At 67.4% G+C, this 92,876-nt stretch carries 87 protein-coding genes, 1 tRNA gene and 6 pseudogenes; 43 read left to right on the plus strand and 51 right to left on the minus strand.

The features are described 5' to 3' along the window. Nucleotides 1–117: 117 nt before the first annotated feature. Together AC2W7G_RS00005 and AC2W7G_RS00010 are read right to left on the minus strand one after the other, a co-directional pair. A complete protein-coding gene (locus AC2W7G_RS00005; protein ID WP_485866685.1) occupies nt 118–918 on the minus strand; it encodes a zinc-binding dehydrogenase in 801 nt (266 codons plus the stop codon). Between the two features lie 3 nt (nt 919–921). Further along, nucleotides 922–1,394 (minus strand): annotated as a pseudogene (locus AC2W7G_RS00010) (alcohol dehydrogenase catalytic domain-containing protein); the annotation flags it as partial. A gap of 9 nt (nt 1,395–1,403) precedes the next feature. On the opposite strand from AC2W7G_RS00010, the gene AC2W7G_RS00015 reads away from it, so the two are divergent. The 4 genes from AC2W7G_RS00015 to AC2W7G_RS00030 all read left to right on the plus strand — a co-directional run bounded on the left by AC2W7G_RS00015 (nt 1,404) and on the right by AC2W7G_RS00030 (nt 4,618). Beyond that, nucleotides 1,404–2,051, plus strand: a complete 648-nt coding sequence (locus tag AC2W7G_RS00015; RefSeq protein WP_485866608.1) for an MSMEG_6728 family protein — start codon at nt 1,404–1,406, stop codon at nt 2,049–2,051. A 425-nt stretch (nt 2,052–2,476) separates the two neighbouring features. Beyond that, nucleotides 2,477–2,908 (plus strand): ion channel, encoded by a 432-nt coding sequence (locus tag AC2W7G_RS00020; protein ID WP_485866609.1) that lies wholly within the window; start codon nt 2,477–2,479, stop codon nt 2,906–2,908. Between the two features lie 137 nt (nt 2,909–3,045). Next, a complete protein-coding gene (locus AC2W7G_RS00025; protein WP_485866610.1) occupies nt 3,046–3,354 on the plus strand; it encodes a hypothetical protein in 309 nt (102 codons plus the stop codon). A gap of 28 nt (nt 3,355–3,382) precedes the next feature. Further along, nucleotides 3,383–4,618: a cation:proton antiporter domain-containing protein gene (locus AC2W7G_RS00030; RefSeq protein ID WP_068111760.1), complete on the plus strand. Its 1,236-nt coding sequence runs from the start codon at nt 3,383–3,385 to the stop codon at nt 4,616–4,618. A 44-nt stretch (nt 4,619–4,662) separates the two neighbouring features. Here the strand turns inward: AC2W7G_RS00030 and AC2W7G_RS00035 are convergent, their stop codons facing one another. The 25 genes and pseudogenes from AC2W7G_RS00035 to AC2W7G_RS00155 form a co-directional block, all read right to left on the minus strand. Beyond that, nucleotides 4,663–6,081, minus strand: coding sequence for an NADH-quinone oxidoreductase subunit N (locus AC2W7G_RS00035; RefSeq protein WP_485866611.1), 1,419 nt, complete (start codon nt 6,079–6,081; stop codon nt 4,663–4,665). A 3-nt stretch (nt 6,082–6,084) separates the two neighbouring features. Beyond that, nucleotides 6,085–7,581, minus strand: a complete 1,497-nt coding sequence (locus AC2W7G_RS00040) for a complex I subunit 4 family protein (protein WP_485866612.1) — start codon at nt 7,579–7,581, stop codon at nt 6,085–6,087. After that, a complete protein-coding gene (locus AC2W7G_RS00045) occupies nt 7,578–8,393 on the minus strand; it encodes a hypothetical protein (protein WP_485866689.1) in 816 nt (271 codons plus the stop codon). Before AC2W7G_RS00045 ends, AC2W7G_RS00040 begins: the two co-directional genes overlap by 4 nt. Next, a pseudogene (locus tag AC2W7G_RS00050) lies at nt 8,276–9,327 on the minus strand (proton-conducting transporter transmembrane domain-containing protein). Before AC2W7G_RS00050 ends, AC2W7G_RS00045 begins: the two are co-directional and overlap by 118 nt. Before the next feature lie 186 nt (nt 9,328–9,513). Then, on the minus strand, nt 9,514–9,816 hold the full coding sequence (locus AC2W7G_RS00055; protein WP_068111754.1) for an NADH-quinone oxidoreductase subunit NuoK: 303 nt from the start codon (nt 9,814–9,816) through the stop codon (nt 9,514–9,516). After that, a complete protein-coding gene (locus tag AC2W7G_RS00060; protein WP_485866613.1) occupies nt 9,813–10,382 on the minus strand; it encodes an NADH-quinone oxidoreductase subunit J in 570 nt (189 codons plus the stop codon). Before AC2W7G_RS00060 ends, AC2W7G_RS00055 begins: the two co-directional genes overlap by 4 nt. Further along, a complete protein-coding gene (locus tag AC2W7G_RS00065; protein ID WP_218917680.1) occupies nt 10,379–11,344 on the minus strand; it encodes an NADH-quinone oxidoreductase subunit H in 966 nt (321 codons plus the stop codon). The genes AC2W7G_RS00060 and AC2W7G_RS00065 overlap by 4 nt, the downstream gene beginning before the upstream one ends. After that, the gene (locus AC2W7G_RS00070; protein ID WP_485866614.1) at nt 11,337–12,470 is read right to left on the minus strand and encodes a hypothetical protein; all 1,134 of its coding nucleotides are present in this window, start codon (nt 12,468–12,470) and stop codon (nt 11,337–11,339) included. The genes AC2W7G_RS00065 and AC2W7G_RS00070 overlap by 8 nt, the downstream gene beginning before the upstream one ends. 77 nt (nt 12,471–12,547) lie before the next feature. Next, complete coding sequence (locus tag AC2W7G_RS00075) at nt 12,548–12,892, minus strand: NADH-quinone oxidoreductase subunit A (RefSeq protein WP_068111749.1); 345 nt, start codon at nt 12,890–12,892, stop codon at nt 12,548–12,550. 58 nt (nt 12,893–12,950) lie between these two features. Next, nucleotides 12,951–13,526, minus strand: coding sequence for a DUF305 domain-containing protein (locus tag AC2W7G_RS00080; protein ID WP_485866615.1), 576 nt, complete (start codon nt 13,524–13,526; stop codon nt 12,951–12,953). A gap of 94 nt (nt 13,527–13,620) precedes the next feature. Then, nucleotides 13,621–13,863 (minus strand): SHOCT domain-containing protein, encoded by a 243-nt coding sequence (locus AC2W7G_RS00085; RefSeq protein WP_485866616.1) that lies wholly within the window; start codon nt 13,861–13,863, stop codon nt 13,621–13,623. 108 nt (nt 13,864–13,971) lie between these two features. Continuing rightward, on the minus strand, nt 13,972–15,438 hold the full coding sequence (locus AC2W7G_RS00090; protein WP_485866617.1) for a multicopper oxidase family protein: 1,467 nt from the start codon (nt 15,436–15,438) through the stop codon (nt 13,972–13,974). Then, on the minus strand, nt 15,435–15,662 hold the full coding sequence (locus AC2W7G_RS00095; RefSeq protein WP_485866618.1) for an SHOCT domain-containing protein: 228 nt from the start codon (nt 15,660–15,662) through the stop codon (nt 15,435–15,437). Before AC2W7G_RS00095 ends, AC2W7G_RS00090 begins: the two co-directional genes overlap by 4 nt. 55 nt (nt 15,663–15,717) lie before the next feature. Continuing rightward, nucleotides 15,718–16,590: a F510_1955 family glycosylhydrolase gene (locus AC2W7G_RS00100; RefSeq protein WP_068111736.1), complete on the minus strand. Its 873-nt coding sequence runs from the start codon at nt 16,588–16,590 to the stop codon at nt 15,718–15,720. A gap of 79 nt (nt 16,591–16,669) precedes the next feature. Beyond that, nucleotides 16,670–17,098 carry a hypothetical protein gene (locus tag AC2W7G_RS00105; protein WP_485866619.1) on the minus strand — a complete coding sequence of 143 codons (429 nt, stop codon included), beginning with the start codon at nt 17,096–17,098 and terminating at the stop codon, nt 16,670–16,672. 402 nt (nt 17,099–17,500) lie between these two features. Continuing rightward, complete coding sequence (locus AC2W7G_RS00110) at nt 17,501–18,388, minus strand: nuclease-related domain-containing protein (protein ID WP_485866620.1); 888 nt, start codon at nt 18,386–18,388, stop codon at nt 17,501–17,503. Between the two features lie 2 nt (nt 18,389–18,390). After that, nucleotides 18,391–19,158 carry a TatD family hydrolase gene (locus AC2W7G_RS00115; protein WP_485866621.1) on the minus strand — a complete coding sequence of 256 codons (768 nt, stop codon included), beginning with the start codon at nt 19,156–19,158 and terminating at the stop codon, nt 18,391–18,393. Continuing rightward, nucleotides 19,155–20,450 (minus strand): adenine nucleotide alpha hydrolase family protein, encoded by a 1,296-nt coding sequence (locus AC2W7G_RS00120; RefSeq protein ID WP_485866622.1) that lies wholly within the window; start codon nt 20,448–20,450, stop codon nt 19,155–19,157. Before AC2W7G_RS00120 ends, AC2W7G_RS00115 begins: the two co-directional genes overlap by 4 nt. Next, nucleotides 20,447–20,866 carry a hypothetical protein gene (locus tag AC2W7G_RS00125; protein WP_485866623.1) on the minus strand — a complete coding sequence of 140 codons (420 nt, stop codon included), beginning with the start codon at nt 20,864–20,866 and terminating at the stop codon, nt 20,447–20,449. Before AC2W7G_RS00125 ends, AC2W7G_RS00120 begins: the two co-directional genes overlap by 4 nt. Before the next feature lie 371 nt (nt 20,867–21,237). Continuing rightward, nucleotides 21,238–23,112, minus strand: coding sequence for a KAP family P-loop NTPase fold protein (locus AC2W7G_RS00130; protein ID WP_485866624.1), 1,875 nt, complete (start codon nt 23,110–23,112; stop codon nt 21,238–21,240). 9 nt (nt 23,113–23,121) lie between these two features. Further along, on the minus strand, nt 23,122–26,490 hold the full coding sequence (locus tag AC2W7G_RS00135; RefSeq protein WP_485866625.1) for a Swt1 family HEPN domain-containing protein: 3,369 nt from the start codon (nt 26,488–26,490) through the stop codon (nt 23,122–23,124). Beyond that, nucleotides 26,483–28,222 (minus strand): DUF1156 domain-containing protein, encoded by a 1,740-nt coding sequence (locus tag AC2W7G_RS00140; protein ID WP_485866626.1) that lies wholly within the window; start codon nt 28,220–28,222, stop codon nt 26,483–26,485. Before AC2W7G_RS00140 ends, AC2W7G_RS00135 begins: the two co-directional genes overlap by 8 nt. A 71-nt stretch (nt 28,223–28,293) precedes the next feature. After that, nucleotides 28,294–29,220 carry a DUF1156 domain-containing protein gene (locus tag AC2W7G_RS00145; protein ID WP_485866627.1) on the minus strand — a complete coding sequence of 309 codons (927 nt, stop codon included), beginning with the start codon at nt 29,218–29,220 and terminating at the stop codon, nt 28,294–28,296. Then, on the minus strand, nt 29,217–30,965 hold the full coding sequence (locus AC2W7G_RS00150) for a protein NO VEIN domain-containing protein (RefSeq protein ID WP_485866628.1): 1,749 nt from the start codon (nt 30,963–30,965) through the stop codon (nt 29,217–29,219). The genes AC2W7G_RS00145 and AC2W7G_RS00150 overlap by 4 nt, the downstream gene beginning before the upstream one ends. Continuing rightward, nucleotides 30,962–33,334, minus strand: a complete 2,373-nt coding sequence (locus AC2W7G_RS00155; protein ID WP_485866629.1) for a DEAD/DEAH box helicase — start codon at nt 33,332–33,334, stop codon at nt 30,962–30,964. The genes AC2W7G_RS00150 and AC2W7G_RS00155 overlap by 4 nt, the downstream gene beginning before the upstream one ends. 123 nt (nt 33,335–33,457) lie before the next feature. Between AC2W7G_RS00155 and AC2W7G_RS00160 the strand changes: the two genes are divergently transcribed. Further along, on the plus strand, nt 33,458–36,079 hold the full coding sequence (locus AC2W7G_RS00160) for a DEAD/DEAH box helicase (RefSeq protein WP_485866630.1): 2,622 nt from the start codon (nt 33,458–33,460) through the stop codon (nt 36,077–36,079). 14 nt (nt 36,080–36,093) lie between these two features. Here the strand turns inward: AC2W7G_RS00160 and AC2W7G_RS00165 are convergent, their stop codons facing one another. From AC2W7G_RS00165 to mobF, 4 genes are all read right to left on the minus strand, one after another. Next, nucleotides 36,094–36,411 (minus strand): hypothetical protein, encoded by a 318-nt coding sequence (locus AC2W7G_RS00165; protein WP_485866631.1) that lies wholly within the window; start codon nt 36,409–36,411, stop codon nt 36,094–36,096. Beyond that, on the minus strand, nt 36,404–36,742 hold the full coding sequence (locus AC2W7G_RS00170) for a hypothetical protein (protein WP_485866632.1): 339 nt from the start codon (nt 36,740–36,742) through the stop codon (nt 36,404–36,406). The genes AC2W7G_RS00165 and AC2W7G_RS00170 overlap by 8 nt, the downstream gene beginning before the upstream one ends. A 115-nt stretch (nt 36,743–36,857) precedes the next feature. Continuing rightward, complete coding sequence (locus AC2W7G_RS00175; protein ID WP_485866633.1) at nt 36,858–38,705, minus strand: ATP-dependent DNA helicase; 1,848 nt, start codon at nt 38,703–38,705, stop codon at nt 36,858–36,860. Further along, on the minus strand, nt 38,603–40,411 hold the full coding sequence (mobF, locus tag AC2W7G_RS00180; protein ID WP_485866634.1) for a MobF family relaxase: 1,809 nt from the start codon (nt 40,409–40,411) through the stop codon (nt 38,603–38,605). Before mobF ends, AC2W7G_RS00175 begins: the two co-directional genes overlap by 103 nt. 379 nt (nt 40,412–40,790) lie before the next feature. Here mobF and AC2W7G_RS00185 point away from each other — a divergent pair, with 379 nt between their 5' ends. From AC2W7G_RS00185 to AC2W7G_RS00240, 12 genes are all read left to right on the plus strand, one after another. Continuing rightward, nucleotides 40,791–41,345 (plus strand): hypothetical protein, encoded by a 555-nt coding sequence (locus tag AC2W7G_RS00185; RefSeq protein WP_485866635.1) that lies wholly within the window; start codon nt 40,791–40,793, stop codon nt 41,343–41,345. Beyond that, a complete protein-coding gene (locus tag AC2W7G_RS00190; protein WP_485866636.1) occupies nt 41,330–42,289 on the plus strand; it encodes a hypothetical protein in 960 nt (319 codons plus the stop codon). The genes AC2W7G_RS00185 and AC2W7G_RS00190 overlap by 16 nt, the downstream gene beginning before the upstream one ends. A gap of 23 nt (nt 42,290–42,312) precedes the next feature. Then, entirely contained in the window at nt 42,313–42,987 is a 675-nt protein-coding gene (locus AC2W7G_RS00195) for an SAF domain-containing protein (RefSeq protein ID WP_485866637.1), read from the plus strand. After that, nucleotides 42,987–43,754, plus strand: a complete 768-nt coding sequence (locus AC2W7G_RS00200; protein ID WP_485866638.1) for a CpaE/TadZ family protein — start codon at nt 42,987–42,989, stop codon at nt 43,752–43,754. Before AC2W7G_RS00195 ends, AC2W7G_RS00200 begins: the two co-directional genes overlap by 1 nt. After that, entirely contained in the window at nt 43,751–45,217 is a 1,467-nt protein-coding gene (locus AC2W7G_RS00205) for a TadA family conjugal transfer-associated ATPase (protein WP_485866639.1), read from the plus strand. Before AC2W7G_RS00200 ends, AC2W7G_RS00205 begins: the two co-directional genes overlap by 4 nt. Beyond that, on the plus strand, nt 45,214–46,068 hold the full coding sequence (locus tag AC2W7G_RS00210; protein WP_485866640.1) for a type II secretion system F family protein: 855 nt from the start codon (nt 45,214–45,216) through the stop codon (nt 46,066–46,068). The genes AC2W7G_RS00205 and AC2W7G_RS00210 overlap by 4 nt, the downstream gene beginning before the upstream one ends. Nucleotides 46,069–46,261: 193 nt before the next feature. Continuing rightward, nucleotides 46,262–46,972: a type II secretion system F family protein gene (locus tag AC2W7G_RS00215; RefSeq protein ID WP_485866641.1), complete on the plus strand. Its 711-nt coding sequence runs from the start codon at nt 46,262–46,264 to the stop codon at nt 46,970–46,972. 34 nt (nt 46,973–47,006) lie between these two features. After that, nucleotides 47,007–47,195, plus strand: a complete 189-nt coding sequence (locus tag AC2W7G_RS00220) for a hypothetical protein (protein ID WP_485866642.1) — start codon at nt 47,007–47,009, stop codon at nt 47,193–47,195. Beyond that, the gene (locus AC2W7G_RS00225) at nt 47,164–47,574 is read left to right on the plus strand and encodes a TadE/TadG family type IV pilus assembly protein (RefSeq protein WP_485866643.1); all 411 of its coding nucleotides are present in this window, start codon (nt 47,164–47,166) and stop codon (nt 47,572–47,574) included. The genes AC2W7G_RS00220 and AC2W7G_RS00225 overlap by 32 nt, the downstream gene beginning before the upstream one ends. Continuing rightward, nucleotides 47,571–48,005: a TadE/TadG family type IV pilus assembly protein gene (locus tag AC2W7G_RS00230; protein WP_485866644.1), complete on the plus strand. Its 435-nt coding sequence runs from the start codon at nt 47,571–47,573 to the stop codon at nt 48,003–48,005. The genes AC2W7G_RS00225 and AC2W7G_RS00230 overlap by 4 nt, the downstream gene beginning before the upstream one ends. After that, on the plus strand, nt 48,002–48,427 hold the full coding sequence (locus AC2W7G_RS00235; RefSeq protein WP_485866645.1) for a pilus assembly protein TadG-related protein: 426 nt from the start codon (nt 48,002–48,004) through the stop codon (nt 48,425–48,427). Before AC2W7G_RS00230 ends, AC2W7G_RS00235 begins: the two co-directional genes overlap by 4 nt. Beyond that, entirely contained in the window at nt 48,424–51,534 is a 3,111-nt protein-coding gene (locus AC2W7G_RS00240; protein ID WP_485866646.1) for a LysM peptidoglycan-binding domain-containing protein, read from the plus strand. The genes AC2W7G_RS00235 and AC2W7G_RS00240 overlap by 4 nt, the downstream gene beginning before the upstream one ends. Here the strand turns inward: AC2W7G_RS00240 and AC2W7G_RS00245 are convergent, their stop codons facing one another. Both AC2W7G_RS00245 and AC2W7G_RS00250 read right to left on the minus strand, forming a co-directional pair. After that, nucleotides 51,535–52,119, minus strand: a complete 585-nt coding sequence (locus tag AC2W7G_RS00245) for a hypothetical protein (protein WP_485866647.1) — start codon at nt 52,117–52,119, stop codon at nt 51,535–51,537. A gap of 9 nt (nt 52,120–52,128) precedes the next feature. Further along, nucleotides 52,129–53,694, minus strand: a complete 1,566-nt coding sequence (locus AC2W7G_RS00250) for a hypothetical protein (protein ID WP_485866648.1) — start codon at nt 53,692–53,694, stop codon at nt 52,129–52,131. 183 nt (nt 53,695–53,877) lie between these two features. On the opposite strand from AC2W7G_RS00250, the gene AC2W7G_RS00255 reads away from it, so the two are divergent. From AC2W7G_RS00255 to AC2W7G_RS00290, 8 genes and pseudogenes are all read left to right on the plus strand, one after another. Further along, on the plus strand, nt 53,878–54,774 hold the full coding sequence (locus AC2W7G_RS00255) for a bifunctional DNA primase/polymerase (RefSeq protein ID WP_485866649.1): 897 nt from the start codon (nt 53,878–53,880) through the stop codon (nt 54,772–54,774). Further along, nucleotides 54,771–55,142, plus strand: a complete 372-nt coding sequence (locus AC2W7G_RS00260) for a hypothetical protein (RefSeq protein WP_485866650.1) — start codon at nt 54,771–54,773, stop codon at nt 55,140–55,142. Before AC2W7G_RS00255 ends, AC2W7G_RS00260 begins: the two co-directional genes overlap by 4 nt. Then, on the plus strand, nt 55,139–56,008 hold the full coding sequence (locus tag AC2W7G_RS00265) for a serine/arginine repetitive matrix protein 2 (protein WP_485866651.1): 870 nt from the start codon (nt 55,139–55,141) through the stop codon (nt 56,006–56,008). The genes AC2W7G_RS00260 and AC2W7G_RS00265 overlap by 4 nt, the downstream gene beginning before the upstream one ends. Then, on the plus strand, nt 56,001–57,008 hold the full coding sequence (locus tag AC2W7G_RS00270; protein WP_485866652.1) for a ParB N-terminal domain-containing protein: 1,008 nt from the start codon (nt 56,001–56,003) through the stop codon (nt 57,006–57,008). Before AC2W7G_RS00265 ends, AC2W7G_RS00270 begins: the two co-directional genes overlap by 8 nt. Nucleotides 57,009–57,203: 195 nt before the next feature. Continuing rightward, the gene (locus tag AC2W7G_RS00275; protein WP_485866653.1) at nt 57,204–57,743 is read left to right on the plus strand and encodes a cell wall protein; all 540 of its coding nucleotides are present in this window, start codon (nt 57,204–57,206) and stop codon (nt 57,741–57,743) included. A 186-nt stretch (nt 57,744–57,929) separates the two neighbouring features. Then, nucleotides 57,930–58,838: a M23 family metallopeptidase gene (locus AC2W7G_RS00280; RefSeq protein ID WP_485866654.1), complete on the plus strand. Its 909-nt coding sequence runs from the start codon at nt 57,930–57,932 to the stop codon at nt 58,836–58,838. A gap of 39 nt (nt 58,839–58,877) precedes the next feature. Next, nucleotides 58,878–59,165 (plus strand): DUF6112 family protein, encoded by a 288-nt coding sequence (locus tag AC2W7G_RS00285; RefSeq protein ID WP_485866655.1) that lies wholly within the window; start codon nt 58,878–58,880, stop codon nt 59,163–59,165. 72 nt (nt 59,166–59,237) lie between these two features. After that, nucleotides 59,238–59,899: pseudogene (locus tag AC2W7G_RS00290) on the plus strand (DUF6349 family protein). A gap of 7 nt (nt 59,900–59,906) precedes the next feature. Here AC2W7G_RS00290 and AC2W7G_RS00295 read toward each other — a convergent pair. After that, nucleotides 59,907–61,136, minus strand: a complete 1,230-nt coding sequence (locus tag AC2W7G_RS00295; RefSeq protein WP_485866656.1) for a hypothetical protein — start codon at nt 61,134–61,136, stop codon at nt 59,907–59,909. A 116-nt stretch (nt 61,137–61,252) separates the two neighbouring features. Here AC2W7G_RS00295 and AC2W7G_RS00300 point away from each other — a divergent pair, with 116 nt between their 5' ends. The 7 genes and pseudogenes from AC2W7G_RS00300 (at nt 61,253) to AC2W7G_RS00330 (ending at nt 71,193) form a co-directional block, all read left to right on the plus strand. Beyond that, nucleotides 61,253–61,564 (plus strand): DUF6112 family protein, encoded by a 312-nt coding sequence (locus AC2W7G_RS00300; RefSeq protein WP_485866657.1) that lies wholly within the window; start codon nt 61,253–61,255, stop codon nt 61,562–61,564. 27 nt (nt 61,565–61,591) lie between these two features. Further along, the gene (locus AC2W7G_RS00305) at nt 61,592–62,905 is read left to right on the plus strand and encodes a conjugal transfer protein TrbL (RefSeq protein WP_485866658.1); all 1,314 of its coding nucleotides are present in this window, start codon (nt 61,592–61,594) and stop codon (nt 62,903–62,905) included. After that, nucleotides 62,902–64,364 (plus strand): annotated as a pseudogene (locus AC2W7G_RS00310) (SCO6880 family protein). Before AC2W7G_RS00305 ends, AC2W7G_RS00310 begins: the two are co-directional and overlap by 4 nt. Before the next feature lie 460 nt (nt 64,365–64,824). Continuing rightward, complete coding sequence (locus tag AC2W7G_RS00315) at nt 64,825–67,197, plus strand: hypothetical protein (protein WP_485866659.1); 2,373 nt, start codon at nt 64,825–64,827, stop codon at nt 67,195–67,197. A 4-nt stretch (nt 67,198–67,201) separates the two neighbouring features. Continuing rightward, complete coding sequence (locus AC2W7G_RS00320) at nt 67,202–69,076, plus strand: hypothetical protein (RefSeq protein WP_485866660.1); 1,875 nt, start codon at nt 67,202–67,204, stop codon at nt 69,074–69,076. A gap of 228 nt (nt 69,077–69,304) precedes the next feature. Next, nucleotides 69,305–69,712: a hypothetical protein gene (locus tag AC2W7G_RS00325; protein WP_485866661.1), complete on the plus strand. Its 408-nt coding sequence runs from the start codon at nt 69,305–69,307 to the stop codon at nt 69,710–69,712. Then, nucleotides 69,709–71,193 (plus strand): ATP-binding protein, encoded by a 1,485-nt coding sequence (locus AC2W7G_RS00330; RefSeq protein ID WP_485866662.1) that lies wholly within the window; start codon nt 69,709–69,711, stop codon nt 71,191–71,193. Before AC2W7G_RS00325 ends, AC2W7G_RS00330 begins: the two co-directional genes overlap by 4 nt. A 2-nt stretch (nt 71,194–71,195) precedes the next feature. Here AC2W7G_RS00330 and AC2W7G_RS00335 read toward each other — a convergent pair whose 3' ends face one another. Together AC2W7G_RS00335 and AC2W7G_RS00340 are read right to left on the minus strand one after the other, a co-directional pair. Then, nucleotides 71,196–71,576, minus strand: coding sequence for a hypothetical protein (locus AC2W7G_RS00335; protein ID WP_485866663.1), 381 nt, complete (start codon nt 71,574–71,576; stop codon nt 71,196–71,198). Continuing rightward, the gene (locus AC2W7G_RS00340) at nt 71,573–72,757 is read right to left on the minus strand and encodes a TRAFAC clade GTPase domain-containing protein (RefSeq protein WP_485866664.1); all 1,185 of its coding nucleotides are present in this window, start codon (nt 72,755–72,757) and stop codon (nt 71,573–71,575) included. The genes AC2W7G_RS00335 and AC2W7G_RS00340 overlap by 4 nt, the downstream gene beginning before the upstream one ends. A gap of 89 nt (nt 72,758–72,846) precedes the next feature. On the opposite strand from AC2W7G_RS00340, the gene AC2W7G_RS00345 reads away from it, so the two are divergent. From AC2W7G_RS00345 to AC2W7G_RS00360, 4 genes are read left to right on the plus strand one after another with little or no spacing between them, the layout of a single operon-like run. After that, a complete protein-coding gene (locus tag AC2W7G_RS00345; protein ID WP_485866665.1) occupies nt 72,847–73,902 on the plus strand; it encodes a serine/arginine repetitive matrix protein 2 in 1,056 nt (351 codons plus the stop codon). Between the two features lie 2 nt (nt 73,903–73,904). Continuing rightward, nucleotides 73,905–74,414, plus strand: coding sequence for a hypothetical protein (locus AC2W7G_RS00350; RefSeq protein ID WP_485866666.1), 510 nt, complete (start codon nt 73,905–73,907; stop codon nt 74,412–74,414). Between the two features lie 17 nt (nt 74,415–74,431). Then, nucleotides 74,432–75,364, plus strand: a complete 933-nt coding sequence (locus AC2W7G_RS00355) for a type IV secretory system conjugative DNA transfer family protein (RefSeq protein ID WP_485866667.1) — start codon at nt 74,432–74,434, stop codon at nt 75,362–75,364. Then, nucleotides 75,310–76,170 (plus strand): type IV secretory system conjugative DNA transfer family protein, encoded by an 861-nt coding sequence (locus tag AC2W7G_RS00360; protein ID WP_485866668.1) that lies wholly within the window; start codon nt 75,310–75,312, stop codon nt 76,168–76,170. Before AC2W7G_RS00355 ends, AC2W7G_RS00360 begins: the two co-directional genes overlap by 55 nt. A 7-nt stretch (nt 76,171–76,177) precedes the next feature. Here AC2W7G_RS00360 and AC2W7G_RS00365 read toward each other — a convergent pair whose 3' ends face one another. Beyond that, nucleotides 76,178–79,558, minus strand: coding sequence for a DEAD/DEAH box helicase (locus AC2W7G_RS00365; RefSeq protein ID WP_485866669.1), 3,381 nt, complete (start codon nt 79,556–79,558; stop codon nt 76,178–76,180). Nucleotides 79,559–79,740: 182 nt separating this feature from the next. On the opposite strand from AC2W7G_RS00365, the gene AC2W7G_RS00370 reads away from it, so the two are divergent. From AC2W7G_RS00370 to AC2W7G_RS00390, 5 genes are all read left to right on the plus strand, one after another. Then, the gene (locus AC2W7G_RS00370) at nt 79,741–80,169 is read left to right on the plus strand and encodes a single-stranded DNA-binding protein (protein ID WP_485866670.1); all 429 of its coding nucleotides are present in this window, start codon (nt 79,741–79,743) and stop codon (nt 80,167–80,169) included. A 10-nt stretch (nt 80,170–80,179) separates the two neighbouring features. Next, entirely contained in the window at nt 80,180–80,770 is a 591-nt protein-coding gene (locus tag AC2W7G_RS00375; RefSeq protein WP_485866671.1) for a hypothetical protein, read from the plus strand. A gap of 113 nt (nt 80,771–80,883) precedes the next feature. Continuing rightward, the gene (locus tag AC2W7G_RS00380; protein ID WP_485866672.1) at nt 80,884–81,180 is read left to right on the plus strand and encodes a hypothetical protein; all 297 of its coding nucleotides are present in this window, start codon (nt 80,884–80,886) and stop codon (nt 81,178–81,180) included. Next, a complete protein-coding gene (locus AC2W7G_RS00385; RefSeq protein WP_485866673.1) occupies nt 81,180–81,830 on the plus strand; it encodes a hypothetical protein in 651 nt (216 codons plus the stop codon). The genes AC2W7G_RS00380 and AC2W7G_RS00385 overlap by 1 nt, the downstream gene beginning before the upstream one ends. Before the next feature lie 175 nt (nt 81,831–82,005). Beyond that, the gene (locus AC2W7G_RS00390) at nt 82,006–82,485 is read left to right on the plus strand and encodes a hypothetical protein (RefSeq protein WP_485866674.1); all 480 of its coding nucleotides are present in this window, start codon (nt 82,006–82,008) and stop codon (nt 82,483–82,485) included. On the opposite strand, the gene AC2W7G_RS00395 is transcribed toward AC2W7G_RS00390, so the two are convergent. Genes AC2W7G_RS00395 through AC2W7G_RS00410 form a run of 4 tightly spaced genes read right to left on the minus strand, consistent with a single transcriptional unit; the run spans nt 82,486 to nt 84,594 of the window. Continuing rightward, nucleotides 82,486–82,809 (minus strand): hypothetical protein, encoded by a 324-nt coding sequence (locus AC2W7G_RS00395; protein ID WP_485866675.1) that lies wholly within the window; start codon nt 82,807–82,809, stop codon nt 82,486–82,488. After that, nucleotides 82,793–83,167 (minus strand): BrnT family toxin, encoded by a 375-nt coding sequence (locus AC2W7G_RS00400; RefSeq protein ID WP_485866676.1) that lies wholly within the window; start codon nt 83,165–83,167, stop codon nt 82,793–82,795. Before AC2W7G_RS00400 ends, AC2W7G_RS00395 begins: the two co-directional genes overlap by 17 nt. Then, a complete protein-coding gene (locus AC2W7G_RS00405; protein WP_485866677.1) occupies nt 83,164–84,360 on the minus strand; it encodes a tyrosine-type recombinase/integrase in 1,197 nt (398 codons plus the stop codon). The genes AC2W7G_RS00400 and AC2W7G_RS00405 overlap by 4 nt, the downstream gene beginning before the upstream one ends. 6 nt (nt 84,361–84,366) lie before the next feature. Then, nucleotides 84,367–84,594, minus strand: coding sequence for a helix-turn-helix transcriptional regulator (locus AC2W7G_RS00410; protein ID WP_485866678.1), 228 nt, complete (start codon nt 84,592–84,594; stop codon nt 84,367–84,369). Between the two features lie 454 nt (nt 84,595–85,048). Here AC2W7G_RS00410 and AC2W7G_RS00415 point away from each other — a divergent pair, with 454 nt between their 5' ends. Beyond that, nucleotides 85,049–85,267 carry a helix-turn-helix transcriptional regulator gene (locus AC2W7G_RS00415; protein WP_485866679.1) on the plus strand — a complete coding sequence of 73 codons (219 nt, stop codon included), beginning with the start codon at nt 85,049–85,051 and terminating at the stop codon, nt 85,265–85,267. Nucleotides 85,268–85,270: 3 nt separating this feature from the next. After that, nucleotides 85,271–86,290 (plus strand): tyrosine-type recombinase/integrase, encoded by a 1,020-nt coding sequence (locus tag AC2W7G_RS00420; RefSeq protein ID WP_485866680.1) that lies wholly within the window; start codon nt 85,271–85,273, stop codon nt 86,288–86,290. A gap of 261 nt (nt 86,291–86,551) precedes the next feature. On the opposite strand, the gene AC2W7G_RS00425 is transcribed toward AC2W7G_RS00420, so the two are convergent. The 10 genes and pseudogenes from AC2W7G_RS00425 to AC2W7G_RS00470 form a co-directional block, all read right to left on the minus strand. Continuing rightward, nucleotides 86,552–86,628 (minus strand) — tRNA-Pro (locus tag AC2W7G_RS00425). Nucleotides 86,629–86,682: 54 nt separating this feature from the next. Continuing rightward, nucleotides 86,683–88,005, minus strand: a complete 1,323-nt coding sequence (gene der, locus AC2W7G_RS00430; RefSeq protein WP_485866681.1) for a ribosome biogenesis GTPase Der — start codon at nt 88,003–88,005, stop codon at nt 86,683–86,685. Further along, a complete protein-coding gene (locus tag AC2W7G_RS00435) occupies nt 87,998–88,699 on the minus strand; it encodes a lysophospholipid acyltransferase family protein (protein ID WP_485866686.1) in 702 nt (233 codons plus the stop codon). Before AC2W7G_RS00435 ends, der begins: the two co-directional genes overlap by 8 nt. Continuing rightward, nucleotides 88,699–88,833 carry a (d)CMP kinase gene (locus tag AC2W7G_RS00440; protein ID WP_485866687.1) on the minus strand — a complete coding sequence of 45 codons (135 nt, stop codon included), beginning with the start codon at nt 88,831–88,833 and terminating at the stop codon, nt 88,699–88,701. The genes AC2W7G_RS00435 and AC2W7G_RS00440 overlap by 1 nt, the downstream gene beginning before the upstream one ends. A 104-nt stretch (nt 88,834–88,937) precedes the next feature. Further along, nucleotides 88,938–89,345, minus strand: a pseudogene (locus AC2W7G_RS00445) ((d)CMP kinase); the annotation flags it as partial. A 10-nt stretch (nt 89,346–89,355) separates the two neighbouring features. After that, nucleotides 89,356–89,922: a prephenate dehydrogenase dimerization domain-containing protein gene (locus AC2W7G_RS00450; RefSeq protein ID WP_485866688.1), complete on the minus strand. Its 567-nt coding sequence runs from the start codon at nt 89,920–89,922 to the stop codon at nt 89,356–89,358. Between the two features lie 69 nt (nt 89,923–89,991). Next, nucleotides 89,992–90,458: pseudogene (locus AC2W7G_RS00455) on the minus strand (prephenate dehydrogenase/arogenate dehydrogenase family protein); the annotation flags it as partial. Beyond that, nucleotides 90,455–91,207, minus strand: coding sequence for a pseudouridine synthase (locus tag AC2W7G_RS00460; protein ID WP_485866682.1), 753 nt, complete (start codon nt 91,205–91,207; stop codon nt 90,455–90,457). The pseudogene AC2W7G_RS00455 and the gene AC2W7G_RS00460, both read right to left, overlap by 4 nt. Continuing rightward, nucleotides 91,204–91,911 carry an SMC-Scp complex subunit ScpB gene (gene scpB / locus AC2W7G_RS00465; RefSeq protein WP_485866683.1) on the minus strand — a complete coding sequence of 236 codons (708 nt, stop codon included), beginning with the start codon at nt 91,909–91,911 and terminating at the stop codon, nt 91,204–91,206. Before scpB ends, AC2W7G_RS00460 begins: the two co-directional genes overlap by 4 nt. Continuing rightward, nucleotides 91,908–92,810 carry a segregation and condensation protein A gene (locus AC2W7G_RS00470; RefSeq protein ID WP_485866684.1) on the minus strand — a complete coding sequence of 301 codons (903 nt, stop codon included), beginning with the start codon at nt 92,808–92,810 and terminating at the stop codon, nt 91,908–91,910. Before AC2W7G_RS00470 ends, scpB begins: the two co-directional genes overlap by 4 nt. Between the last annotated feature and the right edge of the window lie 66 nt (nt 92,811–92,876).

The following is a 92,876-nucleotide window of genomic DNA, read 5'->3' on the forward strand; positions in this document are numbered from 1 at the left end:
CCGAGCGCGCCGCCAGCACGAGCCGGTCCCCCCGCGCGGCCAGCAGGTGGGCCGTGGCGCGGCCGATGCCCGACGACGCGCCGGTGATCACGACGACGCGGCCGGGACCCTGGTCCGTCACGGGTTCAGCACCACCTTGATGCACGAGTCCTCCTTCTTCTGGAAGATCTCGTAGCCGTGCGGCGCCTGGTCCAGCGGCAGGTGGTGCGTGGTCATGTCGAGCGTCCCGAGCGGGTCGGCATCGTCCATGACGAGCGGCAGGATGTCGTCGATCCACCGCTTGACGTGGCACTGCCCCATCCGCATGGTGATGCCCCGGTCGAACATCTCCATCATCGGCATCGGGTCGACCTCGCCGCCGTAGACGCCGCTGAGCGAGACCGTCCCGCCGCGGCGGACCGCCTTGACCGCCGTGCGCAGCGCACCCAGCCGGTCGACGGCCATCTTGTCGGCCATCGGCTTGGCGATGACGTCGGGCAGCGCGCCCACCACGGCGTGGGCGGCCTGGCCGAAGGGCGAGTCGTGCGCCTCCATGCCGACGGCGTCGACCACGCCGTCCGGGCCACGGCCGCCGGTCATCTCCAGCAGCTGCTCGACCACGTCGCCCTGGGTGTCGTCGACCGTCTCGACCCCGTGCCGCCGGGCCATCGCCAGGCGCTCCGGCACGGAGTCGACGCCGATCACCCGGGACGCGCCGAGGTGGCGGGCGATCCGCGTGCAGAACTGGCCCACCGGGCCGAGACCCAGCACGGCGACCGTCCCGCCCGGTGGGAGCTCGGCGAACTGCACCGCCTGCCAGGCCGTCGGCAGGATGTCGGACAGGAACAGGAACCGCTCGTCGGGGTGCTCGTCGGGCACCTTGATCGGCCCGAAGTGCGCCTGGGGCACCCGCAGGTACTCGGCCTGGCCGCCCGGCACGGAGCCGTAGAGCTCGGTGTAGCCGAACAGCGAGGCGCCCTTGCCGGTCTGGCGGTTCTGCGTCGTCTCGCACTGGGCGAACAGGCCGCGGCTGCACATCCAGCAGCTGCCGCAGGAGATGTTGAACGGCACCACGACGCGGTCGCCGGGCTTGATGTGGGTGACGTCGGGCCGACCTCCTCCACGATGCCCATCGGTTCGTGGCCCAGGACGTCGCCCGGGCTGAGGAAGGGTCCGAGCACCTCGTACAGGTGCAGGTCGGAGCCACAGATCGCGGTCGACGTGACCTTGATGATCGCGTCGGTCGGTTCCTGGATCGAGGGGTCCGGGACGTCCTCGACCCGGACGTCGCGTTTGCCGTGCCACGTGAGTGCCTTCACGAGTGCCTCCTGTCGTAGGCCGTGGTCGTACCCCGCGGCCGGGCGATCGAACCGGCGCCGGCACCGGGACGGTTGGCCGCCCGGTCCCCTGGGCACGTCCCGGCCGTGCAGACGTTCCTCCCCTACGCCGACTTCGAGCGCTCGGCCCGCGTCCTGGACAGCAAGCGCCTCGGCAAGCAGCGGGTCGAGACCCTCCAGGTCGTCCGCGCCCTGACCCGCCCCGACTACGGCTGGCGGAACCACCCGGCCGTGCTCATGTGGAAGGGGTTCGAGGAGGCGCTGGGTCGGTACGGACTGACCTGCTGCGACGTGTGGACCGACCTGGGCTTCGCCGACACGTGCGCGTCGACGATCCTCGCGGACCTGCGGGCGTACGGCATCGACTCCGTCCGGACCCAGCCCGAGCTCGCGGCGGCCGGTGCGCTGCCCGGCTGGCTCGGCGACGAGGCACTTCACCGCAGCCACCGGTCCGCGCTCGTCCGCAAGGACCCCGACCACTACCGGACGCTGTTCCCGGACGTCCCCGACGACCTGGCCTACGTCTGGCCGGTCCGGTCCGAGGCGGCGCTGGCCGCCGAGAAGAGGAAGGCCGACGCGGTCGTGCGACGCGCCCGCCGCGTGGCCGAGCAGGCCCGCGCCGAGGCGGAGCGACAGCAGCGCGCCCGCAGCCGTGCCGCCCGGAAGGGCTGGGAGACGCGGCGCCGGGCGGGCGTCCGGAGCGTCTCCGGCGAGCCGGTCGACGACCAGGAGTAGGGGTCCGGCACCGACGCGCCATCGACGACGAAGGGCCCCTCACCGGTGGTGAGAGACCCTTCCGTTGTCGGGCTGACAGGATTTGAACCTGCGACCCCTTGACGTTGAGCAGGCACTCAGCCGAGTCATGCGCTTCGTTGCGGAAAGGCGTGCTGACCTGCAAGAACGATGCCGGAGGAACGTGCGTGATGTCGCTCGATGTAGCTCACTTCGGCCGGGTATTGCTGGTGTTTACGACCAGTAAACGACCACGGCGCGGACGCCCTACGTACTCGTCGGCCTCGACCCCGGTGCGGACCCGGACACGCTGGAGGATCGCATCCGTGAAGGCGTCGGTGGAGTGAGCAACCCCGATGGCAGTGGGCAAACACCGAGGGCGTTGACGTCGGGTCCGAGGAAGCGGCGTTGACACTACAGTCGCCCGGATGGGATGGATGATCAGTGCGGCAGGCCTACTCGTTGTCTTGGTGGCGCTGTGGGACATCTTCCACACTCTGTGGCACCCGGGCGGATTCGGCCGGATCGCTCGTTGGGTGTTCCAGTTCGTGTGGTGGGCAACCAAGCACGTGTTGCCCAGCCACACCCGGCAGCTCGCCGGGCCGATCGGAATCCTCGGAACCGTGGCGTTGTGGACCGGTCTGGTGGTGATCGGCTGGACTCTGGTCTACCTGCCCCACATGTCGGACGGCTTCTACTTCGGGTCTGCACTCAGACCCGAGCAGTCTTCCGATGCCCTGACCGCCCTGTACCTGTCGTTGGTCAACGTGGCCACGCTCGGCTTCGGTGACGTCACCCCGCCGACCCCGTCCTGCGCCTGCTGGCACCGTTCGAGGCGCTTCTCGGGTTCGTCCTCCTGACCGCCGCCATCTCCTGGATCCTGCAGGTCTACCCCGCCCTGGGCAGGCGGAGGTCTGTTGCGAAGCGGTTGAGCCTTCTGCAGTCGAGTCATGCGACTGCCGTGGTGGCCGGTGGGGAACCATGCGTCGCCAGCCGCATGCTGGACGCCGTGACCGACGGCACGATCCAGGCCGAGACGGACCTCCTGCAGTACGCCGAGTCCTACTACTTCATCGAGGAAGAGGAAGAGCTGTCGCTCGCTGCGACCCTCCCCCACGCCCTGGAGTTGGCGGAGGCCGGAAGGACGTCGTCCTCGCGCGAGGTGCAACTCGCAGCCGACATGCTCACAGCGGCCGTCGAGAGCCTCGCCCTGCTGCTGGACCGTGCCTACCTCAAGACCGGGTCCGCGACACCGGAGGTGCTCGCGTCCTACGGCGCCGACTACGGATTCGAGCCCCACGCATGACGACGAAGGCGCGGGGCAGGGCGCTGCCATGACCCTCGACATGCTGCTCATCGCGACCGGCGCGCTCGGCGTGCTGGTGGCTGCGCTGTCTGCACGGATCAGGCGTCTGCCCGTGTCCGAGCCGCTACTTGCGCTGGTGGTCGGCGTGCTCGTCGGCCCAGAGGTGCTCCGCGCCTTGCCTCTTCCACCGATCACGACCGAGCATGCGAGCGTTCACGACGCGACACGGGTCCTGCTGGTGATCTCGGTGATGGGGGTCGCGCTGCGCTATCCGTTCGGTTCGGTCCGTGCACAGCTCCGGCCGGTCTCGATCCTGCTGTTGGTGGCTATGCCGGCCATGGCGTTGATCTCCACAGGCCTGACCGCCGGGATCCTCGGGGTCACGCTTGGCGCTGCGCTGCTGCTCGGGACAGCGATCTGCCCTACCGACCCGGTCCTCGCCTCGAGCGTGGTCACCGGAAAGCCCGCAGAGGAGGACCTACCGGCTCGTGACCGGCAGATCCTCTCGCTGGAGTCAGGCGCCAATGACGGGCTGGCCCTGCTGTTCGTGCTGGCCGCGGTCGCGTTCGCTGGACCCATGACCGCTGGCCAGGCAGCTGGGGACGCTCTCTGGCAGGTGCTGGGCGCGGTCGCTCTCGGTGTGGTCGCCGGCTGGCTCGGCGGGCGCGCACTGCGCGCCGGGGAGGCGCACGGGGCGACAGCCCACGGCCCGATGCTGCTCTTCACCGTCTTGCTCGCCCTGCTCGTGCTGGGGCTGTCCGGGGTGCTTCATCTCGATGGTGTCCTCGCCGCGTTCGTCGCGGGGCTGGCCTTCAACCTGACCAGCACCGGCAGCGAGCGTACGGCGGAGGTCGAGATCGACGAGGCGGTCAATCGGTTCGCCGTCCTGCCGATGTTCGTGCTGCTGGGTGCCACCATTCCCTGGACCGAGTGGGGCGAGCTCGGGTGGGCGGCGATCGTGCTCGCGCTCGCCGTGCTCCTGCTTCGTCGACTCCCCGTGCTGCTTCTGCTCAAACGACCGTTGCACCTCGGCTGGCCGGATGCGCTGTACCTGGGGTGGTTCGGGCCGGTCGGTGTCTCGGCCGTGTTCTACCTGACGCTCGAGGCGGAGGAGCTCGGCCTCCCTGAAACCGTGATGGCCGCCGGAATCATGATCGTGGTCGTGAGCACCGTGGCCCATGGCGTGACCTCCTCGGCCGGCAGATTGCTCTACCGGCGCCTCACGGGCGAGACCACAACCCGACGGCCGGGGTCCGGGGATTGACCCTCCCGATACGTGGGTGGGTGGATCCCCACCTGGGATGCAGCTCAGGCCGAGAAGACACTCCAGAGGGCGCCGGCTGCAATGCCGAGCGCGAGGCTGAGACCGGCGGTCACGACCGCCGTCGTCGCCGACCACCCAGCAGAGATGAACGCCCCTGGCAGGGTCCGCGCGGGGGGTTCCACTCGGCCGTAGACCGGCGCGATCCACCGGAGGTAGTAGAAGAGGCTGATCACGGTGTTGACGAACACCAGCACGGCCAGCCAGGCAAGCCCTCCGTCCCAGGCGGCCATGGTGGTGGTGAGCTTCCCGGCGAAGACGACCGTCGGTGGGGTGCCGACGAGGCCGAGCAGCGCCACCACGAGGGATGCGCCCAGCCACGGCCGGGCTCGGCCCATGCCGCGGTAGGAGTCGAGGTCGCGACGGTCAGGGAAGGCGGTCGTCACCGCGAAAGCCGAGAGGTTGGTGACGGTGTAGCCGGCGAGGTAGAGCAGCAGGGAGGGCAGGGCAAGGTCGCTGCGTCCGGCGACCGCGACCGGGACGAGCAGGTAGCCGACCTGGCTCACCGTGGACCAGCCGAGCAGGCGCCGGGGATCCGTCTGCCAGTAGGCGGCGAGGTTGCCGAGCGTCATGCTGGCGACCGCGAGGACGGCGACCAGCAGCGGCCAGGCGAGGGTGTCGGGGAGCATGGCGATGAGCCGGTAGGCGGCGACCACCGCGCCGATCTTGGGCACTGTGGTGAGGAAGGCCGCAACCGCCCCGCCCGCACCCTCGGCAGCATCAGGGACCCAGTAGTGCCCCGGGACACCGCCGGCCTTGAACATCAACCCACCCAGCACTGCCACGACGCCCGCGGCAACCACGCCCTGCGGCGCCTCGGCGAGTCGGTCGGTGAGCTCGGCGTACGACGTGGTCGCGGAGACGCCGTACAGCAGCGTGACGCCGACAAGCAACAGGATGCCGAACAGGGCACCCAGCAGGTAGGTCTTCATCGCAGCCTCGGCTCCGCGGGGCGTGCGCGCGATGCCGATCAGGCCGTAGAGCGGCATGCTCGCGAGCAGGAACCCGACGGTGACCACGAGCAGGTCGTCGGCGCCGGCGAGGACGAGCGTGCCGGTCGTTGCGAACAGCAGCAGTGCGTAGGTCTCGCTCTCCCGCGGCGAGCCGGCGATCTCGTCCGAGGCCAGCGCCAGGACGATCAGCGTCCCGAGGGCGGCGACGATCCGCGCCACTCCGGTGGCGGTATCGACCGTGAAGGTGCCCTCCATCGCCGGCTGGGCCGGGCCGGGGAGGGCGACCGCGGCCAGGATGGCGGCGGCGACCAGCGCGGCCGCGGCGATGACGCGGGTGACCCACTGGCGGGTCCTCGGGAGGAAGGACCCGCTGACCAGGACCGTGAGCCCGCCGAGGAACAGCACGATCTCCGGCAGGAGCAGCAGCGGCCGCATGGCCATGTCGGAGCCCACGGGCTACCTTCCGACGAGCTCGACGGCGACCTCGGCCGCGGGCTCGATGACGGCGAGCAGTGGCCGGGGGAACACCCCGATGAGCAGGGAGAGCACAAGCAGCGGGCCGACCGACCAGACCTCGGCGGCGCGCAGGTCGGTGAAGCCGACCGAGCGGCCGCGGGTCTCGCCGGTGAAGATCCGCTGCAGCGAGCGGAGGAACAGCGCCGCGGTGAGGAGGATGCCCACGAGCGCGATGGCCGTGACGGGGGCGGCGGCGATGCTGCCGGTGAAGATCTGGAACTCCGCGATGAAGCCGGACAGCCCGGGAAGGCCCAGGGAGGCGAAAGCGCCGACGGCGAAGAACGCGGCGAACCGGGGCGCGGGTCCGGCCAGGCCGCCGTAGGAGTCCATGTCATAGGTCGCTGCCCGGTCCTGGAGAACCCCGGCGAGGAGGAACAGCGCACCCGTGATCAGCCCGTGGCTGACCATCTGCGTGACGGCACCGGTGACCGCGACGGACCGGGCCTGCGCGGTGTCGTCGGCGACGACCCCTGCGGCGCCGACGGCGAGGACGATGTAGCCCATGTGGTTCACCGACGTGTAGGCGACCATCCGCTTGAAGTTCGTCTGGGCCAGGGCCACCAAGGCGCCGTACACGACAGAAACGATGCCGACGACGATGATCACCCACGCCCAGTCCCGCCACGCCTCGGGCAGCATAGGCATCGCGATCCGCACGAACCCGTAGGTGCCCATCTTCAGCAGCACGCCCGCCAGGACCGCTGAGCCGATCGCCGGCGCGTCCGTGTGGGCAGGCGGCAGCCAGGTGTGGAACGGCGCGGTCGGGGTCTTCACCGCCAGGCCGATCAGGATCGCGGCCAGCACCAGCCCACCGGCCAGCGACGACCCGGCGAGCGGGGTCTGCTCGGCCAGCTCGACCATGTCGAAGGTGTGCGGGTCGGCGGCGATGTAGAGGCCGATGAACCCGACGAGCAGGGCCAGGGAGCCCAGAAACGTGTAGAGGAAGAACTTCATCGCCGACCGGGCGGCGTTGCCGTGGCCCCAGCCGGCGATCACGAAGTACATGCCGACGATCGAGAGGTCGAAGAAGACGAAGAAGAGGATCAGGTCGGCGGCGACGAACAGGCCCATGCTGACGCTCTGCAGGAAGAGGAACAGCGCCGCCTGGAGTCGCGGGCGGTCGGTCTCGCGCAGCGCGAAGATCGCGCAGGCGAGGAAGATCACCGCAGTCATCGCGATCAGCGGCAGGGACAACCCATCGACGCCGAGGTGGTAGCTGCTGTTCACGCCGGGGATCCACTCGGCCTGCTCCTCAAACGCCAGTCCGCCCGCCGCCGGCGTCTCGTAGCGCAGCCACGCCGCGACCACGAGGGCGAGGTCGGCCGCTGCGACCGCGACCCAGGTCCACCGTGCGGCCGCGTCGCCGAGCCGCGGAAGTGCGAGCAGGGCCAGAGCGGCAGACAGGGGCAGGAAGACGATCAGACTGAGCACGTTCACCTCACCGTGACAAGGAGCAGGACGCCGATCGCGAGCACCGCGACGGCCTGGATGTAGTACTGGTGCGGCTGGCCGGTCTGCGGACGACGTGCGAGCCGGCCGAGGCGGCGCAGCTGCGCAGCGAGCCCCTCGACCGCCCCATCGAACCACCGGTCGTCGTCCCGTGCCGCGCGAGCCGCGGTCCACAGCGACGCCCGGGACGTTGTCTCGACCGCACCGTCCAGCACCCGGTCGTCGAAGGTCGCTGCCCGACGCGCCAGACCGAGCGCGGCCGCGGCGGACCCGGCCACGCCCCGGTCCAGGACGCGGTCGTCGGAGCGCGCCAGGGCCTCTCCCAGCGCGAGGGTCGGGCGTACGACGAGGGCCTGTGTTGCGCGCTCGAGACCCAGCCAGGCCAGGGCCCAGCCCGGTTCCGGCACGGGACGCCACCACACGAGCGCGAGCACCCCCAGTGCGATCACGACCGACGCGGCCATCTCCGCCCATGTCGGGTGGAGCGGCTCCTCGCCGAGAGCGCGCGCGACCGTGTCGCCGAACGGCGGCAGCGCAAGTACTCCGAGGACCACTGCGCCGAGCGCGAGTGTGACCAGCGGCGCCTGCTCCAGCATGCCGACGTGGCGGGTGCCCCGCTCCTCCTCGTCGAGATGCGACTCGACCTCGGCGTGCTCCCGCTCGCGAAGCGGTCGCCACAGGATCACCAGGATCTTGCCGGCGTAGGCCGCCGAGAGCGCGGCCGCGGCGAGACCGACGGCGTAGAGCCACGGTGAGTCCGCCAGCGCCGCGGCGAGGACCGCGTCCTTGGTCGCCCACAACGCCAGCGGGGCGACCCCGCGAGGGACAGCGCACCGGCAGTGGCGGCCCAGCCGACCAGCCGCCACCGCCGAGCCACGCCCCGCAGGCCGACGAGCTGCTTGGTGCCGAGCGCGGTGAGCCAGGCCCCGGCGGCGAGGAAGAGCAGCGCCTTGGTCGAGGCGTGGGCGACGAGGTGTGCCGCTCCCCCGCTCACCGAGGCCAGCCCGGCGCCCATGACCACGAACCCCAGCTGGCGGAAGTGGAGGCTGCGAGGAGCTGTTTGAGGTCCTGCTGCGCCACGGCGACCGCGCCGAGCAGCAGCGCGGTGAGCGCGCCCACCCAGGCAGCAGCCGGCGCGGCCCAGCCCGTCGAGGCCATCAGCGGCTCGGTGCGCAGCAGCAGGTAGCCGCCCATGGCGACCATGGCGGCGGAGTGCAGCAGCGCGCTGGCCGGGCTCGGACCCTCCATCGCCCGCGACAGCCAGAACGAGAACGGCAGCTGCGCCGCCTTGCCGAGAGCTGCGACCAGGACACCCGCCGCGACGACGTGCCGCCACCCCTCACTGCTTGCGGGCAGGTCAGCCAGTGCCAGACCGGCTCCACCGGCGAGCGCTGCTCCGGCCGCGACGTACAGGCCGACGTCCGCCGTGCGCGTGGTCACGAACGCCGTGATGCCGGCGGAGACCCGGTGGTCGTCGCGCCACCAGAACCCGATCAGTGCGAACGACGTCGCGCCCATCACCTCCCAGGCGAACAGCAGCGCGGGCAGCGTCTCGGCAGTAGCCGTCAGGAGAGCGGCGGAGGCGAAGAGCAGCATGAGTCCGTGGAACCGGGCCTGTGACTCCCGGATCTCGCCGGCCGAGAACACGAGCACGAGCAGGCTCACGACCGCCACGGTCGGTGCGACCAAGGCCGACAGCGCGTCCACCCCGAGGGCGAGGTCGCTGCCGGCCATGAACGGCACCGACACGCGAGGTCGTTCGAGGGCGACGACCACCGACAGTGCGGCTGTGGTGAAGGCCGTTGCCAGCGACACGGCGGCGGCCGCCGCCCGCCTCGAGGCGGGAGAGGGCGAGCCCTCCGCCCACCACGGCGGGCAGCAGAACGAGCAGCCAGAGTGCGGTCTCAGACATGGACATGGTCACCCCGACAGGTCCGTGGCCATGTCGGTCATGTCGGCACCACGCTCACGATGCAGCAGCGTGGCGACCGCGAAGCCCATCGCCATCTCCACGGTCATCGCGGCGATGATCACCATAAGGAGGACCTGCCCGGTCGGGGCGGGAGCGAGGAACCACCAGACGCCGGCAGCGGCGAGGATGACAGCGTTGATCATGAGCTCCAGGCCCATCATCACCATCACCACCACCTGCTGGGAGATCGCGCCGTACAGCCCGACGCTGAAGATCGCCGCGGCGATGAGCAGGGTCGCCTCCAAGGTCATCTGCCGACACCTCCGGGCTGGGGGTCGTCTGCGGGGCGCTGCTTCAGGTCATCGCCGAACCGGTCGTAGCGGGTGCGGTGCGCCGCGAGGACGACGCCGGCCACGATGGTGGCCACCATCACCGGGCTGATCACGGCCATCACCAGCATCTTCGGGCCCATCAACGATTCCCCCAGCGCCATGGTGACGTCCGGCGGTGGACTGCCCCTGCGGGTGGGCCAGTCGACCATCAGGATGCCCGTCGCGAGCGCCAGGAACGTGGTCACGGCGACGGCGATAGCGGTCTTGTTGCTGTGCACCATGCTCATCGGCATCAGCGCGGGGTTCATCCCCATAAACATGACCATGTAGACGGCCATGATCGCCATCTCCATGACCATCATCAGGATCGTCACCACGCCGACGTAGTTCTGCTGCAGGAAGAGCACCTGCAGCCCAACCGCGACGAAGGACAGGGCGAGGGCGTACGTCGCTCGAGCCATCGAGTCGACGTAGAAGACCGCGGCGCCGCCCACCACCGCGACGAGCCCGACCCCCCAGAAGGCGATGTCACTGATCACGTTCACGACCTCCAGACGGCAATGACGGCGACGACCAGGTCCTGCAGCAGCACGGCCGGGAGCAGCAGCATCCAGCCCACCTCCATGAACTTGTCCGGCCGGAAGGCCGGCAGCCGCCGCCGCAGCCAGACCAGGACCGCGAGCAGGGCAACGGTCTTCACCAGCACCCAGGCCCATCCCGGCAGCAGCGGACCGGCGCCGCCGCCGAGGAACATCGGGACCGCGAACGCCGCGCCGGCGGCCAGCAGCGCGTATCGCCCCGCCTCGAACACCAGCCGGTCCACGCCCGACAGCTCCACCCGTGCGCCGCCGGAGACGTCCGTGCCGATCGCCGGGGCGAAAGGCCCCCACACAGAGAAGGCCGCGACCCCGAGCAGGTAGACCAGGAACGCCACCGGCATCCAGACAGCGAACCAGAGGCCCTCCTGGGCCGCCGCGACCGCGCCCACGTTCAGGCTCTCCGCGGCGATCGCCGGAGCGACCAGGGCGAACATCAACGGGAGCTCGTAGCCCAGTCCGTGCGCCAGGAACCGGTAGCCGCCGACCAGCGAGTGTGCCGAGTTCGCACCCCACCCGGTTAGCCACACCAGCGCCCAGACCATCACGTCCATGGCGTTGAACCACATGACGCCCACGTCGAGGTCGAAGATTGTCCACTCCCCCAACGGCACGACCGTCACCATCAGCGCCGCCACTACCAGCAGCCCGGCACCCCCGATGCGCCACAGCAGGCGGTCGGCTTCGACGGTGGTACGACGTCGCTGCCGCATCAGCCGGGCCGCTTCACCGAACGGCCGGACCGGCCCGCCCATCTTCCCGCCCGGCCCGCCCCCCGCACGCGCGGCGAGGGCACCGTCCAGCATGGCAGCGGTTACGGCCAGCGCACCCAGAATCCCCAACGCGGCAATCGCCCAGCCGGGCGCCACGGTGGTGATCGGCGAGTCCGTCATCGGCATCGGGTCAGCCATGCGACACCTCGTGCTCCGCCTGTCCGGCGAGCAGCTCGTGGATGTCGAGGCTGGCGAGGACCAGACGTGCCGTGGCGAGATCCAGACCCATGACCAGATGCGCCAGGTGGTCGGTCGAGAGTGTCCGGCCGGCGTCGTTCGTCCGAGTGCCGATGTCACCGGCGGCGGTCGCGGCAACACCGGCGACCGCCCGGTCCAGCATGCCCATCAGCCGCTCATAGGTGTCACCGACCGCGTCGGCCGGCAACCCCCGGGCGTGGGCGTCCTCGTCGCTCAGCCGCCTGAGGCCTGACAACGACCAGCGCAACGTCCACGAACGACGGACCCTCCGGCGCAGACGCTCGAGTTCCGACCCCGCCGCTCCGTCCCCGGGCTCGAGGGCGGTGTCGCGGATCCTTCGGGCCTCTGCCGCAGCGTCGTCCCACCCCGCCAACGCCAGCAGCGAGGCGATGTTGTCGATGCCGCGGGCCGGCCCGACAACTTCGTCATCCTGGCGGGCACGCCCGTCGACGAGCTCGGCCTTTGCCTCGACAATCACATCGCCCTGCAGCGAGCAGCGCAACACCAGACCGGCCGGCCAGTGCGGCAGCACAGGCCCGAGACGCACCTGCAAGACGTCCATCTCGAGGCCATCTCGGTCCTCACCGCCCTCCGCGAGCGGAATCCCTCCCGGTGACATCTCCATGTCGCCGTGGTCCATGCCTTCGTGGGCGCCGTGGTCCATGCCCTCGTGGCTGCCGTGGTCCATGCCCTCGTGGCCCTCGTGGTCCATGCCCTCGTGGCCACCGGCTGAACCGTGGTCCGTGTCTCCATGGCCACCATGACTCTCGGCTCGAGATCCGGCCTGCTCGGCGACGAGTTCGGAGGCGGTGGGTCGCTCCTGCGCGTCACGGCGGTGGTGGTCGGTGTCGAGCAGGCCGGTGTGTGCTTCGTCCAGTCGAGCACCCACCTCGTCGCCCGGGTGCGCGTAAACGCGCACCCGAGGTCCCGGCATCTGGTGCCAGATGCCCTCGATCGCCTCCGCGAGCCCCGGCCCGGGTTCGCCGCACACGACGAGCACGTCGGCGTCCGCGGGTGAGATGGCGAGGCGCCATCCTCGGGCGGCCACGTTGCGCTCCGCCGCCATTCGCGTGCGCCACGAGCCCGGCACCTCGACGACCAGAGCGTGAGCGTGCCGGGAAGCGCTCCGTGCGATCGCGTCACTCAGACCCAACGCAGTGCCCCCTCCCGCCATGCCCAGAGCACGGCGGCGAACAAGGCAGCCAAGAAGAGGAACATCTCGACGACCGCGGTCACGCCGACCTGTGCGACGACGACCGCCCAGGGATACATGAACAGCATCTCGACGTCGAAGGCGAGGAAGAGCAGCGTCGCGAGGTACCAGCGCACGTGGTACCGCGACAGTGCGTGCTGCTCGGGGGCCCAGCCCGACTCGAACGGAAGCACGTTTAGCGAGTCTGGCGCTACGGCGGTGAGCCTGTGCAGCGCGTACAGCCCGAGTACGAGTACCCCGACCGCGCTCGCCATCACGACAACCCCTGCGTACATGACTCTCCTCTGGCGTTCAGATCGTCGCCACTGGCTGGCTATGGAGGGGGATCCGTGCTCAGGGGCTTGCCTCGAAGTCCGGGACGGGGCGCTGCTTGGCCTCTTCCTCGGTGGTGGCGGCACCGTTCTTCTCGATGTCCTCGATCAGCCACTTCATCTCGGCGATCTCGATGCGCTGAGCCTTGATGATCTCGTCGGCCAGCTTGCGCACACGCACGTCTTCGATCTCGGACCGCTCGCTGGTGAGGATCGCGATCGAGTGGTGCGGGATCATGCCCTTCATGTAGGACTCGTCCTGCACGAAGGTCTGAGACCGGGACAGCCACAACGCGGAGCCCCCCACCACGAGCGCGGCCACAATGATGGCGACGTTGACCTTGACGTTCTTGTACATCATCCCCCACATGAAGCCGAGCATGATGACCGTCATCGCCGACCCCATGAGGATCGCCATGTAGACCCGCTCCTCACTGAACGTCATGTGCGACCAGGTGAACGCGTTGGTGTAGGTGAGCAGGAACATCGTCACCGTCGACGTGGTGATCATCGCCGCGAAGATGAGGTACATCTTGCGCTCGTGCTTCTTGTGCTCCTCGTGCTCGGAGGACTGGTTCTGATCGGACTTCGTGGTCATGCTGGGACTCCTCTCATCGGGGTAAGTATCCACATCGCCGGTTGCGGCACCGGAGCTTGTCGTCGGTGATCCGGCGCAATGGTTCCGCCCGCGTCTACCGGTCGCTGTCGCCTCGGAGCTGACGGAGACGGTCCTGGTACTCCTCGTCGGTGAGCTCGCCACGGGCGTAGCGCTCGTCGAGGATCTCTTGCGCTCGAGTTCTCCCGGTCACCGGTCCAGGCGGTGGCGCACTGCCACTGCCGCGGTTCGTGCCTCCGCCGCTGCCGCGAACCAGCAGCACAACGACGAGAACGATGACCAGGATCATGATCGGCCAGATGAACCACATCCAGCCCATGCCCCCTCCGTTGCCATACATGGGTCTCACTTCTCTTCCATTCCTAGAGCCCCGAGGGCTCCGCTGTGTTTGTCAGTCGGCCGGCCCGGGGCAGTAACCGCCGCGCGGTCAACTGGCCAGAACGGTGCCCATCATTCCCCGGTCCTCGTGGTCGAGGATGTGACAGTGGTAGACGGTCCGACCGCCGAAGTCCTCGAACGCGACCCGGACCTTGACCTGGCTGCGGGCGGGAACGTTCACGACGTCGAGCCAGACCGGCTCAGACAGCTCGCGGCCGTCGACCTCCAGCAGCTGCATCGGCCACACGTGCAGATGGAAGGGATGATCCATCGGGCTGTCATTGCCGATGGTCCACTCCTCCACCGTGTCCATCCCCACCTGCTGGTCGATCCGGTCGGCGTCGAACTCCTCACCGTCGAAGGTGAAGCTCATCGGACTGTCGCCGCCGCCCATCATCCCGCCCATGCCCATCTGGAAGGTGATCGACCGACGACCATCGACGTCATCGTCACGCAGGTCGCGGACAGCCGGGCCCGCGGGGATCTCACCCACGGCTCGGTTGCCGCTCGCGGAAACGCTCAAGCGGGCGAGGGTCACCGGACCGCTACCCCCTGGCCTCGGGCCCCCGCCCATCATCTGGCCCATCATGCCGCCGCGGTCGACCGGCATCGCGGTGAGCTCGCTGCCTCCCTCGGAAAGGTCGACCACCAGGTCGAGCCGGTTCCCGGGGGCGAGCACGACGTCATCCAACGCCGTGTCCCGGGGCAGCCGACCCACGTCGCGGCCAACAACCCGGGCGCGCTGTTCTGGCAGCCTCAGCGCGAGGTAGCGGGCGGTGCAGGCGTTGATGATCCGCCACCGTTCACGCTCCCCCGAGCGGCCCTTGAGGTCCGGCTTGGCGGCACCGTTGACCAGGACGAGCTCACCCTCGCGGCCCATCATCTGCTCCATGGTGGACGGGCTGACCAGCGAGCCGCCGGAGTCCAGGGTGATGTCGGAGACGACCATGACCCGTTCCCGGTCGACGCGGATCTCCTCGTCGTCCTCCACGATGATGGCGCCGTAGAGTCCGCCGAACACCTGGTCCGCGACCGTGCCGTGGTGGTGCGGGTGGTACCAGTACACGCCTGGTGGATGGTTGTCGGGCAACCGATACTCGTAGCGATGCGCCCGGCCCGGTTCGACAGCGACGAACACGTTGTCGCCGTTGCCTTCGGGTGAGACGTGCAGCCCGTGCACGTGCAGGTTCGTGACCCGATCGAGCCGGTTCACCAGCTCCACCCGCAACGTGTCGCCCGGTCGCAGCCGCAACGTGGGACCCGGCACGCCGCCGTTGTAGCCCAGGGTCGTCGCTTCGCGTCCGGCGACCTCGTGCTTGCCCAGCGCAGCCTCCAGCCGTACCTCCAGCAGGCCGCCGGCACTCCGGAGAACCTCGGGCTCGGTGAACAGTTCCCCGGCGACGGGGTCCAGGACCGAGGTGGACAGCTCGCGCCACAGGCCCGTGCCACCAACGACGGTGCCCGCCAGGCCGGCACTGCCGATCGTCAGAGCCGCGCGTCGGCTGATCGGTTTCATGGCCTCTCCTCCCCCAGGACGCGCGACCGGTGCTGGTACTCCTCCGTGCTCAGCTCGCCTGCCGCGTACCGCTCCTCAAGGATCTGTCGGGAACCACCCGTCCCGCTCGGCCGGCCAGGCCGCCCCGAACCGGCTTCGAGGCCTCCGACAAGCACGCGCACCGCCGTCACCACAAGGAGCACGACGCCGAGGACCAGCAACACTCCGTAGAACAACGCGGTCATGGCTGATCAACCTCGGCCCACGGCCGGACACCGGACCTGCGGGACGGGCGTGGCGTCATCCGGCGCCCACCTCGGACCACGTGGCGCCCCCGTCGGTGGACACGAGGACGCCGCCCTCCGTGGCGGCATACCAGCGCGACTCGGTGGCGGTCAGCGCGTGGGGCACGTCCGGGAGTGATCCCACCTCCCGCCAGGAGTCCCCACCGTCATCGCTGCGGTAGACCGAGCCCTCAGGGCCTGCCCCGACCAGCAGGTCCTCGCTGTCCCAGTCCAGCAGCACCAATCGCGGTGCTGACTCCACGAGCTCGGGAGACCCGGAGACCTGGAGTCGGACGAGCGAGCCGCTGCCATCGGTCAGCAGCACAAGATCGGGGTTGCCTGGATGGGCGGCCACGTCGGCGGCGGGCAACTGGCCCAGGTCGCGCCATCGCCTGCCGTCCTCGGTGATCATGAGACGCCCGCTTTGAGAGTCGACCCCGTACACGCGGTCACCGGCCGCCTCGAGCGCGTGGAAGTCCGCCTCGCCTTCCAGCGAGAGCGACCTCCACGTCCGCCCGGTGTCGGTGGACTCGGAGAGTCCGAAGTGCGCGGGTCCGCCGGCGCCCGGCTCGGGGTGACCACTCATCAGGAAGCGGTCCGCGTCGGCGATGGTGAACGACATCGCGTCGAAACGCCCCTCCCCCACACGCTCGAACCCGTCGGCACCGAGGGCGAACACCCCGTGATGACTCGCGACATAGAGCGTGTCGTCCGCCGGGTTCACGTCGAGAGAGTGGATATGGCCGAACTCCTCCCCGGCCGCAGCGGCGTTGGAGGCGGTCGGGTTCTCTGAAGAGCTGCAGGCGGCGAGCAGGGCCGCGGCCGTGGAGAGGCCGACCACCAGAGGGAGACCAGAAGACAGACTCAGCGATTTGCGCGTCGCGCACATGCGAATACTCCAAATGAGATCGAATGACTGGCAGGACTGACGCACCGGACCCATGCGGGTGGTGCGCCGGTGTGCCTGATCAGATCCGGAGTACGGTCAGCTGTCGTTCGAACGGCGGTGGCAGCCCCGTCACGTCGAGCGCGGCGATGGCCCACGGCACTAGGCGCGGCAGACGCCATCCTCCGTTCCGTGCCGCGGTGGCGAACATCCACAAGCCCAGCGCAAGACCCGGCGTGAGCACCATCAGGCACAGCGCGAGCAACCCCCCGTCATCCGCCGGTGGGGCCTCGTCCCCGGCAGCGACACCCGGGGAGGCGACCACGCCCGCGGCGGTGTCGGTGGTCATCATGATCGTCGGGGCGGCGTGGTGCCCCACGTGCTCGCCGGAGTCCGGCCCGGACGCCAGCCCGTGCATGCCAACGATTCCGAGCGCGACTGCGCACAGGAGGACGACCAGCGGAAGCCGCGTCCTCACGGCTCCCGGAAAGGTGCGGTCGGCAAGAGTCATCGCCTCCTGAGTCTAGGCACAGCCACACCCGGCCGCCAGCCAGGCACCTTGATCCTGCCGCTGTGAGGGCAGGCGGCGCCGCCGGACCCGAGGAGCGATGACGTGCCATCGACACTCGCCCAAAGGAAGACCGCTTGTGACGTCAGCACACATCTCATCCCGACGTTCGCGGGCGGTTCCTGACGCACCCGCTCGCGTCATCGGCCCTCTGACCAGCTTCCACGCGTGGCGCGGGGCCAGGATTTGAACCTGTGGCCTCTGGACTAACTCAGAGGCTTTCCGATCGCTACCGAACCTTGCGGGAAGCAGCCGAATCGCTTGTATCTACGCGGTGTTCGCTGTCTCGAACACCTCCGACTGTAACCGATCGACTCCTGTCCGAGCCGACTGAATCCGGAGGGTTCATGGTGGGACGTCGAAACTAGGCAGGGCGGAAGTGCTCGGCGAGACCTTCGCGGACCGCTGCCACGTCGACCCTGGCAGGCACCGCCTCAGTGAGGATCTTGGCGAGTCGCTTCGGCCAGACAACGTGAACGCCCCAGGTAGCGAACGCCCCACCAACGAGCGGCCAGTCGGCTTCGACAAAGCAGAGCGCGCCGTCGACGGGGAGGTCGCCGACAACCTCCTGGACAAGCAGACCTGCTTGAGAACACCGTCGACCAGATTGGTGCAGTCGCGGTGCCCGACGAGCAGCTTCTCGACCCGGGGACGAAGGATGCCGCCTTCGACCTTAAGTTCAGGTCGACACTTGTATCGCTTGGCGTCGACCACCCAGATGCCGGCAGTCGTGATGGCGATGTGGTCGATGTTCGCTCTCGTCCCAGGGATGCGTCGATCCTGAAGCACCGCGATCGACTCCGAGACGAGGGAGTCGAGCCGCGCACCCAGGCGTTCTTCGCCCGCCGCTCCCGTCGCCCACGCCTTCGTGCTCTGCTTTTCGTCAGACAGCGCCACGGCGATGCCGCCGAGCTTTCCCCACTTCCGACGGAGACGCTCCTCGTCCTTGGCTTTGCGCCGCTCGTACTCGCGCCGAGCCGACGATCCCGCGGCACCGCCGTCATCGCCAGCCTTGTCGACTGGCGACGGCTGCACCTCCGGACCGTCAGCGAGCACCGCGGCAGCCCCATCCGGACACTCGACACACCTAACGGCTTTCCTGGACCGCTCATAGATGGCCTCGACACGAGCGGCAAGTTCCGTCCCGCAGAGACGACACAGGCCTGCATAGCGAAGCTTCATTCGCTTCTCATCCCGCCGGCCGTCGTCCGACATATGCGGCTCCGCGACCACGGCTACACCACACCGGCCAGCGTGACCCGAACTGGCCGAGGAAGTGCGCTCCCGCAACGCGCCGCACCCACGAGGGCGCCGAAGTTCCGCCACAGCGACTGCCGGACCGCGGTAGGCGTTGCTCCAAACTGCTTCGCAATCGCCTCCTCGACCGCAGCGACGTTGCCTGGCCGCCTGACGCCCCGCACGAAGCGGTCCCCGAACGGGTGGTCGGTCTCAGTGAGAACGCGCTCTTCAGGCAGCCACGCAAGAATCTCGCTGCGTCGAACCATCGAGGCGTTGACCGAGAAGTAGCACCCGAGGTCGACCGCACGTGCGGTTTGTTCCTCGTTGCCGAGCCACCAGTGAAGAACGACCGCTCGATTCGGAATGGCCGACAAAGCTTCGAGCACTTCCTCTGTTGCGGAGTAGCTGTGGACACTCGCAATGCGGGGTGTCGTCTGGATCACCGACAGGATCTCCGCGAACGTCTCCTGCTGCGTGTTCATGGGGACCCGAGATGAACCGTCCAGCCCGACCTCGCTCACAAACGAAGTGTGCTCGATCAGCTCTGCAAAACGCGCGGCATTGAACGCCTTCTGAGCGCCCACAAGACCCGGGTGACAACCGACGCCCCAGACCGTCCACCCGTCAGACCGTGTGAGGGCCTGCTCCGCCTCATCCAGCGTCCGGGTAGCTGCGAAGGTGAGGGATTCCAGCGCGGCTAGCTCATTCGCAGCAATGTCCGGTCTGACGTGCGCGTGCATGTCGATCGGCGGCAGGCCCCTCACGGGTACAAGCTCCCGAGTTCGGCCAGGCCACGGCGGCAGAGGTCAAGCGCGTCGCGCATCGGATACCCGTTGGGCAGACCGAGGGTGGCTAGGTCTCGGGCTTCCAATCCCCGCTTGAGCAGATTGCGGATGGGTTGCTCGACGGAGTTCTCGCCCAGCCAGCGCTGAAGGTCGGCGTTGCCGCCCGGGCTGATGTAGTTCGTCGCGTCGTGCAGGCCCGAGGCGTGGAATGACGCACGGCGCAGAACGCATCCGAAGCACACGCCACAAGGAACCTCGGAGGAGACTCCAAATGCCCGCTGCCCCGTGAGCCCGCATGAGTGCGTCGAACTGAGAAAGGTCGATGCCGCGTCGACGCCCACAAGGCTGGCAGCCATCTGGAACATCTCGCCCTTGGTGCTGCTCGCGAACGGGTTCTCAATGGCCCCGTGCGCACCCACCTTGGCCAGCACCGCCGAGAGTCCCTGGAGGAACGTTGGATGCGTCGTCCTAGTCGAAAGGCTCCCCAGGCGCTCGGACCCGAGTGGTGGGTTGATCGACGCAAACCCGTTCTCTGGAATCCAGAGGGGGACCTCATGGATGGATGCCACGGCGAGCCCGAGGGCGAGGAATAGCAACGATCGGGACCGGCTGCTGGGTTCGGTCGCCCACTTGGAACCGTCGCTCCTCTTCGTCCGGCGGGCCAGATGAATCGCAACATGCTCCTGGCCTGGGCCAGGAACCAGGCGCTCAACTTCCTCCGCAACGTGCCTTTGTATTGGCGCAAGGATCGTGTGGCTGAAATGCGACACGAGGACATGGCGTTCGTCGTCGGCCAACAGCGATCGGGAGTACAAGGCTCCGATGGCCGAATCCGCACCACCGCTCACCAGCACGACTCGAGCCGGTGGCCCTTCGCTCTCGGGGAGTTGCGGCGCATCGTTCGTCGGTTCGTCCTTGACGAACGAAAGGGTCCAAGCGTCACCGCTCAGGAACCCGAGGACGTTGGCCAGCTCTGAGGCTGCGGAACGCCACACTCGGGGCTTCGATACCGGTACCTCAATCTCTAGCGTTCGCTGATTCCAGTTCGACCCACCGCGAACACGTGGCACGGTCCGGTCGGCCGCGAACGCGGTCACCGCCAGGCGCACGAAGTCGATGTTGAGAGGTCGGACTGACCCCAACGCCGCCGCATTCGGTCCGAGTCCGCCCGTGAAGCTTGAGTGCTCGTCGGTGAGCCAAAAGAACGACGTTGACGCCTCGCCGGGTGAAACGGTCGACGGCGCACTGAGTCGCATTGAGAATCGGGTCATGAGGGGGCACCGCCGACGATGGCGCGAATGGTCTCCAGTCCATCCTCAACGGCGCGGCTGATCTCGTCCTCGGTTGCGCCGCCGACGGAGAGATTCGCTTGGGCGGCGAGGGCCTCGGCGGCATCCCGGATGTCCTGCTCCGCGACATCCGCCATCACGCTCTGGTTGATCAGGTCGCCGGTCTCGACAAGGAGTGTCTCGGCGATGATCTCAGCAATCGAACGCCGAACGATCTCCTCGGGTGTAGGTACGTAGCCGTCGGCCTCTTGTTCGAGAATCCAATCGCCAACATTGGCAGCGACTCGCCTTTGCTCGTGATCCTCGATCGTACTGTCGGAGACGCCGCAGGCCATGTCGACGATGCGGCGCAGGACCTCGAAGTCGTCTCCGAGTGCCTGGAGTGCGCCGTAGTCCAACCCGAGTCGCGCGAGCGTTGCTGCGTCGCCGGTGCGATAGGCGTATGCAGCAGCCGCAGCACGCCCAGCACTGCGCGCTGAGGTTGCGGCCGATCGTCGTGGCCCGCCTCCGGTACGGCCACCGGTACCGCTCCCACCCGTGCCAGCACGGCCTCCTCCACCTCCTGGACCGTCTCCTCCACCGCCACCAGCGGACCTCGGTCGTATCAGATTGATGATTCTTCGGAGGTCGTTCGGGTCGAGAGCCGGGCGGCCGTCCGCCGACCCAGCGGCGCCCGAACCCGGGATTGTGTCCAGGTGTCCAGCGACGGCGTCGCGCACGGACTTGCCGTCTCGGCCGCCACTACCTCCGTAGGCTCCGCTGGTGCCCATCAGGACGTCGCCTGAGGAGTGAGCGCCGTGTCGATGGCGCGCTTGACGCGGTCGTCCTTGACTCGACCCTTCCAAGTCGTAAGGACGCTTCGTACCTCTTCGGGGTCGGTCGCCTTGAATTGGATGGGCGTCGCGAAGGTGATCTCACTCGTCGGGAGCATGAGGAGCGCATCCCGTGCGTCTTCCGCGACACTGTGCCTGCGGTTGGCGATGCGCAGAATTGCGTTGATGGCTGCCTTCTGCTTGGCGGGCTGGTCACGCATGGTGCGGCCGATGTGCCTGAGCAGATCGGTGGCATCGCCATCACCGAGAGCGTCGAGGTCGGCGTCGGTGACCGATGCTTGTTCGCGTCGCGATTCGGACAGGAGGTTCGCAGCAATGTCGCGGAGTTGCTCGGGCAGGCTCTCATCGACCAGTGTCACGCCCGCGAAGCTGGCCGCAAGCGTTAGGTACGGCGCCAGATCGAGGCCACTCAGCGGCGGCGCAAGCTTCGCCCAGCGAATCATCGCCTGGGAATAGTCGGCCACCGCGCTCGTCGCCTTTGCAGCTGTCCTCTTGGCCGGCTGCCTCTTCGTGGTCTGTTCCACGTCGGTTTCCGCCGTGGCATCCCCAGTGTCGTCAGCACCCCCAGCCGCGACCGGTCGACCGGCTGCTTCCTCCAAACCCGCGAGTTGGTCCTTCATTTCGCCCTTCGCGAACCACCCGAGAAGGAGCTTGAACTCCGGCTTCATGAGGGCTTCGAGGGCCATCAGCTTCGCGACGACGCTTGGGTCAAGCGAAATGCCACGCCGGGAGGCCACTGCCTGACGGACGTGCAGGTCGTTGAGGAAACGCTTGATGTAGCGGGGGTTGCCCTGCAACTTCTCGTAGAGCAACGGCGTCAGGCGGGCAGCGAAGGCCAACTCGTTGTCCATCGACAGGCCCTGGATGTCACCGATGTCGTCGACCGATCCACCCGCCTTGCGGACCTCGGTGCAACGACCGATGAGCTGGTCGAGAACGCTCTGCTCCGTTGCCGACTGAAGTTGAAGAAGCAGAAGGTACGCCTGCGTGTCGAAGTAGCTGAGTGCCGGGAGCGGGATCGTCGTCTGGACGATCTTGTGTAGATAGAGCGTTGCGGGGTCATGACGGTCGTCGTCGTCGTCAGGAGCACCAGACGACCTGACCCGGGTTCGGATGGCGTCTGCGACACGCTCTTCGTCGGCCGCGATGACGAATGACATTTTGGGAACAGCGAGGAAGAGTCGGATGGCTTCGAGGCTGTCGACGACTGTCTCGGGAAGGCACCGATCGAGGTCATCGACCAAGACGACAACAGCACGTAGATGCTTGAGATCGTCGGACGCCATGAGTTCGGCGAACTCATCGCGGAACGCCTCCAGCCCGCGTGGTTCGTCCTCGTCGCCCTCGGCGGGTTTGACGAGGTCGACAATGCTTCCAACGCTGGGAATCTGCAACATCAGCGAGGAAGTCGCGGCCAGCTTCAGGGCCTTCGCCCAGTCAATCCGCCTGCCGAGCCGAGCGAGGAGATTCTTGGCCTTGTCGGTCGCCGCAGCCGACCCGGCGACTTCTCGCCCCAGCGCACCAAGCACCTCGGCGATGAGCGATTCCTTGATCCCCGTTGCCGGGTCGTACCGCCAGGGGTCCGTCTGGACAACCAAGACCTTCTGTTCGTTGGTCTTGCGGCGATCGAGTTCCTGAGCAACCAGGCCGAGAACCGTTGTCTTGCCGCTTCCCCAACTTCCGGAGAGACCAAGGGCCACTGGGTCGAGGCTGTCGTCGAGGAGCGCGTCAGCGAGCGTCTCAGCGACGGCGTCGAAGGACAAGAGGTCGACACCAGCAGGGTCATCCGACCAGAGCGGCAGTGCGGTCATGCGATCGGATCAGCTCTCCTCGAAGCCAGACTGGTCGAACTTCAGCGTCTTCGCGTTCTCAGAAACGGTCCGGACTCGGCTCTCGTTGAAGCCGCCGGAGTCGGTGGCCTCGATCTCGATTCGGACGGTCACGTTGGTGTTCTCACCCGAGCGAAGGTGCGCAAGCACCTCGTCGGCGACGTTCTTGAACTCCAGCGCGATCTTGTCGGAGTTGAGCGTCTTGACCCCGTAGAACCGCGTCGGCCAGACGATGTCGACCTTGGGCGACGGGCCCGGGCCGGGCTGAGGCGTGGGCCTCGGGCCCGGGCCCGGTTCAACGTCCGGGGCGGGAGCGGGCGCCGGCCCAGGCTCATCCGAGCGCTGCTTCTGCGCCACGTCCGGGCGGACCAGAAGGAGCGAGTCGGTCGCGACCGGCGCACTCTCCTTGTCCTCTGGCGTCCATAGTCCGATGTAACGTCCGGCCGACTCGTCATAGCCAGCCGCCAGCGCGAAAGCGTCCGTCTGCCAGATCATCGGCAGGTCGAGGATGCCCGCGTCGAGAACGGACCGGTCACGCAGGCGGGGCATGTAGGGGTACTGCGAGTAGAGCCCCCACAGCGAGCCGAGCGAGACGTGGCCGTCCTTCCAGATCTGCGGCACCTTGCCGATCGCGAGGCGGATGGTCGCCGCAGCCTGGCGCGTCGACAGATCACCGTCGTTCCCGAGTCGACGAGACGCCCTGTCTGCGAGCGAGTCGGACTGCCCTTCGACCTTGGTCTCCCGGATGACGAATGGGGCGCCGGGGTCGGGCTGAGCCGGGACAAGCGCCCAGGTGAAGGTCTGAAGCAGGCGTGACGTGACCGTCTGATCGGCCTGTGTCGCCCGCTGCGATGCCTGGTTCTTCTGGTTCTGCGTCAGGTCGAGGTCGGCCTCGTTCGACAGGACGTGCTTCCAGCCGAGGTAGTCGCGCGTGGCGTTGTCGAGCTCTTCGAGACGCGCCTCGTCAGCCGCGAGATACACCAAAGCATTGCGGTGTGTGCGGTTCGAGCTGCCGCGGTGCTCGGTCGCCTTGTGGGCGAACTCCTTGGCCGCCGACTCTGCGCCGCGCTTGTGGGCGACCTTGGGGTGCAGGATGACGAGACGTGCCTCGTCGGTGTCGGGAATGTCAGCGTTGGACTCAGGGCACACGTGTACGCCGGCGAAGTCGCCGCGCTTACGGCCCTGATCCTGGAGCCGTCGGACGATTTCAGCCCACACGTCTTCCTTGTGAAGGCGTTCGGCCTGATCCTTCGCAGTGCGGGTGATGTTCGGCTGGACGTCGTACCAGTACTTGCCCGAACCCGAGTAGAAGTACGTCGCACGATCACCGAGCTGGGTAAGCGCGGAATGGAAGTTGCCAGGGACATCGCCCGGGATCGCGGTTCCGAGGAACACCCGCTGCGTGCCGATGCCCTTGTGCACAGACCCGGGCGCAATCGTCGGGGCGGCACCGAAGAACACGGTCCGCGCCAGACGCTTGGTCAGCGCGCGCTGGCCGAAGAGCGGCTTCTCCTTGTCGATGCGCGCAGGCTCGGAGTTCGAGCCATCGACGTCGGCATCGATGATCGCCTTCCAGGAATCCTGGAGGTACTGCGTGAGCTCAGAGTTCACGTTCGACGTGGCGAGCGGGATCGAAGCGGGCATGATCATCGGCGACTGGTCTTCACCGGTCCACAACGCGTGAATGACCGTGCTCATCAGGCGGAGCACGCCTCGGGTCCGCTGGAAGCGCTCCAGCGAGGACCACTCCTCGTAGAGGGTGTCGAACAGCTCGGGGTGGATGGGGTAGGTCCGCTTGATCCGGTCTTCGTAGGACGCGTCGCGGGCTTCACGCGGGAAGTCGTCCGAGAATTTGCGGTACATCTCGACGTACGCCCGGGCCGTCGCGCCGATCGCTGCGAGCGCGGCAGCGTCTGGCTGCTTGAAGAGGCGCTGCTTGACGATGTGGTAGGCCTCGTCGGACGACGCGGGGCGCCACTGGTCCGCGACGCGACGCACGACGTTCTGGAGGCGCTTGAGCGCTTCGAGTCCATTCTGGCCGCCGACCTCTTCAGCGTTGCCGGCGACGATCTTGTCGTTGGCGTCCCCGGTCTCCGAAGCCGGGATCGAGATGGCGAGCAGGACGCCCTTGGTGCCCTTCGCTGCCTCGGTCAGCGACTGGGCGAACGTGAACTGATCGTCGAACGTGCCGCCGGCAAGGTCGTCACGACCCACGAGCGAGCGCGCGTAGGCCACCCACTCGTCGATGAGGATGACGGCCGGCGCGTACTTGGCAAGCAGTTCGTGGAGGGCATCGCCGGGATGCGTGCGGTCCCGGTCCGCCTTGGCCACCACCGCGTAAGCCTCGGGTCCACCGAGCTGCCAAGCGAGCTCGCCCCAGATGGTGTTGACGTGGGTGCCGTCGTCCTTGGTCACGCCGGACGGGCTGAAGTGGTTGCCGACGATGGCGACTCGATTGACCTTGGTGGCCGAGTAGCCGTTGGCGGTGAGGAGCTCCTGGGTCTCCTGCGGGAAACCTCCGACGGGCAGGCCAGCGGCCACGTGCCACAGCGAGAGCATCGAGTGGGTCTTACCGCCACCGAAGTTGGTCTGAAGATTGATCACCGGCGAGGCGTTGTCGTCCCCGGCGAGCCGGCGGACGGCGCGCCCGATGAGGTCACGCAGACCTTCGGTCAGATAGGTGCGTCGGAAGAACTCGACCGGGTCGGCGTAATCGGAGTCGACCTCTCCGCCGGTCGCGACCTTGTAGAGATCGGCAGCGAACTCGGAGGCGTGGAAGTTACCGGTGGCGACGTCGTCGTGGGGCTGAAGCACCTCACGCCACGGGCGAAGGCCGGCGGCTTCGGGGTTATCGACTGCTGCCTTGAGGACCTTCTTGTCGTCCTTGTCAGCGGTGACTCGGCGCAGATTGAGCCGGATGCCGCGGACCTCGTCTGCTTCCTTGGCCGCGCCGATCAGCTTCAGCAGTCGCTCTCCGGTGTCGAGCGCGCGGTAGGCGTCGTCGTCGCTGAACGTTTTGTTGTGCGCCCACTCGTTCCGCACCTCGCGAAGCTCGCTGGCGAAAGTCTCGCCCGTGCGACCGATGGCCTGGTTGAACGGGTACCAGCCAGGCTTGAACCCGCCGGTGATGTTGCCTTCGGTGAGGATCCTGAACTGCACCTGCGGGTCCAGGGCGTCGTACGTCTTCGTCGACGGAGCGCCGTTCTTGCTGTCCTTCGCCTGCACGAGCTTGGTCCAGACTGCGCCGAGCGAGGGATCGCCCTGACCGACGACTGTCGAGATGAAGTCGTCGAGTGCCGGCGCCAGCACCTGGAACATGCGATCAATTCGGTCGCGGTTACTCAGTGCCATCTCAGTCATCCACCTCGTCGAAGTCGAACGCGCCCTGCGCCGCGGTGGGCTTCTTCGCGCTGCGCGCTACGTCCAGAATCTCCGGCCAGCTAGTGACCAGGTTGTTGAAGCTCAGGGCGTCCTTGGTCCAGCCATTGCCTTCGGCGATGCGGAAGAGAAGGTGCGCCAGCTCCTTCACCAGATCCGCATCGACCGCACCGTCGGGCCGGCTGAGCGCCGCTTGCAGGAAGTCCCCCGCGGGCGCGATGCCATCGCGCTCCAATACCTTGATCAGATGATGGAGGGCCTCCCAGTTGCTGGTGTGGGAATCCTTCAGGACGTCGTACGTCCATGAGAGATCAGCCGGCTTGATGAGCTGGACGTTGCCGCCTCGACTCGTCAGGATCTCGTCCCGGTCCATCGTTTCTACTCGGGTGTTGCGCGCGTTCGCCAAGCTCTGCGCCTCCCCGTACGGACCAACTGTGTAACCACGCTGGCGGTACCACTGAATCGCGAAGCGGGAGGTCGGATCGAAGTCGCCCTCCTGCTCGCTGAGAACCTGGTCCAGGATCTCATTGATGCGAGCTAGCGCAGAGCGAACCGTCATCTTGGAGCCATCAGGTTCGAGGACAGCGCTAAAACGGCTGAAGACTGTCATTCCGGGACCGATCGCTGACTGGGGCAGGTCCACGGGCGCAATCTGCCCTTGCTGAAGTTTGCGGAGCGCACCCGGTAGTTCTAATTCGAGTGTCGCAATGAAGGTCCGGCGATCAACGGTCACCGCCGACTCAACTCGGGGACGTAGCGAGAGAACGATCGATGAGGCCAACGCGTTGGTGCCCAGGCCAACAGAGCGAGCTGTTCGCTCACTTCTCACGGGCCATGTCGATGTGATCTCCCACCCTGCGCGGATCATTCCTTCGAGCAGCGTCTCCCAACCTGTCGACGCTTCGCCGGAAGCGTCGGACTCCGACTGCTTGAACGCGTAGTAGACCGTTATCGGAAACGCAGTTGAAGCAGAACGGCGCGCACGGGCGAAGACGTCACGGAACCCGGTCTCGAAGAAGTCCTTTGCCCCACTCTTTCCCCCGTGCCTATACGGGTTCGCAACAAGTTCTTCGGCTTTCGGGACCAGCAGCGTCGAGAGGAGTTCTGGGTGAACCGACTTCAAGGAACGTCGCAGCCATACGTAGAAGAAGTCAGACAAGTCGGAGTATCCGATGTTGTCGTAGTACGGCGGGTCAGTGCTAATCACCGCATCTGAAAAGTCAGCACTATCGGCCGAGACCTGACGCGCGGAACCCTCCTCCGCGATGCCGACATAGATCGAGTTTACTACCGACTCAATCGGACCCTCAAGGCCAATCGGGCCGAACACGTTGGCTTCCACGAAATCCCAAGTCATCGGAACCGCCTGACGAGAGAACAGTGCCCGCACATTCTCGTTCGTCTGATTCCAAGAGCAAAGAGAGTTCGACATGTCCGTGTAACGAGAGACAGCCAATCCTAGGTAGGTGGCCACCGCATCCGCATATCCCTCGTCCGCGCCGTCCTCGATGAGCCGGTCGCGACCTTCAGTTACGAGGTCACTGAATGCCTCCAGTGCGACCAATTGTCGGGCAGTGAAGAGGTCGTTGAATCCGGTGAGCCCATAACCCGGCGGCGAGAACCACCGGGGGTTGTCCGCCATATCGCCCGAAACGACCTCAGGCCTCGCGATATCGGCAGCCAACACCTGGTCGCTAGAGGGCGCGAGATACACGCGTCGACGGTTCCCCTCCGCGACAGTCGCCAACAACTGCTGGCCCAAGAGGCCAGCTCGCCCCTTCTCTCTCAGATAGTCGACGATGCGATCGATCCGCAGGAGATGCAGACCGCACCCGTACGACCGGAGACTGTGCCTTCTCCGACCTTCGCTGTGCGCGCTCCCGGCCCTGTGACGATCTCATAGGAGACTCGCAGGCCCGAACGATGTGCAGGATCACCGAGGAGGCTCGGAACGACGTAGGCCTCCTTGCCCTTCTTCTTGCTCAACCACCATGACCGCACGAGTGGCATGTCGATGCGACACGCCGGGTTTGGACAAGCCACGGTGCGTGCCCAGATCCACCCAATGACGCGGTGACCTTCAGCATCTGGGTAGTGCTTTCCGATTCGCTCATGGGCCTGTTCGCGCAACCAGCGGCCGTAGGCACGCACGTCCGCGGTGAGTCCGGTGGCGCCGGGCCAGCCCCCGATTTGCGACTCGGCCAGCCCCGGGTACAGGGGCGCGCGGTCCCGAAACATCGGCGGCAACTCGATCAGTGCCTTGTTGATGAGGACAGCGACTGGGTTCAGGTCAGAAGCCCTCGCCTTCAGGCCAAGGCGCTGCGCTTCGAGGGGGATCGTCCCGCCACCAGCGAACGGGTCCACGATCGTCGGGACCACGCCGCCAGTCGACTTCAGTATCTCTGCCCGCGCCTCTTCGAATAGTTCGTCGCTCCATGAGTTCTCCCAAACGACGAGCCGCTCCATGATCTCGTGAAGACGCTCGCGCTCGCGGCGCTGCGCCTCCTCGGTCGGGAAGCGATCCGGATGAGACGATGGGTCGTCGACCAACTGCGCGAACAGGATCGCCCGTGCGGCAGTGAGTGGACGCCGCGCCCACCAGATGTGGAGAGCGCGCGGGTGCCGGCGCGTGAAGGGCTCCTTCTCACGCGCAGATTCCCGATTGATCGCCTCCAGCGGGAGTGCAACCTCAATGAGCTTTCGGCTCGTCACCGCTTGTTGACCTTCCGTTCGCAGACCTCGCCGGCCACGTTCGAGACGTCCGGCTCACCGTTGAAACTTACCGTTGATGTCCGACAGTTCTTGAACGAATGCGTCGATCCCCACTGCGCAGACCCCAACCCGACGCAACCGCGGCCCTGCGTCCCTCGGCCGCCGCCTCCACCTACGCTGCATTCATGGCTGCAACTCACCTGGTCGTCCTCGGAAATGCCGACGCTGCCCGGTGGGTCTTCGACAACGAGCGGATGGCGTTCAGCGAAGTTGGACGACGGACTGCCGCCCGGCTGGCTCGCGGCGACACCCTGCTGTTCTACGCGAGCCTCAAGTGCTGGCCCGCGCTTGGCGGCCCGCGGCCCGACTCTGGCCTCCTGCTGGCTGACGCGGTTGTTCTCACCGACGTCGCCCGAATGAACCAGCCTGCGTATGTCGGTGGCCGACACTTCCACTACGGATGCGAGGTCTTCTTCGAGCACCTGGCCCCCGTGGGCTCCGGCGTACCGATCGGATCGGTTCGCGATCAACTTGACCTGACAGCTGGTCGAGCCAACTACGGGCAGGCATTGCGCCGGACCCCGGTCCTGCTCTCTTCGTCGGACGCGAAACTGCTCAAGACCCAGCTCGCCAAGGTGTGGCGACCATTCGAGGACAGCATCGACGGATACCGCGAAGCACGCGGAGCAAGCACCTAGCCTCCCCTCAGAACGGCGAGCTGCCCTTGGTCCATGTCTTGGCCCAGTCCCCGCGGATGCCAGTGGCCTCGAAGTTCCGAGCTCGGTGGTTGCGAACGGGTCGTCGAGGTAGCGGACTTCGTCGTACTGCGCGCCGCGCTGGTCGACCCGGACGAGCGCGAGCCGGTAGCGCGGGACGGCGTTCTTGCCGGTCATGACCTCGTTGTGGGTGACGAAGAAGTCCTTGGAGCCCTCGATCCGCGCCTTGACTTCGATCCTGTAGGTATCGCCGTTGGCGTCGGTCGACAGGATGTCGAAGCCCTTGTTGTTGAACGCCTGCTCGACGGGCTTGCGGCCGAGTTCGCGCTCGCGGGCAAGGACGAGGTCGACGCCGCGGCGTTCGACCGCCTTGGTCTCCTTCGCGTGGATCGGCGCGGTCGCTGGGATCTCGCCTTCGAGCATCCCGATGGGCAGCACCAGTGCCGCGGTGACGATGTGCGGCGGCTTGGTCGACATCAGCTGCTGTTGGTCGAGCAGAGCGAGTCGCTTGCGGAGGCGCGAGTCGAGTTCGACGGCCTTGCGGTTCAGGCTGTCGGACGACTCCTTCGGCTTCTCGCCCTTCTGCTCCTTTTCCGACGCGACGGCGGCGTCGAGCAGGAGTCGCTCGCTCTCGGCACTCAGCCGCTTGGTGACGAGGTCGCGCGCCTTGGTCAGTTCGTTCAGGCGCCGCGGCTGCACTTCGGCGAGGTACTCGGGCAGCTGGTTGGCGATGATCCAGCTCGTCGCCTTGTCCTCCGCGTCACCCAGCCATCCGAGGCGGCGTGCCGCGTCGGTGGCGGCGCCAGACGGGGCCGCGACGCAATCCAGGTAGGGAGCCGGTCCGGCGGGGCTGACGGTGCCGAAGCTGTCGACGTAGGCGTATCCGAAGCGTCGTGCCACCGATTCGCCGGTGGCGTCGGCGACTTCCTCGATGACGCCGACGAGGAGCTGCGGTTCCTCCAGCGTGGAGGAGACGAGAACCGTGCCCTGGTTCAGCGCCCCACCGAAGTTGCGGATGGCCTCGCTCATGACTGCGTCGTGAAGGGGGTGGCCGGGTGCGAGGAGGTCCGCGCGGGTGAGGTCCTCGGGCTGGACGTGGCTGAGATCGAAGGTGACCCGGTCGTACTTGGTCGCGATCGGGCCGGTGCCGGCGGACCGGATGTGCTGGGGCACGTTGGCGATCTCGTAGCGCCCCTGTTCGCGCTTGACGATGCGTCCGCCGAGCTTGGTGAACGCTGCCTTGAAGGCGAGCTCGATGTAGTGCGGCTGGAGGCGCGCGCGCGGGCCTCGTCCATCGCGGCTCGGAGTGCGTGCAGGTCGGCATCGGCAAGGTGGTCGGATGCGAGGGCACGCTCGTCGAGCAGGTCCTTGAGCCCGTCCCCGACGGAGGCGTCGATGACCTCGTGCATCTTGGCCTTCACGTCGGCCCGCTCGCCGTACTGGATCGCGTCGAGGAGCAGGTTGCGCAGCGGGGTCTCGGTGAACGCTTCGCCGAGGACGTCGAAGACCTTGCCGCCGTAGGTCTCGCGCATCTGGTCGAGCTTCTCCAGCAGCCGGGTGAAGACCTCGCCCTCGCGGGTGTTGGAGGCGACGAGGTTCCAGAGGCGGCAGACCTCTTCCTGGCCGATGCGGTGGACGCGACCAAAGCGCTGCTCGATGCGGTTGGGGTTCCACGGGAGGTCGTAGTTGACCATCAGGTGCGCAGCCTGGAGGTTGAGACCCTCACCGGCCGCATCGGTCGCCAACAGGATCTGGCAGTCGCGGTTCTTTGTGAACTCCTCAGTGATCTGCCGGCGCTCGGCTCGGCGTACTCCACCGTGGATGGCGCGGACCGCGTCCGGCTTGCCGAGAAGGGAGCCGATCTTGCCCTGGAGGTAGTCGAGGGTGTCGCGGTGCTCTGTGAAGATGATGAACTTCCGCGGCCAGCCGTTGGCGTCGGTGACCAGCGCGTTGTCCTGGAGGATGGTCGACAGTTCGGTCCACTTGCGGTCCGTGCCGGCCTCGCGCACCAACCGGGCAGTCTTGACGAGTTCCCCGAGCTCGATGAGTTCGGCGTTGAGCTCCTCGACGGTCTGGGCGGCCGTGGCGGCGTCGAGCAGTTCCTCTTCGGCCGCCTCGATCTCTTCTGCGTTGAACTCGTCGTCGTCGATCTCGCTCAGGTCGATGTCGGGTTCGACCTCGCGGTAGGTGCCGTTGATGATCTCCTGCTTCTTGCGCTCCAGCCGCTCGGTGCGACGGACGAGGCTCTTGTAGATCGCCTCAGGGCTGGACGCGAGCCGGCGCTGGAGGACCGTGAGTGCGAACCCAACGGTGTTCTTGCGCTTGCCGCCGATTCGCTCGGCGCGGTTCATCCCCTCGCGGACGTAGTGGGTGACGTCCTCGTAGAGGTCGTACTCCAGCGCGGTGAGTTCGTAGGGAACGGTTTCGGCGATGCGCTCCGGGAAGAGCTTCTTGCCCTCGAAGGTCAGGAGGTCTTCCTTGACCATGCGGCGCATGATGCCGCTGACGTCGGCGTTCTTCTTCTGCTTGCCCTCGAAGCGGTCGCGGTCGAGCAGGGTGAGGAAGAGCTGGAAGTCCTCCTCTTTGCCCGAGTGCGGCGTGGCGGTCATCAGGAGCAGATGGCGGGTGATCTGGCCGAGCATTTCGCCGAGCTGGAAGCGCTTGGTCTTGCGCAGTTCACCGCCGAAGTAGTGAGCGCCCATGCGGTGGGCCTCATCGACGATGATCAGGTCCCACTCGGTCTCCTTGAGCTGCGCCTGGAGTTGCTCGTTGCGCGAGAGCTGATCCATCCGCGCGATCAGCAGCGGGTTGGTCTCGAAGACGTTGAAGTTGACCTGCGCGTCGATCAGCTGGTTCGTGAGCAGGTCGAACCGAAGCCCGAACTTGAAGAAGAGCTCGTCCTGCCACTGCTCGACGAGTCCGCCGGGCGCGATGATCAGGCACTGCTTCACGTCGTCGCGAAGCAGCAGCTCCTTGATGTAGAGGCCGGCCATGATCGTCTTGCCGGCACCGGGGTCGTCGGCCAGGAGGAACCGGAGCGGGGTGCGCGGCAACAGTTCGCCGTACACGGCGCGGATCTGGTGCGGCAGCGGTTGTACGTCGCTGGTCGCGACGGCCAGCATCGGGTCGAACAAGCCAGCCAGCGAGATCCGCTGCGCCTCCGCGACGAGCTTGAAGTCGCTGGCCGAAGCGTCGAAGGCTCGGCTGCCGCTCTGGGCGATCGAGAGCTTGTCCTGATCCTTGCGGAACACGACCTGCTGCCCGAGCCCGCCTGCTGAGTTCTTGTAGGTCAGTTCGAGCGCGTCGGTGCCGTGCCACTGCGCGGCGATGACCGTGATGACCTCAGCGGGGATGAGCCCGTCAATCCGCAGACCGGGCTTCAGCTCTTCAAGCTGCACGAATGACCTCCTGGTTGACAGCCTGCGGACGCTACTCGGCCCTACCGACAGTTTCGCTAACCCACCGTATTCGTCGGTCGCGGTTACTAATCTTCGCAGCGTTGGTTCGAGTCAGCAGGGGTCATGGAGCGAGAAGAACGTCAGCACCTCAAGGGTGTGGTCGATGAGGTGTCGGCGTGGCACAAGCGGGCTGCCGCTCTCGTCAAGGAGCGCGGGGCGGTCACAGGGGCGGCCCAGACCGCTGCGAGCGCGCTCTTCGATCGGTCCGTCCCGCTGGCGCTCGGAGGGGCGACGCTCTGGCACGTCCTCCAGTTGACGCCATCCGACGGGGACCACGTCACGGCGTTGGCCCGCCGCACGGCGCTTCCCGCAATGCCGCCGTTGGCCCAGCAAGGCATCGACCAACTCACTGCGGACGCCGGCCGCGCACTTGGCGACGTCAAGCCACTGTTCGGCGCGCGCAGGATGTTCTCAGGCAAGGCCCGGAAGGACACTGCGACACAGGCCGCCGCGTACCTCATGGGTCTTCACGAGTGGGTCGACCAGTCCGGCGCCCTGCGAGCACTCGAAACTGTCGAAACCTGGGACAAGAAGTCCGTCGCGAACCTGGAAGCGTCAGCGATCCTCGATGACGCAGTTGGCTTCACCCAGCTGGCGATGGAGGGCGTCGAACTCCTCCCGCGTCACGAGGTGGACTCAGCCCAGGATGCCGTCAACGCGATCGACCGTGCGCTTCAGCGCGAGGGCGAGTTCCGGGCAGCGGTGACGACGGCGGGGAACGCCGTGCGTCAGGCAGAGGCGCGCAAGCTCGTTGCCGAGATGCCCGTGGAGCGGCTCAAGGACGCCACCAGCGGCCAATTGAGGATCACCGCCTTGACCTCCGCAGGCATCAAGAACGTGCAACAGGTCCTCGACCAAGGCGGGCGCATCCTCTCCCTTCCCGGGGTCGGCGAGACGACCGGCAACCGCATGCTCGGAGCCGCGCGAACGATCTGGCAGACAACCGTCGACGAGATGCCCGTCCGGATCGACATCAAGAACCGTTCCGCCGCCGCCACCGAACTGCTCAAGGCAATGCGTGCGTGGGACGCCGCACGGTCGATCAACAGCGCGAGCTCAGATCTGGCCGCGGCGGAATCGCTGCGACCGCTCATCAAGTCATTGGACCGGAAGACGTCCCACCTTGTAGTCGCACCGGAACAGCGGACGGTGGCAGAGCTGCGTCAGGCGGTCACTGACGTCAACGCTCTGGCATCGCTTCTGAACGGTCGCGGTGGAGCCGCTGCCGGCGACCCATGGGACGACTTCACCGCACGACCTGCCGACTACTTCGCGATGCTCTCCGAGTTGGGCTTCCTCTCCGACGACGAGGAGAAGAGCCAGGGCGACCTGCCGAATGAGATCGTCGAGGCGATTCGTGAGCTCAAGCTGGACACGACGCATCTGAAGGCCTCGCTGCGCGGCTACCAGTCGTTCGGCGCGCGCTTCGCAGTCGTGCAACGCAAGGTGATCGTCGGCGACGAAATGGGACTCGGCAAGACCGTCGAATCGCTCGCCGTCCTCACCCATCTACGCGCCAAGGGCTCCCACCACTTCCTCGTCGTCTGTCCTGCAGCCGTGGTGACCAACTGGGTCCGCGAGGTCAGCACCAAGTCCGACCTTCGCGCACACCGGCTCCACGGCTCCGGTCGTGACGGGTCGCTCACCTCGTGGATCCGAAACGGCGGCGTGGCCGTGACGACCTACGACAGCCTCGGCTGGCTCGAAGGTCAGATCCCCGACCGGGCGAAGCCGGCGTGCCTGATCTTCGATGAGGCGCACTACATCAAGAACCCCGACGCTCAGCGCACGCGGCGGTCACTCACCCTGATCCGCAACTGCGACCGAACGGTGCTGCTCACGGGTACGCCCCTGGAGAACAGGATCGAAGAGTTCCGAAACCTCGTCGGCTACCTCAGGCCCGACCTCACCGTCAGTGCCACGGAGTTCGCACCGCGTCAGTTCCGCAAGCAGGTCGCCCCTGCGTACCTTCGACGCAACCAGGAAGACGTCCTGACCGAGCTTCCCGAACTGGTCGAGGTCGACGAGTGGATGCCCCTCTCGAACCACGACGAACAGCACTACCGAGCTGCGGTACTGGACGGGAACTTCATGGCAATGCGACAGGCCGCTCTGCGATCGGGTTCGAACTCTCAGAAGATGCAGCGGCTCTTGGACATCGTCGAAGAGGCAGAGGACAACGAGCGTCGCGTGCTTGTCTTCTCTCACTTTCGCGGGGTCCTCGACGACATCGCCTCGGTCCTGCCGGGCAAGGTATTCGGTCCGCTGACCGGCTCAGTCCCGGCCGCGAAGCGGCAGCAGATGGTCGATGAGTTCTCCCGCGCGGGGCATGGCGCGGTACTGGTCGCGCAGATCGTCGCCGGAGGGGTTGGCCTGAACATTCAGGCGGCGTCCGTCGTCGTGATCTGCGAGCCACAGCTCAAGCCGACGACCGAGTGGCAGGCCATCGCCCGATCGCGACGGATGGGCCAACTTGAATCCGTCCAAGTCCACCGGCTCCTTTCGGAGGACGGCGTTGACCAGCGGATCACCGAGATCCTTGCCCGCAAGAGTGAGTTGTTCGCCGAGTTCGCCCGCGTCTCCGAGACCGCAGACAGCGCACCCGAAGCGTTCGACATCTCGGACGCCGAGGTGGCGCGGGAGATCGTCGCTGCGGAACGGGAGCGCCTGCTCAGCCAGCCCTGACGTCCGGCGAGCGGTCAGAGACGATCGATCCAGGTGTCCTCGTCCCGCGACTCCCACAGGGACGGCTTGCGAGCTGCCACCGAGTCTGATTCGCCCAGGCGGTTCAGCACGAGGATTGCCTCGTCATGCGCGAGCTCCCGAAGATTCGGCACCGCACGACCAGCGGCGTCCTCGACCGCCTGCTGGCGGTCATCCATCTCCGCGAGCCCGCGGGCATCGAGCGCCTTCCGGATCAAGTCGCGCTGCGAGTCAGCGATAGGGCTCGCCGCGGCGACAGGCGGAGCTGCGGCAGCATGCGGTTCGTCTCCGAAGAGGGCCAGCTCGTCAGTCACGTGCCGCAGCGTACGAAACCTTTCCGGTCCGGCGAGCGATAGCGAGTTGAAGTCCGCGGACCGGCGTTAGGAGCGCCACCGCAGCGAACTTGATCGCGTTCCAAGCGAACAGCATCACGAGCACGTTCAGGTAGCCGGGGCCGCCGTGCTCGATCAATGCCGCGCACACACTCATGGTGAACATGTACGCCGGCACGGCGGCCAAGGCGATGGGGAACGCCCACCTGACGCCGCGTGGACTGCGCAGCCAGTCGATCAGGCGGTTCGTCGGCATGTAGAACGCGAGGTAGCCGCGGATCGCTGCGGCGAGGTGCATCGAAAGGGCGAGCATGAGGATCTCCTTGGTGTCGGCTCAATCCACTGCTACGTCCAGGCGCAGGGTTTCGCTGAGCCCGCAGATCTGAGTTGTGGACAACTGGGGCGCCGAGTTGGCTTGTGGACGGAGGTCAACCGAGCGCTCGAACCTCATGCACGAGTCCGGTTCGGCTCCTCTCACCGGCCCTCTCAGCGATATCCGCAGCACGCCTGACGGCGCTCCTCGCGCGTGCCTCGTCAACGCGCTGACGGTCCGAGTCGCCGCCCGGGCCAACCGGCGACTCGCTGTCGACCAGCCACAGGTCGCGATAGGCCGCGACCAGCCGAACCTCCTGCATCCAGCGGTCGCGCTCGCGAGGATCATCTGGAGCCACTCCGAGTCGGCGCAACCACGTCGCCCTCTGTGCGACGGCAGCCTCCGCGAGCGCGGTCGCTCTCGACTCCATCAGATCCTGGCGCTCGGTCAGAGCGCGGCACATCGGCTCCGGCATCGGGCCGTCGGCAACCGGAACAAGGCCGGCAATCAGCTTCGCCTGAGGCCGTCGGTCTCCCCGCTTGCCGGAGGTGGCGTGCCGGATGCGGCTGATGAGAACAGCGCCGACGTCCTCGGCGTCTGCGAGCCCCCTTTGCGCGACCAGTTTGGGCAGCATCCTGGCGATCTCGAAGCCCGAGGATTCTGCGCGCCGCAATTCGGCGGCCAGCGGCCCGAAGGACGGGGACGCGACGACTTCGTCCACCTGCTCGTCCGTGAGACCAGAGGAGCAGAGTTCGACGACCCATCGGTCGCGCTGGGCCTCGGCTGCGATGGTCAGGTACTCCGCAGCGATCTGGGCGAATGACGACCAGCGCTCCTGCTCCTCGGCGATCGTCTGGTGCGCCGACAACTCGACGCCGGAGTGTTGGAGCACCCCAAACAGGACCGACTTCGCGGTGACCTCCTCGGGAGGTGGCGCGGCGTGCGACTCGTCGGGGCGGTCGAGGGCGACGTACGCCATGTTGGCCTGTCGGCCGCGGGTCATGGCAACGTAGAAGTTCTCGCGCGTGGTCGAGCCGGTGACGACGACATGCGCGGTGTCGACGGTCATGCCCTGGGCGCGGTGAGCAGTGATGGCGTAGCCGAGGTCGACGTGTTCGGCGACGTACTCGGCGGGCAGCAACACCGCCGTGCCCAGCTTCATGCCGAGGCGCTCGGCAACGACGGAGCCGTCATCGGCCACATCGGTGACGCGCCAGCGGTCGCCGTTCTTCACCCAGCCGCCGCGAAGGGCGCGGATGCGGCGGTGGTTCTGGCGAGTGATGATGAGGTCGCCGACCGACGCCCGCGTGCCGTCGTGGAGTTCTACCTCGCGACTCGCTTCGGTCTCGCCGTCGTGAAGACGCTCGGCACGGGCGCGTTCGTTGAGTTCGATCATGGCATCGGTCGACTCGGTGACGAGCAGGCTGCTGCGCCCGTCGCGCAGATCGGCTCGCCAGGCAAGGTACGCAGCGTCCACCATCTCGTCGTGAGCGCCGTCCTTGATGCGCTTGTGGCGAAAGTACGTGCTGATGACCTTGGTGCGTCCCAAGCGCAGATCGATCGAGGCGTCCTTCTCCCACTCGTTCACGAACCGGTGAACCTCGGTCAGCTCAGGGGTGTCGTCGCGCGCTTCAGCGAGCAACGGAAACGCGCCTCCTGCATCGACGGACTGGAGTTGGGCCCAGTCGCCGACCAGCAGCACCTTCGCTCCCGCCATTGCTGCAAGACCGGTGATCATGTCGAGCGTCAGGGTTCCAGCGAGTGTGGCCTCGTCGATGATCACGAGTTGGTCCTTACGGAACTCGGCTCGCCCGTGGTCGTGCTCGTACAGCCACTTCGTCGTGTTGTCGCAGGCGACGTTCAGGTCTTGCGCGAGTACGTCGGCGGCGGCTGCTGACGGCGCGAGGCCGACGACGCTGTCCTTTCCGTAAGCGCTCGTCCATGCCTTGTGAAGCGCGCGCATTGCTGTCGTCTTGCCCGCGCCGGCGGGCCGATCAGCAGGTCGACCTGGCGGCCCGAGACGGCGACCGCTGCAAGCGTCGCGATCTGTTCCTCGCTGAGGTGATGGCCCAAGACCGCCCTGTGTGAGACGTCCTCGATCGTGCCCAGATCGACCACGGGCGAGCTGCGGTCGGCACCACGGGCGAGTAGTCGTTCTTCCGCAGCAAGGATCTCTTCGGACGTGAACGTGACTTCGTGCTTCGGTCGGAAGAGGCTCGTTCCGTCGCTGCGCCGAAACACGCCCGGGCTGTAGGCCAGTTCCGGTGGGGTGAGCGCGATCGAGATGCGCTTGGCTTCGTCGACGATCGTGGCGACGGCCGCTTCGCGCTCACCAGCGGTGGCGAATCGCCACTCCATCGTCTGCCTGGATGCTTCGGCCCAGAGGTTCCAGTGCTTCCACGTTGAGCGCTTCTGGCTGACCGCTCCGACCGTTGCTCGGGCGACCTCGGTGACCGCCGCGGTCGAGACGTCGTCTGCTCGCAGCAGACCACGGGCGTGTGGGTTGTGGTCGCTCCTCGCTCCACGGGCGATGAGTGAGCGAGCCCATCGGGTCGAGTCATCGTCGAGTACGCGGCTCGCCCGTGCCCTCCAGTCCGCCGTGAGTTCGGCGAGGGAATGGACGTGCTTCTCGGGCCGGGTCGTGAGGGTGGCCGTCGCGCGCATCTTGATGACGGTTGCAGCGTCGGGAGCTCGCCCGCGCTCGCGGAGGTACTCCTCGACCATCCGATCAGTCTCGGCGTCGATCGTCCTGGATCGACTGGAGAACTCGGCCACCAACTCCTCGGGTACACCCTTGACCTCGAATGCCTCGCGCTTGTTCGCTCCGCGTGCACGCCTTTCCCATTCCAAGCCGAATGACCGCTGCAGGATGTCGGCGAGGACCGCGTTGTAGTGCTCAGATAGAGCGACGACCGAAGCGAACATCGGCCGACTGTCGAGCGAGCGCCATCTGCCGTCGAACACCGTGCGAACCTTGTTCGAGACAACGACGTGGGTGTGCATCTGAGGATCGCCTGCACGAGAGTCCCAGTGGTCGTACGCGGTCGCCGCGACCCCGACGACGTCGTGATGGGCCGAAGCTCCTTTTCGCGCGTTGGCCCCCGCGCGCGTCACCGCAACCTCGCGCTCCAGCAGCGCAAGGACGTGGGCGACCGCCTGGTGGTGTGCGTCGACGATCAACGCCTGACTGCCGGCGTCAGCCACGCCCCACAGCACGGAGACTGACTTCGGCACGCTGAAGGTGTAGTCGAAGCCGGCGGTTGCGGTCTGCGACTTCGCCAGTTCCTCGGCCTCGATCTCGTCGACGACCTGTGCACGTTCCTCGTCTGAGAGATGTGGGTTCAGGCTCGCGGTGCGCTCGTCCACCCTCTGCTTGTGAGTCGCAAACTGCTGGAACGCCGTGCCGAGTTGCTCGCCGGTGACCGGGTCACGCCCGTGCCCGATCAACAAGAGGAGCTGGGGCTCGGAAACGGTGGCGCCCACGGTGACCTGCCCGGCTCCGAACTCGGCGACCCCCGTGCCCATCCAGACGCCGGGCGGCGTTCCGGCCTCTGCGTAGTAACGCGTCAGCGATGTCGAGAGGCTGCGGTTGCCGTCGCCCGCAACCACGCTGCGAAGCAGGTACTTGTAGCCCTCGCCCGCCGACATCTTCCGCATGGAGACGGTCATCGCCACGCACCTCCTCGGCATGAAGGTGCGCGCGCGGTTCCACAGCCGCCGGGACACGGCTGTCCATCCACAGGCCCGGCCACTGAGCCCTCCTCGCGGTGCCAGAGGTGTGGACGCTGGAAGAGGCAGGGAGCGCCGAGCGCGGGAAAGGGTGCGCACCTGCCGGAGTAGATGCGGCTCTCGGCCGCAACCTATGGAAGAGGTGAGGAATGAGAGACAGTTGCGCTTGGTGGGTCACCGGTGTCTCAATAGGACATGACGGTGCCTTGCCAGTCCGTCAGCAGGGCGTCGTTCGCACTTCCGTAACCCGAACCCACGGAAGGGAACGGTCTCGGACATGACGCGAAATCGGGGAGCATCCCTTCTGGCGACCGCAGCGATGCTGCTGGTTGCGGTGACGGCCTGTGCCGACGGCAATGATCCGGCGGCGCCTGGAACGTCCACTTCCAGCACGCCGACCCCGTCCACAAGTTCATCGACGCCGCCTTCTGAGAGCGAGATCGCCTCCGAGGCGGCGTCCGCCATGGTTCGGCAGTACTTCCAGACCGTTGGCGAGGTTCGACAGGATCCAAAGCGCCCGGCGTCCGACCTCGACGCTGTTGCGTCGAGCACGCAGCTTCTCGCGCAGAAGAACCTGCTCAAGAGTCAGCGCGCCAACGGTCTGCACCAGACCGGTATCACCAAGGTTGTGAAGCTGAATGTCCAGTCCGTCAGCCTGGATGACCCGGCCACTGCGGTGATCGACGTCTGCTGGGACGTCAGTGGCGTCGATGTCATCGATCGCAGCGGCAAGTCGGTGGTGACGCCAGACCGCAAGGACATGGGCTGGACGCGCTTCACCGTCACCAACCCGACGTGGGAGACGGCACCGACCGATGGTTGGCGGGTGTCAGGCGGCTCGGACCTGGAGAAAGAGCCGTGCGCCGGCTCCTGACCATCGCGGTCATGGTTGCAGCCCTCGCAAGCGGGCTGGCCGCCCTGGTGTCATCCCCGGCATACGCCGACACCGTCTGCGGTCAAACCGACCCGGACACCGGGATCTGCTTGATCTGGATCGAGGTCCCGGGGACGCCAGGGACTCCGGGCGATCCAGGAGACGACGGACCGAAGGACACAGGGTCGGGCGCGGCCTGCTACTGGGATGGGACCGAACAGGGCGTCAGTAAGCCGCCGCCCGGCCCGGTCCCATGCAGCTCGGAGTACGGCTACTGGTCGAACGGCTATCACTGCTACATCCAGTTGCTCGATCCACAACCTGCCGCAGGTGACCCGAGCTGGCAGGGCCACGAACCCGGGGACGGCGGCGTGTACCAGTGCTACCAGCCACAGACGGACCTGATGATCCTCGTGTGGTCGGCGGACCCTCCGCCCAACTCGGGAAGCGGTCCAACGCCCCGCGAGGTCGCGCAGATCGCGATCTCCGACATGAAGCTCTCGGCCATCAACATCGGCATCGCCCCCAAGGCGGAGGACGGTCGCATCGGCCTCGTCGGCATGCCGATCTGGATGTGGGTCGCCAACCCCGATGCCCACACCTGGGGCCCCGCTACGGCGTCAGCGACTGCGGGAGGCATCACCGTCACAGCGACCGCTCGGGTTCACCAGATCACCTGGGACATGGGCGACGGCCACCAGGTCGTCTGCAGGACCGCCGGGACGCCGTACAAGCCGGCGTACGGCAACAAAAAGTCACCCGACTGCGGCTACGTCTACACCTCATCCAGCTCGTCGGAGCCGGGCCAGAAGTTCACGGTCACGGCCACCTCGGACTGGGTGATCGAGTGGGCGGGCGCAGGCCAGACGGGAACCATCCGGCTGAACGGACTCGTCCGCGAAGCCCAGATCGCCATTGGCGAAGCGCAGGTGCTCGTGCAGTAGCCGCGCGGAGGGAGCAACGGACCATGAGCAAGACGGCCACCCGAGACGACAGGACGCTCGACCAAGAGACGAGTCCCGCCGCCAGTCCTCTTGTGCCGCCGCCGAAGCTCCGACGGCGACCAGCTCTGATCGTCGCCGCACTGATCGCGATCTGCCTCGGTGCCCTCCTCGCTGCCTGGGCATGGACAGCCACCACGACGACCCAGGAAGTCCTTGTCGCGCGCGACACGATCGAGCGCGGCACTGTGATCAAGGCTGACGACCTCGCCCGGGTGCGAGTCAGCGCCGACCCGGCGCTCCACCCCGTCCCCGCCAGTCAATTCGATCAGGTGGTCGGGCAGCGAGCGGCGTACGACGTCGCCTCGGGCGCGATGCTCACTCCAGAATCGTTCGCCGACGGTGTCATGCCGGACGCCGACAACTCGATCGTCGGAGTCGCGCTCACTCCTGCCCAAGCACCCGGCCTGGATCTCGCCACGGGCGATCGCGTCCGGGTGGTCGTGACACCCCCGCAGGGTGCGGAGATGCCTGAGGGCGTGCCGCAGTTCAGCGAGGCGACGGTCGCCGGAGTACGCACGTCGAACGAGACCGGGCAGCTGATCGTCGACCTGCTGGTGCCGCACGCCGACGCGGCTGTCTTGGCTGCCCGCGCGGCGACCGGCAACGTCGCCCTCGTCCTGGACCCCCGGGAACGCTGATGGCTGTCATCGCCCTTGCCTCGGCATCCGGTTCTCCCGGGGTCACGACGACGGCTCTCGGCCTGTCGTTGATGTGGCCGCGCCCCGTCCTCTTCGTCGAGGCTGATCCCACCGGCGGCTCTGCTCTCCTCGCTGGCTACTTCCGCGGCACTCGGGAGTACGAGGCCGGGCTCATCGAACTGGCGCTCACGTCGAGCAGCATCCGCGACGGACTCGCCGAGGTGTCGCAGCGGATCGACGGCACCCACGTCTCCTTCGTAGCGGGCACCCGGTCTCACACCCAGGCGCCGGCCCTGCGGGATCTCTGGCAACCCCTCTCCAACGAGCTCGCGGAGCTGGAGTCGACCGGTCAGGACGTCATCGTCGACGCAGGTCGACTGGGGCTCGTCGGCTCGCCAGAACCACTGCTCGCGCAAGCCGACCTAACTCTGCTCGTAACGAGGACGAACCTGCCGGCGTTGTCAGCCGTCCGCTCATGGGTCGATTCAGTCCAACGCGGCACATTCGAGTGGCGACAGACCGGCGTCCTCGTGGTCGGCGACGGCCAGCCGTACGGCGCCCGCGAGGCAGGTCGAGTTCTGAACTCGCCCGTGGTCGCGTCGCTTCCCGACGATCCCGAGTCCGCGGCCGTCTTCTCGCGCGGAGCTCAGCCGTCGAAGCGCTTCGAGATCGGCCCACTCGCCCGCGGGCTCCAGGCAGCGATCGCCTCCATCCACTCGACTGTCTCGCGTCATCGCAGCGAGCTTCTCGAAGGAGCTCGCCCGTGACCAGCGAGAGCATCGACGTGACGCCGGAGGTGGCCGCGCTTCCACTGTTCAACCAGCCCCTGCCAGGACCACGGGCGAGTGCGTCCCCACGCCCGCTCACGCCCGTGAAGGCGCCCGACGACTCGCCCGTGGTCGGGATCGACTGGGCCCTCGTGGCATCCCTCCGCGCCCAAGCCTCCGAACAACTCAGCCAAGCGGTCGCAGCGGACCGCGCGCGCCTCGACAAAACCGCACAAGAGGAACTCGGGCGCTCGATCGTGCTCGACCTCATCGAGACGACCGTCTCCGACCGGGTCAACGCTGGCGACCGAGCGTGGCCACTCGTTCAACAGAAGGCACTCGCCAAGGCGGTCTTCGACTCGCTGTTCAGACTCGGACGTCTGCAGCCGCTCGTCGACAACGACGACGTGGAGAACATCATCATCGCCGGCCACGACAACGTGATGCTCGAACTCATCGACGGATCGCTGGTGGACGGACCACCGGTGGCCGACTCCGACGAGGAGCTGATCGACTTCCTCGTCTTCCTTGCCTCCCGATCAGAGGTCAACGCTCGGGGCTTCTCAGAGGCCCAGCCCAGGCTGCACCTGCGTCTGGACGGCGGCTCACGCCTCGCCGCTGCGGCGTGGGTGACGCCCCGGCCGTCGGTGGTCATCCGCCGCCACCGCCTGATGCAGGTCACGCTCGACGACCTCGTCGAGCGGCAGATGATGACCCCCGTAGCGGCTTCGTTCCTTCGTGCCGCGGTGCAGGCTCGCAAGAGCATCGTCGTCGCGGGCAGCCAGGGCGCAGGCAAGACCACCGTGGTGCGCGCTTTGTGCGCGGAGATCGACCCGATGGAGGCAATCGGCACCTTCGAGACCGAGTACGAACTACACCTGCACGAACTCAAGCGGCACAGGATCGTCCACCCGTGGGAAGCACGTCCGGGTTCGGGTGAGCGCGGACCGGACGGCCGGATGGCCGGCGAGTTCACCCTCGATGACGCCCTCGTCGACTCCTTCCGCTTCAACCTCTCCCGGCAGATCGTCGGCGAGGTCCGCGGCAAGGAGATCTGGGCGATGATCAAGGCGATGGAGTCCGGCACCGGCTCCATCTCCACGACGCACGCCTCGGATGCGGTGGGTGCCGTTCGCAAGCTGGTCACATGCGCCATGGAGGCCGGGCCACATGTCACCCATGATCTGGCGACCTCGAAGTTGGCGGCCACGATCGACCTGATCGTCCAGCTCGACCTGCGGACCACAACGGTGAACGGCGTCTCCCAGCGCCGTCGCCGGGTCGCCGAGATCATTGCCCTTGAACCGGGCGAGCTCGAGACCGGCTACGCGACCACTCACATCTTCGCCCCGGACAAGGACGGCACTGCGGTGCCGGCCGTCCTGCCCGACGAGTACCGCGCGCTCGCGGCCTATGGCTTCGATCTCCCGAGCTACCTGATGCAGCAGCAGGTGCGGTCATGATCGCGCTCATCCCTGCTCTCGCGGGGGCCTTGATCGTCGCGGGCATCATCGGAGTCGTCCTCGGACTCCGCCCGATCTCGGTGCCGGAGAAGCGCACCTCCTCACGACGAGTGCGGCGATTCCCCAACCTCGACCGCACCACCCGCGTTCTGCTGCTCGGCGGGCTCGGCGCCGGGGTGGTCGCATGGCTGGTCACCGGCTGGATGCTCGCCGTCATCGCGGTTCCGGCCGCGGCTGTCGGGCTGCCGATTCTCCTGTCGGCGGGGTCGGCGGCGTCCCGGATCCAGCGACTCGAAGCGATGGAGGAATGGACGCGATCCCTCTCCGGCGTACTCACCGTCGGAGTCGGCCTGGAGCAAGCACTGGTGGCAACGCTGCGCTCGACTCCCGCACCCATTGCTCCTGAGGTCACCCGGCTGGTGGCGCGACTCCGTGCTCGTTGGGTCACCGAGGATGCGCTCCGTGCCTTCGCCGACGAACTCAACGACTCCACCGGCGACCTCATCGCGGCCAACCTCATCCTTGGTGCGCGACGTCGCGGTGCTGGCCTGTCGAGCGTCCTCGAAGGACTCGCCGAGTCCGTCGCCGCCGACGTTCGCGCCCGGCGACAGGTGGAGGCCGACCGCGCCAAGCCGCGAGCAACCGCACGCTGGGTGACCTTGATCAGCGCAGGCGTGCTCGTGATCCTGGCTGTCTCCGGGTCATACGTCGCCCCGTACAAGAGCCCGTTCGGCCAGGTCATCCTCATCAGCCTCCTCGCGGCGTACGTCGCGACCCTGGTCTGGATGAAGCGGATGGCACTGGGTCGGAACCTGCCCAGATTCCTCGGCACACACGGCGGCACAGCATGACAACGGGACTCCAGCTTGCTCTCGCCGCCGGCGCACTCGTTTCGCTCGGCGTCGTCCTCCTGGTCGCGCGCCTCATGCCGGCTGAGCCGGATCTCGCCGAGGCCCTGAACCGCCTGGCACCCGCCCGCGGCGAGCGTCCGCACTCGGCCCGGCTGCCGCAGCCTCGGGCAAGGAGCGCGTCGGCGTATGGGCGATGAAGACCCTCCCCACGGCGATGTGGGTGCGTACGCCGACGCGGGAGCTCGCGATCCTGCGTATTCCGCTTGCTCGGTTCTACGGCGACAAGCTGGCGTTCGCTGGACTCGGCCTGATCATCCCGCCGCTACTCGCATGGTTCTTCGACCTCATCGGGTTGGGAATGCCGATCGCCATCCCCGCGCTGGCCTCGCTCGGGCTGGCGACCCTGATGTTCTTCATGCCGAACTACAACGCGATCGACGACGCCCGGAAGGCCCGGCTCGAGTTCGCCCGAGCACTCGGCGCGTACATCGACCTCGTCGCACTGGAGCGCAACAACGGCTCCGGCGTCCGGCAGGCGATGGAGTCGGCGGCCGAGGTGGGCGACTCCTGGGTCTTCAGCCGTCTCGCAGAAGAACTGACACGCTCACGCTGGTCCGGCCTCCCGCCTTGGGACGCGCTGCACACCTTGGCTGACGAACTCGGCCTGCCAGAGCTCGACGACTTCGCCGACATCATGCGGCTCTCCGGTGAAGAGGGCGCCTCGATCTACACCACACTCCGAGCCCGGTCTGCCGCGATGCGCACGGCGATGCTCAACGACGAGATCGCAGAGGCCAACGCCATCGGCGAGCGCATGACCATCCCCGGCTCGTTGCTCGGCGTCATCTTCATGGCGCTCCTCGTCGCCCCCTCGCTGCTGCGGATGATGTTCAGCAACACCTGACCACCAACAGATCAACCAAGGAAGGAGCCCACCTATGGAACGACTCATCGGAGCGCTGTTCGCGCTCACGTTCGGACTGGAGTCACGCATCCAGCGCCGCGACGAGCGCGGCTCGGTCACCACCGAGCACGCGCTCTGGGCGGTCGCCGTGATCGCGATCGTCGCAATCGTCGTAGCCGCGGTGAAGGCATATGTCACGAGCCAGGCCGGGAACATCAAGTAGCCGTCGCCGACAGGACGAACGCGGCTCGGCGACGATCGAGCTGATGATCCTGCTGCCGGCGCTCTTCGCCGTGATGTTCCTCGGGATGCAGGCGGCGCTGTTCTACCACGCCCGTTCAGCGGCAATCGCGGCTGCGCAAGAGGGCGCCCGCGCTGCCGCGGGCGAGCACGGTCGGGAGGCCGACGGCGTACAGGCAGCCAACGCATTCATCGAGGAAGCGGGCGGTGACGACGTGCTCCCCGGAGCCGCGACCACGGCCAGCCTCACGGCCACAACGGTCACCGTGGTAGTCCGAGGGTACTCGCTGAGCGTCATTCCCGGGTGGTCACCAGTGGTCCGACAAGAGGCCTCCGCTCCGGTCGAGAGGCTGACACCATGACTCGCCCGCGGGCGCGCGACGAGCGCGGGTCGGCTGCCGTTGAGGCCGTCATCGGCGTGCCCGCGTTCCTGCTCTTCGTCGGCCTGATCATCTTCGGCGGACGCACTGCGACGACGCACCAATCGGTCGAGACTGCCGCGGCTGACGCTGCCCGCTCGGCCTCGCTTGAGCGCACGAGCGCATCGGCCCGAACCCAGGCGATCTCCGCAGCGACCACCAGCCTCTCCAACCAAGGCATCCACTGTCTCGACATCGACGTCACCGTCGACGCCAGCCAGTTCAGTCGGACCGTCGGCCAGGCCGCCACCGTCTCCGTGACCGTCCAGTGCCGCCTCGACCTGTCAGACCTGTCCGTTCCCGGGGTCCCAGGCAGTCGCCTGATCCGGGCGACCAGCACCAGCCCGATTGACACATGGAGGGAACGCGGATGAGGCGACGAACTCGCGACGAACGCGGCTCCATCTCACTCTGGATGGTGACCGCCAGCTTCGTGATGATGGTCCTCGTCGGCCTCGCCGTCGACCTCGGCGGGCAGATTCATGCAAAACAGCGCGCGCACAACGTCGCAGCCGAGGCTGCCCGCGCCGGCGGTGAGCAAGTCGAAGCCGGTCCGGCCATCGAGGGCCGTTACGTGAGTGTCGACACCGCCGCGGCTCGAACGGCCGCCCAGCAGTACCTCGCAGCGGCTGGCGTCACCGGAACCGTGACCGTGACCGGCGGCGACACAGTCCACGTCGAGGTGACCGACACCTACACACCCAAGTTCCTGAGCTTCATCGGCATCGGTGACCTCACGGTGACCTCCGATGCCTCCGCTCGCATCGTCCGCAGCTTGGGAGGTACCGAACAGTGACCGCACGTAACCGCGCCGCCGGCCTCGGAGCCACCCTGCTCATCCTCGCGATGGTGGTCGGAACACCGCTGCTGCTCCTCGCGATCGGCGTCACGCCATGGGCCGAGGATCTCGGCGAGCTGGGCACTCTGCTCACCAGCCCGGACGACGGCACTCTCGCGATGCTGGTGATCGGTGTCGTTGCTTGGGTCGCCTGGGCGATCCTCGCCCTGTCGCTCCTCACCGAGATCCTGGCCGCAATCCGGGGTGTCACCGCACCCCGATTGCCCGGTCTCGCACTTCCGCAAGGTCTGGCGGGACGGCTCGTCGCGACCGCAGCCCTCCTCTTCGCCGTCGCTCCCGTGAGCGCGCCCGTGTTCGCCCCGCAGGTAGCTCAGGCAGCGCCAGCGGTCGAGGCACCTCCGATCGTCAGCCAGCCGGAAACTTCTCCCGTTCCTTCGACACCGCCGACCGCGGAAACCGCAACACCTAAGGAGACGCCGACGGTCGATTACGTCGTACGGCGCGGCGACAGCCTGTGGAAGATCGCGCAGGAACACCTTGGCGACGGCATGCGCTACCGCGAGATCGTTGCGCTGAACGAAGCGGTGCTTCACGGGGAACCCAGTTTCATCGACCCCGGGTTGACTCTCCGGCTCCCGAGTGACGCGGCGCCAACTGTCGATCCGACGGATGCGCCTCAGCCGGAGGAGACGCATGTCGTGGAGCCCGGGGACACGCTGTGGGATCTCGCCGAGGAGGAACTCGGCGACGGCCAGCGGTACCCGGAGATCTTCATCGCGTCGCGGGACACCGTCCAGGCGGACGGTCAGCACCTCACCGACCCCGACCTCATCCGTCCCGGCTGGGAACTGACGATCCCGGACGCCGACGACCAGCCAGTGGTCGAGTCTCCCCCTGCCGACCAGGCGCAGGAGGAGACCCCTGGCGGCCGGCACCTCGGCCCACATCCGGTCGAGAGCACACTTCCAACGGAGGCCCCGCAACACGCCGCAGCCGATGAGCCGGACGACGCGAGCCTGGCGACGCCGGGCGATCAAGTGGACGACGGAGAGCATGCGTCGGTGACGTGGCTGCTGCCCGGACTCACGGGAGCAGGGGTACTCCTCGCCGGGTCGGTACTGCTCGCCGTGCGCGCGCACCGGCGTACCCAACAGCGGCACCGACGTCCTGGCTTCGGAATCGCGCCGCCCCCAGTCGCGGTCCGCGCGATCGAGAAGACGGCCACGGTCGCAGGTGCGCCCGCCGCTGACGTGATCGACCAACTCGACCGGCTGCTCCGTCATCTCGCCTCCGTCATGGCCGACATACCCAAACTCAACGCGGTCGAGGTCGGCCGGGACACCGTCACGCTGCACCTCGCCGAGACGGCTAACCTCCCAACTCCGTGGACCGGATCATCGGCCACATGGACGGCGAGCCTGAACTCGCCCGTGGGCGACGAAGACGTCCTCCCGCCGTACCCGCTCCTGGCCAGCGTCGGACAGGATGCCGACGGCCACTTGTGGTTGCTCGACTTCGAACGGATCGGATCCGGCGTGCTCACCGGAGACGAACAGCAGGCGACGGCCCTCGCGCGCCACCTCGCCGCCGAGTTGGCGTTGAGCCCTTGGACCGTGATCTCCACGGTCGACACCATCGGTGTCGCTTCCGAGCTGTCATCTCTGGACTCCGGCCGCCTGCGATGCCACGCGGAGGACGAGACGGCCTTCCTCGCGCAGCTCCAGCACGATCTCACCCAGGCTCAGGCCCTGGGTCACGGCGAGCCTGAGCCGTTCCACGCCCTGCTCGTCGCCGGCGCCCCAAGCAGCGAAGTTCAAGCACTCGCCAAACTCGTACGGCTCCAGACGTCTCGGTCAGGCTTCACTGTCATCGAGATCAGAGATGCCGAGACTGATGACAAGGTCTTCGAGTTGACCCACGACGGCCGGCTCCGGGTGCCGCACCTCGATCTCGACCTCGTCGCCGCCGGTCTCACGTCCGACGAAGCAGCCGCCACCGCTGCCATCGTCGACCTGACCAGAGAGGCGGTAGTGGTGCCGATGCCGCGCATGGAGGGCGCGACCGGCTGGCGAGCACTCGCGGATCACGCCGGAGCCCTGCTCCCCGACCTGACCGAAACGCGTCCGCAGGGAGAAGCGGGCAGTGCGTCGCTGCTGCCCGAAGCGACCCAGCGATACGAGTCCGTGGCCCCGACGACGGCCGACGATGTCGAGACCCTTGCCCCGGTCGTCCCATCGCGGACCCGACGGATCGTCGAGGAGTCAGACCCACAGCTCGACGATGACCTGGCGGAGTGGCGCAACCCGGAGAGCGAGCTGCCCAAGCTGCAACTCCTCGGACCCGTGACGCTGATCGCCCAAGGCGATCCGCCGTCGGCAGTCGCCGAACGGCGGGCCTACTTCAACGAGCTCGTCACCTTCCTGGCGCTCCACCCGACCGGAGTCTCGTCACGGCAGGTTCGCGAGGCATTTGGCATCACCCAGTCCCGCGCGCGAACGGACCTCGGGTACATCCGCACGTGGTTCGGCACAAACCCACGCACCGGCGAACTTCACCTGCCGGCAGCGACAACATCTCCTGCTCACCGCGACCGCGGCACCAACGGCTACCAACTGACCGACGTCCTTGTCGACCTCGACCTGTTCCGTCGCCTGCGCGCCCGTGCTCAGGCCCGCGGCGCCGACGGGATGGGCGACCTCGTCGCAGCGCTGGAACTCGTGCGCGGCGAACCGTTCAGCGACCTCCGCACCCCGGGCTGGAGTTGGCTGCTCGATGGTGAGCGGGTCCACGAAACAGCAGCGTTCGCCGTGGTCGACGTTGCCCACATCGTCGCCACCGACGCCTTCTCACGCGGCGATCTCGATCGCGCCCACGTGGCAGCCGAGAAGGGCTGTCATGCGGCGCCCTACGACGAGGTCTGCCGGCTCGACCTGGCCAAAGTCGCGGAGGCCGAGGGGCACGGCGCCCTCGCCAAGCAGATCCTGGACGATCAGGTGTTCAACCGCACCGACGACCACCTGCCGCCACTCGATGTCCCCGAGCGCACCAGGACCGTGGCCAAGAACAACGCCTGGGACACTTCGAAACGTATCCGAAAGGCTTGATCAGGCCATTCGGGTGGCCCTCCAGGCTTCGTAGACATCGACGAGGGTTTGAGGCCCCGGCTCCGTGCCCTGCTTGAGCGCCCTCGATACGAGCACGGCACACGTCTGCATCGGGCTGACGGGCTCGGGCGTCACCCCAGCGACGACCGGCTGGTTCTGGAACAGGTAGCCGTCGACATCGCCCTCCCCTGACACCCAACGGCCGCCCAGGTTGCTGACGACCATCTCGCCTAGGTACCTAGCGGCGCCGTCGATCAACCACAGAGTTTCCATCGAGAATCTCGCGTAGCCCGCGCCGCTCGGGTGATGGAACCAAGAAGGAAGGATCTCGGGAGGCTCAATGGCCTCCGCGTCGATAGGAGGTCCGGGGTGCCCGATTGAGGGAGGCGTGTAGCCAGCGCGCCACGCAAGTGCCGGCACCACCCGGCTCCAAAGCAGCGACAGTGAACCTTTGCGCGGGTTCAGCTCGCGGCCGACCGTGGCAGCGAGTCGGTCCAAGCATGGCCCCATCTCGCCCAAGAAGCGGTCGAGATAGATCGAGGCCTCCGCCTTCGTCATCGCTAGGAAGTCTGTGTAGGTGCTCATCACGGTTCGTCAGGCCGGAAGGTGAATTGTGTACGGGATACCGAGTTCGTCAAGAAGATCGAGAACCTTCGGATCAGCGCCGACCTTGTTGCTGTATGCGCTAGCCATGAAATGCCAGTGAGCGCCCTCGATCTGACCGGCCTTGATGAGATAGGCGTCCGACCGGATCTGCCTTGCGAGTTCCTCGCTCCAAACCTTGTAACCCACCTTGGATTCGTGGGCCACGCCGTCTACGAGCACATCGAAGATCCGGTGTGCGGGGTTGCAGGCGTCGGTGCACGCCGTTGTCGACATGGGGACCTGAACCTCGACACCCTTGACCTTCGCACCGTAGAGGTTCTCAAGCCACTCCTCGCCCTTGTACCCGTCCGCAAAGAACGGGGCGGATGGTCCCGACACGTGGGTCGGGCGCTTGGTTGCGTCGGCGAGTGCGTCGAGGTCGAGCCTGCCCTTCGAAAGCTGAAGGAGTGTCTTCTCGCTGACCCCGGCGTCTCGCAGTTCGTCCCAATGCTTGAAGACCTGCCGCGCCGCGTCGATCTTGATCTTCTCGGGGATCTTGTTGATCGCCACAATCGCCGCCGCGACCGTGGCGGCCAGTTCAGGGTTGCGAGCAACGAACTTGACTGCCTTCGCCGGGATCTCGACCGCGTCGCCTGCATACGGAATCACACCTACGGCACTGAAGCCTGAACTCACCCAGTCGCCGCGGATTGCCGATGCGATCGCGTCGCGCGCGTCGGCAAGGGGACCTACCACCCATCCGATGACGGGAATTGAGCTAGAACCGCTGGACGCAAGGTTTCCCGCGAGCCAGGCGAACGAGTCCTTCTGCCACGCGTCACCGGCAACCGATCCGATGGCGAAGTCGGTTGCGTACGACAGCTTGCTGACCTTGACGTCCACGAGCTGCGGATCGAGGCCCTGGTCTTCGCGATGGGCCTCTTCATACCCGTCTTCGAAACCATCGCCGTCCGTGTCAGCCGTGGAGGGCGAAGTGCCGACAACCGCGACTTCTGGACCGTCAGCGATCTCGTCATTGTCGCTGTCGCCGTCGAACGGGTCGAGACTTTCGTCCGCCTCCTGAGCGTCACCTAGCCCGTCGTCGTCAGAATCGGCGACGAGGGGGTTCGAGAATCCCGAGTAGACGGGCCCGGCCGGCAGACCGCTTGGGTCGGCTGCGGGCTCGTCCGAGGCGTCGTTAGCGTCTGCGGTCGACTCCTCGATGACCAGCTGGCCCGCCTCATCCCCGTCGCTGAGCCCATCGCCGTCGGAATCAGCAAGGCTCGGGTCCGTCTGATACTCGGAGCCGTCTTGCGTGACCCATCCCGCCTCTTCAATCGTGTCCAGCAGGCCGTCACCGTCGGAATCGCCCGGCGTGGAGTGTCCACCGATCGGGTTGTCGCGGAGGCCGAACCGCTCCGGCGCCAGCGTGATGGCCGCGGACGTGGCGACCAGCAGGGCCAGAACCGGCACGAGTGCGATGAGCCACCAGCGGCGCCGCTGCCGCTTGGGGCGCTGGCCTGCTACGGGAGAAACAGACCCCTCCGCCTGGGGCTTCAACTCGCGCCGGTTCACGAGAGAAGTGTGGCGGAGAGCGCCGACACTTCGGGCGGAAACCCACGTCGGCGAACTTTTTTCTGACAGCACCACGGGCGGGGTTGACCTGCGAAAACGCGACGATCCGAACTCGCCCGTGGTGCTCTGAACTACTCGCCCGTGGGCGGAACTTGGTGCCCCCTCGGGCGCAAAGTCGTGCGCATGAACTCGGCACAGAGGCAGTCCCGGCCTTCGCGGTGGAATCCGCGGCTGCCCGTTTCCTTGTCCGAAGCTCCGGACCTCGCCACCGCTTCGACGATGCTCGCCGTTCGCGACATCCCGATCTTCCCGTGCACACCGGGCGGGAAGCAGCCGCTCACCAGCCATGGCTTCCACGACGCCACCTCGGACCTCTCGACGGTGAGGCACTGGTGGCAACGCTGGCCCGACGCGAACATCGGGATGCCGACCGGCGCCGCCTCTGGAGTGGACGTCGTCGATATCGACGTACACCCGGGCGGCAACGGCTTCGGGGCCTTCGAACGAGCAACGGCGGCAGGCATCGCCGAGGGCTGGGCGTGGCTGGTCCGCACCCCGTCAGGTGGTGTGCACGCCTACTACTTGCGTGGCCAGGTCGACGCGCAACGCTCGTGGCAGGCACCGGGCCAGCATGTCGACTTCCGTGGGGACGGCGGCTACATCGTTGCGCCGCCCTCACAGGTCGACGGCCGGTCGTACGACCTGATCGCGGTTGCCCAGCACCGGGCCATTCCTGTCGATGCAGCTTCCCTTCGCTCCTTCCTTGAACCACCTCGCCCGGCCCGTCCGCCAGCTTCGATGCCGGCGATGGGGTCGCGGCCGGACAAGCTGGCCGACTGGGTGGCGTCCCGGCCCGAGGGCGCCCGCAACCACGGACTCTTTTGGGCTGCCTGCCGCATGGTCGAAGACGGACATGCCTTCGACGCCACCGCTGCCCTGCTCGGTGAAGCCGCCCGCTCCGCCGGGTTGTCTGACCAGGAGGCGATGACGACGATTCGGTCGGCCTACCGGATCGCATCGCGGTTGGGAGCAGCGAACATCACGCGCCCTTCGACGGCGGCTGAGGCGGTGGCGCTGTGAACAACAACGAGCACTACGAGCGGCGTGACGACCGGGTTGTGCCCGAGCAGTCGGCGCCTCAGCCGCACACTGACCCGGCGATCTCTGCACTCGCGCACCATCGCGATCCTTCAGTCCCGGCCGCGCCGGAAGTATCAGCTCCGAAGGCCGAACGCGGAATCGCTTGGGTCCGCCCGAGCGAACTGCCGACCCTGGTCGGCTCGAAGTGGGCGGCCCGCGGAGTCGACCTCCAGAGCGAACTGGTCCGCCGTTCCCGACGTGCGCCGGCGCGAGCGGCGCGCGCCGGTCACAAGATCAGCCGGAGCGCCATCGCGCGGCCGGAGTCAGCCACACCGACGGTGTCCACGACCGAGGAGTTGGGGCTATGACTACCGCAGCCAACGAAGCGCCGCTGGACTTCACCACCACCGAGGGACTCCGGCTCATGCTGGTCCGGCTTCGCTACCGCTCAGACGGCTGGAGCCACGACCCCGAGGCGTCTGACCTCATGAGCTATGCGATGGAGAAGTACAGTGCACTCGCCCGCAAGTACGGCTACGAGCCGGTCGAGGCGGCAATCGCGGCCTTCGACGCGATGCACACGCGAGCGGTGCGAGTCGCCGACGATCCGTGGGCGGTCGTGACCCGAGCGGTCGAACTCACCCTCGTCTATGACCAGCGCGCCGACGGGCTTCTCTGCTCCAACCAGCAGGCGCGCCGCGAGGTCGACATCGAGCGTCACGACGCCGAACGGTTCAGCGACCGCGAGGCCGAGCTGATCGACTTCCATCCGGCGTTCGCGATCCCCGCACCTCAGGACGCGATCGACTTCGACGACGAGGCCGACGACGACGGCAACGAGCCGACGAATGCCTGGATCGCGGTCGATGACGCCGTAACCGTGTTCGTCGCCCTCCGCTGGCCCGAGGAAGTGGCCCGGAGCGCGATCGAGTACATCTGCACCCGGCTACTGCGCGCGGGCAACCGTCACACCGCATTCGAAGCGCTGCGTCGAGATCGTCACGCGCAGGCTTTGCTCGACGTCGACCAGCGCGCCTGGCTGGTGTTCCTACGAGTGATCCTCGGCAACCAACACCCGGATCGTCGTCAGACCTCCGCCGGCCGCGGGATGCTCCTACGCCTCCTGATCGGCGACGATCCCGAAGCGCTTCTGGCAGACAGGTCCCTTGTCGCCGAGATCGCCGGCATCCGCCAACCGGTGCGGTTCGAGGCAAGAGGACGCCACCATGTCTGAGCATGACGGGCACATCGAGCTTGAACGCCGCATCGACTCAATAGTCGTGGGCACCCGGCACCGACAACACCCCGCAGACGGCATCGAGCCCCTGATGATGTCGATCCAGAAGCTCGGGCTGTTGCAACCCGTGACCATCACGCCCGACGGAGTTCTGGTCTGCGGCGCCCGGCGGCTGGAAGCAGTGAAGCGGTTGGGCTGGCGCACCTTGAAGGTATGGGTGCGCTCCGGGATCTCCGACGATCTGAGCCGCCTGCTCGCGCAGCAGGACGAGAACGCCGAGCGGCGGCCGCTCAACCAGAGGGAGCAGGCGGCCCTGTTTCGGGAACTGCGCACCCTGATAGCGGAGGATGCGCACCGGCGCCAGTTGGCTGGACTCAACGGCCAGGACGGCGCTGCCGCGCGGCAAGGCGACCGTTCCGGCTCGGAGCCGGAACGAGACCGGTCGCAGGGCGAGAGTCGTCATCAGGCCGCTGTCGCGGTGACAGGCAAGGCGTCGTACCACCACCTTGAACGGATCTCGACGATCGAGCGCATTGCCGCAGACCGCAGCCTCCCCGAGGTCTTGCGCAAGCTCGCCGAGGCGGAACTGGAAGACATCGCCGGCGGTGGTGATGTAAAGCCAGCGTTCGAGAGAGTCATGAGGGCCAGGGAGTTGATCGCGGCCGACGACACGACGCCGACTGGTCCAGTGACCGAGGAAGAGCTTGAGTCGCTCGCCAACGAAGCCATCGAGCTGGTCAAGCAGAAGCGCAAGGGGCTCGGCGCGGGCGGAACGACGAACGGTGGGAAGCCGAAGCCCCGCCCATCGCACCGAACCCTCCGGGCTTTCGTCCTCACCTGGGGCGACCTCGACGGCTGGTCCCGGTTCTACAACCCGACCGAGATCGCCTCGCAGATCAAGGCGACCGACTGGGAGATGTTCGAGCGAGTGCTCGCCGAGACCATCGCGTTCGCCGACGAGGTCCGTGAGCTGCGGTCCACCCCGATCTCGGCTTGACCGGACTGACGCGAGCACCTTTCCGCTGTCCCTGACAGAAGACCTGAGGTGGAAGCTGATGCTCTATTGGACTGCTCCAGACGACCTCCGCCGACGTCGGCTCATCGTTGTCGGCGTGACGCTCGGCCTGCTGCTGATCTCGTCTCTGACATACGTCTGCTGGTTCAACGCGCACAGAGCCCAACGGCGTCCCGAGTGGAGGCCGGCAACGTCAAGGTCGACGCACCCAGGGGTGAGGCAACACAAGCGGACGAGATCGAACCGTTGCCGGTCACCAACGACCCCGAGACCTTCGCTCGGCTGGTCGCCGGATCGATCTTCGAGTGGGACACGGCGACACTCATCACCCGCACAGACCACATCGAGCAGCTCACCACGGTCGGTGATCCGACCGGTGAGTCGACCCCCGGCCTCGTCACCGACCTCGACAACTACCTCCCGACACCGGACGCCTGGCAGGAGCTCGCAAAGTACGAAACCCGCCAATGGCTGGCTGTCCAGTCCGTCACGACCCCCACGAAATGGGCGCAAGCGGAAGCCCAAGCCGGCGACTCGCTCCTTCCCGGCACAACGGCGTTCACAATCGACGGCACCCGCCACCGAACAGGAGTATGGGAGGACGCGCCCGTCGCCTCCGAGCACGATGTGTCCTTCACCGTGTTCATTGTTTGCGGACCGTCGTACCCCGAGTGCCACCTCCTGCGCCTCTCGCGGCTCAACGACCCGCTGGAGTGACGCAGGATGCGCAAGGCGGTAGTCGGCGGGCTCCTCTTGGTCCTCCTAGCGCCCGCAAGCTGCCTCCTGATTCTGGGCGCTCTGCTCAGCCCCGCCGCGCAAGCCTCGTGCCTCCCCACGACCAGCGGGGCATTCTCGACCGTCGGCGACACAACCGCCCCGGTCCCAGAGACATCGCGAATCGTCATGCCCCTCCCTGCCGGGACATGGGTCAAGACGAGCGGCTTCGGGATTCGCGTCCATCCCGTCACCGGCGAGACGAAACTCCACACGGGCGTCGACCTGGCCGCGCCCGAGGGAACGCACATCCTGGCCGCAGCCGACGGGCGAGTCGTCTCGGCGGGTCCGGCAGCTGGATACGGGAACCTGATCCTGATTCAACACACCGTGGCAGGACGCACCGTCGTCACTGGCTACGCCCACATGTACGGCGACGGGATCCACGTGGCGGTCGGCGACAAGGTCACCGCGGGGCAGTACATCGCCGACGTAGGGGTGGCCGGCTACTCGACGGGACCCCACCTGCACTTCGAGGTCCGGCCCGGCGGCCCCAACGCAGCTCCCATCGATCCGGAGCCTTGGCTCGCTGCTCACGGCGCCACCGACATCGATGCCGGAGTGAATTCATCCGGGGCGGGGTGTACGAATGCCGGCGGACCGGCGACGCCGTACAACGGAGGCAGCCCGGGCAACCTCGTCGATGACCCGACGTCCGACGGCCAGATCACGGAGCGAACCGCGCATATCCTCGCCCAGGTGCAGGCGAATTTTCCGGAGAGTTCCTGGGCCTGCTGGTCGCCACGGCCGGGCCAACCCTCGGAGCATTCCCTCGGCCGCGCGTGCGACGGCACGTTCGGAAACGCCATCGGAGCGGCGGCGACCGGCCACGCGCTCGACTACGGCTGGCAGGTCACCAACTGGCTGAAGGACAACGCAGAGACCCTCGGCGTCGAGTACCTCATCTGGCAGGGGCGCATCTGGTCAGTCGCCCGGCGGGCAGAAGGCTGGCGGCCGTACGACGGCGGGGGCATGCACGACCCCAACAGCGTCACGGGCGGGCACTACGACCACCTTCACTGGACGGCAGTGCCGTAAGAGCCAGTCTTCGCGTCGTCGCGTCAACACCTGACGGGCATGAACGTCTCCGGACTCATGCCACTCGTAAGCCCCGACTTCGGCGCGGTTGGCAATTCCAGCCAACTGCGCGCGATCGTCGGCGCACTCCTGACCTACGGCCTCATCACGGCCGTGCTGATGATCGTGGTGTGCTCGGCGACGTGGGCGATCGGATCGGCACAGGGCAGCTGGCAGGCCGCAAGCAAGGCCAAGGTTGGTCTCTTCGTCGCCATCGGTGGAGCCACCCTCACAGGCGGCGCCCTCGCGTGGGCCAACTGGCTCCTCGACGTAGGGGCGACGCTGTGACCGACGAGCAGCTCGCCTTCGACATCGAGGGGATGCTCTACGAAGCTGCCGTCGAGGCCGCGCCCGAGTGGCGTGGGGCCCCGCTGCACTTCAACGGCCTACTACCCTCCGTCTGATCTCGACGACGCTGTCGTTCACTGGCAGTTCTTGCACCTCCTCGACGGTTCGCGACGCGACAGCCGTATGTGGCACCGCGCGATTGCAGTACCTGGAGGTGTGGAGATCGGCGAGCACGGCTTCGACCTCTTCACCGCCGACTTGCGCTGCGACCCATGGAAACACACGGCGCCACATGGCGGCTGCGCTTGCGTCGGCGACCTGACCTACATGGTGATCTGCGAACCTCACGGATGGCACGTAATCGCCAGCGACGAAAACGCCGCCGTCGAGGCCTGGCACGACCACTCCTTCCCCGGATGGCGCGACCTACCCGTAGTCCCCGCTCGTCTCCGGAGCACAGATGAGATCAGACTCTCCAAGGCCGCCCGGAAGTGGATGGAGCAGCACTACCCGCATCGATGCGGGTCGTGGGCGCGCCCGTCATCACCGAGCGGAATGGAGCCGGGACCCGACATGTCCCTGGGCGCTCACCGTGGGGCGGCTACGACATGTCCAGCACAGGAGTCGGACAACGCAAACGCGGGACACGGCCGCGGCGACAGGCACAAGTGCTCGCGCTCGACCAGGAGTCGAGTCCCGCCGCCACGGCGGCCGGCATCAGTCTTTCGGACTGATACGGCATCAGTCCGACTTGCGGCGGACCCTCTCCCGAACAGAAGCGGAGGCATCCTTCGCTCCTCGGGAGGCCGCCTGACCGAGGGCTTTCGACGCATCCACGACACCGTCTCGGGCGCTGACCGCGTGGCGCCTGACCTCAGCGCGTGTCTCCGCCAGCGGCGGCCGGTGGACGAGACGATCGAATTCTGGGAGGTCAGCGCGCGACGAGTTCGCGAAGTTCTCCAGCACGTCAAATGCCTTTGTGGACGCCTTCTCGATCTGCGGAATCGAGAAGATGCGGTGGACTTCAAGAGGGTCGATCTTCTTGGCGGCCTCGATCCGCTCAATCGCGCCAGTAACCAAGGCCGCATCGCGCTCCCGTTGCTGGGCGAGAGAGCGTCTGGCGTCGGCCAAGGCCGACGGAACTTGGTCCGGGTCGGTGGTCCGGACCCGCTCCAGACGTAGGTACTCCAGAAGGTGCAGCGCCTGCTCTGCCACCAGGACTAGGCGAAGGCTGCCTGCCACGCCCTTGTTGCTCGCGATGCGTTTGATCGCTGCTTCCCGCTTCGGCAGCGAGTCTTCGGCGTCGATGTCATTGATGGATTCGGCGACGTAGGCCCGGAGCGTCTCCAACGCGATCTCCAGGTCGCGGCGAGCACCGGCCACCTGATCCCAGTCAGCTTCCAAGAGCCGACCTCGCTCACGCGTCGACGTCACAACCTGCTCAAGGAAGCGATAGGTCCCGACAACCTCGCCGATCTCGCGGGCTCGGACCTTCTTCTGGATTTCCGAGACCTTTTGGTCAACGGCCTCAACGGCGGCCTGAACGTCAGCGATCGCTGAGCGAAGGGCGAGCGCCACGGCGGCTGTCTGCATGGCAAGCGCCTGTTCGGCTCCAAACGAGACCGCGTCAAATGACAGGTTCCCCGCGAACTGACCACCCTCGCTGCGGACGAATCCGCGCAGCGCGCCACCGTCGGTCAACTGACCACCATGCTGGGCAAGCTTCGCCACGGCGTCCGGAGTCAGTCGAAACAACTCCTCGGCAGGCATCGCGGCCGCGCCAATTCCAGCGACGACGGCTCCCGCGTCTGCGAGCTTCGTTACCGATCGCCGTCGCCGAGAGTCATCCTGGCGGCCAAGCAAGTCGGTGAGCACGACATCGAGTGCTGCTGCTTCGCCAGTGGCGTACAAGTCGCCGCCGTCGAGGAACAACATCACCTCGCTCGACGCGTTCTCCTCGCTGCCCTTCACGGAAGGAAGGGTATGGCCTCGGCCCGACATTGAGGCGCGGACAGCGGTATATCGGGCCTCGGAGCGGATCGAACACCTGAGCGACAAGACAACTCGAAGCTCACTCAGGAGAAACCGTGATCCCGATCGGCACCAAGATCCCGGCGCTGCTGCCGCTGGACATCGACATCAACCCGAACTCGAACGGGCTGCCCGGCATCGGCCAGCTCCGCTCCATCGTCGGCGCGTCCATGACCGTCGGTCTGATCCTCGCGGTACTCGCACTGATCGTGTCCGCAGCCGTGTGGGCACTCGGCGCGAACTCGTCGAACCCGCACCTCGCTGGGCGAGGCAAGTTCGGCGTCCTCGTCGGCCTCGGCGCAGCGATCATCACCGGCGCCTCGGTCGCCCTCGTCAACTTCTTCTGGAACGTCGGCCAGGCGGTCTGACCCCGCCATAAGCGAGAGGACAAGCCGATGGTCGACGTATGCGACGTGCCCGTCATCTCCGGAGTCTGCGATGTCGCGGGAGACGCCGCTGGCACACTGGTGTCGGCGCCATTCGACTGGCTCGCACAGAGCATGGGGCACGCTGCGGGCTGGATGTTTGAAGCCGTGTGGAACATCTTCGACTCGACCACGATGGTCGATGTCACGGGCAGCCAGTACACGAAGGTCTACAACATCCTCTTCGGCGTCGCCGTGTTCGTGATGCTCGGCTTCTTCATGCTCCAGGTCATCGGAGGAATGATCAGACGCGAGCCCGCTGCCCTGTCCCGCGCGGCACTGGGCCTCGCGAAATCAATCCTCGGATCGTTCGTCGCCCTCACGCTCCTTGCGACCGCGCTGGAGGTCACCGACCAGCTCTGCATCGGCATCGTCCATGCCGCCGGAACCAACATGGAACAGATGGGCGATCGGATCGCGCTCCTCGCCGGTGGCCTTCTCACGCTCAACATCGCGGCGCCCGGCGCTGGCGCGATCGTCACCATCTTTGTTGCAAGCCTCGCCATCGGTGCCGCCGTGATCGTCTGGATCAGCCTCCTGATCCGCAAGGCGCTCCTCCTGCTCGCGATCGTCTTCGCGCCCATCGCACTCGCGGGGTCCAGCTGGGACCACACCCGCGCGTGGGTGAGCAAGTGGGCGTCGTTCGTGATCGCGCTGATCGTGTCCAAGGTCGTCCTGGTCGTGATCTTCCTGCTCGCCACAGCGCAGGTCTCAGCTCCCATCGACGGGGATCTCCAGTCCGTCAGCGACCCGATCGCTGGCGTCGTATTGATGCTCATCGCAGGCTTCGCGCCGTACCTGACCTACAAGGCGATCAGCTTCATGGGCTTCGACATGTACCACGCGATGTCCGCCGAGCAAGAGGCGAAGGCCGCTCTCAACCGGCCGTTGCCCATCCCGATGAGCCGGCGCCCCAGCGCCGAGCCAAGCAAGATCCTCGACGGCGGAAGCACCAGCGGCGGGACTGCGCCGGGTAGCGGATCGCTGACCCCGCCAGCTTCCGCATCAGGTTCCGCTTCCGCGGGCGGCAGATCGGCCGGAGCAGCTTCAGGGGGCGGAACCGCTGCAGCCGGCGGCGCGGCTGCTGGCGGTGTAGCCGCCGGATTGATCGTGGCGAAGGAGGCGGCGACAGCAGGAGTCGGTATGGGCCGCTCTGTCGGCGCGACGGCCTCACAACAGACCGACGCGGAAAACCAGGCGCCTCCAGCAGCCGGTGCCCCCATGCCACCCCACGTGGCCGACTCGATCCCGACCTCCCGGACCAACGGAAAGGCTGACCGATGACCCAGCCAGCGGCCGTGCGCGACTACGAGCTCGCACCGGTGAAGTTCTCCCGGCTGACGCGGCGCGGCGTCCTGCTCGGTCTGTCAGGACCTCAACTGATCGTGGTTGGTGCCGGCGCGGTCACCTTGGTCTTCGCGCTGTACTTCGGCGGCGGCGCTTCCTTTGTCTACGTCGTCCCGGTCCTGATCCTCTGCGCAGCGCTCGCATGGGTGGGCGTCGGCGGGCGCAAGCTCGTGGAATGGCTGCCAGTAGTCAGCCGATGGCTACGGCGCTCGCTCGGCGGCCAGGTGCTGTTCCAGCGCCGCCTCGCGACGCCGCGCCCTGCTGGAACGCTCTCCCTTCCTGGAGACGCTGCACGGTTGCGTCAGTGGGTCGACTCCGAGACAGGGGCCGTCATGGTGCATGACCCGCATCAGGCGACGCTCACGGCAATCGTCGGCGTCACGCATCCGGCATTCATCCTGCTCGACCCGGTCGAGCAGCAGCGGCGTGTCACGAGTTGGGGTCGCGTGCTGGCGACCACCTGCCGGTCCGGGCGCATCGCCTCCCTCCAGGTGATGGAGCGGACGCTGCCGGATTCCGGCAAGGGGCTCGCCGAGTGGTGGTCCCAGCACGGCCGCCAGAACGACTCGTGGACATCCACGACGTACGCCGAACTCATCGACCGCGCGGCCCGGCGGGTGAGCGGCATGCGAGCACCGTCTCAATCTCGCTCGATATGAAGGTCGCAAGCCGCGCGATCAGGGCGGCCGGCGGCGGCAACCGCGGAGCCGCCGCGGTGCTCCGCCAGGAGATGTCCACAATGACCGCAGCACTCCGGGCCGCTGACCTCGCCCCCTCCGGCTGGTTGGAACCGGGCGACCTGGCGCTGATCCTGCGCTCGGCGTACGACCCGGTCGTCGCCGGCGCCCTGGAACGCCACGGAGACCTCGGCCGCGATCTGGCCACGGCCGGACCGGTCGCGGTCACCGAGAGCTGGTCAAACGTGCGCAGCGACTCCGCTCACCACTGTGTCCTCTGGATCAGCGAATGGCCCCGCTCGCTGGTGTACCCCGGATTCCTGGCACCCGTGCTCCTGTCGTCCGGGGTACGACGAACCTTCACGTTGCTCTACACGCCGATGCGTACCGACCAAGCCGCACGCGACATCCGCAAAAAGAAGACCGAGTACATCTCCGACGCCGCCCAACGCCAGCGGATCGGCCAGATCGAGGACGCCCAGCAGTCAGCGGAGTTCAACGACGTCCTCCAGCAGGAGGCCGATCTCACCGCCGGGCACGGCATCCTCCGGACTACTGGCTTGATCGCGGTCAGTGCCCAAGACCCGGACGACTTGGAGCGTGCCGTCGCCGACATCGAGCAGGCGGCGATCCAGGCGTCGTGCGAGACCCGACGGTTGTGGGGTCAGCAGGCCCAGGCGTTCTCCGCCGCCGCGCTGCCGCTGTGCCGCCAAGTCTGACCTTTTCACCAGTATCTGTCGGACCTCTTCACTATCCTCGCTTGCCATGACGGCCTACAGCTTCGGCGCCCGCTGGGTCGGAGTCGTAGCCCTTCCCGAACCGCCTCAGCCCGAGCCGCTTCACAGGATGGCCCTCCGACTTCGCCAGCAGTCAAAGTCCCGGAGCGTCCGCGTGGAAGGCGCCGATATCCCGGCCGACCAGGTGGTACGCCAACTCGCCCGCATTCGAGTGCGCGAGGGGCTCGCCGGCCGCTCCGCACGGGCGCGCGAATGCCTCGTGGCGGAGCGGTCGATTCGCACGGGCCGAGCTCCGGAGCTTCGGGCGTGGCTGCGAAATCGGCTTCAAGAACCGGCGACCGCCTCTGTGCCTGAGCGGGTCCCCACGGGCGGCCCGAAACCACCGGCGACATCGCGAGTCCATGCCGACACCCAACGGCCGGCCGCGGTACGCGACCGAATCGTGGCCACCGGCTGGGCCACCGCCTACCCCCAGGCCCCTGACTCACCGTGGCTGCCCCCGCTCAACCCGGTTTTCGTCACGGCGCTCCGCGATCTCGGGCTCGACCTCGACGACGAGGCCATCAGATGGCTCCGCTGGGCGAACCTCCACACGAGCTACCTCTACGAGTCCGTACCCAGCACTCCGCTCAGCCCGGGCGTCCTCGAAGTCCTCGCGATGCTGGGACGAGGTTGGATGCGGCTCGCCATGCTTGATCGCGCCCGCGCGCAACTCGGCGAATTCGACTCAAATGACGCGGTCAGCAAGGTACTTGCCGCCGACCAGCACGCCCGGTCCGCCCTCGCGTCCTGGGCCGCTAACGCCGGCGCTGGCCTGTACGGAAAGGGCGAGGCGAGCGTCCAAGCTTCAGGGCGTCCGACAACCTCAAGGGAGATCGTTGCGACGCAACTCCTCGGTGCGCTCTCGCTCGTCTCGGCCTCGCAACGTCCCGCCGACCTGCTCCTCGAGGCCGTCAACTACCAGGCACCGGCCCCGGAGCCGGACTGGCTCAACGTGCTCGTCACCCAACTCAAGGTGCAGCCTGAGTTCGACCGGCGCGATGAAGGCCCCGACCACGACAAGACGTTCACCGTCACGGTCCGCGCCTCCGGCCGCTCAGCAAGCGCGTCCGCAGGCTCAGCGAAAGCCGCACGAAAGGCGGCGCTACGCGAGTACGTGACCCGCCACCTCCCGCACGCGCTACCGAAACCCGCAGCCAGAATTTCTCCGCCTCGGCCGCGTGCCTATCAGGCACGGCTGCCGGCGCACAGCCAAGCCGTCACGTGGGCTCAGCATGCGTTCGAGGTCACCGACGCTGGCCTCCTAGCACAGGCACTCACCCACCGCTCCTGGGCGTACGAGAACCGTGCGCTGGTCAGCGCAGCCCACCAACGCGACTACGGAACTCTCGCAACCGAGGGATCCGAGATCCTCACCCATCTCGTACGGCACCAACACGCTCTCCAACTGCTCAATGCCTCATTCGAGATCCCGGTTGGCCGGACCACGTCGCCGAACGTCACAGGGCAGTCGGTAGTCGAGCTGTTCGACGCGATGCCGATTGCGGCCGGCGTGCTCCGCTCGCGCGGTCTAAATGAACTCGGCAATGAGTTGCGCGAGGACGTAGCGCAAGCGATCGCGGCAGCCTCCTGGCGCGCGAACGGTGACCTGCTGGCCGAGCGCCAGCCAGCCGTTGTCTCTCGATGGGTCAGGAGCTTCACGCCACCAGCGGATCCGACAACCCAACTGCAGGAGTATTGCTCGCGCGCCAAGGTCACGTTCGACTTTGACTTCGAACGACGAGGCCCCGACCACCTGCAGGAATACCGAGCGACAGTCACCTTCGACGTCGCCGGAAAACCCTCGTGGCGAGGCGACTGGCGCCCCGGCAAGACGCCCGCGAAGCAATCGGCATCAGCAGGCGCGCTGGGCCTGCTCCTCAACGAGACGCCGCAGCAAGCCATTCCATCAGGTCAGGACGCGGCGATCGTCCGGGGTGTTTTTCTCGCGGAATTGCGTGCGATCGACCCTCAAAACGTGGCCCCTGCGAAGGAGATCGCCAATGGCACGCTGGGCGTGGATCTCCTGGCCGTCGGCGACTACGCGGCGTACGACACTTGGTCGAATGGCCGGAGCTTTCTGCTCCCGAGCACGGACTCCGCGGTCGCGCGGCGGCTCGCCGACTACTACCAGGCGGTTCTCTCCTCGCAGCGTCGGGACGCGGTGACGCAGTGGATCGTGCAGCACACCCCGGCACGCGGGGGCCACTCGACCGATCCGACAGCCCGGATCCGCGCATGGTGGGCAGGGAAAGACCCGAGCCTGCTCGTGCTTGTCGAGGACCTGATGGACAAACTCCGCACACCCGATCCGGGTGAGGCGATCCTGACCTTCGTCGAGACACAAGCCCGAGTGGTCGCCGAAGCCGCGGACACGCCCGTGGAAGCCGAACGCATTGACGACGAGAGCGCGCGGACCCTGGCCATCCGCATTGAGGGCGCCGAATTCTCGACCGCGTTCGAACCGGTCGTCTCCCTAGTCGAATCGGCCGGAGTCGGCGCTTCGTGGGCTCGTGAAACTCAAGCGATCTTCCTGACCGTTCCCCGCGCGCCAAGCGCTGCGAACCCGATCGGTGCAGCAGCTGTCAGTGCGCTGACCGCGGTGTCCCACGATCCCTGGCTCGCGGACGTAGAAGCGGCACTGACCTCCTTCCTCACCATCACCGAGCGCCTTTTCGCTACTGCCGACGAGCCGAGTGCAGCGGCCATGGACGAGCTGTCGCTCGCCGAGCTCACCCTTGTCCTCCAGCTTCAGGCCAGCAACGAGGACGACTAGGACCATGCTCGGATACCGCGCACACTTCGAAGTCGCAGATCGAACCACCGTGGTCGGCGACACCCTGGGTGAATTCCGAACCTGGCTATCGAGCAAGGGCTACGACCCGGACGCCATCGGAGCCGGCGCCGCTGCGCAGATCGCCACCGACGTCGACGCAGCGATCATCACGATCAGCCGTGATGACGGGTCGCACTCGCTGCGTGCGCAAGTCGTCGAGCGAAAGCCGGAAGGATCCTGGACCAGCGAACTAACGGTCCACATTCCAGCCGACAACAGCGACGCAGCCTCGGTGCTGCTCGACATCCACAGCCCCGCGACCGACGAGTCCCAATCCATCGCAACCGGTGTACCGCGCCTTGCCCGCGGCCTCCTTGGCACGCTCGACGTCCGGGATTCGCTCGCTCAACTGTCCGACCAGCCCATCATCGTCCGGGCGGACGAGGTCGGCGCTCTTGCTGCGGCTGTTCGGGACCCTCAGCGGCGCGGGCTACTCTTCGTCGCTGGCAGCTCGGACTCCCTGCCCCTCAAGGCGTGGACCAGGTACGTCGCGAAGCTGCTACGTCAGACCGCGGGCCTGGCATCCGCGTATGTTCTCGACGCCGACGCCACCCGGCTCCTCGAGGCCGATCTCGGCCCGACCCACGCGGTCGCCGCCGGGACCCTGCGAACGTATCTGCCCGGCGTGGACACGGACAGCGAGCTCGACGCCCGGCGCCACCGCATTCTGTCCACCACCAGGATCGTCAACGACCGAAGCCAGTGGCTCGCCGCCATTCTCGGACGCAGAGCCAAGGAGAACGCCCTCGAGGCCGACCTTCCGGCCGGGCTTCAAGCCGTGCTCGACGAAATCGCGGCGACCGCCGACGACGCACTCCTCGGCCGCGCCAGAGCGGTAGATCCCGAACCATCCAGTCCCGCCGAACCAGCAGCGAGCGACGTTACCGCCACCGTCACCGACGCCTTTGAGGACGATGCGCCGGCCCAGCCGGAGAGGGTGGAAGAACCGGCGGCCGAGGCGACCCTGTCCCGCACTGACGAGGCCTACCTCGCTGCCGCCGCGGTCATGCACGCCGTTCTCGGCATTTCCGACCCCACGCCGCAAGACTGGGCCAAGCTCGGCGAGATCGCCCGTCTCGGGCTCCAGGCCGAACGCAAACAGGCCGAAGTCGCCGGCCGCATCGAGGACCTCCGCCTCGAAACCAGTCAGCTTGCGCAGGACAAGCGCAACGTCGGCCGCCGCCTGGAGGACGAACAGCTCGAACACGCGGCGACATTCGCGAACCTGACGAGCGCCGAGGAAGAACTCCGACGGCTGCGCACTCTGCTCCTCCAAACCGAGCAGGCCGCTGCGGTCTATGCCGCAGGCGAGGAGAAGCTCGACACTGAGCCACCCGGATCGTTCGTCGACCTGCTGGCGAACGTCCCTGATCTCCCCGGCATCGAGTTCACTGGCGACGAGGCGATTTCGGTCCGCCTCGACGTACACGACCCCCTCGGGCTATGGGCTACCAAGACCTGGGCAGTGCTTCAAGCGCTGTCGGACTACGCCCAAGCCTCCGTCGTCGGCCGCTGCGATCGCGACGTCCACGGATACCTACTCAACCTGCCCGACGGCTGTCGCGGCTACTCAGCAAACAAGCACGCAACCAACGAATCCGAAGACGTCCAGAAAAACGCGAAGTTCTCCGAAGCTCGCTTCTTCCCGGTCCCCGAAGCTGTTGAGCCCGCCGGCCGGATCGCCATGATGGCGCACTTCAAGATCGCACAGTCCGGTCTCATCAGCCCGAGACTTCACTACTACGACGACGTCACACGAAGTGGCAAGGTGTACGTCGGCTACATCGGTCCGCACCTCCCGACCAAGCGAACCAATTGAAGCCCGCCGCAGGACGCCGGAGTAGAGCACGTCTCGGAGGCGAAGGTCTGCCGAGGGCACGGGCTCACGGCTGACGCAACGACGCCGCAACCGCCAGCCAACGGCCCGTCGATGCTTCCCTCCGCGGGCGCGCGCTTACATGAGTTGCTCGATCACCGGTAGATTCGCGCGTTCTGACAGGACAAGCAGGCACACCTTCTTCTCGACCAGATCGAGAAGGAGTCTCCGATGCCCACGTTCGAAAACCCGGCGGCTGATGCTGACGAAGTCCAAACAGCGCTTCGCGCGCTCGCCCACGCGACCCGCTCCATCGATGACCCGCGCCAGATCTACTCCGTGCTTGGGTCGCTCACGTCGGCGGTGGCATCCCTCAGTCAGTCGCTCCATCAGCTAGCAACGTTCCACGACGACGCAGCCAAGAAGGGCGTCTGGGTCGCGGGCGACTCTCGGGCCGGACGCGCGGCGACGTACCAGGTGTCGTGGGAGCTCCACCGGGCCGGCGAGATCCTCCATCAGGTATCGGACTCGATCGCCAGCGCCCACAACGCGGAGTCGCGTATTACCTACACCCACCGCGACTTCCCAGGGTTCGCTGAAGCAGCCCACCGTTCCGCTTCCAACGGACTCCAGTTGTGAGCGGCTGGAAGGACGGTCGGCTGCACAGCGCGGTCCTCGTCTCCCCACGGCGCGAGCGCCGACGGGACCGTCGTACTCGTCGTGCCGCGGCGAGCGCACTACTCGCTGAAGACCGCGACGTCCGGAAGGCGGCAGCCAAGGCGAAAGCCGATGAACTGGCGGCGGAGCGTCGCGCGACCACTGTGCTTCCCAGTGCGGGCGAGCCCGGACCGGCGGCGCTACGAACCCCGGGCCGACTTCGACTCCCACGCCATCAGGACACCTCCGCCACACTCGCGGGCGCCTATCCGTTCCTCGCTGAAGGCGGCCTCGGCAGTGAAGGTGTGTTCGTCGGCCAGGACCTCTACTCGGGCAGCTCCTTCGTCTACGACCCTTGGGTGCTGTACGCCCGTGGCCTGATCACCGCGCCGAACGTCGTTCTCGCCGGGATTGTCGGCTCCGGCAAGTCAGCCTTGGCCAAGAGCCTCTACACACGCTCGATTCCGTTCGGCCGCCGCGTCTACGTCCCCGGCGACCCGAAGGGCGAGCACACCGCGGTCGCTGAAGCAGTCGGCGGCAAAGCAATCGCGCTCGGACACGGAATGGCCAACAGGCTCAATCCACTCGATGAAGGCCACCGACCCGCCGGGCTCGACGACCTCCAGTGGGCGGCACAAGTGACCGCTCGCCGCCGAGAACTGGTCGGCGCCCTCGCGGAGACGGTGCTCGACCGGCGCCTCACCCCCTTGGAGCACACCGCGGTCGACGTCGCGCTCGCTGATGCGGTCCGCTCGTGCGAAGTCCCTGTCCTGCCTATGGTCGTCGACCGGCTCCTCGCCCCCGACCCGGCGAACGACACCGATGGCCGGCTCGCCGAGGACGGCCGTCTGGCGGGGCACGCGTTGCGGCGCCTCGTGGCGGGTGATCTGGCGGGCCTGTTCGACGGGCCGTCCACCGTTCGGTTCGACCCGACGCTGCCGATGGTCTCGCTCGACCTGTCGCGTGTCACCGAGAACGCGACTCTCATCTCGGTGCTGATGACCTGCGCCTCGGCCTGGATGGAGTCCGCCCTGTTGGATCCGAGCGGCGGTCAACGATGGGTCGTCTACGACGAGGCGTGGCGACTCATGTCGCATCCCGCACTGCTGCGACGCATGGACGCGCACTGGCGCCTTGCGCGGCACTACGGGATCGCGAACATGCTGATCTTCCACAAACTGTCCGACCTGGACAACGTCGGCGATCAGGGCTCGGCAATGCGGGCCCTTGCGTCATCCCTGCTCGCGAACGCCGAAACCCGCGTCGTCTATCGGCAGGAGTCCGACCAGCTCGGCACAACCGCCGCTGCCCTCGGACTCACAGGCACGGAGCAGTCGCTGTTGCCGACGCTGGGCACTGGCCAGGGGTTGTGGCGGATCAAGCACAGGTCGTTCGTTGTCCAGCATCAGCTGCACCCGGCCGAGCTTCAACTGTTCGATACGACGGGTCGCATGTCCGTATGAGGTCAGAGGAGCGTGCCAACGTCGTCCGCTGACGGTGGAGCGTCACGATCCCAGATCTTGGCGTAGGTCTGAGCCACGAGCGGCCAGACCGTTGCGATGCCGTCGTCCACTGAGTGAATCGAGTCGGCGAGCTCGCCGGTGACCACAAAGTCGTGAGGGATCGGGCGCCCGGACGCGTCCCTTCGTGAGAGCGGATCGGGAAATCGCAGTGCGACGCCGTCGTCGGTGCGCTCGTACGCCGTCGGGTCATCGGGCAGTTGTGCAAACGCTCGTTCATACGTCGTCAGCGGGTCCGACTGACCGCCGTCCAGGAGGAAGCGGAAGCCCCAGGCACGCCCTCGTGTAGCCCAGATGAGACTGGCACGAAGGCCCTCGCTGGTCACTTGGGGGTCCGGAGCAACCTGTGCTCCTTCCCCTGTTCGAGATCGAGCTTGAACTGGGTGAGCGTCGCGCGCAGATAGTCGTGCTTTGCTCGCGCTTGCTCGTTCAGATCTCTGAGCTGAGGCCCGGCCAATTCGACCGCCTTGCGAAGTGCGGGCAACGCGGCAGCAACGCTTTTGCCGTACTTCCCCATGCGGGAGACGACCCGCTGGAACATCGCCAACCGCTCGCCGTTGAGCACAGCAGCGATCATCTCCGCACCATCCGCCAGGCTGTCGAGTACCCGGATGGGGACGTCCATCCGTTCACTCCACTGAACTCGACGCTCCAGGGGCAAGAGCGAGGCGATCGGCAGGATCAGATCCACGCCCAGCCGCTTCGTGACATCGATCTCCGTCGGAGCATCCATGCCCGACGACAGTTCGAACTTCGCGGAAGACAAGAGCATGAAGTCCTCGCCCATCGAGAAGGCCTCAGGTGTCTCGACGAGTTCCTTCAACGTCGCCCGAAGCGCCTCGACGTGGTCGGCTGCGCTACGGATCACGACGTCGCGAAACGTGTCAACCGTCCAGTCCGGGAACAGGTCCGCCTTGGACAAGGCAAGGATCCAGATTCGAGGGAACTCGACGAGTGGCGTCCCTTCCGTCAGGAGGTCGTCCTTCAGACGCAGGATGCCCTGCCGGAAGTTGGTCAGCAGAGACTTGAGATAGCGCTCCTCCTCGCCGGGGTAATCGAGCAACTTCTGTCCGTCGACCAGAAGCAACGCGACATCGGATCGGAGCAGAGACTGGAAGGTGCCGACGCGCCGTGCATCCTCTTCTTCGCTGCTCGGCGATTCCTCGAACCACTCGCCTGGGTAGTCGTGCCATGCGAGTCGGATGACGTCAAACGGCTGCTTCTTCGATGCGTCGTTGAGCCCGCCCTTGAGCTTCACCGAGAAGTTGTAGGTCGTCGAGGCGAAGCGCGTCGGCGCAGGGGCCGTCGCTCGGTCTCGCATACCGAGGTAGTTCTGGTAGAGGCGGTTGCCCTGCCCTGTGTCGTCGGCGACCAGGTCCCAGAGTTCGTTCGAATAGGTGCCTTCGAGAGCCGGTCCAAAGAACGACGAAAGCAACACGGTCTTGCCTGAACCGCTTTCGCCGAACACGGCGATGTGCTGCTCACGAGTCCTGGGGAATTGCGCCATGGCCGTAAACCTACTGGGCCTCTCCGACACATGAACGCGAATCGTTCGGCTTCGGCCGCACACCTGCCTTCCGAGACAGGAGGCACAGGATGAGAGTCCAGACCCGTGATCTCGCGGCCCGCGAGGAGAAGCTCGAAGCGCTGCATCAGAAGCTGACGGAGTCGGTCGGTGCACTGGTCACCGGCGATGACTGGAAGCGCGCGTTGGAGTTCGCTGCGAAGTTCCGGTCGCGGTCGTTCAACAACACGATGTTGATCTATGTCCAGCACTACGCCGCGTTCCAGCAGGGGCGGGTGCCGCACCCGACCCCGACGTACGTGGCTGGCTTCCGGCAGTGGATGGGCCTCAATCGCGCCGTGATGAAGGGCCAGTCCGGGTACGCGATCTTGGCGCCGGTCACGGCACGGTTCGCGTCGTCGAATCCGTCTGACCCGGACTCGTGGCACCGGCTTGGTCGTGGTGAGAAGCCCGGCTTCGGCGAGGCGGTCCGGTCGAAGCTGATCGGCCTGAAGCCGGCGTACGTCTGGGATATCTCCCAGACCGACGGCGAGGCCGTCCCGGAAGCGCCGCACCCCACCCTGCTCCAAGGCGAGGCGCCCGCGGGCCTGTGGGATGGGCTGGCAGACCAGATCACCGCACACGGCTTCGAGCTGCGACTCGTTTCGAGCGCGCGGTCGATCGGCGGAGCCAACGGGCTGACGGATTACATGACCCGCGAGGTGTCAGTGCGCATGGACATGGACGACGCCGCCCAGGTCAAGACGCTCGCCCACGAACTCGGCCACGTCATGCTGCACGGGCCCGACAACGCTGATGCCGCGATGCACCGCGGCATCGCGGAGGTCGAGGCCGAGTCCGTCGCCCTCATGGTGGGCGCGGCGCATGGTCTCGCGACCGACGACTACACGATCCCGTACGTCGCCTCCTGGGCCAGCAGCGTTCTGGGCAAGACACCAGTGGAGATCGTCCAGTCGACAGCCGAACGCGTCCGCGGCACGGCAGTGACCATCCTCGACCAGCTCGACACCCCGCAAGTCGGGGACGGCAACCCGCCCGGACTCGACCGGGAGGCGCTTGCCGCGACCCGTGCCACCGCGCCTGTGCCGACGGCCGCCCAGCGCCAAGTGGAACCGGTCGGACAATGAGCATGCTCAACCCGGCGGCGCCGTATCGCCGCGACGATCGCTCGACCCTGCGGGTGCCGGTCGTGATGCCGCTGGTCGAGGTCGTCGTGAACGACGACGGACTTCTGACCGTCACGCTCGATCGAGAGCCGTACTCAGCAGACGGAGCGCTTCGACGCGAGGACCTTCGAAGGACTCTGACGGACATTGCAGCCGACCTTGGCACGCCGATTCGAGTCGAGGTGCGCGAAGCAGACGGCTCCACGTTCACCGACATCATCACCCCGAAGCAGCGCGATGCTGATCAAGTTCCGACCGCCCGCAAAGTGCTGGCCTCTGCGTTCGGGATCTCTGGCGACGGGTTCACGGCCGGCGAAGAGGTCGAAGTCTGCGTCGTCGTCGCGCGGCAAGTGGCTGGGGACGATGGCAGCGCACAGCTGCGACTGCCGCCCGCCGTGCTGGCTGCTCACCCGGACGTAGTCCTGGTGGGTCGGACCTCGGGTGCGATCGCGCTCAGTGGAGGTGGCGCGTGAATCCCCGCGGGCAAGGAGTGGACGACGATCTGGTCAACCTGGGACTCATCGCCATCGCGGTTGTCGGCCTGGTCGCCGCGATCCTGCGGCTCGCCGGGTCGGCCGCAGCATGGCTGATCGGCGCGCGGCAGCCATCCGGCGGCTGGGAGTCAGGATTCCGGGTGCTCAGTCGTCCCGGCGACCCTGCATCTGCACTGGGTAGCGCGGGGCTGTCTCCGTGGGCTTACTGGTTGGTGCTGGGTCTGTTGGTCGTCGCGGTCGTCGCACTCGGATTCGTGATCTGGCGGCGGATCGGATCGATGACGCACAAGAGGTCGCATGACCCGCGTCGGCTCGCGGGAGTGGCAACAGGCCGCGACGTACGAGCCGTCGCCTCACAACGAGCACTCCTGTCACGCGGCAGGACGCTCCGCCCGTCGATGGATCACCCATCGCCGGCCGACGTCGGCTACCTGCTGGGCCGCTCACACGGCCAAGGCGTGTGGGCCTCGGTCGAGGACTCGATCCTGCTGCTCGGCCCACCCCGCTCAGGCAAGGGCCTGCACGTCGTCATCAACGCGATCCTCGACGCGCCCGGTGCAGTGATCACCACCGCGACCCGGCCCGACAACATCGCCGCGACGCTCACCGCACGACAGGCCCGCGGACCAGTCGCTGTCTTCGATCCGCAACGTCTCGCCGACGGGCTCCCCGCCGGCCTTCGCTGGTCGCCCGTTCGCGGATGCGAGGACCCGCTGACCGCGATGATCCGCGCAACGGGCCTTGCCTCCGCCACAGGGCTGTCGACCGGGGGTGTCGAGTCCGGCGGCTTCTGGGAAGGCAAGACCCGCACCGCACTTCAAGCTCTGCTGCATGCGGCGGCTCTCGACAACCGGTCACCGCGCGAGCTGTTTGGATGGACGCTCTCGCCGTCGCGCGCGATGCCGTTGCCATCCTGTCGAGCAACCTGAATGCTGCGCCCGGCTGGGCGGACTCGCTGGAGTCGATGATCCACTCTGATCCACGAACGCGAGACTCGATCTGGATGGGGGTGTCTCTTGCCCTCTCGTGCCTCGCCGATCCACGCGTGCTGGACGCCGTCTCGCCTAAGCCGGGCGAGCAGTTCGACCCCGTTGACTTCCTCACGTACAACGGCACGCTCTATCTGCTGGCCACCGGCGCCGGAGCCGGGGCGTCGTGGTCGCTGGTCGCGGCGTTCATCGAAGACCTCGTCGAGACCGCCCGTCACTTGGCCGCTGCGTCTCCCGGCGCACGACTCGACCCGCCCCTCCTGCTGGCGCTGGACGAGATCGGCAATCTCTCACCACTGCCGTCGTTGCCGGTGCTCATGGCCGAGGGTGGTGGAACCGGGATCACGACGATGCCAGTCCTTCAGTCGCTGTCGCAGGCGCGCGATAAGTGGGGCGACCACGCGGCCGGCGCGATCTGGGACGCCTCCATCGTCAAGGTTATCCTCGGCGGCACATCCTCGGCGCGTGACCTCCAAGACTTGTCCGCCCTGATCGGCGAACGCGACGAACGCACCGACACGATCTCTGTGGGCGACTACGGCTCCAGATCGCTCCAGCGGTCGATGCGCCGGGTTCCGGTGATGCCGCCGGAGACGATCCGGACCCTGCCGTTCGGAACGGCGCTCGTCCTGCTGCGCAGCGCTCCGCCGCTCGTCACGGACCTGCGGCCCTGGCCGGCGCGCAAGGACGCCGAGCAACTCAGGACGGACAGGGCATCAGTGGAAACCGCGCTGCGGCGTCGATGACACTGCGTCAGCGCAGCACGAACTCCTCCACCCACGAGCAAAGTGGTCGCGCCGGCGTCGCATCTTGCGCCGGGCGCGGTTGGAGCGAACTCACGACGGGCGGCAACGAGGTCGGAAAAACGGGGTCGATCCTCACATTGCGTGAGTCGGACGGCATCGCGAGGCACCAGTCCCCAGACAGCCGAATCAGTGCGAGGAGCCTTCCTTCAGCTGACGCGATGCCTGTTTCCATCTGCAGCGATCCGGCGAGCGCCGCTAGCGTGAGCTCGAACTCTGACGCTGAGGCTCTTCCCGAACGCAGGACGGTGGCCGCCGGGCGTGGCGAGCCGTCACCTGTGGCCTGGAGCAATCGACGCAGGTTGGTCCGCAGGTTGATCGCCGCCAGGTCCGGCTCTGCCTCGTACTCCGCAAGAGCAAGGGCAACCGGGCGGAGCGCCGGGTCTGGCGAAAAGAGCGGCAGGATCGTGTTGAGCTGCTTCTTGCGCTCGCTCATCAAGACGCGCCTAAGTCCGCGCGGACCAGTGGCCACGGCGGTCAGATCAGGCAGGGCATCGAGAAGGCTCCGTGCATCGTCGAGAGCGTCAACCTTCTGCCGGCCAAGGTCGGCGGGGAGGTCGGCAGTCAGATTCTGGTAGCCGAAGTCCCCGTCCCTCGTATACAGGAAAACGTCCGCGGCGATCTCATTCGCTGCCTTGGATGGCGGCACTGAAAGGTCCATGCGTCCTTGAGCCGGTCGAGAACTTGTGATCGCGCGCCGAGATCCCGCATTGCTCATCGCCGTGACCCTTGAAGCTCTCGATCGCGTCTCTAGCGAAAGTTCCAAGTGCACCAGCGGCGAAAGCTGGAGGTCGGCGCGACCCATGAGCAGGTCACTGAACGCCTCGGCCGAGATGTCCACGTTGCGTGGGGGCGAATTGATGCCGTCCGGCGATGAGAATCCAGCCTTCTTCGCCCGTGACCACAGGTCTGCCATCCGAGCCTTTCGGTTCTCCGGCTCCAAGAATCGTTCGAGCATCCACAGCAAGCGACCTGAGCCACGTTCGGGATGGGGCGCCAAGTGCCACCACGACAGACGCCGAGCGAGTTCGCCAGCTACTGCTGGCGCCCAGGTTGCCTGATCGACGTAGCCCAACGCCGCAACCCAGGCGAGATATCGCGGCATCTCCTCGATCGCTCGCCTGAACTCGGCGATCGAAATCCCCGCCGGCGGCTTGCTGTGAAGTCGTCTGGGATCGCGCAACGCCAGGTGTGCGGCAGCCATGCAGAACCGCGAGCCGAACGCCTCGCCCATCCGCGAAGTGACGCGAGGCGTCCATCCGAAGAGAATCCCGGAAACCACCTCCTCGTACACCTTTGGGTTCACCGGCCACTCGCGAAGCGCGAGTACCTCTGTGGCCAGGATCTGGAGTACGAGTTCCTCCGCCTCGTCCGCAGTCGAAGGCACCGGGACTTCGGCAAGTGCTCTCAGCAAGCCGCCAGCGGACTCGACGTCGATCATCAACCGACACGTGAGCGCCCCGATCTCGGTGACCGCCAAGCCGTCTTCCGACTCGGTGACGAAACCACGAAGCACCAGGAAGTCAACGGCGTCGTCGACATCGATCTCCTCGCCGGATTGGGCGTAGGCAAAGGTCTCCTGAAACCACGAAGCGGCCCCATCACGGTCAACGATTGAGCCGAGAAGGATCTCCGCGAGGAGAGCGTCTCCGAGGTGATCCAGGACCTGGCTTCGTGCTGTGTAGCCTGCGGCGAGCTTCATGCGCCACTCAGCCTCGTCTTCCCGAGGCACCAGCATGAACCCGAATCCCTCGGGCTCCTGGCCCGCACGTCCCGCACGACCAAACATCTGCTGCGCTTGGCTGACTTCGAGTGGGGAGAGCCCCAGTTCAAGATCCCTGATTACGACCGATCGGGCAGGCGTGTTGACGCCCGTAGACAGGCCAGACGTCGCGACCAGGGTCTGGATACTGCGCTCCTTGAAGGCGTCCAGAGCGCGCTGTGCGCGAGGGGCGTCGCGAAAGTGCATTCCGACTCCGGCCGAGAACGTGCTCTGCACCAAGTCGTCGTCCTCAACGTTTCGGAAAGCAACTCGAGCCGCCATCGCGGCTGTCCTCCGAACCCCGTTCTTGCTGCCACAGAACACCAATACGCTTCCGGCGCCTGTGATGGCGCTTCCTTCAACGACTCTCGACTCGTCGGCTGTCGGCGCTCTAAGTTCGCGGAGAAGCGGGTCGAGTGCTGCGTCCTTGGCTGCCTCGTACTCCTCGCGCTTCGATCCGGGTGGCGGCGCGTCATAGGGAATGAGCTGTGTCGTCAGGATCGTCGGTCGCCATGCCGATCGCACGAGTTGGGCGTTGAACCAGCCTGCGAGCTCATCCGCGTTCGAGACCGTGGCCGACAACGCGACAATCCGCGTCCGGCCTTCCACCGCGCGAAGACGGGCAATTAGCGTTTCGAGTGTGGCACCTCGGGTGGGGTCTCCAACGAGATGAACCTCGTCGATGATTAGGCAGCCCACAGTCGCGATGAACTCGCGCAGGGAGGACCTGCGGTAGAGGGCCTCGAATTTCTCAGTGGTCGCGACCCAGAGCTGGGCGTTCCGCACGGTGTCGCTCGACATGTTCGTCTCGCCAGTCAGTTCAACCGAGCGGATGCCGTGCTCGTTCCAACGCCTCGCCGTTTCGCTCACCTCGGCTGCAAGGGCCCTGGCCGGAAGGAGCCAGACAGCGGGCTTGCGCTCGGTGACAATCGAGCGAAGAGCAGCGATCTCACCTATCAGGGTCTTTCCCGAGCTGGTGGGAGCAACAACCATCACGTGCCCGGAGGTCGAGAGGACGGCGGGCACGGCCTTCGACTGAAGGGGGTTCAACCGGTCGAAGCGAGTGAGGTACTTCTGGAGGTCCGTCGGGATGAGCTTCGAACTCGGGGTCCACTCCTCGTCACCCACGCTGGCCGCGGCCCGATTCTCGATGAGGGCCAGGAAACCTGCCTCGGTCGCGGCAACGACCTCTGGTGCAGAGAACACGAAGCCCGAGTTCTGATTGCGCTCGATTTCCCTGTCGGTGAAGTTCATCGAGTGCGAGACGGCAACGTCGTCCGCAAGCAACTCCTTCTCGTGGATATAGCGGACGCCGACGATGGCGATTCCCGACTGGCGGAGTTGGCGCAGCACCGCATCGTTCGACGACTCTGGACGGCACAAGACTCGAACGTCCACACCTCGTCGTTGCGCAGTAATCGCAGCTTCTGCCAACTGTCGCCCCTTCGGCGACGCATCCCACCAGGCAACCTTGATCCACAACCGTCTTGACGCGGTCGCCATCACCTTGAGCAGCGTTTCGAAGAGGTCGTCGCCCACTCCGTAGTTCGAGACCTTGACTGCATCCACGGCGACACCTCCCTCATCCGCTTTGCCGGGCCGGCGAGCTCAGGGTATTCGCGGCGAGGGCGTGTGTTTGTGGGTTCGGCGATGTCGCCTCACGGCGGCTGGGTCGCCACCCGGCACGTGCGCGACACCTGACTCCTGAGAGCGGTCGCCACCCGAGGCGCCGCGCGACATCAGGAGTCAGCATGACGATTCCCATCCAAATGAGCCTGCACGGATTCATCGCCACCGCCCCGCAGCTCAACTTCACGGGCAACGGTGTCGCCCGCTTCTACGCCCGGGTCGGCGTCGAGCACTACCGCCAGGAGAGCGACGGCAGCTACGAGAAGCTGGAGTCGACGTTCCACGACATGGTCGCGTACCGCAAGACGGCCGAGCGCGCCTACGCGAAGTTCAAGGTCGGTGACAACTTCGTCGCGTCGGGCTACAACAGCGAGTACGAGGTCGACCGGAACGGCCAGGCCGAGGCCCGCGAGGAGTTCGTCGCCCGCCGCATCGGGCACGACCTGGCCCGCACCAGGTACGAGGTCGACCGGACGCCGTCGCGGCAGCTCGACCCGCCGACCGCCGACCTCCCGGTGGCCAAGGAGCCGGCCAAGGTCGTCGGTCTCTGAGGGCCCCACGATGACCACCGACATCGAGCAGGACCAGCTCGCGTTGATGGAGCCTGACGACTACGTCCTCGGTGGCGACCACCCGAGCGGCAGCCCCGTCCCTCCCGGGGCTGCCGGCCCGGAGGACGAGCCACCGCGCCCGATCAACTGGAACCTGCTGACCGCCGACGAGGCCGAGGCGGAGTGGCTCGATCTCAACGCCTGGGTCAACTGGCTGCGGGCGACGTACGGACTGCCGCCGACGGTTGTCCCGCCGTATTGGCATCGACACGACGAACTGGTCTGGGAACTCTCGGCCCTGCACACGCACTGGCTGAACGCCTATGACCAGGAGGGCAGCCCGTCGGCACCGTTGGCGTGGCATCGCGACTTCGCCGATGCCCGCAACCGGCTGCGTGAGTGGGTCTCAACGTCGGGCACGAAGCTCGACCGCGACCGGCCTACCCGGCTCACCACATGGCCCGGAGAGGAGCCTGCCGAGTCCGGCAGGGAGACCGAGATCGAAGACCGGGACGCCGACTTCATCGCCTACGTGCTCGAAGACGTGGCCGCCCGACGCCACATCGAGGAACGCGCCCGACTCCTCGTCCGGGCGTCGTGACTCTCTTCGACCCGCCCCTTCCACCGACTTGTCCACAGCGCACTCAGCCGGATCTCCGGCACTCCGCCTCCCGGCCAGACGGTGGAGGAACCCACTCACGAGAGGAACTGCCAATGTTGCTCGCCCACGCGGTCACGCTGGCCGAGGCGCGGTCGTACCTTGCCGCGCTCGCCGATCAAGCACTGACCTTCGACGCCTCGGTCGAGTACGAGCGCGTCCTACTCCAACTCGACTACCTGCACGGGGACTTCATCCCCGGCATCTCCCGCGTGCCGGCCTACAGCAGCGACGTCCTTTTCGACGCCGCATATGCCGCGATCGAGGAACTCGCCGAACACGGCATCGACCTGCTGTCGGTCGAACTGCTCCTCGACATGCTGGAGGTGGCCTGGGCGAAGGACTTGCCCTGATGTACGGCGAGAACAGCGGCCACCTCCGTGGCGCCATGGGCGCCCTCCTTCGCGAACACCGCATCCAGCAGCGTCTCGGCGGCAAGGGCACCCACACAGTTCCCGAGACGACCACCGCCGAGGAACGCGAGGAACTCGGCAAGCAGATCCGCCGCTACCGCGAATGCATCCTGACCTGGAGCCTCCAAGCCGTCCGGGCTGCCAACCCGCGCGCAGATCTCGACGGTTCCACCGTCTACACCCGACGGCCAGCCGAGGAGCTTCGGTTCCGACTCGCCGAGGCACTCGAAGCGTCGAGCGCAGAACTGGCACTTTCAGAGGAACTCACCACCGAGCAGCCGTTCGCCACCGTTGAGGCATGGCGACAGGCGGCCCGCGCTGCGGTGCTCGGTGAACACGACTTCCCAGCCGGAGTCCGATACAGCGACCTGACCGACCAGCAGTGCATGACGGTGCTGAAGGACGTCGCGGACATCGTCCGAGGACTCGTGGGCCTCGACCGTCGCTACTCGAACGTGCCCGGCTGGGAGAAGCTCCACAACCAAGGCTGGCTCGGTCGGGCCGCCGAGACCTGTGCCGCCTACGCCTCCAGTTCCGAGCCCGACTACGCGTCGACCGCGAGGGCTGGCAGCCAAAGCCCGAGCCGATGAACGGCCCCGCACTTCCCGGTTTCGCTGGCGTCCTGCAGGCGCAGTACAACCTGCTGTTGAGCCTCAATGAGATGCCGGACGCCCGCAGCCTCCGCGTCGTCATGGATTCCCAGCGCATCGTCTCCCACGAAGCAGCACACCGGTCCGCTGCCGCCGAGCCCGGCTTGACCTCGAAGTGGTCGGTGCGCGAGGAGACCTACACGAAACTTGTGCGCGAGACCGAGATCTCGGCGGGATCCTTGGCATCAGCCATTCAGCCGGCCATGGCGCTCTGGCAGCCAGCCGCGCCCAGAAGCTCCGGCCCGAATCGCTGACAGACCCGCATCAGCTGCAACAACTCGACCGCCTCTTCACCCGCATCGACCAGCGCACCTGGGCGGCGGTCGAGCACGGCATCCGAGAACGGCTCTATTTCATCCGCGTCCCGATCGCCCGCGTCGACGACCTCACGCCTGGCCTAGTGAAGGGACGGCGACAGCGCTACATGCCCATCACGTCGCCCGTCCAGTCCGACCTCATCGCGATCGCCAGCGACGAGCTGCGGCCCAAGCCGATCAGACTGAATCCACCTAAGCGCGCCGCGGAGAGCCGAGCCGATTTCGAGGCCGCGATCAACCACCGGCCCGGAGATCCCGGGCCATCAGTTGCCCTGTGATCAGGCGCTGAGCGCCTTGCGACGAACGGCGGCAAGGTCGGTTTCGAGCTTGTCCAGGGCGGCCTTGAGGTCCTCTGCCGGGGCGATCGCCTGCAGGACGAGCGAACGCACGACGGTGGAGATGGGCAGACCTCGCTGCTCGGCGTACGCGGCGAGCTCGTCGAACTCCTCGTCACGGAAGCGGACCTGGAGGTTCTTAGAGCGAGCTGCCCCTCGGGTGACCTTCACATGCGCCGGAAGGGGCGCGTTCGGGTCGCTGGCGATCTCGGCCGCCTCGGCAGCTTCGGCCTCGGCCGCGAGCAGCTCCTCAATCCCGTTGCTCATCGGTTCCTCCTTCGCTTCCCGTGGCGTAGAGCCCGCGGTCTTTCGCGTTCGCTGTCCATCCGTTGACGCCATACTCGATCCCGTCGTCCTCCAGCACGATCACCGTGATCACGTCGTCCGCGGCTACCGAGAATCCGATGATCCTGACGCTCCTGCCGCTCTCACTGTTGTAGTCGGGGTCGATCACAACCCGGTTTGGGTCTTCGAGCGCTTCGTTCGCGATCGCCGGCGAGATGCCGTGCTTGCGTTGCATGTACGCGCCTCGGTGCGACCAGTCGACGCGCTCGAATACCCGACTATCGTAATGCATTGCATTACGGTTTGGAAGTGGCGTCGGCTCATCGACATCCTCGTTCATGACGGCTCCTCGGTCCGCCTCGGCGCCAGCGATTCGAGGATCTCGGCCGTGACCGGATCCACCGCTTCGTCGGGCTGGATGTAGTGCTCCTTCGTGATCTTCGACGACGTGTGACCGAGCAGCTCCGCCGCGAGGTCAGGGCCACTGGCCCGGTCGAGTACCGTCGCGACCGTGCGGCGGAAGGCGTGCGGAGTTACACCCTCGATGCCGGCCTCCGCCAGTACGGCCCGCAGCCGTCGACGGATGTTGTTGGTCGTCAGCGGCGTGCCATTGCGAGTGAAGAACAGCAAGTGGTCCGACGAGTCGGCCCCGACGAGGACCAGCCGCTGTCGAATCACCTCGGCCGCGAAGCTGGGGACCGACACGACACGGGTCGACTTCTGCGTCTTGGGGTGGCCCTGCCGGTACGTCGGCTTACCGGCCGGCGACACGATGGTGCCGCAGATCCGAACCGTTGCTGGGGAGACCGTCACATCGACATCGCACTTGCGGATGGCGAGCACCTCGCCGATGCGGGCCGAGGTGCCGAGCATGACTTCGATGATCTGCTCCAGCTGGCCGTCCGGCGGTGGCCCTGGGGTCCCCGGCGCGCGGCGCCAACTGCGCACGGCAGCCCGGATGCCCTCGACTTGCTCAAGCGTGAGCGCCATCGTTTCCGACGGCGGCTTGTGGAGCCTGGCGGTATCTCGGACCGGGTTCTCGCGGAGCGCGTCGTACCGAACTGCCAGTCCGAGGGCGAGGCTGAGCACGGTTCGCGCCTGCTTCGCTGTGCTGTAGCTCTTGGTCGAAGCGAGGCGCTTGATGAACTGATCGACCTTGCGCACCGAGATCTCGCGAAGCAGGTAGTTCTCGAACACTGGCATCACCAGTTGGCGCATGTTGCGTTCGTAGAGCGCGCGCGTGCTTTCCGCCAGCTTTCCTTCGAGGTCGAGATCTTCCAGCCAGACGTCGACCAGTTGACCGAACGAGCTGTCCGGTGTGAGCTCGCCGAACCCGGACGTGTACCCCGACCGCGCGGCGAGCCGCTCCTTCAGGCGGTGTTCCGCGCGGGTCCGTGTGTCCCCGCTCGCCTCGATGCGTCGCAGCTGCCCGTCGTGGTCGCGGAACCTGGTCCGGGCACGGACCGAGCCGTTCGCGAGCTTGGTGAACTCGATCTCACCGAAGGTGCCGATCGGGGTGCGCGGCCTAGCCATGGCTCCTCACTCCCTCGCGGAGCGGGGCGACGGCACGTCGCGCTGGCCATCCACCCACGACTGCACATCGCTCAGGCGGAACTTCAGGTGACGACCAATGCGGATGCCAACCGGGCCGCGGCCGGCCTGGCGCCATTCGTAGATCGTCTTGACCGGCACGCCGAGGTACTCGGCGAGCTCGGTGATCGTCACGAGCGGGTCGAGCACGCTCAACGGGTTGGTCTCGGTCTTCATGCCCACAAGGTGCGCAGTCCAGACCGGACCGATCGGTGCTGTTCGGGAGCGCTACGAACGAGTCGGACGAGGGTCCGACCTGTGCTCCGCGAACCGACTCAAAGTGGAGGGTTTGTGGTGGAGGGATCAATTCTCAAATGCTTTCAGGCCCGGGATTCACGCTGAATCCCGGGCCTGATTTGGTAGCGGGGGCAGGATTTGAACCTGCGACCTCTGGCTAAGAGCGCAAAACACAGCAAGCTCGATCGCAACCCGACAACCGCCGTCTCGGAGCAGCAGAGGCTCCCCGCCAGGTCTTGCAGGTCGGGCTCAAGGACACCGTTTGCCCGGCGATGCACCTGCGATCGCTCCAGAAGCTCGATTAGAGGTCGATTCTCCACAGGCCGCGCGGTGAGGGCCGCACACCTTCAGTTGCGAGGGCAAACCTGTCCTCGTAACGACGAAGGAGCACAGGATGAGTACCACCGTCGACACCAGCCACGAGAGCATGATCCTCACCATCGACGAGGCTGCGGCCTACCTGGCGATCCCGAAGGCGACGCTGTACACATGGCGGACCCGCCGGGCCGGGTTCGGACCACGCGCGGTGAAGATGGGCGGTTGCCTGCGGTACCGCCGTGCAGACCTCGACGCCTGGATCGTCGAGCACCTCGAGCCCGCAGAGGGCGAGTAGCCCATGGCCAGGCCACCACTCCCCCTCGGCACCTGGGGGACCATCACCACCGAGAAGATCCGCGACGGCAGCTTCCGGGCCCTGACCCGGTTCCGTGACACCGACGGCAACACTCGTCGCGTCACCGCGACTGGTCCGAGCAAGGCCGCTGCAGAGCGAGCCCTTCGAGACGTCCTCGGCACGCGCACCGCCCCAGCGGGTGAGTTCATCACCGCCGAGACCCGGCTGATCGACCTCGCCACCCTGTGGATCACGGGTCTCGAGACTGAAGGACGGATCGAGCAGACCACCATCAACGAGTACCGAAGGGTGCTGGACAACCTGGTGCTACCCAGTGTCGGTGGGCTGAGGCTTCGCGAGGCCACCACTGGCCGGCTGGACCGGCTCCTGCTGCGGTTGCGCGATCAGAGCGTGAACCGGCAGCGCAAGGCCAAGGTCGTCCTCGGGGCCATGCTCGACCTGGCGGTACGGCACGATGCGATCCCCACGAACCCGGCCCGCGGGACGACCCGGGTTCACCGCCCCAGGCAGGAGACCAGGGCCCTACGGGTCGAGGACCTGGTCGAGATCCGCGCAGCTGTGCGCCGGTGGGTCAACGCGGACCGCCCCGGACCCAGGGCCACCGGCGACATGGCCGACATCATCGACCTGATGCTCGCCACCGGGTGCCGCATCGGCGAGGTACTTGCTGTGCGCTGGAGCGACCTGGACCTCGATAGCGATGTACCCACCCTGACGGTGTCGGGGACGATCAAGACCGAGACCGGAAAGGGCACCTATCGGAAGCCCACACCGAAAACGGACACCAGCCGGCGAACCGTGGTGCTCCCCCGGTTCGCCACCGAGCTGCTACGCGCTCGCCGGGAGTTCGCGACACCCAACGAGAACGACGCCGTCTTCGCAACCCGCAACGGCACCTGGTACCAGGTCGTCAACATCGAGCGTCGGTGGCGGCAGATCCGCAAGGACACCGGCTATGAGTGGGTGACGCCCCACACCTTCCGCAAGACGGTCGCGACCTGATCTCCGAGGCAGCTACGTCCGAGCTCGCCTCGCGCCAGCTCGGGCACTCCTCCAGCCAGGTCACCCGGGACCACTACATCGCAAAGCCGCCGGTCTCAGCCGACCTCTCCGACCTCCTCGAACGGCTCGCTGAGAGCGATGACGCGAGGCCGGATTCGTAGGCCTCGAGATCGTTTACGACCAGTAAACGACCATTCTGAGGATCCACGTCGAAACCAAAACCGCCTCTGACCCGCGTTTCCGCAGGTCAGAGGCGGTTTTTGGTCGGGCTGACAGGATTTGAACCTGCGACCCCTTGACCCCCAGTCAAGTGCGCTACCAAGCTGCGCTACAGCCCGTGACAACGTCCAGAAGCCTACCGCACTCCCCCGGACGTCCTCGACGCGGGACCCCTACCGCTTGCGGGTCTCGCGCGGACGCTGCTGGATGTGGATCGGCGAGCCGACGAAGCCGAACTCCTCGCGCAGGCGGCGCTCCACGAAGCGCAGGTACGACGCCTCGAGCTTGCCGCGCGTGAACAGCACGAACGTCGGCGGCGCGGTGGACGCCTGGGTGCCGTAGATGATCTTGGCCTGCTTGCCGCCACGGATCGGGTGCGGGTGCTCGGCGACCAGACGGCCGAGGAACGCGTTGAGCTGACCGGTCGGCACGCGCGTCTCCCAGCCCTCGAGGGCCGCGTCGAGCGCGCGGACGAGCCGGTCGACGTGCCAGCCCGTGCGGGCGGCGACGTTGATGCGCGGCGCCCACGGCACCTGCACGAGCTCGCGCTCGATCTCGCGGTCGAGGTAGTAGCGGCGCTCCTCGTCGACCAGGTCCCACTTGTTGAACGCGATGACCAGCGCGCGGCCCGCCTCGCGGACGGTGCTGATGATGCGCAGGTCCTGCTCGGCCAGCGGCTCGCTGGCGTCCACGACCATGACCGCCACCTCGGCGCGGTCGATGGCGGTGTTGGTGCGCAGGCTGGCGTAGTACTCGTGGCCGGACGCCTCCTTGACCCGGCGGCGGATGCCGGCGGTGTCGATGAAGTGCCACTCGCGACCACCGAGCTCGACGATCTCGTCGACCGGGTCGACGGTCGTGCCCGCGACGTCGGAGACGACGACGCGGTTCTCGCCGGCCAGCTTGTTGAGCAGGCTGGACTTGCCGACGTTCGGCTTGCCGACGATCGCGACGCGGCGCGGGCCCTCGATCTTGTCGAAGTCCTCCGGCGGCGCGTCGGGCAGCGCCTCGAGCACGGCGTCCAGCAGGTCGCCCGAGCCACGGCCGTGCAGCGCCGAGACCGGGTACGGCTGGCCGAGGCCGAGCGCCCACAGCGAGGACGACTCGTTCTCGGCCCGCTGGTCGTCGACCTTGTTGGCGGCCAGCAGCACGGGCTTCTTGGCCGAGCGCAGGATGCGGACGACGGCCTCGTCGGCGTCGGTGATGCCGACGTTGGCGTCGACGACGAACAGGACGGCGTCGGCGGCCGCGATGGCCAGCTCGGCCTGGGCGGCGATCAGCTCGGCCATGCCGCGGGCGTCGGGGTCCCAGCCGCCGGTGTCGACGACGGTGAACTCGCGGCCGTTCCAGGTGGCCTCGTAGGCGACCCGGTCGCGGGTGACGCCGGGGACGTCCTCGACCACGGCCTCGCGCCGGCCGATGATGCGGTTGACCAGCGTCGACTTGCCGACGTTCGGCCGGCCGATGACGGCCAGGACGGGCAGGTGGTCAGACATGGGTGTCTCCTGGGGGCAGAGGTCCGGGCAGCGCGACCTCGCTGGCCTCTGCAGACTTCTCGACGTGAGCGCGCAGCTCCTGCTGGAGCCGCCCCGCAAGCCTACGCACCTCGTCGCGAGGCCGCGGCCACGGGCGGCGCTCGACGGTGACCGGCTCGCCGTAGGACAGCTCGATGCGCGCGCCCTTCTCCGGCCTGGCGTCGCCGGCCTGGCCGGGCAGTCGCGTGCCGAGGATCGCCACCGGCACGACCGGCGCACCGGTGGTCATCGCCAGGTACGCCAGCCCGTCCTTGACGTGCGCGACGTCGCCGGCGCCGCGGGTGCCTCGGGGAAGAGGGCCACGGCGTGGCCGGCCTCGAGCGCGGCGACCGCCTTTGCGCACGGCCGCGGCGTCCGGCTCGTCGCGACGGACGCTGATCTGCCCGGCCAGGCGCAGCAGCGCCCCCGTGCGGCCTTGGAACTCCTCGGCCTTGACCAGCGCGTGGGCCGGACGCGGCGTGCAGGCGATCAGCAGCGGACCGTCCAGCCAGCCGACGTGGTTCGCGGCGAAGATCACCGGTCCGTCGGCCGGGACGTGCTCGGTGCCGTGCTGGTGCAGGTCGTAGCGCGAGCCCAGCCAGCGGCCGACCGTCGCGCGCAGCACCTTCAGGCCGGCGTGGCCCGGTGCCGGGTAGCCCCGCTCGTCGGCAGCCATCACGGCACCATCGCCACGACGCGGTCGACGACCTCGTCCAGCGTCAGGTAGGTGCTGTCGACCTCGACCGCGCCGTCGGCCCGCACCAGCGGGGACGTCGCGCGGGTCGAGTCGATCCGGTCCCGGGCCAGCAGCGACGCCTTGGTCGTCTCGGCGTCCGCGTGACCCTCCTCCGCGGCCCGCGGGCGGCGCGCGCGGCCGGGTCGGCCACGAGGTACACCTTCACCTGGGCGTCCGGGGCCACGGTCGAGGCGATGTCGCGGCCCTCGACGACGATGCCGTCGGAGCCGGCGATGATGCGGCGCTGCAGGTCGACCAGGCGGGCGCGGACGTCCGGCACGGTCGAGACGGGGCTGACCGCGGCGTTCACCGCGTCGGAGCGGATCGGCTCGCTGACGTCCACCCCGTCGACCGCGATCGTCGGCTTGAGCGGGTCGGTGCCCGGCTCCAGACGCACGGCCGCGGCGACCTCGGCCACGGCGGTCGGGTCGTGCGGGTCGACGCCGCGCTCGAGCACCGCCCAGGTGACGGCGCGGTACATCGCGCCGGTGTCGAGGTAGTCCAGGCCGAGGCGCGCCGCGACGGCGCGCGACGTGCTCGACTTGCCCGACCCGGAGGGTCCGTCGAGGGCGATCACCAAGGTCATGCAGGCGTTCCTATCGGTAGGCGGTCCAGCCGCGCTCGGCGAGCGCAGCGACCAGGACGTCCCCGAGACCCGGCGCGACGGCGATCTCGGCGAGGCCCACGGGCCGTCCCAGGTCGTGGTCAAGACGGAGGTCCTCGATGTTGACACCTGATTGTCCCGTATCGGTCATGAGACGCGACAGCTCACCCGGACGGTCGGCGACCTGGACCCGGACGACGTCCAGGCGCGAGGGTGCGTCGCCGTGCTTGCCCGGGATGAGGCGGGTGCCCTGGCGGCCGGACTCCAGGACCTCGCCCAGGGTCTGGCCGTCGGCGCCGTCGAGCGCCTCGATGACCCGGTCCAGGTCGACGCGGACGTCCTCCAGCACCGACCGCACGTCGCGCGCGTTGTGGCTCAGGATGTCGATCCACAGCCGCATGTCGCTGCCGGCGATGCGGGTGACGTCGCGCAGGCCGGGACCGGACAGCGCCAGGTGGTTCTCGGCCGCGTCGTTCAGGCGCGCGGCGGTGAGCGTCGACATCACCTGCGGCACGTGCGAGACCACGGCGACCGCGCGGTCGTGCGCGGACGCGTCCATGATGATCGGCACCGCGCCGAGGTTCAGGGCCAGGTCGACCACCGCGTCGAGGGCCTGCGGGAGCGTCTGGCGGGTCGGCGTCACCGCCCAGGGACGGCCCTCGAACAGCTGGGCCGAAGCCGCGGTCGGGCCGCTGCGCTCGCTGCCGGCCTGGGGTGACCGCCGGCGTAGCGCTCGGCGCCGGGCACGTCGGCCAGGGTCTGCTGCAGCAGCGACTTCACGCTCGTGACGTCGGTGACGAGCGCCTCGGGCCAGCGCGCCAACGCGTCGGTCACGACGCCCGGGGCGACCGCCGGCGGCACCGCGACGACGACGAGAGCGGGAACGACCGAGTCGTCCAGCAGCACGCCCGCGCCGAGGGCGACCGCCTGCTCCAGGTGCTCGGCCGACGCATCCTCGAGGACGACCTCGACGCCGCGACCGCGCAGGGCCAGGGCGACCGAGGTGCCGATGAGGCCGCAGCCCACCACCAGGACCGGCGCGGGGATGCTGCCGACCGTCGCCCGCTCCGCCCCCCGCTCGCTGCCCTCGCTCACAGGCCCACGCTATCGAAGAGCGTCCCGCGCTCCTCGTCGGTCAGGCCGCGCGTCGCGCCCGGCCGCAGCTGTCCCAGGCGCACCGGCCCGAAGGCCGTGCGGGTGAGCTCGCGCACGGGGTGGCCGACCTCGGCCAGCATCCGGCGCACGATCCGGTTGCGGCCGATGTGCACGTCCAGCTCGACGAGCGTGCGGTCGCCCTGCCGGTCGCGCACGGTGAACCGGTCGGCCTGCGCGGGGCCGTCCTCGAGCTCGATGCCGTCGACGAGCCGGCGCCCGGTCGCGTCCTTGAGCCGGCCCTCGACGAGCGCGACGTACGTCTTCGTCACCTCGAACGACGGGTGGGCCAGACGGTGCGCGGCCTCGCCGTCGTTGGTCAGCAGCAGCAGGCCGGACGTGTCGGTGTCGAGCCGACCGACGTGGAACAGCCGCTCCTCGCGGTCCTTCAGCAGGCCGGTCAGGTCCGGCCGTCCGTGCTCGTCGGCCATCGTGGTGACGACACCGCGCGGCTTGTTGAGCACCAGGTACGTGTGCTCGGTGGGCGGCAGCAGCCGCTTGCCGTCCACACGGACGATCGCGGTGGCCGGGTCGATGCGCGTGCCCATGAGGGTCACGACCTCGCCGTCGACCTCCACCCGGCCCTGGAGCATCAGCTCCTCGCACTTGCGCCGGCTCGCGACGCCGGACTGGGCCAGGTACTTCTGCAGCCGGACGCCCGGCTCGGTCCCCTGCTCCTCGGGCTCGCTCATCGCTGCTCCTCCCCCGCCTCGTCGAGCCCGGTGGGCGCGGCCGGCTCGGACGCGGGCTCCGCCGCCGGCGCGGACAGCGCGCTCAGCTCGTCCTCCATGTCGTCCATCTCGGGCAAGTAGGGCGCGAGCTCGGGCAGCTCGTCGAGGCTGTCCAGCCCCATGCGCTCCAGGAAGTAGGCCGACGTGCCGTACAGGACGGCGCCGGTCTCGGGGTCGTTCCCGACCTCCTCGACGAAGCCGCGGGTCACCAGGGTGCGCATGACGCCGTCGACGTTCACGCCGCGGATCGCCGAGACGCGCGAGCGGCTCACCGGCTGGCGGTACGCCACCACCGCCATCGTCTCCAGCGCGGCCTGGGTGAGCCGCGCCTGCTGGCCGTCCAGGACGAAGCGCTCGACGGCCGGCGCGAACGCCTCGCGGGTGTAGAAGCGCCAGCCGCCGGCGACCCGGCGCAGCTCGAAGCCGCGGCCCTGCTCGTCGTACTCGGCGGCCAGGCGCACGAGCGCCTGCTCGACGTCGGCGGGCGGGTGGCCCACGGCCTGGGCGAGTGTCAGGTGGTCCAGCGCCTGGTCGGCCACCATGAGCACGGCCTCCAGCGCGGGCTCCAGGTCGAGCAGCCCGAGCTCGAGCTCCTCGGGGCCCTGCAGCGGGGCCGCCGCGGCGGTCGCGTCGTCCGGCACGGTGTCGGTGGTGGGGTCGGTCATCGCTCTTCCTCGGTCCGGACGCCGTCGGCGTCCTCGGGCAGCGGGTACGTGTCGCCGGGCTCCACGTCGGAGCCGGCCGGGACGTCGAACTCGTCGCCGACGTCGATGTCGCCCTCCTGCGTGCCGGTCCAGCGCAGGTGCAGGTCGCCCAACGGGGTCGCCTGGTCGAAGGACAGCGCCCCCTCGCGGAACAGCTCCAGGACGGCCAGGAACCGCGCGACCCGGGTCAGCACGTCCGGCGCGTCCGCCACGAGCGCGCGGAACGTCGTCTGCTGCTCGCGGCGCAGCCGGTCGACCAGCAGGTGCGCCTGCTCGCGGACGCTAACGCTCGGCGCGTGCAGGTGGGCCAGCGAGATGACCGGCGCCTGCTTGGGCTCCATGGCCTTGGCCGCGAGCCGGGCCAGGTCGTCGGGGCCGACGGTGAGCAGCACCTCGGGCAGCAGCGACGCGAAGCGCGGCTCCAGGCCGACCGAGCGCGGGTAGCGCCGGCCCTGGGTGGCCAGCCGCTCGGCCATGACGCCGGCGACCTGCTTGAACGCCCGGTACTGCAGCAGCCGGGCGAAGAGCAGGTCGCGGGCCTCGAGCAGCGCAAGGTCCTCCTCGTCGTCCACGTCGCCCTGGGGCAGCAGCCGCGCGGCCTTGAGGTCGAGCAGCGTGGCCGCGACGACGAGGAACTGGGTGGTCTCCTCCAGGTCGCCGTCCATCTGCTTGATGTAGGTGATGAACTCGCTCGTGACGGTGGCCAGCGACACCTCGGTGATGTCGAGCTTGTGCCGCGAGATGAGCTGCAGCAGCAGGTCGAACGGTCCCTCGAAGGAGTCCAGGACCACCGAGAACCCGGTGGCGGGCGCGGTCTGCTCGGCACCGGGCGCCTGCGTGGCGGGCCCGGTCGCGCTCATCGCTCGTCCAGCTCTCGGGCGACGTCGCTGGCCAGGCCGCGGTCGTCGAGGTCGCGCAGCGCCACC

The organism is Aeromicrobium sp. PFPM2_SD2 (assembly GCF_057364525.1).

Coding starts and splice junctions, on each gene's coding strand:
- AC2W7G_RS00020 (WP_485866609.1), top strand. CDS start 2,477: ATGGGATGGATGATCAGTGCGGCAGGCCTACTCGTTGTCTTGGTGGCG.
- AC2W7G_RS00025 (WP_485866610.1), top strand. CDS start 3,046: ATGCTGGACGCCGTGACCGACGGCACGATCCAGGCCGAGACGGACCTC.
- AC2W7G_RS00030 (WP_068111760.1), top strand. CDS start 3,383: ATGACCCTCGACATGCTGCTCATCGCGACCGGCGCGCTCGGCGTGCTG.
- AC2W7G_RS00055 (WP_068111754.1), bottom strand. CDS start 9,816: ATGACCTTGGAGGCGACCCTGCTCATCGCCGCGGCGATCTTCAGCGTC.
- AC2W7G_RS00065 (WP_218917680.1), bottom strand. CDS start 11,344: ATGGCTGACCCGATGCCGATGACGGACTCGCCGATCACCACCGTGGCG.
- AC2W7G_RS00070 (WP_485866614.1), bottom strand. CDS start 12,470: ATGGCGGCGGAGCGCAACGTGGCCGCCCGAGGATGGCGCCTCGCCATC.
- AC2W7G_RS00075 (WP_068111749.1), bottom strand. CDS start 12,892: ATGTACGCAGGGGTTGTCGTGATGGCGAGCGCGGTCGGGGTACTCGTA.
- AC2W7G_RS00080 (WP_485866615.1), bottom strand. CDS start 13,526: ATGACCACGAAGTCCGATCAGAACCAGTCCTCCGAGCACGAGGAGCAC.
- AC2W7G_RS00085 (WP_485866616.1), bottom strand. CDS start 13,863: ATGGGCTGGATGTGGTTCATCTGGCCGATCATGATCCTGGTCATCGTT.
- AC2W7G_RS00090 (WP_485866617.1), bottom strand. CDS start 15,438: ATGAAACCGATCAGCCGACGCGCGGCTCTGACGATCGGCAGTGCCGGC.
- AC2W7G_RS00095 (WP_485866618.1), bottom strand. CDS start 15,662: ATGACCGCGTTGTTCTACGGAGTGTTGCTGGTCCTCGGCGTCGTGCTC.
- AC2W7G_RS00100 (WP_068111736.1), bottom strand. CDS start 16,590: ATGTGCGCGACGCGCAAATCGCTGAGTCTGTCTTCTGGTCTCCCTCTG.
- AC2W7G_RS00105 (WP_485866619.1), bottom strand. CDS start 17,098: ATGACTCTTGCCGACCGCACCTTTCCGGGAGCCGTGAGGACGCGGCTT.
- AC2W7G_RS00120 (WP_485866622.1), bottom strand. CDS start 20,450: ATGACCCGATTCTCAATGCGACTCAGTGCGCCGTCGACCGTTTCACCC.
- AC2W7G_RS00130 (WP_485866624.1), bottom strand. CDS start 23,112: ATGACCGCACTGCCGCTCTGGTCGGATGACCCTGCTGGTGTCGACCTC.
- AC2W7G_RS00135 (WP_485866625.1), bottom strand. CDS start 26,490: ATGACTGAGATGGCACTGAGTAACCGCGACCGAATTGATCGCATGTTC.
- AC2W7G_RS00150 (WP_485866628.1), bottom strand. CDS start 30,965: ATGAGCGAGGCCATCCGCAACTTCGGTGGGGCGCTGAACCAGGGCACG.
- AC2W7G_RS00160 (WP_485866630.1), top strand. CDS start 33,458: ATGGAGCGAGAAGAACGTCAGCACCTCAAGGGTGTGGTCGATGAGGTG.
- AC2W7G_RS00170 (WP_485866632.1), bottom strand. CDS start 36,742: ATGCTCGCCCTTTCGATGCACCTCGCCGCAGCGATCCGCGGCTACCTC.
- AC2W7G_RS00175 (WP_485866633.1), bottom strand. CDS start 38,705: ATGCGCGCGCTTCACAAGGCATGGACGAGCGCTTACGGAAAGGACAGC.
- mobF (WP_485866634.1), bottom strand. CDS start 40,411: ATGACCGTCTCCATGCGGAAGATGTCGGCGGGCGAGGGCTACAAGTAC.
- AC2W7G_RS00185 (WP_485866635.1), top strand. CDS start 40,791: ATGCTGCTGGTTGCGGTGACGGCCTGTGCCGACGGCAATGATCCGGCG.
- AC2W7G_RS00195 (WP_485866637.1), top strand. CDS start 42,313: ATGAGCAAGACGGCCACCCGAGACGACAGGACGCTCGACCAAGAGACG.
- AC2W7G_RS00200 (WP_485866638.1), top strand. CDS start 42,987: ATGGCTGTCATCGCCCTTGCCTCGGCATCCGGTTCTCCCGGGGTCACG.
- AC2W7G_RS00210 (WP_485866640.1), top strand. CDS start 45,214: ATGATCGCGCTCATCCCTGCTCTCGCGGGGGCCTTGATCGTCGCGGGC.
- AC2W7G_RS00215 (WP_485866641.1), top strand. CDS start 46,262: ATGAAGACCCTCCCCACGGCGATGTGGGTGCGTACGCCGACGCGGGAG.
- AC2W7G_RS00220 (WP_485866642.1), top strand. CDS start 47,007: ATGGAACGACTCATCGGAGCGCTGTTCGCGCTCACGTTCGGACTGGAG.
- AC2W7G_RS00225 (WP_485866643.1), top strand. CDS start 47,164: ATGTCACGAGCCAGGCCGGGAACATCAAGTAGCCGTCGCCGACAGGAC.
- AC2W7G_RS00230 (WP_485866644.1), top strand. CDS start 47,571: ATGACTCGCCCGCGGGCGCGCGACGAGCGCGGGTCGGCTGCCGTTGAG.
- AC2W7G_RS00235 (WP_485866645.1), top strand. CDS start 48,002: ATGAGGCGACGAACTCGCGACGAACGCGGCTCCATCTCACTCTGGATG.
- AC2W7G_RS00245 (WP_485866647.1), bottom strand. CDS start 52,119: ATGAGCACCTACACAGACTTCCTAGCGATGACGAAGGCGGAGGCCTCG.
- AC2W7G_RS00255 (WP_485866649.1), top strand. CDS start 53,878: ATGAACTCGGCACAGAGGCAGTCCCGGCCTTCGCGGTGGAATCCGCGG.
- AC2W7G_RS00265 (WP_485866651.1), top strand. CDS start 55,139: ATGACTACCGCAGCCAACGAAGCGCCGCTGGACTTCACCACCACCGAG.
- AC2W7G_RS00270 (WP_485866652.1), top strand. CDS start 56,001: ATGTCTGAGCATGACGGGCACATCGAGCTTGAACGCCGCATCGACTCA.
- AC2W7G_RS00280 (WP_485866654.1), top strand. CDS start 57,930: ATGCCCCTCCCTGCCGGGACATGGGTCAAGACGAGCGGCTTCGGGATT.
- AC2W7G_RS00285 (WP_485866655.1), top strand. CDS start 58,878: ATGAACGTCTCCGGACTCATGCCACTCGTAAGCCCCGACTTCGGCGCG.
- AC2W7G_RS00305 (WP_485866658.1), top strand. CDS start 61,592: ATGGTCGACGTATGCGACGTGCCCGTCATCTCCGGAGTCTGCGATGTC.
- AC2W7G_RS00320 (WP_485866660.1), top strand. CDS start 67,202: ATGCTCGGATACCGCGCACACTTCGAAGTCGCAGATCGAACCACCGTG.
- AC2W7G_RS00325 (WP_485866661.1), top strand. CDS start 69,305: ATGCCCACGTTCGAAAACCCGGCGGCTGATGCTGACGAAGTCCAAACA.
- AC2W7G_RS00340 (WP_485866664.1), bottom strand. CDS start 72,757: ATGGCGCAATTCCCCAGGACTCGTGAGCAGCACATCGCCGTGTTCGGC.
- AC2W7G_RS00345 (WP_485866665.1), top strand. CDS start 72,847: ATGAGAGTCCAGACCCGTGATCTCGCGGCCCGCGAGGAGAAGCTCGAA.
- AC2W7G_RS00350 (WP_485866666.1), top strand. CDS start 73,905: ATGCTCAACCCGGCGGCGCCGTATCGCCGCGACGATCGCTCGACCCTG.
- AC2W7G_RS00360 (WP_485866668.1), top strand. CDS start 75,310: ATGGACGCTCTCGCCGTCGCGCGCGATGCCGTTGCCATCCTGTCGAGC.
- AC2W7G_RS00370 (WP_485866670.1), top strand. CDS start 79,741: ATGACGATTCCCATCCAAATGAGCCTGCACGGATTCATCGCCACCGCC.
- AC2W7G_RS00375 (WP_485866671.1), top strand. CDS start 80,180: ATGACCACCGACATCGAGCAGGACCAGCTCGCGTTGATGGAGCCTGAC.
- AC2W7G_RS00380 (WP_485866672.1), top strand. CDS start 80,884: ATGTTGCTCGCCCACGCGGTCACGCTGGCCGAGGCGCGGTCGTACCTT.
- AC2W7G_RS00385 (WP_485866673.1), top strand. CDS start 81,180: ATGTACGGCGAGAACAGCGGCCACCTCCGTGGCGCCATGGGCGCCCTC.
- AC2W7G_RS00395 (WP_485866675.1), bottom strand. CDS start 82,809: ATGAGCAACGGGATTGAGGAGCTGCTCGCGGCCGAGGCCGAAGCTGCC.
- AC2W7G_RS00400 (WP_485866676.1), bottom strand. CDS start 83,167: ATGAACGAGGATGTCGATGAGCCGACGCCACTTCCAAACCGTAATGCA.
- AC2W7G_RS00405 (WP_485866677.1), bottom strand. CDS start 84,360: ATGGCTAGGCCGCGCACCCCGATCGGCACCTTCGGTGAGATCGAGTTC.
- AC2W7G_RS00410 (WP_485866678.1), bottom strand. CDS start 84,594: ATGAAGACCGAGACCAACCCGTTGAGCGTGCTCGACCCGCTCGTGACG.
- AC2W7G_RS00415 (WP_485866679.1), top strand. CDS start 85,049: ATGAGTACCACCGTCGACACCAGCCACGAGAGCATGATCCTCACCATC.
- AC2W7G_RS00420 (WP_485866680.1), top strand. CDS start 85,271: ATGGCCAGGCCACCACTCCCCCTCGGCACCTGGGGGACCATCACCACC.
- der (WP_485866681.1), bottom strand. CDS start 88,005: ATGTCTGACCACCTGCCCGTCCTGGCCGTCATCGGCCGGCCGAACGTC.
- AC2W7G_RS00435 (WP_485866686.1), bottom strand. CDS start 88,699: ATGGCTGCCGACGAGCGGGGCTACCCGGCACCGGGCCACGCCGGCCTG.
- AC2W7G_RS00450 (WP_485866688.1), bottom strand. CDS start 89,922: ATGGACGCGTCCGCGCACGACCGCGCGGTCGCCGTGGTCTCGCACGTG.
- AC2W7G_RS00460 (WP_485866682.1), bottom strand. CDS start 91,207: ATGAGCGAGCCCGAGGAGCAGGGGACCGAGCCGGGCGTCCGGCTGCAG.
- scpB (WP_485866683.1), bottom strand. CDS start 91,911: ATGACCGACCCCACCACCGACACCGTGCCGGACGACGCGACCGCCGCG.
- AC2W7G_RS00470 (WP_485866684.1), bottom strand. CDS start 92,810: ATGAGCGCGACCGGGCCCGCCACGCAGGCGCCCGGTGCCGAGCAGACC.